The organism is Succiniclasticum ruminis DSM 9236 (assembly GCF_900112895.1).
Taxonomy (GTDB): domain Bacteria; phylum Bacillota; class Negativicutes; order Acidaminococcales; family Acidaminococcaceae; genus Succiniclasticum; species Succiniclasticum ruminis.
The window spans coordinates 278,905-394,247 of the sequence record NZ_FONL01000001.1; the positions used below are offsets into that span (position 1 = coordinate 278,905).

Annotated in this window: 99 protein-coding genes, 7 tRNA genes and 2 riboswitches (2 of these 108 only partly in view); of the genes, 24 read left to right on the plus strand and 82 right to left on the minus strand. The window is 49.5% G+C overall.

Features of this window, described 5'->3' with window-relative positions; translation table 11 throughout:
• The 4 genes from BM159_RS01275 to BM159_RS01290 all read right to left on the minus strand — a co-directional run.
• Window positions 1-863 carry the 5' portion of a cation:dicarboxylate symporter family transporter gene (locus BM159_RS01275; protein WP_093912447.1) on the minus strand. The gene continues 307 nt to the left of window position 1, outside the view, so only the first 863 of its 1,170 coding nucleotides appear in the window; its start codon is at window positions 861-863; its stop codon lies off the left edge, out of view.
• Between the two features lie 93 nt (window positions 864-956).
• Window positions 957-1,040, minus strand: a tRNA-Leu gene (locus tag BM159_RS01280).
• 21 nt (window positions 1,041-1,061) lie between these two features.
• On the minus strand, window positions 1,062-1,592 hold the full coding sequence (locus BM159_RS01285; protein ID WP_093912448.1) for a hypothetical protein: 531 nt from the start codon (window positions 1,590-1,592) through the stop codon (window positions 1,062-1,064).
• Between the two features lie 257 nt (window positions 1,593-1,849).
• Window positions 1,850-2,734 carry an Rpn family recombination-promoting nuclease/putative transposase gene (locus BM159_RS01290; protein WP_093912449.1) on the minus strand — a complete coding sequence of 295 codons (885 nt, stop codon included), beginning with the start codon at window positions 2,732-2,734 and terminating at the stop codon, window positions 1,850-1,852.
• Between the two features lie 251 nt (window positions 2,735-2,985).
• Here BM159_RS01290 and BM159_RS01295 point away from each other — a divergent pair, with 251 nt between their 5' ends.
• The 7 genes from BM159_RS01295 to BM159_RS01325 all read left to right on the plus strand — a co-directional run bounded on the left by BM159_RS01295 (window position 2,986) and on the right by BM159_RS01325 (window position 6,548).
• Window positions 2,986-3,402, plus strand: a complete 417-nt coding sequence (locus BM159_RS01295) for a helix-turn-helix domain-containing protein (RefSeq protein ID WP_093912450.1) — start codon at window positions 2,986-2,988, stop codon at window positions 3,400-3,402.
• A gap of 74 nt (window positions 3,403-3,476) precedes the next feature.
• Window positions 3,477-4,142: an L-serine ammonia-lyase, iron-sulfur-dependent subunit beta gene (sdaAB, locus tag BM159_RS01300; RefSeq protein ID WP_093912451.1), complete on the plus strand. Its 666-nt coding sequence runs from the start codon at window positions 3,477-3,479 to the stop codon at window positions 4,140-4,142.
• A gap of 16 nt (window positions 4,143-4,158) precedes the next feature.
• On the plus strand, window positions 4,159-5,061 hold the full coding sequence (sdaAA, locus tag BM159_RS01305; protein WP_093912452.1) for an L-serine ammonia-lyase, iron-sulfur-dependent, subunit alpha: 903 nt from the start codon (window positions 4,159-4,161) through the stop codon (window positions 5,059-5,061).
• 54 nt (window positions 5,062-5,115) lie between these two features.
• A tRNA-His gene (locus BM159_RS01310) sits at window positions 5,116-5,191 on the plus strand.
• Window positions 5,192-5,203: 12 nt separating this feature from the next.
• Window positions 5,204-5,279 (plus strand) — tRNA-Gln (locus tag BM159_RS01315).
• 9 nt (window positions 5,280-5,288) lie between these two features.
• Window positions 5,289-5,364 (plus strand) — tRNA-Lys (locus BM159_RS01320).
• A gap of 233 nt (window positions 5,365-5,597) precedes the next feature.
• Window positions 5,598-6,548 (plus strand): magnesium transporter CorA family protein, encoded by a 951-nt coding sequence (locus BM159_RS01325; protein ID WP_093912453.1) that lies wholly within the window; start codon window positions 5,598-5,600, stop codon window positions 6,546-6,548.
• 137 nt (window positions 6,549-6,685) lie between these two features.
• On the opposite strand, the gene BM159_RS01330 is transcribed toward BM159_RS01325, so the two are convergent.
• From BM159_RS01330 to BM159_RS01345, 4 genes are all read right to left on the minus strand, one after another.
• Window positions 6,686-7,129: a universal stress protein gene (locus BM159_RS01330; protein ID WP_093912588.1), complete on the minus strand. Its 444-nt coding sequence runs from the start codon at window positions 7,127-7,129 to the stop codon at window positions 6,686-6,688.
• A 57-nt stretch (window positions 7,130-7,186) separates the two neighbouring features.
• Window positions 7,187-7,621, minus strand: coding sequence for an ECF transporter S component family protein (locus BM159_RS01335; protein ID WP_093912454.1), 435 nt, complete (start codon window positions 7,619-7,621; stop codon window positions 7,187-7,189).
• A 79-nt stretch (window positions 7,622-7,700) separates the two neighbouring features.
• Window positions 7,701-8,183, minus strand: a complete 483-nt coding sequence (locus tag BM159_RS01340) for a YcjF family protein (RefSeq protein WP_245763605.1) — start codon at window positions 8,181-8,183, stop codon at window positions 7,701-7,703.
• A 130-nt stretch (window positions 8,184-8,313) separates the two neighbouring features.
• Window positions 8,314-8,718 (minus strand): DUF190 domain-containing protein, encoded by a 405-nt coding sequence (locus tag BM159_RS01345; RefSeq protein WP_093912456.1) that lies wholly within the window; start codon window positions 8,716-8,718, stop codon window positions 8,314-8,316.
• Between the two features lie 192 nt (window positions 8,719-8,910).
• Here BM159_RS01345 and BM159_RS01350 point away from each other — a divergent pair, with 192 nt between their 5' ends.
• The 3 genes from BM159_RS01350 (at window position 8,911) to BM159_RS01360 (ending at window position 11,317) form a co-directional block, all read left to right on the plus strand.
• A complete protein-coding gene (locus BM159_RS01350; protein ID WP_093912457.1) occupies window positions 8,911-9,606 on the plus strand; it encodes an HAD family hydrolase in 696 nt (231 codons plus the stop codon).
• A gap of 101 nt (window positions 9,607-9,707) precedes the next feature.
• Entirely contained in the window at window positions 9,708-10,481 is a 774-nt protein-coding gene (locus BM159_RS01355; RefSeq protein WP_093912458.1) for a pentapeptide repeat-containing protein, read from the plus strand.
• Between the two features lie 11 nt (window positions 10,482-10,492).
• Window positions 10,493-11,317, plus strand: a complete 825-nt coding sequence (locus BM159_RS01360; RefSeq protein ID WP_093912459.1) for a hypothetical protein — start codon at window positions 10,493-10,495, stop codon at window positions 11,315-11,317.
• A 175-nt stretch (window positions 11,318-11,492) separates the two neighbouring features.
• Here the strand turns inward: BM159_RS01360 and lgt are convergent, their stop codons facing one another.
• Complete coding sequence (gene lgt / locus BM159_RS01365; protein ID WP_093912460.1) at window positions 11,493-12,386, minus strand: prolipoprotein diacylglyceryl transferase; 894 nt, start codon at window positions 12,384-12,386, stop codon at window positions 11,493-11,495.
• A gap of 79 nt (window positions 12,387-12,465) precedes the next feature.
• On the minus strand, window positions 12,466-13,074 hold the full coding sequence (locus BM159_RS01370) for a hypothetical protein (RefSeq protein ID WP_093912461.1): 609 nt from the start codon (window positions 13,072-13,074) through the stop codon (window positions 12,466-12,468).
• Window positions 13,075-13,450: 376 nt separating this feature from the next.
• Here BM159_RS01370 and BM159_RS01380 point away from each other — a divergent pair, with 376 nt between their 5' ends.
• From BM159_RS01380 to BM159_RS01395, 4 genes are all read left to right on the plus strand, one after another.
• Window positions 13,451-14,833, plus strand: a complete 1,383-nt coding sequence (locus tag BM159_RS01380; RefSeq protein WP_093912463.1) for a transporter — start codon at window positions 13,451-13,453, stop codon at window positions 14,831-14,833.
• A 15-nt stretch (window positions 14,834-14,848) separates the two neighbouring features.
• Window positions 14,849-16,987 (plus strand): hydantoinase/oxoprolinase family protein, encoded by a 2,139-nt coding sequence (locus BM159_RS01385; RefSeq protein ID WP_093912464.1) that lies wholly within the window; start codon window positions 14,849-14,851, stop codon window positions 16,985-16,987.
• 76 nt (window positions 16,988-17,063) lie between these two features.
• Window positions 17,064-17,137, plus strand: a tRNA-Gln gene (locus BM159_RS01390).
• Between the two features lie 77 nt (window positions 17,138-17,214).
• Window positions 17,215-17,289: transfer RNA gene (locus tag BM159_RS01395), tRNA-Glu, on the plus strand.
• A 134-nt stretch (window positions 17,290-17,423) separates the two neighbouring features.
• On the opposite strand, the gene larE is transcribed toward BM159_RS01395, so the two are convergent.
• The 6 genes from larE to iadA form a co-directional block, all read right to left on the minus strand.
• Window positions 17,424-18,251, minus strand: a complete 828-nt coding sequence (gene larE, locus BM159_RS01400) for an ATP-dependent sacrificial sulfur transferase LarE (RefSeq protein ID WP_093912465.1) — start codon at window positions 18,249-18,251, stop codon at window positions 17,424-17,426.
• A 95-nt stretch (window positions 18,252-18,346) separates the two neighbouring features.
• Window positions 18,347-19,102 (minus strand): amino acid ABC transporter ATP-binding protein, encoded by a 756-nt coding sequence (locus tag BM159_RS01405; protein ID WP_093912466.1) that lies wholly within the window; start codon window positions 19,100-19,102, stop codon window positions 18,347-18,349.
• A 7-nt stretch (window positions 19,103-19,109) separates the two neighbouring features.
• Window positions 19,110-19,760: an amino acid ABC transporter permease gene (locus tag BM159_RS01410; protein WP_093912467.1), complete on the minus strand. Its 651-nt coding sequence runs from the start codon at window positions 19,758-19,760 to the stop codon at window positions 19,110-19,112.
• A gap of 217 nt (window positions 19,761-19,977) precedes the next feature.
• Window positions 19,978-20,760, minus strand: a complete 783-nt coding sequence (locus BM159_RS01415) for a transporter substrate-binding domain-containing protein (protein ID WP_093912468.1) — start codon at window positions 20,758-20,760, stop codon at window positions 19,978-19,980.
• 121 nt (window positions 20,761-20,881) lie between these two features.
• The gene (locus BM159_RS01420; RefSeq protein WP_093912469.1) at window positions 20,882-22,888 is read right to left on the minus strand and encodes an ABC-F family ATP-binding cassette domain-containing protein; all 2,007 of its coding nucleotides are present in this window, start codon (window positions 22,886-22,888) and stop codon (window positions 20,882-20,884) included.
• Window positions 22,889-22,982: 94 nt separating this feature from the next.
• The gene (gene iadA, locus BM159_RS01425) at window positions 22,983-24,140 is read right to left on the minus strand and encodes a beta-aspartyl-peptidase (RefSeq protein WP_093912470.1); all 1,158 of its coding nucleotides are present in this window, start codon (window positions 24,138-24,140) and stop codon (window positions 22,983-22,985) included.
• A 364-nt stretch (window positions 24,141-24,504) separates the two neighbouring features.
• On the opposite strand from iadA, the gene BM159_RS01430 reads away from it, so the two are divergent.
• The 3 genes from BM159_RS01430 to BM159_RS01440 all read left to right on the plus strand — a co-directional run bounded on the left by BM159_RS01430 (window position 24,505) and on the right by BM159_RS01440 (window position 26,935).
• Window positions 24,505-25,176 (plus strand): nucleoside recognition domain-containing protein, encoded by a 672-nt coding sequence (locus tag BM159_RS01430; RefSeq protein WP_093912471.1) that lies wholly within the window; start codon window positions 24,505-24,507, stop codon window positions 25,174-25,176.
• Window positions 25,173-25,649 (plus strand): YjiG family protein, encoded by a 477-nt coding sequence (locus BM159_RS01435; RefSeq protein ID WP_093912472.1) that lies wholly within the window; start codon window positions 25,173-25,175, stop codon window positions 25,647-25,649. The genes BM159_RS01430 and BM159_RS01435 overlap by 4 nt, the downstream gene beginning before the upstream one ends.
• A gap of 146 nt (window positions 25,650-25,795) precedes the next feature.
• On the plus strand, window positions 25,796-26,935 hold the full coding sequence (locus BM159_RS01440) for a M20 family metallopeptidase (protein WP_177205840.1): 1,140 nt from the start codon (window positions 25,796-25,798) through the stop codon (window positions 26,933-26,935).
• Between the two features lie 86 nt (window positions 26,936-27,021).
• On the opposite strand, the gene BM159_RS01445 is transcribed toward BM159_RS01440, so the two are convergent.
• The 7 genes from BM159_RS01445 to deoC all read right to left on the minus strand — a co-directional run bounded on the left by BM159_RS01445 (window position 27,022) and on the right by deoC (window position 33,557).
• Window positions 27,022-28,131, minus strand: coding sequence for an amidohydrolase (locus tag BM159_RS01445; protein WP_093912474.1), 1,110 nt, complete (start codon window positions 28,129-28,131; stop codon window positions 27,022-27,024).
• Window positions 28,132-28,209: 78 nt separating this feature from the next.
• Window positions 28,210-29,022 carry a formate/nitrite transporter family protein gene (locus BM159_RS01450; RefSeq protein WP_093912475.1) on the minus strand — a complete coding sequence of 271 codons (813 nt, stop codon included), beginning with the start codon at window positions 29,020-29,022 and terminating at the stop codon, window positions 28,210-28,212.
• A gap of 18 nt (window positions 29,023-29,040) precedes the next feature.
• Window positions 29,041-30,159 (minus strand): nucleoside hydrolase, encoded by a 1,119-nt coding sequence (locus tag BM159_RS01455; protein ID WP_093912476.1) that lies wholly within the window; start codon window positions 30,157-30,159, stop codon window positions 29,041-29,043.
• A 185-nt stretch (window positions 30,160-30,344) separates the two neighbouring features.
• Window positions 30,345-30,824 (minus strand): 23S rRNA (pseudouridine(1915)-N(3))-methyltransferase RlmH, encoded by a 480-nt coding sequence (gene rlmH / locus BM159_RS01460; RefSeq protein WP_093912477.1) that lies wholly within the window; start codon window positions 30,822-30,824, stop codon window positions 30,345-30,347.
• A 135-nt stretch (window positions 30,825-30,959) separates the two neighbouring features.
• A complete protein-coding gene (locus BM159_RS01465; RefSeq protein ID WP_093912478.1) occupies window positions 30,960-32,105 on the minus strand; it encodes a S1C family serine protease in 1,146 nt (381 codons plus the stop codon).
• Window positions 32,083-32,907 (minus strand): MBL fold metallo-hydrolase, encoded by an 825-nt coding sequence (locus BM159_RS01470; protein ID WP_177205841.1) that lies wholly within the window; start codon window positions 32,905-32,907, stop codon window positions 32,083-32,085. The genes BM159_RS01465 and BM159_RS01470 overlap by 23 nt, the downstream gene beginning before the upstream one ends.
• Entirely contained in the window at window positions 32,904-33,557 is a 654-nt protein-coding gene (deoC, locus tag BM159_RS01475; protein ID WP_093912480.1) for a deoxyribose-phosphate aldolase, read from the minus strand. The genes BM159_RS01470 and deoC overlap by 4 nt, the downstream gene beginning before the upstream one ends.
• 200 nt (window positions 33,558-33,757) lie before the next feature.
• On the opposite strand from deoC, the gene BM159_RS01480 reads away from it, so the two are divergent.
• The gene (locus tag BM159_RS01480; RefSeq protein ID WP_093912481.1) at window positions 33,758-35,926 is read left to right on the plus strand and encodes a Tex family protein; all 2,169 of its coding nucleotides are present in this window, start codon (window positions 33,758-33,760) and stop codon (window positions 35,924-35,926) included.
• Window positions 35,927-36,205: 279 nt separating this feature from the next.
• Here the strand turns inward: BM159_RS01480 and BM159_RS01485 are convergent, their stop codons facing one another.
• From BM159_RS01485 to BM159_RS01605, 24 genes are all read right to left on the minus strand, one after another.
• Window positions 36,206-37,102: an LCP family protein gene (locus BM159_RS01485; protein ID WP_218149468.1), complete on the minus strand. Its 897-nt coding sequence runs from the start codon at window positions 37,100-37,102 to the stop codon at window positions 36,206-36,208.
• The gene (locus BM159_RS01490; RefSeq protein ID WP_093912482.1) at window positions 37,095-37,778 is read right to left on the minus strand and encodes an NUDIX hydrolase; all 684 of its coding nucleotides are present in this window, start codon (window positions 37,776-37,778) and stop codon (window positions 37,095-37,097) included. Before BM159_RS01490 ends, BM159_RS01485 begins: the two co-directional genes overlap by 8 nt.
• A gap of 13 nt (window positions 37,779-37,791) precedes the next feature.
• Complete coding sequence (locus BM159_RS01495; RefSeq protein WP_093912483.1) at window positions 37,792-38,049, minus strand: pro-sigmaK processing inhibitor BofA family protein; 258 nt, start codon at window positions 38,047-38,049, stop codon at window positions 37,792-37,794.
• A gap of 110 nt (window positions 38,050-38,159) precedes the next feature.
• On the minus strand, window positions 38,160-38,765 hold the full coding sequence (gene recR, locus BM159_RS01500; protein ID WP_093912484.1) for a recombination mediator RecR: 606 nt from the start codon (window positions 38,763-38,765) through the stop codon (window positions 38,160-38,162).
• A gap of 1 nt (window position 38,766) precedes the next feature.
• Entirely contained in the window at window positions 38,767-39,108 is a 342-nt protein-coding gene (locus BM159_RS01505; RefSeq protein ID WP_342745738.1) for a YbaB/EbfC family nucleoid-associated protein, read from the minus strand.
• Between the two features lie 67 nt (window positions 39,109-39,175).
• The gene (gene dnaX, locus BM159_RS01510) at window positions 39,176-41,095 is read right to left on the minus strand and encodes a DNA polymerase III subunit gamma/tau (protein WP_093912485.1); all 1,920 of its coding nucleotides are present in this window, start codon (window positions 41,093-41,095) and stop codon (window positions 39,176-39,178) included.
• A 230-nt stretch (window positions 41,096-41,325) separates the two neighbouring features.
• A complete protein-coding gene (locus tag BM159_RS01515) occupies window positions 41,326-41,589 on the minus strand; it encodes a hypothetical protein (protein WP_143089372.1) in 264 nt (87 codons plus the stop codon).
• A 546-nt stretch (window positions 41,590-42,135) separates the two neighbouring features.
• Window positions 42,136-42,225 (minus strand) — tRNA-Ser (locus tag BM159_RS01525).
• 97 nt (window positions 42,226-42,322) lie between these two features.
• Window positions 42,323-43,162 (minus strand): universal stress protein, encoded by an 840-nt coding sequence (locus BM159_RS01530; RefSeq protein WP_093912487.1) that lies wholly within the window; start codon window positions 43,160-43,162, stop codon window positions 42,323-42,325.
• A gap of 17 nt (window positions 43,163-43,179) precedes the next feature.
• Complete coding sequence (locus tag BM159_RS01535; protein WP_093912488.1) at window positions 43,180-44,583, minus strand: FAD-binding oxidoreductase; 1,404 nt, start codon at window positions 44,581-44,583, stop codon at window positions 43,180-43,182.
• A gap of 89 nt (window positions 44,584-44,672) precedes the next feature.
• Window positions 44,673-46,064 carry an FAD-binding oxidoreductase gene (locus tag BM159_RS01540; protein ID WP_093912489.1) on the minus strand — a complete coding sequence of 464 codons (1,392 nt, stop codon included), beginning with the start codon at window positions 46,062-46,064 and terminating at the stop codon, window positions 44,673-44,675.
• Between the two features lie 119 nt (window positions 46,065-46,183).
• Window positions 46,184-47,779: a M20/M25/M40 family metallo-hydrolase gene (locus tag BM159_RS01545; protein ID WP_093912490.1), complete on the minus strand. Its 1,596-nt coding sequence runs from the start codon at window positions 47,777-47,779 to the stop codon at window positions 46,184-46,186.
• Window positions 47,780-47,793: 14 nt separating this feature from the next.
• A complete protein-coding gene (locus BM159_RS01550; RefSeq protein ID WP_093912491.1) occupies window positions 47,794-48,570 on the minus strand; it encodes a hypothetical protein in 777 nt (258 codons plus the stop codon).
• Window positions 48,571-48,711: 141 nt separating this feature from the next.
• Window positions 48,712-49,164 carry a hypothetical protein gene (locus tag BM159_RS01555; protein WP_093912492.1) on the minus strand — a complete coding sequence of 151 codons (453 nt, stop codon included), beginning with the start codon at window positions 49,162-49,164 and terminating at the stop codon, window positions 48,712-48,714.
• 33 nt (window positions 49,165-49,197) lie between these two features.
• Window positions 49,198-49,956: a sulfite exporter TauE/SafE family protein gene (locus BM159_RS01560; protein ID WP_218149469.1), complete on the minus strand. Its 759-nt coding sequence runs from the start codon at window positions 49,954-49,956 to the stop codon at window positions 49,198-49,200.
• A gap of 254 nt (window positions 49,957-50,210) precedes the next feature.
• On the minus strand, window positions 50,211-51,656 hold the full coding sequence (gene gatB, locus BM159_RS01565; RefSeq protein WP_093912494.1) for an Asp-tRNA(Asn)/Glu-tRNA(Gln) amidotransferase subunit GatB: 1,446 nt from the start codon (window positions 51,654-51,656) through the stop codon (window positions 50,211-50,213).
• Complete coding sequence (gene gatA, locus BM159_RS01570; RefSeq protein WP_093912495.1) at window positions 51,656-53,122, minus strand: Asp-tRNA(Asn)/Glu-tRNA(Gln) amidotransferase subunit GatA; 1,467 nt, start codon at window positions 53,120-53,122, stop codon at window positions 51,656-51,658. The genes gatB and gatA overlap by 1 nt, the downstream gene beginning before the upstream one ends.
• Window positions 53,123-53,136: 14 nt before the next feature.
• Window positions 53,137-53,424, minus strand: coding sequence for an Asp-tRNA(Asn)/Glu-tRNA(Gln) amidotransferase subunit GatC (gatC, locus tag BM159_RS01575; protein WP_093912496.1), 288 nt, complete (start codon window positions 53,422-53,424; stop codon window positions 53,137-53,139).
• Window positions 53,425-53,615: 191 nt separating this feature from the next.
• Window positions 53,616-54,116, minus strand: coding sequence for a hypothetical protein (locus BM159_RS01580; protein ID WP_093912497.1), 501 nt, complete (start codon window positions 54,114-54,116; stop codon window positions 53,616-53,618).
• A gap of 2 nt (window positions 54,117-54,118) precedes the next feature.
• Entirely contained in the window at window positions 54,119-56,272 is a 2,154-nt protein-coding gene (ligA, locus tag BM159_RS01585) for an NAD-dependent DNA ligase LigA (protein WP_093912498.1), read from the minus strand.
• A gap of 21 nt (window positions 56,273-56,293) precedes the next feature.
• Entirely contained in the window at window positions 56,294-58,705 is a 2,412-nt protein-coding gene (pcrA, locus tag BM159_RS01590) for a DNA helicase PcrA (protein ID WP_177205842.1), read from the minus strand.
• A gap of 43 nt (window positions 58,706-58,748) precedes the next feature.
• The gene (locus BM159_RS01595; RefSeq protein WP_093912500.1) at window positions 58,749-59,237 is read right to left on the minus strand and encodes a QueT transporter family protein; all 489 of its coding nucleotides are present in this window, start codon (window positions 59,235-59,237) and stop codon (window positions 58,749-58,751) included.
• 170 nt (window positions 59,238-59,407) lie between these two features.
• Complete coding sequence (locus BM159_RS01600) at window positions 59,408-60,832, minus strand: alanine/glycine:cation symporter family protein (RefSeq protein WP_093912501.1); 1,425 nt, start codon at window positions 60,830-60,832, stop codon at window positions 59,408-59,410.
• Window positions 60,833-61,087: 255 nt separating this feature from the next.
• Window positions 61,088-61,178, minus strand: a riboswitch (glycine riboswitch).
• Between the two features lie 210 nt (window positions 61,179-61,388).
• On the minus strand, window positions 61,389-62,249 hold the full coding sequence (locus BM159_RS01605; RefSeq protein WP_093912502.1) for a methionyl aminopeptidase: 861 nt from the start codon (window positions 62,247-62,249) through the stop codon (window positions 61,389-61,391).
• A gap of 179 nt (window positions 62,250-62,428) precedes the next feature.
• Between BM159_RS01605 and BM159_RS01610 the strand changes: the two genes are divergently transcribed.
• Complete coding sequence (locus BM159_RS01610) at window positions 62,429-63,079, plus strand: DedA family protein (protein ID WP_093912503.1); 651 nt, start codon at window positions 62,429-62,431, stop codon at window positions 63,077-63,079.
• A 133-nt stretch (window positions 63,080-63,212) separates the two neighbouring features.
• On the opposite strand, the gene BM159_RS01615 is transcribed toward BM159_RS01610, so the two are convergent.
• Genes BM159_RS01615 through BM159_RS01635 form a run of 5 tightly spaced genes read right to left on the minus strand, consistent with a single transcriptional unit; the run spans window position 63,213 to window position 67,376 of the window.
• Window positions 63,213-64,412: an alanyl-tRNA editing protein gene (locus BM159_RS01615; protein WP_093912504.1), complete on the minus strand. Its 1,200-nt coding sequence runs from the start codon at window positions 64,410-64,412 to the stop codon at window positions 63,213-63,215.
• 21 nt (window positions 64,413-64,433) lie between these two features.
• Entirely contained in the window at window positions 64,434-65,108 is a 675-nt protein-coding gene (locus tag BM159_RS01620; RefSeq protein ID WP_093912505.1) for an energy-coupling factor transporter transmembrane component T, read from the minus strand.
• Entirely contained in the window at window positions 65,105-65,911 is an 807-nt protein-coding gene (locus BM159_RS01625) for an energy-coupling factor ABC transporter ATP-binding protein (RefSeq protein ID WP_093912506.1), read from the minus strand. Before BM159_RS01625 ends, BM159_RS01620 begins: the two co-directional genes overlap by 4 nt.
• Window positions 65,908-66,771 carry an energy-coupling factor ABC transporter ATP-binding protein gene (locus tag BM159_RS01630; protein ID WP_093912507.1) on the minus strand — a complete coding sequence of 288 codons (864 nt, stop codon included), beginning with the start codon at window positions 66,769-66,771 and terminating at the stop codon, window positions 65,908-65,910. Before BM159_RS01630 ends, BM159_RS01625 begins: the two co-directional genes overlap by 4 nt.
• A complete protein-coding gene (locus tag BM159_RS01635; protein ID WP_093912508.1) occupies window positions 66,768-67,376 on the minus strand; it encodes a tryptophan transporter in 609 nt (202 codons plus the stop codon). The genes BM159_RS01630 and BM159_RS01635 overlap by 4 nt, the downstream gene beginning before the upstream one ends.
• A gap of 245 nt (window positions 67,377-67,621) precedes the next feature.
• On the opposite strand from BM159_RS01635, the gene BM159_RS01640 reads away from it, so the two are divergent.
• The gene (locus BM159_RS01640) at window positions 67,622-68,554 is read left to right on the plus strand and encodes a M48 family metalloprotease (protein WP_093912509.1); all 933 of its coding nucleotides are present in this window, start codon (window positions 67,622-67,624) and stop codon (window positions 68,552-68,554) included.
• Window positions 68,555-68,623: 69 nt separating this feature from the next.
• Here the strand turns inward: BM159_RS01640 and BM159_RS01645 are convergent, their stop codons facing one another.
• From BM159_RS01645 to BM159_RS01675, 7 genes are all read right to left on the minus strand, one after another.
• Window positions 68,624-69,508, minus strand: coding sequence for an NAD(P)/FAD-dependent oxidoreductase (locus BM159_RS01645; protein WP_093912510.1), 885 nt, complete (start codon window positions 69,506-69,508; stop codon window positions 68,624-68,626).
• A gap of 6 nt (window positions 69,509-69,514) precedes the next feature.
• Complete coding sequence (gene trxA, locus BM159_RS01650) at window positions 69,515-69,823, minus strand: thioredoxin (protein ID WP_093912511.1); 309 nt, start codon at window positions 69,821-69,823, stop codon at window positions 69,515-69,517.
• A gap of 38 nt (window positions 69,824-69,861) precedes the next feature.
• Window positions 69,862-70,185 carry a thioredoxin family protein gene (locus tag BM159_RS01655; RefSeq protein WP_093912512.1) on the minus strand — a complete coding sequence of 108 codons (324 nt, stop codon included), beginning with the start codon at window positions 70,183-70,185 and terminating at the stop codon, window positions 69,862-69,864.
• A 34-nt stretch (window positions 70,186-70,219) separates the two neighbouring features.
• The gene (locus tag BM159_RS01660; protein WP_093912513.1) at window positions 70,220-71,383 is read right to left on the minus strand and encodes an MFS transporter; all 1,164 of its coding nucleotides are present in this window, start codon (window positions 71,381-71,383) and stop codon (window positions 70,220-70,222) included.
• Window positions 71,384-71,389: 6 nt separating this feature from the next.
• A complete protein-coding gene (locus BM159_RS01665; RefSeq protein WP_245763607.1) occupies window positions 71,390-72,169 on the minus strand; it encodes a L,D-transpeptidase in 780 nt (259 codons plus the stop codon).
• A 71-nt stretch (window positions 72,170-72,240) separates the two neighbouring features.
• Window positions 72,241-72,912 (minus strand): L,D-transpeptidase, encoded by a 672-nt coding sequence (locus BM159_RS01670; protein WP_177205843.1) that lies wholly within the window; start codon window positions 72,910-72,912, stop codon window positions 72,241-72,243.
• 504 nt (window positions 72,913-73,416) lie between these two features.
• Window positions 73,417-73,755: a hypothetical protein gene (locus tag BM159_RS01675; RefSeq protein WP_093912515.1), complete on the minus strand. Its 339-nt coding sequence runs from the start codon at window positions 73,753-73,755 to the stop codon at window positions 73,417-73,419.
• Between the two features lie 158 nt (window positions 73,756-73,913).
• Here BM159_RS01675 and nagZ point away from each other — a divergent pair, with 158 nt between their 5' ends.
• A complete protein-coding gene (gene nagZ, locus BM159_RS01680) occupies window positions 73,914-75,110 on the plus strand; it encodes a beta-N-acetylhexosaminidase (protein ID WP_177205844.1) in 1,197 nt (398 codons plus the stop codon).
• An 11-nt stretch (window positions 75,111-75,121) separates the two neighbouring features.
• On the opposite strand, the gene BM159_RS01685 is transcribed toward nagZ, so the two are convergent.
• The 10 genes from BM159_RS01685 to BM159_RS01730 all read right to left on the minus strand — a co-directional run bounded on the left by BM159_RS01685 (window position 75,122) and on the right by BM159_RS01730 (window position 90,935).
• Window positions 75,122-76,831, minus strand: a complete 1,710-nt coding sequence (locus tag BM159_RS01685; protein WP_093912592.1) for an ABC transporter ATP-binding protein — start codon at window positions 76,829-76,831, stop codon at window positions 75,122-75,124.
• A 5-nt stretch (window positions 76,832-76,836) separates the two neighbouring features.
• Window positions 76,837-78,246 (minus strand): outer membrane protein assembly factor BamB family protein, encoded by a 1,410-nt coding sequence (locus tag BM159_RS01690; RefSeq protein WP_093912517.1) that lies wholly within the window; start codon window positions 78,244-78,246, stop codon window positions 76,837-76,839.
• Window positions 78,247-78,263: 17 nt separating this feature from the next.
• Window positions 78,264-79,139, minus strand: a complete 876-nt coding sequence (locus BM159_RS01695) for an energy-coupling factor transporter transmembrane component T family protein (RefSeq protein ID WP_093912518.1) — start codon at window positions 79,137-79,139, stop codon at window positions 78,264-78,266.
• Entirely contained in the window at window positions 79,108-80,763 is a 1,656-nt protein-coding gene (locus BM159_RS01700) for an ABC transporter ATP-binding protein (protein ID WP_093912519.1), read from the minus strand. The genes BM159_RS01695 and BM159_RS01700 overlap by 32 nt, the downstream gene beginning before the upstream one ends.
• A gap of 9 nt (window positions 80,764-80,772) precedes the next feature.
• A complete protein-coding gene (locus BM159_RS01705; protein WP_093912520.1) occupies window positions 80,773-82,428 on the minus strand; it encodes a hypothetical protein in 1,656 nt (551 codons plus the stop codon).
• Window positions 82,425-83,285 carry an ABC transporter ATP-binding protein gene (locus BM159_RS01710; protein WP_245763608.1) on the minus strand — a complete coding sequence of 287 codons (861 nt, stop codon included), beginning with the start codon at window positions 83,283-83,285 and terminating at the stop codon, window positions 82,425-82,427. The genes BM159_RS01705 and BM159_RS01710 overlap by 4 nt, the downstream gene beginning before the upstream one ends.
• A gap of 102 nt (window positions 83,286-83,387) precedes the next feature.
• Window positions 83,388-83,906 (minus strand): hypothetical protein, encoded by a 519-nt coding sequence (locus tag BM159_RS01715; protein WP_093912521.1) that lies wholly within the window; start codon window positions 83,904-83,906, stop codon window positions 83,388-83,390.
• A gap of 13 nt (window positions 83,907-83,919) precedes the next feature.
• Window positions 83,920-87,711 carry a cobaltochelatase subunit CobN gene (cobN, locus tag BM159_RS01720; protein ID WP_093912522.1) on the minus strand — a complete coding sequence of 1,264 codons (3,792 nt, stop codon included), beginning with the start codon at window positions 87,709-87,711 and terminating at the stop codon, window positions 83,920-83,922.
• Between the two features lie 220 nt (window positions 87,712-87,931).
• Window positions 87,932-89,962 carry a TonB-dependent receptor plug domain-containing protein gene (locus BM159_RS01725; protein WP_093912523.1) on the minus strand — a complete coding sequence of 677 codons (2,031 nt, stop codon included), beginning with the start codon at window positions 89,960-89,962 and terminating at the stop codon, window positions 87,932-87,934.
• Between the two features lie 196 nt (window positions 89,963-90,158).
• Window positions 90,159-90,935, minus strand: coding sequence for a DUF4198 domain-containing protein (locus tag BM159_RS01730; RefSeq protein ID WP_177205845.1), 777 nt, complete (start codon window positions 90,933-90,935; stop codon window positions 90,159-90,161).
• Window positions 90,936-91,612: 677 nt separating this feature from the next.
• Between BM159_RS01730 and BM159_RS01735 the strand changes: the two genes are divergently transcribed.
• Window positions 91,613-92,977, plus strand: a complete 1,365-nt coding sequence (locus BM159_RS01735) for a hypothetical protein (protein ID WP_093912525.1) — start codon at window positions 91,613-91,615, stop codon at window positions 92,975-92,977.
• 108 nt (window positions 92,978-93,085) lie between these two features.
• Here BM159_RS01735 and BM159_RS01740 read toward each other — a convergent pair whose 3' ends face one another.
• Both BM159_RS01740 and BM159_RS01745 read right to left on the minus strand, forming a co-directional pair.
• Window positions 93,086-95,131 carry a TonB-dependent receptor plug domain-containing protein gene (locus tag BM159_RS01740; protein WP_218149470.1) on the minus strand — a complete coding sequence of 682 codons (2,046 nt, stop codon included), beginning with the start codon at window positions 95,129-95,131 and terminating at the stop codon, window positions 93,086-93,088.
• A 112-nt stretch (window positions 95,132-95,243) separates the two neighbouring features.
• Window positions 95,244-95,837, minus strand: a complete 594-nt coding sequence (locus tag BM159_RS01745; protein ID WP_093912526.1) for a hypothetical protein — start codon at window positions 95,835-95,837, stop codon at window positions 95,244-95,246.
• A 427-nt stretch (window positions 95,838-96,264) separates the two neighbouring features.
• Here BM159_RS01745 and BM159_RS01750 point away from each other — a divergent pair, with 427 nt between their 5' ends.
• On the plus strand, window positions 96,265-97,593 hold the full coding sequence (locus tag BM159_RS01750) for an efflux RND transporter periplasmic adaptor subunit (RefSeq protein WP_093912527.1): 1,329 nt from the start codon (window positions 96,265-96,267) through the stop codon (window positions 97,591-97,593).
• On the plus strand, window positions 97,590-100,646 hold the full coding sequence (locus tag BM159_RS01755) for an efflux RND transporter permease subunit (protein WP_093912528.1): 3,057 nt from the start codon (window positions 97,590-97,592) through the stop codon (window positions 100,644-100,646). Before BM159_RS01750 ends, BM159_RS01755 begins: the two co-directional genes overlap by 4 nt.
• 114 nt (window positions 100,647-100,760) lie before the next feature.
• On the opposite strand, the gene BM159_RS01760 is transcribed toward BM159_RS01755, so the two are convergent.
• The 11 genes from BM159_RS01760 to BM159_RS01810 all read right to left on the minus strand — a co-directional run.
• Window positions 100,761-101,642 (minus strand): radical SAM protein, encoded by an 882-nt coding sequence (locus BM159_RS01760; RefSeq protein WP_177205846.1) that lies wholly within the window; start codon window positions 101,640-101,642, stop codon window positions 100,761-100,763.
• Between the two features lie 61 nt (window positions 101,643-101,703).
• On the minus strand, window positions 101,704-102,963 hold the full coding sequence (locus BM159_RS01765; RefSeq protein WP_093912530.1) for a nitrogenase component 1: 1,260 nt from the start codon (window positions 102,961-102,963) through the stop codon (window positions 101,704-101,706).
• A complete protein-coding gene (locus tag BM159_RS01770; protein WP_093912531.1) occupies window positions 102,960-104,456 on the minus strand; it encodes a nitrogenase component 1 in 1,497 nt (498 codons plus the stop codon). Before BM159_RS01770 ends, BM159_RS01765 begins: the two co-directional genes overlap by 4 nt.
• 207 nt (window positions 104,457-104,663) lie before the next feature.
• A complete protein-coding gene (locus tag BM159_RS01775) occupies window positions 104,664-106,913 on the minus strand; it encodes a TonB-dependent receptor (RefSeq protein WP_093912532.1) in 2,250 nt (749 codons plus the stop codon).
• Window positions 106,914-107,201: 288 nt separating this feature from the next.
• Complete coding sequence (locus BM159_RS01780; RefSeq protein ID WP_177205847.1) at window positions 107,202-107,966, minus strand: ABC transporter ATP-binding protein; 765 nt, start codon at window positions 107,964-107,966, stop codon at window positions 107,202-107,204.
• Window positions 107,947-108,903: an ABC transporter ATP-binding protein gene (locus tag BM159_RS01785; RefSeq protein WP_093912534.1), complete on the minus strand. Its 957-nt coding sequence runs from the start codon at window positions 108,901-108,903 to the stop codon at window positions 107,947-107,949. Before BM159_RS01785 ends, BM159_RS01780 begins: the two co-directional genes overlap by 20 nt.
• A 10-nt stretch (window positions 108,904-108,913) precedes the next feature.
• Window positions 108,914-109,753, minus strand: a complete 840-nt coding sequence (locus BM159_RS01790) for an ABC transporter permease (protein WP_093912535.1) — start codon at window positions 109,751-109,753, stop codon at window positions 108,914-108,916.
• Complete coding sequence (locus BM159_RS01795) at window positions 109,750-110,700, minus strand: ABC transporter permease (RefSeq protein WP_093912536.1); 951 nt, start codon at window positions 110,698-110,700, stop codon at window positions 109,750-109,752. The genes BM159_RS01790 and BM159_RS01795 overlap by 4 nt, the downstream gene beginning before the upstream one ends.
• On the minus strand, window positions 110,697-112,277 hold the full coding sequence (locus BM159_RS01800) for an ABC transporter substrate-binding protein (RefSeq protein WP_177205848.1): 1,581 nt from the start codon (window positions 112,275-112,277) through the stop codon (window positions 110,697-110,699). The genes BM159_RS01795 and BM159_RS01800 overlap by 4 nt, the downstream gene beginning before the upstream one ends.
• Window positions 112,278-112,413: 136 nt before the next feature.
• Window positions 112,414-114,603, minus strand: a complete 2,190-nt coding sequence (locus BM159_RS01805; RefSeq protein WP_093912538.1) for a TonB-dependent receptor — start codon at window positions 114,601-114,603, stop codon at window positions 112,414-112,416.
• A gap of 172 nt (window positions 114,604-114,775) precedes the next feature.
• Window positions 114,776-114,938, minus strand: a riboswitch (cobalamin riboswitch).
• Window positions 114,939-114,967: 29 nt separating this feature from the next.
• Window positions 114,968-115,343, minus strand: the final stretch of a protein-coding gene (locus tag BM159_RS01810; protein ID WP_093912539.1) for a class I SAM-dependent methyltransferase. Its footprint extends 452 nt past the window's final position; 376 of the gene's 828 nt are visible here — the last part of the coding sequence; the start codon falls outside the window, past its right edge — the gene reads right to left on this strand; the stop codon is at window positions 114,968-114,970.

Genomic DNA, 115,343 nt, shown 5'->3' on the forward strand with positions numbered 1-115,343 from the left:
GTTTTGCCCAGCAGTTTTCCGCAGCGCCAGGCCGTCCGGCCCGCTTCTCCTGCAATCCCCATGCGCTGCAGACTGTGCAGGGCCTCCCCTTCCCCGGAACCGGAAGAGCAGGCGGTAAAGGCCTGCAGCAGAACCGGTTTGAAGTTGCGCAGGAAATGCGCCGGGCAGTCCTTGCCGCAATGACGCAGCTGATATCCGTAAACCAAAGTTCCATAAGCCGCACAGCAGAAAGCCGTCACCAGGACCAGTTTCACACCGGGCCACAGAACGGCCAGCCCCCGGATCCCGATCATGGGACAAAGAAGGAAAAACAGGCCCAAAGGCAGCAAACGCAGCAACAGGGTTCCCGCATAGCCGAACACATCCGCCAGGGAACGGAACAGCCGGCGGGCTTCTTCGCCCTCCGGTCCGATTTTCGCCGCAGCGGCACCGGTCAGCACCGACAGCAGCATCGCCCATGGCACGAGGGGCCGGAACCAGCGCAGGCCGAAATCGGAAAAACCGGCAAAAGCGGCCGGAATCTGTGCAGACCCGGCAATGCCTCCCGCCGCCAGGCCAAGGACCGCGGCGCCAGTCACCGCAATGCTGTGGAAAAACCATAACCGTGCAGGCGACGAACCGTCGGACCGCAGCTGCAGCCGCTGCATCACGCCGGAAACAAGATTCAGAAAAACGATGGGAAGCGCCAGCAGGAACAACAGTTTCAGGTAGGCCATGCCCACCGAATACAGCATCGTGTACACGCCGCGCCCGGCGCCCGCGAGGTTAAGGATTAGACCCGCCAGGACGCTTATGATAAACGAAGCGATCATCAGGACCGTACTATTCAATTTTAGGTTGACCGGTATTCCGTGAATCTGCATGGTCCGCCCTTCCTGTTAACACAGCGCGATATAAAAAACAACAGCGCCGTCCTGTAAAAAAGCCGGTTCCTTGCGGTTCCGGCTGTATTTTTTTGGTGCGGGCGACAGGACTTGAACCTGCATGGATAAACCGCCAGATCCTAAGTCTGGTGCGTCTGCCAATTCCGCCACGCCCGCAAAACATTTTCTAATGTGTTGTCAGCTTTTTACTCTCATGGCTATGCTTATTACTTTACGTTCGCTTGCGTCTTTCCCACCACTCAAGGCAAACTGCAAACTCCATCCATCCGCTTCATAACCAACTATACAAGGGTCCTGATAGTTTTTATCATCCATAGATATACGGTTATTGTTTATATCCAGACATTCATCAGGCTCCCCATACGCTTTTTTCAGTTCCGAGCCGGTAGAACCGGTTTTGATGCCGGCTTTTGTTGCTATCGTTATGTCACCGTTAAGGGCAACGCTTAATACCGGCTTGTCACCGGACGGCGCCGCATCTACCAGGAACCATGTCCCATTCCCTTCTTTAACGAAGTAATATCTGGAATACTCGTTTGACTGCTCCTGATGCACCGGCTGTCCGTATTTCGCAATTACTTCAGCAAGGGGTTGCCCTAAACGGATATTTCCAATCAGAAAATCCTCTTTCGATACTGCAAAGCAAGTACCTGTCGCCATAATGGCCAGCATGGTTATAACAGTCATTACTGCTTTTTTGATAGTCACAGGAACGACCCCCTTTAAAATCCGGATGGTTTCTCATATTAGCGATACCTAATTATACTATCCTTTTTGTTCTTCTTCAACAGTTTTCGCATTCACATATATTTGTTATTTGTTCTCCTTCCTCATATTGCGAACCCCTTACACTTCACACTGGTGTGAAAAAAAACAAAACGCCCGCGTTAAGCAGGCGTAACGGAAGAACCGCGCAGTCTAAATTTTATGCTCTAATACATTTTATTCGAATTATACGAAAAGAATCACCCCAACGCCGCCACTTCTTCCACAGGAAGATTCGTTATCCTGGCAATCTTTTCTACAGACATTCCATCTTTTAATAAAGATTTGGCAATTTCAAGAGCTTTCTTCTTTTCACCTTTCATCTCTCCACTTTTTTCACCTTGTTGAAAAAATCGCTTCTCCATTATTTTCTGATCCATTTCCCATGTCATAACCCGCGCCCTCCAAATTTCGTCATCCTTCACCCGCGCCGTTTCCCTGTCCACGGTCCGGGTGAACTCACTTTCCGGTTTATTTCCGTTAACATACGATAGAAACGCTGACAACTCTTTATCGTCTGCCTTGTCCGCAGCCCTGGCATTCAGAAAAATATTCTCCGTCAAATCCTGCATCTCCAAAGCGTTGTTCTCTTTACAGCGGTATGTGAAATGATAAACCGGCAGGCCTTTCCCAAACGGATCAAAAGTACAGATAAAAATCACATACGACTTGCGCAGCTCATTGTATGTCATTCCCCGGTGCAGCATATCCATGCTGGCAAGGCTCTGGTAATACCGGGTGCGCAACGGCAGTTCGCGTATTACCTCTTCCTCGTCCGTCCCCCGGTAGACAGTACTGTTAGGTCCTGTCGTCTGCATCTCAATATCCAATACCGTATCTTTTTCATCCTTCACATAAACATCAAGTCGAATCCGCTTGCTGTCAATTCGTACGCTAATGCTCTTATCTGTTTCAAGATAAAGAATTTCCCTGATGTGTATGTGCAGGACCTGTTCAATGAGACGCTTGCAAAGCTCTTTGTTCTTCATTACTTCCAAAAACACAAGGTTATTGGAAAAAGTCATGGAATCCCAGTCAATCGGTTTAAAATTACTCAATTCTTCACCTGTCTTTCCGACCGGCACGATTCCTTCCGCAGTTGTATTATAGCATAGTTTTCATGCGTTTTCTATGAAGAATAACGCCTTTTGCAATTATCTACACTATTTGCATTACTTCTTTGATTTGTTTCTAATCGCTTTTTATTACAGCCGAATAATGATTTAGAGTCAATTACTTTTGAAAAACTCATTGTTTTATTGATTTTAAATAACAAACATGGTATGATAACCGTAAGAAAGCTCGAAGTATTTCCTTAAGGAGGGAGGTCCTGCCAATGTTGGAGCTGCATGAAAATATCAGGGCGAGACGCGTCGCGTTAAACATGACGCAGCAGGAGCTGGCCAAAAAACTGGGCTATAAATCCACGTCAACCATCGCCAAAATAGAATCCGGCGAAAATGATATCCCCCAGGCAAAGATCGCCGCTTTTGCCGCCGCGCTGGATACCACGCCGGCTGAACTGATGGGATTACAGATCATAACCATAGGACCTGATGAACCCGACGATACGGTAACGGTCACTATCGCAAAGGGTAAGCCGGAACTGGAAGAAGCCATCAGACGACTGGACGGACTCAGTGAAAAACGGCTGAAGAACACCCTTGCTATTGTCAATGCCATCATCGACAGCTACGAATCCGGCAAAGACTTGCATATGATCATTAATATCGAGTCGCGCCCGGTTGAGTAAGCCGCGTCTCCCGACCGGCATCCGGTTCATATATTCTGTCGTTTTGCATCACGTGATGGAGGGAGAAAGAAAGCATGAACATTTTTGATATCATAGGCCCCGTCATGATTGGACCCAGCAGTTCACATACGGCGGGCGCCTGCCGGCTGGGGCTTCTGGCAGCGGGGATCCTGGGGGAACGGCCCCGAAAGGCGGAAATCTTACTGCACGGTTCCTTTGCCCATACCTATAAAGGTCACGGAACAGACCGGGCCCTGATTGCCGGTCTGATGGGATGGCAGCCCGATGACGCGCGCATTCCCGACGCGTTGCGCCTGGCGGAGGAAACCGGTATGGAGTTTTCGTTTACGCCAGGTGACCTTGGCTCGATGGCGCATCCGAATTCCGTCCAGTTCCGGCTGACCGGGGCAAAGGGCAATACCTGCGAAATCATCGGGGCGTCCATCGGCGGCGGGCAGATTATGGTGACCAACGTGGACGGCTACCCCGTAGAATTAAGGGGCGTGCTGCCCGCGCTGTTTGTCCCCCATCGGGACGAGCCGGGCGTCATTGCGCTGGTAAGCACGATTCTGGCACAGAAAATGATCAACATTGCCTCCATGCGGGTGTTCCGCGAAGGCAAAGGGGAAACGGCTACCATGGTCATCGAGTGCGACCAGCCGGTTCCGGCGGCCGTAATCCGTCACCTGGAAGAACTGGGGCCGGTAAAGCTGGTACGGTTTGTGGATAAAGTATCGTGACGCGGAGGAATGATCCATGAAGAAAGATAAATTGTCGTGGGCCCTGCTGGTCAGCGAGGCGGAAGCGAAACAGCTTCCATTGATAGACTATTTACTGGAGAGAAGCGCGGCCCAGGTTGAAACAGACAAGGCCGCTGTCCTGAAAAAAACGGAAAGCATGCTGCAGGTCATGGAAGAGGCTGTTGCCTACGGCATGACAGGCGTGAAATCCAACAGCGGGCTGACCGGCGGTTCCGCCAAAAAGCTGAAGGAATACATTACGGCAGCTGCGGGCAAAAAGAAACAGGATCTGTTAGGTCCTGTTGCCGGAACGGCCGTTATGTATGCCCTGGCCGCGGCGGAGGCCAATGCGGCCATGGGACGCATCGTGGCGGCGCCTACCGCGGGAGCCAGCGGGATCTTGCCGGGGGTGCTGCTGTCGCTGAAGGAAAACTGCGGCGTGCCCAGAAAGAAACTGGTGGAGGCTCTTCTGGTGGCCGGCGTGATCGGCGAAGTGATCGCCAACCGGGCATCCATCGCCGGCGCTACCGGAGGCTGCCAGGCTGAATGCGGCAGCGGCGCGGCCATGGCCGCGGGCGCGGTGGTCTATGTTTTCGGGGGAAACGGTAACCAGATCGGCGACGCGGTTTCCATCGTTTTTAAAAATATGCTGGGACTGGTATGCGATCCGGTGGCGGGTCTGGTGGAGGTCCCCTGCATCAAACGCAACGCAGGCAGTGTAATGCAGTGCCTGCTGGCCGCGGAACTGGCGCTGGCCGGCGTGGGCAGTTTCATTCCGGCGGATGAGGCAATCGACGCCATGGACAAGGTAGGACGTTCCCTGCCCGGCGGGCTCCGGGAAACGGCGGAAGGCGGACTGGCCGTGACCCCGACGGCAAAAGTCTGGACAGAGAATTATTTTAAAAAGATTCATGGTTGACAGGTAAATTTGCCTGTGTTATAATAATTTCCGTCATTAAGCGACGCTTATATGGTGGGTATGGTGAAGCGGTTAACACGGCGGATTGTGGCTCCGTTACGCGCAGGTTCAAATCCTGTTACCCACCCCAATTTTTTCATTTTGGGGTGTAGCCAAGTCGGTAAGGCACAGGACTTTGACTCCTGTATGCGTAGGTTCGAGCCCTGCCACCCCAGCCAGATTTTAACGGTCCATTAGCTCAGTTGGTAGAGCACCTGACTTTTAATCAGGGTGTCCCGCGTTCGAGTCGCGGATGGATCACCAGAAAAACAACTCCTGTTCTCCGGGAACAGGAGTTTTTTATTTGCGCCGGCAACAGGGGGTAGTATTTTTCTTCGTAATCGTATATAATAAATTAGTTATAAGGGAAAGTGTTTTTATGATTTGCTATTAATAACACTGCGCATTCCGGAGTAAAATTTCCCCAACGGAAGAAAACCGGATGTTCATTTAGTAATGGCGAATCATGAAATCACGCAGGAAAGGAGGAACCGGCCATGTACAAAATTTTGAAAAGCTCCAACACCGGCGTTGATGAATTCGACATCGAAGACATGGAAAAAGGCTGCTGGATCGATATCGTCGCCCCTTCTACGGAAGAAATCGATGAAATCGCCGAAGCAACCCATATTTCCAGAGACTTTCTGACAGCCGCTCTGGACCGGGAAGAAAAAGCCCGTACGGAAATTGACGAAGAGCAGCTTCTGGTCGTCATCGACATTCCTTTTTTCCGCAGCAACAAAGATTATGACACCATGCCGTTAGGCATCATTGTCACAAAAGACGTCATCGTTACCGTCTGTCTGGAAAGCAACGCGGTCACGTCCGGCTTTAACGCCAGAACGTTCAAAATGTTCAGCACCTATAAGAAGACCCGGTTCCTGTTCCAGATCCTGTATAAATCGGCTACGTTGTATCTGAAATATATCCGCAACATCATCCGCAGGACAGATGATTTGGAAGCGCATCTGCGTCAGGCCATGGAAAATTCCAAGCTGTTCAGCATGCTGGACCTGCAGAAATCCCTGACCTATTTCACCACGTCCCTGCGCAGCAATTACATGGTGACGGAAAAACTGCTGCGGCTGCGCACCACCGCCCAGACACAGCAGCTGATCAAGATGTACGAAGAAGACGAGGACCTGCTGGACGATGTTATCGTAGAATACAAGCAGGCCATTGAAATGGTCGAGATGTACAGCCACATCGTGCAGAGCATGATGGAAGTGTTCGCTTCCATCATCAGCAACAACCTGAACCTGGTGATGCGGTTCCTGGCTTCGGTCACCATCATCCTGGCCATCCCCACGTTTATCTCCGGCCTGTGGGGCATGAACGTGCCGGTACCTTTCGCAGAGTTTACCCACGGTTTCTACATCGTGTTCGGACTCGCCTGCGTGGTCAGCCTGCTGGCCGGCTACTGGCTGTGGAAAAAGCATATGTTCTGAATCGGAGCGATAAAACAAAAAGGCAGTTCCCAAATCGGGAACTGCCTTTTTTATGTTGTTTTGCCGATAACTGTTTTATCAGTAACTTTTTTCCGGTAACTGTCCGCTGCAGTGGCTGTATCGCCATTACCCAACGGTTATTTTACAATCAGTACCGGAATGTTGGAATACTGGGAGATTTTAGTACTTACGCTGCCCAGGAAGAATTCAGCCAGACCGGAAAGCCCGCGGCTGCCCAGCACGATGGCATCCGCCTTCTCCGCTTTGGAAATGGTCAGGATCCGTTCGGAAGGATGCCCCAGTTCAATCCTGTAGTCGGCAGCGCCGGTAAAACCGGTCTCTGTCACTTTTTCCCTGGCCCGGGCCAGTATCTCTTTCCCTACTTCTTCCAGATCCGCGTTACTCTGGCTGATAATATTGTGGTCCAGGGGAACCGCCAGCAACGCAGCATTATTATAGGGCTGGATAACCGTCAGCACCAGCAGCTCGCCCTCAAACTTTTCTGCCAGGGCGCAGGCCTGCTCCAACGCGCGCCAGGCGCTTTCCGAACCGTCAACGGGAACAACGATTTTCTTAAACATGTTCATCCCTTCTTTCATTATTTCTGTGTATCAGGCAGAGCCGCCTGAAAGGATCTTCTACTCCTGCTCTTCTTCTGCGGCGCTGTTAATTTTCTGTTTCGGTTTGCCGTGTTTCCGCAGTTCACGTTCCGCCGCCCGTTTTTCCCGCGCCTCACGGATACGTCTGGACTTGGAACTTTCCCTCCGCTGGAAATCCGTTTCCGGTTTTGCCTGGGGCTCGATGTAGGTGCCGTGATTCCCGAACCGGTAATACAACGCATAACCGATGATCAGCGCAATGGGGATAAAACCGACCAGATACCGCCATTTCCCCGCCGTAAGCATCAGGAAATTATAGCCCAGGGCGAAAATGGGAATCAGGATATAACTCAATATCCTCGCATTCCGGGAACCCCGGCCAAAGAAACGCATGATTGCCACCCAGACGATAACGCCTACGGCAAAGCTGACAAATGACATGAACAGTAAAAACAGGAATATCTCGAAATTCAAATCAGAAAACCTCCAAACGCTGTATTTCTACAATTAGTTATTTTTTCTGCAGTTACTTGTTTCTTCCGCAACTGCTTATTTACACATCAAACTTCTTCGTTTCGTCGCCCAGCGGCTTGTCCTTGTCCGGATCATTCTTAAAGAGATCGATGTTGTCCTTCGCGTATTTTACCGCGTCGTCATACACTTTCTTGAATGCGCTCAAGTCTTTCGGCTTGCCGGCCTTGATCCATTCCATAACGACCCGGCCCAGACCATAGGTCATGCCGACGGCCAGGGGGATCTGCAGGGGGGCAAAGGGAATCAGCGTCGCCAGCTTGCCGCCGGCAAATACCGTGCCCATGGAACCCAGCAGGCTCACCGCTGCTTTTTCCGTAATCTTTTCTTCATAAACCGAGCCGATCTTCATGATCATATAAATATCATTGGCGATCGTGGAAAGTGTACCGAGCCCCGGAACCACCACAATTACGCCGGCGCGGGCCGCCGCCCATTTGCACAGGGAAAGAGCTTCTTCCTCCCTGTCCTTATCGTCGATTACCGTGATTTTTTCATCTGCCATAATTAAACCTCCAAAACATAACTTCATCTGAAAAAAATCATCACAGCCTGTACCCAGCTAATTATATACTATGCGTTCCCCGTTTGCAAGAAATCGCAGGGGCCTCCAAAACATTTCACAGTTTTCCCGCTCAGCAGTCCGGTTCGTCCATTAAAGGCAGCGGCGGCCTGTCAAGTTTTGCGCCGTTTTCCTCGACATACTTTGTATGCAGCGCCGTCAATGGCACAATGACTGCCATAAAATGCTTTTCGCCATTTTTCTCCAGAAACGGATACAGCGTTGCCAGTTTTTCCTTTGTATCTACAATTTCAATAATCAGCGGCAGATTATAACTCCCGCTGAAAAAGACAGGCACCGCCCGGCCGTCGTTGCCCCGGATCTGCCTTCCGTAGCCCGCGTCGGCCCGGATCATGGTACCGCCGCCCAGACCGAGACGCCGCGCCTCTTTAAATACAGCCTTGTAAAAGGGCTCATCCCCGCACAGTACATCTTCCGCAGTAAAAATCTTCAATTCATAAAGCTTGACAAATTTCATATGCGTCACCTCTTTCCGGTCCGCCTTTGATCAATATCTTTCTTTAAGCCATAAAATAGCAAGATCAACTGCACCGTTATTTCATTTAAATTATATCATTTTGCCCGCCCGTATGTAAGTATTTTATTTGCATAATGCAACCCGATAGAGTAAAATTATATCGTAATCAGTATTCTAACCGGAGGGACATTCATGCTATACCTGGCCTGGGATATCGACGGAACCCTGCTGCTGACCAACCGCGCAGGCTATGACGCGCTGCAGGAAGCCACCTGCGATTATTTTTACAGAAAAGAGCCCTATGTTTTTAAACATACGCTGGCCGGCTGTACGGATTCATCCATCATCAAAGAGATCGTAACGGATATCAAGGGCCACTGCACCAGTGGCTGGGCCGCCTCGCTGAGCCTGAAATACGAAATGTATCTGAAGCAGCACCTGAAACTGCATAAAGGCCGGCTGATGCCCAACGTGGAAAAGACGCTGCAGTATCTGAAGGAAAACGCGCCGGACGTTACCAGCCTGCTGTTAACGGGCAACACCACCAACGCAGCACGGGACAAGGTAACGGAATACGGCATCGCGCAGTATTTTGACTTCCGGCACGGCGCATACGGCGATCTGGCGGAAGACCGCAACGAACTGTCCCGGATTTTATACAACCGCTTGCTGGTGGACGGACTGGTAAAAGACACTTCCCAGATCATCGTCATCGGCGATACCCCCAGCGACGCCCGGTGCGCCGCCGCCATCGGGGCCCGCTGCATCATCGTCCTGACCGGCAGCGAGTTTAAGCCGGAAGATTTTGCCGACTGCACTCCCTGGAAAATCTGGAAAACGCTTCCCGACGATCCGGCGGAGTTTGTTAAGGAAATCAGCGAAGCGTAATGAACGTTTCGCCGGGAGAACATATTTTGGCAGGCATTGACGCAGGCGCGAATAACAATCGTTGCCCGTACAATCAAAGCATGTTTTTATGAAAGGCATATATGAAACAGTCTAAATTATTTTTCTCTGGCATAATCGTTTCACTCCTTGCAGGCTTTGCAGTCCAGCCTGCGGCGGAAGCGTTCAGCAGCGCTGACCTGGCCGCCGTAACCGGCGGGCAAAACTGTTCCCATGCGGACCTGAGCCACGCCAACCTGAGCGGCGCCGATCTGACGGGTCTGGACCTGACCGGGGCCAACCTGGAGAACGCAAACCTGACCGGAGCCAGGCTGGAGCGGACCATCCTGGACAAAGCCAGCCTGCAGGGCTGCAAACTGAAGCGGGCCGTCTTTTCCGAAGCCCGGTTGTCCGGCGCCAGTTTTAAAGACGCCGAAGCGCCATATGCGTATTTCGGTCATGCGGATATGACAAACGCGGACCTGTCCGGCGGTGATTTTTACCGCGCGGATTTCCGCGGCGCCAAACTGACGGGCGTTACGGCCTACACCGGGAATTTCCAGGAATCAACGTTCGACAAAGCCGACCTGCACCGGAGTGATTTTACATTTGCCAACCTGTCCTACTGCTGGATGTATGAAGCCGATCTGTCGGACAGCCTCTTTGCCGGGGCCAACCTGTATGAGGTCCACGCCCACGGCATTAAGGCGCAACGCGCGAATTTCACCAGCGCCAAACTGGGGAAAGCCACGCTGACCAACGGGGATTTTACGGAAGCCGTGTTCGAAAATGCCATGCTGGACAACGCGGAAATGAAAGGCGCCGTACTGAAAGATACCGTGTGGGGAACAGCCTTTAAAGAAAAGACTGTCTTTTAAAAGGAGGTAACATGAAAAGATTATTTTTATTCGTTCTGACAACCGTCCTTGCGTTAACGTTCACCCTCACCGCAGCGGCCAATCCTTACGGCGGCCTGCCCAGGTCCCACACCTTCCCTCCGGGGATGAGCCCCGCCGAAACGGTGGAATATTTCCACCATAAAATTACCGACGGCGAGCCGGGGCTGGCCTGGGACATACTGACAGAAGATTATAAAAACGCATTCAGAAGCTACGATAGTTTTGCGCAGGGTTACCGGACAACCATCTCCAGCCGCCCCAGCCGTTTCCGCATGCTGCAGCGGGACCCTGATACCCTGGAGATGTTTTACCTGCTGAAAGCGGAAGACTGGGAAAACGACCGGCAGATTGTGGTGCAGACCTTTGAATGTTCCGCCATTATGAAACGGATAAACGGTTCCTGGAGGATAGACAGTGGCACCGGCAAACAGCTTAGCCGCCAGGTACTGGGTTCCCGGGAAACCGCCCGGGCGGTCCTGACGGATTACCATGAATGCATCACCAACAAAGAAATGAGACGGGCCTGGAGTTTTTTAGGCGACGGCTATAAAAACGCCTTCGGCGATTTCGGCGCCTTCTGTAAGGGATTCACCACCACGGTGAGCAGCGTGATCACGGATGCGGTGAACGTGGCCGACGGACCTGACATGACCTCCGTCGAGTATACGCTGACTGCAAAAGATTCCACTCCGGAAACCAACATCGAGCAGGTTTTCAAAGGCATTGCCAACCTGGAAGTCGTTCCGGGCCGGGGCTGGGTCATCAAATCGGCCGAGAACAAGCTGCAAAGCCGTTACTTCCCGCCCAAGTGGTGATGGAGAGAAGTTGCCAGTTCGTTCACCGGAAGCAGTTTGCAAAAAGATTTTCAATATCTATGTATAACATACATAAACTAAAGACGGACGTTGATTCCAACGTCCGTCTTTTATTTTGCGCAATTTGAAGTTATGATGCGATTAACATTATGCAGTTGCTTAGTTACGCAGCCGCTTACCTTTTCTTTGCATTCCTGCCCTGTTTACGTTTTTCTTCTTCCATTGCCGTTCCTGCCGTTTTCCCGGCCTCCCCACCGGTCCGGTCCACGGCACTGCCCGGCAGCATCACACGTTCCGGATCCTGCTTCGCCAGATAGCCAAAGTACAGGAAAAAGCCGATGCATACCAGCATGAAACCGGAGCTGGTCGCCTGGGCGCTGGTAAGACCGAAGAGCCAGGGCTCCGCGTAATCGCCCCGCAAAAATTCCAGGCAGAAACGTTCCAGCGAATACAGGAAACCGTACAGACACAGGGCCTGCCCTTTGGCATGGGGAAACGCGCGGAACACCAAAAGCAGCGCGAAGATCACTACGTCCAGCTGCCCTTCCCACACTTCCGCGGGCCATAAAGGCTGCGTCCCATAGGTTGCCCGGGCCAGCGTCCCCTCGGGATAAACGAGACCGAAGTCGCCGCCGGTGGGCGCGCCGAACGCGTCACCGTTCAGCAGGTTGGCCATGCGCCCCACAGCCTGCCCTAAAATCATGGCCGGACAGACGATATCCGCCAGCGCCAGCCAGTCGATCTTATGCAGCTTGCAGTAAATGATACCGGTAACCAAACCGCCCAGCATACCGCCCTGCACCGCCATACCGCCCTGCCACACAAACGGGATCTCCAGCAGGTGGTCCTGGTAATAGCTCCAGTCAAAGAAAAACACATCCCACAGGCGGCCGCCGATCAGTCCGGCAAAACCGCCGTAAATGCCGATATCCAGCACGTGCTCATGCCAGCGTCCGTCCTGCCGCGCCAGAAAATACGCCGTGCCGGTAGCCAGGAAAATCGCCAGGGTGAGCATCAGCCCGTACATGCGTATGGGGAAGTCACCTATATGAAATAAATACTGGTGCATAGTATGATCTCCATTCAGATTCTATTCTGCTATCTATCATACCACAAACCGCACGAACAAATCCATGTGCTTCTTGTACTTACCGCTTCATTTCTTTTATTTTTAATTTCTCTTTATATTTCTTTCGCACATCCTGTCTGGCTTTCAGGTACAGTTTGGCATTCTCGTCATCGTGATAATGTTCAACCAGCCACTCAAGACGTTTAACTGTACTTTCAAAATCGAAAGCTTTCAAAACAGAAGGGAGCCGGGGCATTTTATCAAAGTCAACATCAGGCCCGATATTATATCCTTTAATGATCTCCGAATCCCACTCATCTTCCGGAAACATCGCTTTGAATAACGCTTCCATCAGTTCATTGTTCATCATAAACATGGCATCCAGACAATCCTGTTCGTAACCAATCCTGAAATATGCATGAAGCCCTTTCTCTATTTCTTTTCCGGTAAGTTTTCCTCCTTTTTTATCCCCAAGCGCGTAGATTTTATTGACAGCGGGTTCTATGGAATTGCGGCATTCGTCCCGGATGAATAAAGCATTCTTCTCCATTACGTCATACATATAAAATATAGGCTCTAAAAATTCTTTATCATCGGAACACTTTTGAAAATTTTTCCTCCCCTGGTTAATCTCTTTCAGCAACGTTTCAATGATTTCATACTTTTCTTTAAAATTCCATTCCTGCATTGTTTTTACTACCTTCCTTATATAATTTTTAATTATTTTGTGCTGCGCTTCGCACGGCACAAGTGTTAGTTTACGGGTATGTTACAAAAAAGAAAAGCATTTTTCAGTAAAAATTGTGAACAATATTTCACATTTGAGGGGATTTTTGTCTGTTTTCCGCAAAAACGGTGTTTTTTTATAAAAATTGTGAAATATTTGTGAAAATCTATGTGCTGAATCCGGATAATACAAAACACAACTTCTGTTTCATCCATCATCTTGTTTTGCCGGACAAAATACGCTACAATGATTTTGCAGGCGTTCCCTGCAAGGCAGGTCCGTACTGCAACAACAACTTTGTACACTATTTGTTGTTCATTTATGAAAGACTGACATTATGACATTTACAGGAATTATATTATTGGCAGGCTTCCTGATTTTCACCGTGGTGATGGTAATGCGGCTGCTGCCCACACTGCTGGCGCTGCCTTTGCTGGCTGCATGGATCGCATTTGTGGCCGGGATGCCCTTTGTCTCCTGGCTAAACGATGTGCTGCTGGGCGGGGCGCTCCGCCTCGCTTCCCCCATCGCCCTTGTCATCTTCGGCGCCATGTTTGCACGGGTAATTCAAAAAGTCGGAATCTCTGACGCCATTATCAAAAAAGCGGCGGAACTGTCCGGGGACCAGCCCGTTTCCATCGCCTTCCTGCTGACAGCGGCCACGGTTTTTGTTTTTTCCGGTATGAGCGGCCTGGGCCCTGTCATCATGATCGGCTCCATCACCCTTCCCCTTATGACCGGTGTGGGCATTCCGCCTGTCGACGCCGCAGCGCTTTTCCTGCTGGCCATCTGCACAGGGGGTATGGCCAACATTGCGGGGTACGGCACGTATATCGGCATCTTCGGCAGCGAAGCGGCCCTGCAGTATTATCTGCCCGGTGTTGCCATCGCCGCTCTGGTTACCTGCTTCTATATTATTAAAAATATTTCTTCCGGGAATGGCGGAAAAAATACGCTTCCCGCTGCAATTAAAGAAATTTTGTCAGGTATCCTTACTTTGCCAATAACTTTGGTGCAGGCACTGGCAGGCATCTTCACCAGCCATCCCGGCGGTTTGATCCGGAAAAAGAAAGAACTGCCGGCAGCTGCACTGATCGCCCCCATTCTTCCTCTGGCAGTCATCGTGATTCTCCGGCTGACCCACGGTTTCGGTCTCCCCCTGATGGATCAGATCGACCCGGTGGCAGCGGCATTGTTCGGTTTCATCACGGCATCACTGTATGCCACGCTGACCGTTTGTCCCGGAAAGACCGTCAATACACTGACCGGTGCTTTCGTGGAAGGAATCCGGGATGTGGCCGGGGTGCTGTTCCTGTTTATCGGCATCGGCATGCTGATTGCGGCTTCCATACATCCCGCATCCATTGCTATCCTGCAGCCCCTTATCGGGTCCATTCTGCCTTCGGGCCAGAACGGGCTGCTTCTGTTCTTTGCCGTGTTCGCTCCGGCAGCCCTCTACCGGGGCCCTCTTAACATGTACGGCATGGGAGCGGGCATTGCGGCGATCCTCACCGGACTGAGTTTCGTTCCGCCCATCGCGTTGTGCGGCATGTTCATTGCCGTCGGTTACCTGCAGGGGCTGGCCGATCCGACGAATTCCCACAATACCTGGATCGGCGGTTATACCGGCGTGGATACGGATATCATCCTGAAACGGATCCTTCCCTATGCCTGGGTTATGTGCCTTCTGATGCTGGCTTATGTCTGGTTGACGCAGTAAAGGAGGCAGCAACACATGAGAAAGATACGGATTGGCATCGACGTGGGGGGAACCTTCACAGATGCCGTGGCTATTGATAACGAAACCGGCGAAATCATCGCCCGGGAAAAGCTGCCCACTACCCACGCTTCCGGGGAAGGCGTGGCGGAAGGGATCATCACCGTTTTGCAGAACCTCCTGAACCGCAACCGCATCGCGCCGGAAGAAGTGGTTTTTATCGCCCACGGGACGACGCAGGCCACCAACGCATTACTGGAAGGCGATGTGGCTGTGGCCGGCATCCTTGCCATGGGCAGCGGGCTGGAAGCGGCACGGGTAAAGCAGATCAGTAACACGGGTCCTATTCCCCTGGCCAGGGGAAAAGATCTGAAAACGCTTCACGTGTTTGTAAAAACCGCGGACGCGGCGGCAGCCCGGCAGGAAATTTCATCAGCGATTGAAAAGCTGAAAGAAGCCGGCGCCGAAGTCATCGTGGCAACGGAACCTTACAGCGTGGATGATCCGGACAACGAACAGTTCGTGATGGAACTGGCGCGTGAAAAAGGCCTTTACGCAACGGGAGGCCATGAGGTTTCCAAACTCTACGGGCTCCGGGTGCGTACCCGCACTGCCGTCATCAACGGCAGCCTGATTCCCAAAATGATGGAAACCGCCGACATGACCGAGGCCTGTGTAAAACGCTCCGGCATTCCCGCCCCCCTGATGATTATGCGCTGCGATGGCGGCGTAATGAACGTGGACGAAGTGCGGCGTCGCCCGATTCTGACCATGCTGTCGGGGCTGGCCGCCGGCGTTGCAGGCGTATTGATGTACGAGCGGCTTTCGGACGGCATTTTTCTGGAATCCGGAGGAACCTCGACGGATATCTCTGTAGTCAAGGACGGCCGCGTCATGGTGCGGTACGGCGAAGTAGGCGGCCATAAAACCTATCTTTCCTCTCTGGATGTGCGCACCCTGGGTGTGGCAGGCGGCAGCATGATCCGGGTTGAAAACGGAAAAATTACGGATGTGGGACCCCGCAGCGCGCATATCGCCGGCCTGCCCTATGAAGTTTTTTCCGGAAAGCTGGAAAGGCCGGAGCTGAAACTGATTGCTCCCTGCGCTGAGGACGATGAAGTGTATGCAGTCGCGGAAGGCGCAGACGGAAAACGCGTTTCCCTGACACTGGCCGGCGCCGCCAATCTGACGGGCAGCGTCCCGGCAGGGGACTACGCGGATGGTGACCGGGAAAGCGCCCGGATCGCCTGGCAGGCGCTGGGAAATGCGATTGGCTGCACAGCGGAGGAAGCGGCTAAAACAGCCATGGACCTGGCAGCCAGAAAAATCGGCAAACTGGTCAGCAGCCTTATAAAAGAATATGAACTTTCCCCATCGATCCTCTGCCTGGCAGGGGGAGGCGGAAGCGCCGGCGTGATTGTTCCGTATCTGGGAAACTCTCTGAATCTGCGCTGGAAAATCGTGAAGAACGCGCCCATCATTTCAACCATCGGGGTAGCGATGGCCATGGTGCGGGAAGTTGTGGAACGTACCGTGGTCAATCCCACCGAAGAAGATATCCGTTCCATCCGTCACACTGCCATGGAACAGGTATTACGGGCCGGCGCCCGGGAAGCCACGGTTGAGATTTCCATTGAAATTGATAAAAAGACCAGCACCCTCCGGGCTGTTGCCATGGGCGCTACGGAACTCCGTAAAAGCGAACGTATTGCCAACGCGCCGGACGCGGAGGAATTGCGTTCCATTGCCGCCCGCTCTATGGAACTTTCGGAAGAAAGTGTAACCGGGGCGGCAACTGCGGGCAAGTGGCATGTTTTTGACGGGCCGTACACAGAAAAACTGTTCGGCCTTTTTCCCGTACAGAAACACAAGGTCCGCGTACTGGACCGTAATGGTATCATTTGCCTCCGGCGGGAAGGCCTGGGAGCGGTTGTCACTTCCAGGGACAACCTGCGCGAGGATCTTCGGTTACTGCTGGAAGACACAACAGAGTTCGGCACGACAGGCGGGCAGCTGCCGGGTTTATTCGCGTATTACGGGGAAAAGCAGCTAGATCTTTCCGGCCTTGCCAGCCCTGAACAGGTTTTTGCCGTGCTGGAAATCGAACTGGCTGATGTACCGGACAACGAAACGATTGTAATACTGGCTGTGCGGTAACGATAATTATTTTTTATATCCGCAAAAAAACTATTGACATTTTCTTACTATTGCGCTATTATAAACAAGTACTCACTCCGGGATGGTGTAATGGTAGCACAGGAGATTCTGGATCTTCTTGTCTGGGTTCGAGCCCTAGTCCCGGAGCCATTTTTTTATCTGAAAAATTTTGCTGACGTGCTTTTCACTTCCGGCAGATTTGTAGTATAATAGTTACGTAATCTCACGGCGCCATGGTCAAGAGGTCAAGACGTCGCCCTCTCAAGGCGAAATCATGGGTTCAATTCCCATTGGCGCTGCCATATAAAAAGCAACTCCGTTACCCGGTAAGGGTAACGGAGTTTTTTGTTTTTATTTTTTTGGATTTTCGTTTTTGATTTTCGTTTTATTTTTGTTTTTTGCCAACGTTTTGCTTTTCGTTTTTATTGTTGTTGCTTCAGCAACTCTGCTGGTTATTCCCCAAGGTCACATCCATGCTGCCGCTGCGGAAACCCGCCAGGTCCAGCGTCACATAATTGTAGCCCAGCTCCTTTAGCCGCGCGATGATTTTGTTGCGGGTGTTTACCTGCGCCAGCAGGGTAATCTGGGACGGTTCCACCTCAATGCGGGCCAGCGTACCGTAAGTACGCACCCGGATATGGGTAAAGCCAAGTTTTGTCAGAAACTCTTCCGCCTGTTCGATTCGCGCCAGTTTTTCCGGCGTAATGGACTCGCCGTACTGGATGCGGGTCGCGAGACAGGAATAAGACGGTTTGGATGCCGTAAACAAGCCCATTTCCCGGCTCAGTTTGCGAATCTCCGCTTTGCTCAGGCCGGCTTCCTGCAGAGGACTCCGGATCCCCAGTTCCGACAGCGCTTTTGCACCCGGGCGGTAGGCTTTTACATCGTCCGCATTGCTGCCGTCCACCACATTGGTAAAGCCCTCTTCTGCCACATACGTCTGAATCGCGCTGAAGATTGCCTTTTTACAATAATAGCAGCGTTCCGGCCCGTTGGCCACGAATTCGGGAATGCTCATCTGGTCAAAGTCCAGATAGCGGTGTTTCACACCCATGCGCTGGGCAAAGCGCCGGGCATCGTCCTTCTCATGTTCCGCATAGCTTATGGAAGAAGCGGTCACGGCTATCAGCTTGACGTGATACATCCGCGCAGCCACTGCCAGAAGGAGAGAAGAATCCACGCCTCCGCTGAAAGCAACAGCCACATTTCCCATTTGCTCTAAAATCTGTTCCAGTTTTTTTCGTTTATTTTCCAGTTCATTCATTAGAAAACCTCGCGAATTCCTACAGAATATTTCTTAATTCTTATCCTATCAGTTTTTCCGATTCGGGAACTCTTTAATGCCAAACTTCATGCAACTCATTTTAAAATGCTCTTCAGGAAGCTCTTCAGCCGCTCGTTCTTCGGATTCCCGAAAATTTCCTCCGGTACTCCCTGTTCCTGGATGTACCCGTCTGCCATGAATAAAACTTTCGTCGCCACTTCCCGTGCAAACCCCATCTCGTGGGTCACCACCACCATGGTCATGTGATCTTCCGCCAGGTTGCGCATGGTCTTCAGCACTTCGCCGGTCAGTTCCGGATCCAGCGAAGAGGTCGGTTCATCGAACAGCATGATATCCGGCTTCATGCAGAGGGCGCGGGCAATGGCCACCCGCTGTTGCTGCCCGCCGGAAAGGCGCAGCGGATACTGATCCCGTTTTTCCAGAAGCCCGACTTTCTCCAGCAGCGCTTCCGCTTCCTTCTGCACTTCCGCAGGATTCCGCTTCTGCACATGTACCGGCGCTTCCATCAGGTTTTCCAGCACCGTCATGTGTGGGAACAGATTGAACTGCTGGAACACCATGCCCATCCGGCAGGCAATCCTGGACGAATTGTCAGCGTAGCGCACGTTGCCATTTTCGTCCGTACTCACCAGAGTCTCGCCATCAATAATAATGGTTCCCCCATTGATAGTCTCCAGCTTGTTCAGGCAGCGGAGAAAGGTGCTCTTGCCGCCGCCGGACGGTCCGATGATAGCGACAACTTCTCCTTCATCCACCGTCATGTCAATGCTTTTCAGCACTTCCAGGTCATCAAATTTTTTGCAAATGCTCTTTGCTTCTATCTTACGCATAATGTATTCAGTCCCATCTTGCAAAATGTTTTTCCAGTTTGTTAAATCCGTAAGTAAGAATCATGCTCATCACCAGATAAAACACCGCGGCAACTACGAAAGGCATGATGTTGAAGTCCCGCTGTACCAGGTTCCGGGTGGTGCGCAGCAGGTCGTTCATGGCCAGCACGTAGATTAATGAGGTATCCTTTACCAGGGTAATGGTCTCGTTGCTTACCGGCGGCAGGATGATTTTGAATACCTGGGGAAGGATGATCCGCTTCATGGTCTGCACATAGTTCATGCCCAGGGTTTTCGCCGCTTCATACTGTCCTTTGGGGATCGCCTGGATACCGGCCCGGAAAATTTCGCAGAAGTACGCGCCGTAATTCAGTACAAAGGCCAGCACCGCAGCGGGAAAATCGTCCAGGCGGATGCCGATGACCGGTATAAAAGGCAGGCCGAAATACACGAACAGCAGCTGCAACATCAAAGGCGTGCCCCGCAGCACATACACGTATGCCGCAACAACGTCGCGCAACAGTTTAAAAGACGATACCCTGCAGAAGGCAAGAAGGATGCCCAGCGGGATCGCCAGCACGATGGTAATAAAGAAAAGCCGTAAGGTATCTACGGTCCCCATCAGCATCTGGGGGATAATCGAAATAATATAGTCCATAAAACACTCCGTTAATCAGGAAAGCACCGATTAAATCACTTTATGCGGCTGAACCGGATACATCAGTGTTTCTTTTAATACAAACAAAGGCCGGTGGCATAAACCATCGGCCTTGTTGTTATCCCTGGGTAATATAACCGGCTGTCCATCTTTCCATGCATATTCCATGCACAGCTGTAACACATACCGCACAGGCCGGCCTGCCGCTGCCGACGGATTATTTTTTATCCTCGTAGCGGGTGATGTCCGTACCGAACCACTGCATAGAAATCTTCTTGCAGGTTCCGTCTTTCTTCATTTCGTCCAGGATCTTGTCGATGCGTGCCGCAAATTCCTTATCGTCCTTGCGGAAGCCAACGCCTACAACTTCTTTGCCCAGGTCTTCCTTCAGCACTTTGTACTTGCCGGGAGCCTTCTTCATGTAGTAACGGACCAGGATTTCGTCAACCACCAACGCGTCCAGACGGCCGGAGTCGATGTCCAGGAATGCTGCCGCGAAGTCAGGATATTTTTTGTATTCTTTCAGGCCTTTGCGCATATCGGCATACTTGCCGTCCAGCAGATAGCTGCCGGTGGAATCGTCCTGCACGCCTACGGCTTTGCCCTTCAGGTCAGCGAGGGTTTCGATTTTGGAAGCAACCGGAACGGCTACAACCTGGCAGTTGTTAATGTAGGGTTTGGAGAACTGGATCACTTTTTCACGTTCCGGGTTGATAGTGAAGCAGTTCCAGATGGCGTCGATACGTTTGCCGTTCAGCTCGGCTTCCTTGGCGCTCCAGTCAATGGGTTTGAAGGTAACTTCCATGCCCGCGCGTTTGCAGGCTTCTCTTGCCAGATCGATGTCGAAGCCGACGATTTCATTCTTTTCGTTGCGGAACCCCATGGGAGCAAAATTGTCATCCAGACCGATGACCATCTTTTTCGGGCCGCTGCTGCCGCAGCCCACTACCAGAAGCATCATTAAAACTGAAAACAGTACAAGACAGATTTTTTTCACGATGGAAAACCCCTTCCTTTTATTGTTGGTACGTTAATTATACTTTATCTTGCTAAATTTGTAAAGAGATAAAACAAAACCCGCCATTGCACGAAAATAAAATCCATTAACGAATCTTTCCACGTTACCCGGCATCCCGCTCACTTAATTCCAGCCAGCGTTCCGTCAGCGCTTCCAGTTCCTTTTCCACCCGGTTCAAGTCGTCTGATAATTGCGCTATTTTTTCATAATCATTGCCGGCCAGGGAAATTTCCCGGGCAATCATTTTGCTTTCCGCTTCTTTTCCCGCTATGGCTTCCTCCAGCTTTTCCAGTTCAACCTTTTCACTGAACGTGAGGCCGGAGGATTTGTTTCCACTGATTCCTTTTCCCGGTTCGTCTGCTTCAGACCGTTCTCCTTTTACATCGTCACCGGAACCGGCAGGCCGGTTCTTCTCCGCAGTTTTCTTTTTGTTCAGCGAAGTTTTCTGCAGCGTTTCGCCAAATCCTTTCATTTCTTCCTGCTCCAGCGCCTCCAGCTGCCTGCTTCTTTCATAATCGCTGTAGCCGCCGGGGTACTGCCGCAGCACACCGCCTGCCTCAACGGCAAAGATCCGTCTGGCAAAACGGTCCAGGAAGTACCGGTCATGGGACACAGCAATCACAGCCCCCGCAAAGGTATCCAGATACTCTTCCAGTACCGACAGCGTGGGGATATCCAGGTCATTGGTAGGTTCGTCCAGCAGCAGCACGTTCGGCGCTTCCATCAGAATGCGCAGCAGGTACAGCCTCCGCTGTTCCCCTCCGCTGAGTTTGCTGATAGGCACCCACTGCAGTTCCGGCGGGAACAGGAACCGTTCCAGCATCATGGCCGCGCTGATATAGGTCCCGTCTGCCGCCAGCACATAATTGCCTGCGTCCCGTATGTATTCCAGCACACGCTCCCTGGTGTCGGGGAATTCACTGTGCTGGGAAAAATAGCCAATCTTTACCGTCTGCCCGATGGTTACCGTACCGCTGTCCGGCTGCAGGCGTCCTGCAATGATATCCATCAGGGTGGTCTTCCCCACACCGTTGGGACCGATGATTCCCACCCGGTCATCCCGCAGCAGGATATAACTGAAGTCGTGGATGTATTCAATCCCGTCATAAAAACAGGATACGTGTTCCAGTTCCACGACCGTCTTGCCAAGGCGGGTCGCCGCGGAAGTGATCTCCAGTTCCTGCCGGTTCACCTTTTCTTTGGCAGCCGCTTCGATTTCCGCAAACCGTTCCACCCGGTCCTTCTTTTTCGTACGGCGGGCTTCCGCGCCCCGGCTGATCCAGGCAAGCTCCCGCCGGTAAATATTCTGCAGCTTACGGGCCGCCGCGCTTTCCAGTTCCCTCCGCTCCGCTCTTTTTTGCAGGAAGCCGCTGTAGTTGGCGGTGTACAGATAGGCAGTGCCGTTATCCAGTTCCAGCGTGCGGTTGATGACGCGGTCGAAGAAATACCGGTCGTGGGTCACCATCAGCAGCGCGCCTTTACGTTTCTGTAACTGTCCCTCCAGCCAGGCAACGGTTTCATTGTCCATGTGGTTCGTGGGCTCATCCAGAATCAGCAGATCGGAGGGACGCACCAGCACGCCGGCCAGGGCTACCCGCTTGCGCTGCCCGCCGGACAGGGTCTTCATCTTCTGATTGAAATCCGTAATCCCCAAACGGTTTAATACAGCCTTTGCCTCGCTTTCCAGCTGCCAGGCAAAATTCTGGTCCATCTGCTGTTGCAGTTCCAGCAGTGTCCGCTGCACCGCCGCATCATCCGGATGCAGCGCCGTTTCATCTAACACGGTTTCATAGCTCCGCAGCAGTTTCATCATGGGAGAATCGCCCCGGAAAATCTGCTCGATCACCGTGGCATCCGGTTCAAAAGGAGGGTCCTGCGGCAGATACTCAATCACGCAGGTACCATTCGGGATAATCTTTCCCGGCTCGCCCGTTTCCGGGTCCCTGCCCCCGTCCATTTCCGCAATATGCCGCAACAATGTGGATTTACCGGTGCCGTTGATGCCGATGAGGCCGATTTTATCTCCGGTTTCAATATTGAAATTTACATTTTTAAAAAGTGTCCGTTCCCCGTAACTGTGGGCAAGGTTTTCAATAGAAAGAAGCAACATAAGTCCGCCTTTTATAAAAGAAGCCTGCTGTATTGCAAGCAGGCTGATACTATATTACGCCGGAAACTGTATAACACCTGTCAGAAAATACTTATTATTCAAACCGGCCTTTCATTAATATTTTTCCGTTGAGCATCGCCGTCCTGCCTTTGGCAAACAGGCTGTTGATATCCAGATTCTCATCCAACACCAGCAGATCCGCATCCGCGCCCGGGGCAATGCAGCCCTTTATGCCTTCTTTGGCGATCATCTTTGCAGGCGTTGAGGTAAGCATTTTGATAACTTCTTCCAGCGGCATACCCATTTCCACCAGCAGTTTGACCGTCCTGTGCAGGTATTTGGGCGATGCATAGGTGTAACCGATGCACTCGCCGCAGCTGTCAAATTTGGGCTGGCTGCCAAACGCATCGGAAGACATGGTCACATGATCCGTGGTGACCCCGTCCATGTGCAACAGGTCATAAAGCAGTTTCGCACTGTTTACGACTTCTTTTTCATCTGATCCTGCCGTGCAGTCCATGTAACCGCCCATGCGAACCAGACGCGCGCCGTCTTCAATCAGTTCGGGACAGCGCAGCATGTGGGTAGGAAGAAAATGTTTCGGCGGAAGATCGCTGTTTTCCAGCGCGTCGAACAACGGATTCAGCCGGCCTTTTCCGCTGCCCATGTGCATGGTCACCAGACCTGCGGTGCCGCTGATCATGCCGGCCCGCCGAGCCTCTACGCCTAACGCGATCAGATCGTCCCCGTCAGGATTGGAACTGCGGTGATCGGAAACGGCTACTTTCACGCCGATCATGGGAGTGAGCATAACGATATCTTTTTCTACACTGCCCAGCAGGGTTTTGGGCGGATACATATAACTGCTGGTCAGCGTGTACACGGTCATTCCTTCTTCGGTCAGCGCCCGCGCTTTGGCTACCAGCGCTTCAATGCTGCGGGTAATACCGTCTGTACCCAGCAGACCTATACAGGTGGTGATGCCGTTTTGGAAGAAAATGCTCAGACAGGAAGCGGGCACGCTGGAAGAAAAACCCTGTTCCCCGCCACCGCCGCAGATATGCACATGCATATCGATATAACCGGGCAACAGTTTTTTCCCGGCCAGGTCAAACACTTCCACATCCGGCAGCCCCTCATAACCGGCAATATTGTCTTCGATACGGCAAATCTTATCGCCAACCACCAGCACATCTTTTTTCCCCAGGAACGCAGGAGCATATACTTGCGCATTCTTTAACAGTTTGATCATTATTTTTTCCTCCTTGTAACTGAACAAATAAATCAATTTGCCTGTACCTTGCTTTATTGATTTAATTATATCATACATTCGTTAATAGCCGAAAGGACATAACACAGCTTTTCCTTTTCGTTTTGTGTTACTGTTAAAATTTTACAAAACTATTATAACAAGATAATTTCTGTAACAACAGTTACATATTTTTTTTGCCGATTTAATCTGACACAAAGGGTGCTGTTAATTCATTAATAACAATGATATAATATTATAACCGGCAACCGTTGTTGACAACAGTTATTGTCCGACAGGCAGGAGCGGATCTTTTCTTCAGTTGTTTCTGCATACCGGTAAAAAAAGAGTAAGGAGGAATCTCATTATGGACGAGAAAAAACCCGTTCCGAAACAGGAGGAAGAAGTCAAGTGGTACAGTTATGTTGCGCTGCTGTTCGCCATCATTTTCTTCTCCGGAATTCTGGCTACCAGCAAAGAATGGTACAGTGTGTGTGACTTCACCGTCTTGAACGGTACGTTCGGCAAAATTGCCGCTGCCAACGGCAAGATGCTGACCTTCCGCGGTGCCGGCGGCAACGGTGCCCAGGACGGCTTTGCCTTTGCGCTGTCCCTGTTACCGGCTGTCATTTTTGCTCTGGCCGTAGTCAATGTTGTTGAAGGCTTAGGCGGCTTGAAAGCAGCACAGAAACTATTATCCCCGCTGCTGCGCCCCCTGCTTGGCATCCCCGGTGCCTGCGGTCTGGGCATGATCGCCAGCTATCAGAGTACCGATGCCGGCGCAGGCATGATCAAAGCCATGTACAACGAAGGAATCATCAACGAAGATGAAAAAACCATCTTTGCCATGTACCAGTTCTCCGGCGACGGCACTATCACCAATTTCTTCTCATCCGGTGCCGCGCTGTTCAGCGTGCTGGTCACCCCCATCATCCTTCCCTTTGGCCTGATTATGATTTTTAAATTCTTCGGTGCCAACCTGATGCGCATGTATATCAAATACGAACACAAAAAGAACGGTGCGAAGGAGGCGGCATGATGGCTGAACAGGAAAAGAAGAAAAACATTATTGACTTGTTTATCGAAGGCTGCCGCAAAGGCTGGGATACCGGCATCCGCAACATGATGCCTAACGTTATCATGGCTTTTGTAATTATCAAAGCATTGAACGTAACAGGTCTGTTAAAAATTTTAGGTTCCGTATTTGCGCCGATTATGGCCCTGTGGGGGCTGCCGGGCGAAGCGATAACCGTCCTCGTATCCTCTTTCATGTCCATGGGCGGCGGTATCGGCGCCGCAGCTGGTCTGCTGGGTTCCAATGTGTTAAGCCCGAAAGACATCACCGTCCTTATGCCGGCTATTTACCTGATGGGCTCCCTGATCCAGTATCTGGGTCGCTGCCTGGGTACCGCGGAAGTTAATTCCAAATACTACGGCATTATGGTAGGCATTGCGGTCTTAAACGCACTGCTGGCCATGTGGGTGATGAAGCTGTTGGTTGTTATGTACTGATTTTAATAAGCTGTTTTATAAGTTGAGCATTTTGTATTTTATGCTCAACTTATTTTCCTCTTAGTAACAAACACATGGTATATGATGAATGCGTTTTCATAACGTTTTAAGGAACGATGGCTGACAGCAAAAGAATGGAGGCGAACATGACAACCTACAACATCGAACAATACATGAAAGATCTGGAGTATCTGGTCAATATTGACTGTAACGCGCAGAATTTTGCCGGAATTGATAAAGTCGCAGATTACCTGGCAAAAGATTTTATCGGCCCCATGTGGCGGGTAAAACGGGTTGACTGCGGTCCGGACTGCGCCAAACCACTGGTCATCACCAACACGGATGACACCAATTACGACGTAACCCTCTGCTGCCATATGGATACCGTCTTCCCTGACGGCACCGTAGCTGTACGTCCTTTCTCTGTGAAAGGCGACCGCGCCTACGGGCCCGGTGTCAGCGACATGAAATGCTGCTGCCTCCAGGCCACCCATGTCTTAAAAGCCATGGAAGCCGCCGGAAGCCTGAGGAATCTAAAGGTCTGCCTGGCCTTTAACTCGGAAGAAGAAATCGGCAGCACACACGTCCTGTCCTGGTTCCAGGAACTGGGTTCCCACAGCAAATACTGCCTGGTACTGGAAGCGGCCCGGGCCAACGGCGCGCGGGTTCTGGAACGTAAAGGCGTGTGCCATTATCAGGTAAAGCTGAAAGGCCGTGCAGCTCATGCGGGCAACGCGCCACAGGACGGCCGCAGCGCTATCAACGAAATGGCTTACTGGATCCTGCAGCTGGCTGCCCTTACCAACTTTGAAACCGGCATGACGGTAAACACCGGTGTAGTAAAAGGCGGCAGCGGTTACAACAGCGTAGCCGCGGATGCGTTCATGGATATTGACCTGCGGGTGGTGGACAAGGCTCAGATTTCCATTATGGAAGATGCCTTTGCCAAACTGCAGGAGCATGCCAAAGCGGCAGAAATCGAAACAGAGATTATCGTTGTTTCGAGCATGCCTCCCATGGCCAGTACGCCGGAAACAGCGGGTCTGGTAGAAATTATCGACAACGCCAGCCGCGAATTCGGTCTTTCCACCGAATGGGTCAAAGCCGGTGGCGGCAGCGACGGGAACCATATGGCCGGCGCAGGTGCAACCACAGTTGACGGCATCGGTCCTACCGGCGCAGGCGGACACAGCGAGGCGGAATATCTGGAACTGAAGTCCGTGGAACCTTCCCTGCACTGCCTGGAAAAGATTTTGCTGGATTTACAAGCTAAACTATATAAATAACATTACTGTTTCAGGACAAAGCAAAAGGCAACTCTCCATTGAGAGCTGCCTTTTTTTATGGGTTCATCCCAACATTTTTTTGTTTTTTATCCTAAAATCTTTTTAATCACTCTGCAGTGGATGCTTACTCCGTTTTCCAGATATTTGGGATCGAAATGCATATCCTGATGATGCAGGCCCGGTTCCGCGCCCACACCCAGGCCGACGAAACCGACCTTCAGGTGCGGAAGATTTACCGGGAAGCAGAAGAAGTCTTCCCCTCCGGACGTATTAAAGGCCGGAATAATATTCTCTTCTCCCACAACTTCCGCGACGCTTTCCCGTACAACTTTCGCAAACCCTGGTTCAAACCCTTCCGCAGCCGGGAAATCCGTGTAGAATTCAAACTCTTCCGCTTTGGCTCCCACAGCCGCGGCTCCGTTTTCAATAGCCCGTATGACCTTTTCGCGCATCTCTTTCATGGTAGGGTTATCCTGTGCGCGCATATCAAACGTTATATCCGCGAACTCAGGGACTGAATTAAACACACCGGAATCCGCATGGAAACGGGTACATTTTACGCTAAAGGGAATCCGCGGGTCCATATGGATGGCGTTTACCGCCGCAATGGCACAGGTTGACGCGTCAATGGGATTGATGCCCAAATGGGGCCTGGCGCCGTGTGACTGTTTGCCTTTGATACGCGCCCGGAACTGGCAGCCGGCCGAATAACGCATCTCGCAGATAGCGCCCCCCGCCGGGCATTCCTGTGTGGGACGCACATGCATTCCCAACAGGTAATCCACATCGCCCAAAACACCGCTTTCCAAAATTTTAAGGGCGCCGGCGCCCAGTTCTTCCGCTGGCTGGAACACTGCTTTAAAACGGCCTTTTTTTATTATTCCCGAAGCCAGTGCTTCTTCCGCCGCTGCCAGCAGCATGGAACTGTGGGCATCATGACCGCAGGTATGACGGAATTCTTTCTTTCCGTTGATGATATGGGTCAGAGCGTCCATATCCGCCCGGATACCGAATACCGGGCCCGGCACACCGCTGTCATATTCAGCCACAAGACCCGTGGTCCCGGCAAGGTTCCGGGTTACCTTAAACCCCGCCGCAGCCAGTTTTTCTGCCAGATAAGCCGAAGTTTTTACCTCTTCGAAACCCGGTTCCGGAATCGAATGGAGATACTGATAATGAGTTAAGACGTTAGACATACATTCATCTCCCCTCTGATAGTATCGTTTTATTTACTGTACTGCAAACAGGTCATTTCATCACAGATTCCGCTCCAATTATTTTTTCCCGTAGCAGTACCAGAAAATGAAACTGACAGCAAGCCCACCTAAAATATTGCCAATGGTAACAGGCAGCAGATTTCCCATGAAGAAACTTCCCCAGGTTACGTTTGCGAGGTTGACTCCCGCTTTCACCGCCAGCGCCTGATAAGCCGGGTTCGACGCGGCAAAAATGCCTGCCGGCACATAATACATATTGGCAATGCTGTGTTCAAAGCCGCAGATGACGAAGAAGGCCACCGGCATATAGGCGCCAATGAAACGCCCTATCGTATCTTTAGAACCCAGGCTTATCAGTACGCCAACCGTCACCAGCACGTTACAGAAAAAGCCCAGGCCCACCGCGGTCATAAACGGCAGGGAACTTTTGGCAGCAGCGACTTTCATGGTTGAAACGGCAAAGCCGCCGCCGGACAAATTCAGGCAGCCTAAAAACGCCATTCCCGCTGCTACCAGAAGGGCGCCGCAGAAATTACCGATATATACCCAGAACCAGTTCCGCAGCATGGAAGCGAAACCTGTTTTTCCTTCAAACACGGAAATGTTGATCAACACATTCCCAGTAAATAATTCTGCGCCTGTCAGAATGACCATGGCCAAACCAAAGGGGAACAACAGGCCGCTGACCATCTTTGCCAGTCCTGCATTCGGGATGGCATGGGACGCGGTACTTGCAGTCGCACCGCCCATGGCAATCAGGAAGCCGGCCAGGATTCCCAGCAAAAGCATTTTGCCGACCGGCAATGACGCTTTTTTCACGCCGGCCTCGGCATAATTCTCCGTAAATTCAGCAGGGGTAAACAGGTTCATTTAACTTCATCCTCTTTTTTACAGTTTGTCAAAGGTATCCGTTACAATTTTCCAGACTTTCTTGCGGTTGATCTTCTGTACGATGTGGGCCTTTTGGGATCCTTCCGGTCCCGGTCCCGCAAAGGCCAGTGTCTCGCCGTAAGACAGGGAATAGGTATCATTTACGTCGACCGGCATAAACACTTCTTCGGTAACGATGGACGGATCCAACACATAAGACGCGGCCAGAACGTCCCAGATATAGTTCTCGAATTTGTGATCATTCCGGAACAGCGGGGTCTGGTAATGGTTTTCCCACATATGTTTAAAGACCGGATTTTTCACCCGTTTTTCCAGATCCAGGAAGTTCTTGTAATTAATTCTTTCATTTTCGCATACATCCAGAGGGAAGAAAGTCTGTTTCGGCCAGGCTCCGCGATATTCTTTCTTCGCGGATTCCGGATCCAGCCAGACATTAAATTCCGCAGTGGGCATTACATTGCCTGCATGCAGGAAAGCCCCAGCCATATACACTATTTCCTTCGCCAGCGGGGCGATAGACGGATCTTTTTCCAGGGCTTTGGCAATATTCCCGCCGGTGCCGATACCTACAATCGTTACTTTATGAGGATTCTCCTTAATGGTACGGATGATAAAGTCGCTGGGGTCTTCCGCCTTCGGTTCAACGGTAGGTTCGCTATTGTACCGTTCCCGGTATGTTTCCTGCCAGGAAGCAGGACGGGGATAACCTGCCGCACCAAGATGGCTGTCATGACCGCGGCCCCACAGTTTCTTTTCCGCTTTTATGTTTTCGATACGGCCGGGACGGGCCGGAGTATTGTTGCCTGCGAACACCGGTATGTCAGTCCTGCCAATGCCTTCCAGATGACGGATCGTGCTGGCCACACCGTCTTCTACCCAGCTGTTACCAATGACAACCGTTACGCCTTTTAAATCAACTTTGGGAGACTTGGCCAAAATCAGCAAGGCCACACCGTCGTCAAACAGGTCCACCATATCTGCATCCAGAATAACAGGGATTTTTTCTGGCGCCTGCGCCACTGGTGCTTTTGCCGCGGAAGCAGTCACGGTCATAGCTGTAACACCCAACAGAGCCGCAACGCAAGTCGTCTGCAATAAACGTTTCCAGATTTTCATAAGAAGCCTCCCTTCGGATTTCAGGAATATGTTTTCAGACTTTTATAAAAAAGTACATCCTTTTAAAAATATTATACACTAAAAATGAATATGGCGCATTACCATTTTATAAAGAAAGCGAAGGTACATGTAACGTGATGCTGGCAGGAAAAGACATCACGTTATCATACAAATTTCCATTTCGTTTACCAGTGATACTTCTCCCCTTTACTGATCTTAAACGCCCGGTAGATTTGTTCCACCAGCAGCACGCGAATCATCTGGTGGGTAAAAGTCAGTCTGGAAAAAGACCAGCGGAAGTCTGCCTTTTTCCGCAACGCATCCGTATAGCCGAACGCGCCGCCGATGACAAAAGTAATATGGCTGACGCCCTGCAACGCCAGCGCATCCATTTTTTCCGCCAGTTCCGGACTGGTGATCTGTTTTCCCTGCAAGTCCAGCAGCACCACATAGGAATGTTCCGGAATCACAGCCAGCAGCCGCCGGGTTTCTTTTTCCAATACCTGCTCCCGTTCTGCTTCCGAAGGTTCCTGCGGCATTTTTTCTTCGTTGATGCTGACAATTTCCAGTTTACAGAACGGCTGCAGCCGTTTCACATATTCGTCCATGGCGGCCGTCAGATATTTTTCCTTCAGTTTGCCTACACAGGCAATAGTAATTCTCATATTATCTGCCTTTTATAACGCATGTTACTGTTAAAAAAGCCGCCCGTTACGAGCGGCTTTTTGCTTTTTTAACAAAATATGTTTTCCCGGTAAAAGTTGTAAGGATTACCCGGAATTACATATTTTCCCGTCAGTCTAGTTTCTCGGATACTCCTGCAGAACAACAGCCAGCGTCATCTGGTTTTCGTTCCGCAGTACCGTAATGTTCACCTGGTCACCTACCTGATGTTTTGCGATTTCATCCCGCAGTGCAGCAACGGTCTGCACCTTCACGCCGTTGAACTCGGTGATGATATCGCCGGTACGGGCGCCTGCCCTGGCCAGCGGACCGCCTTTGGACAGCTTCATGATAAACAGGCCGCCATGCAGGTCCATATCGAAACCGTACTGTTTGGCGATTTGCGCGTCAATCAGGGATGCGCCTACATAGGGATGGGCTACCCGGCCTTTGGAGGCCAGTTCCTTGATAATGGGTTTTACGTTATTGATGGGAATGGCAAAGCCGATGCCTTCCACATTGGATACTGCAATCTTAGCGCTATTGATGCCAATGATCTCGCCGTCTGCGTTCACCAGCGCGCCGCCGGAGTTACCCGGGTTAATCGCCGCGTCGGTCTGGAACAGGGTGAATTTCTTTTCACCGATTTCCACGGAACGGTTCAGCGCGGAGATAATACCCACCGTTACGCTGCCCCGGAATTCCATGCCCAGCGGGTTGCCGATGGCAATGGCCGGCTCGCCTACCTGTACCGTGGAAGAATCACCGAATTCCGCTACGGGCAGATTATCCAGATCAATTTTAACCACAGCCAGATCGGTGGCCGCGTCGGTGCCCAGCACCTTACCCTGTGCGCTGCGCCCATCGGCCAGGCTGACGATAATTTCGGAGGCGCCGTCCACCACATGGTTATTAGTCACGATCAGGCCGGATTTATCATAAATCACACCGGAGCCGTAACCCCGTTCCGCCAGCTGTACACGGTTAAAGAAATCGCGCACATAGGCTTTGTTGGTAATACCCACCACGGTGGGCCCAACCTTTCTGGCAGCCTGCACGATGGGCGTATTCCGGGCGCCGGACATCTTTTTGTCGATTTCTTCCGCTTTCTTTTCCTGCTGTTGCTGAGGCGTAGCCGGTTCTGTCGCCTGCGCCGCCGGTTTCTTCGTTTCCGGAGCGACCGCGTTGCCTTTAGCACCGCCGCAACCGCCCAGCAGCATGCTCATTGCCAGCAGCAGGCTTACGGTTACACTGCCTGCCTTATTCAAAAATGTTCTGCTCATGATAATCCTCCCATTCTTTATTTTTCACCACTTCGTCCTGTGAAGTGACATAGAACTGAATGTTTGCTTTCGGGTGTTGTTGCATAACGATGCTGCGTACCGTGTTCAGTGCCAGATCCGGCGTATTGTTTTCCTGACTGAGATGGGCAAGGAAAACCTGCCCGGGCAGCGTCTGCAATGTTGCCAGCAGATGACCTGCTGTTTCGTTGGCCAAATGTCCCCGTGTCCCCAGTATACGTTTCTGAAGCGGCGGCGGATAGCGTCCGTTTTTCAGAAGGATGGGATCATGATTGGATTCAATCACCAGTACTTCCGCGCCTTCCAGCTCACGCTTAACTACATCGCTGACATATCCCGTATCGGTTACATACCCGAATACATGGCCTTTGCTACGGAACAGATATCCGGCGGGTTCCAGCGCATCGTGGGATACGGAAAAACTGCGTACCTGCAGCCCGCCTAACGTGATTTCCGTCTGGGGCGCAAGAACCTGGCGGTTACACAGTTTCAGGTCCAGCCGGGGAAGCGTCTGTCTGATTCCCTGCCAGGTTCCCCTGCTTGCATAAATGGGTACCGGATATTTTTTCGCAAAGGTCTCCAGTCCCTTTACATGGTCGATGTGTTCATGGGTGATGAATACCGCGTCCAGATTTTCCGGATGGAGTCCCAGCTTCTGCATGCCCTGCGCAATACGGCGGCAGGATATGCCTGCGTCCACCAGCACTATGCCGCATTCACAACGCATTACCGTCGCGTTTCCTTTGCTGCCGCTGGCCAGCACCGCCACCTGGAAACCACTCATGCCCGGGCCTCTTCTTCCACAAGCCCGACCCCGGCGCTGCATCCTAACCGTTCCGCCCCGGCTTTCAGCATGGCTTTGGCCGTCGCGTAATCCCGGATTCCTCCCGCAGCTTTTACCCGCAGGCCCAGCTGTTTTGCTTCCGCAGATAACAGAGCCACGTCCTCTACTGTTGCGCCGCCTTTGCTAAAGCCCGTGCTGGTCTTCACAAACGCCGCTCCGGCCTGAGCAATCATCCTGCAGGCACGGATTTTTTCTTCTTCATTTAACAGGCACGCTTCAATAATAACTTTGACAGGCGCTTCGCCTGCCGCGGTTACGACCTGACGGATGTCTTCCACAACATAGGCATTGTCCCGGCCTTTCAGCGCGCCCACGTTGATGACCATATCAATCTCATCGGCGCCGTTCCGTACTGCCCGGCGGGTTGCCTCCGCTTTCACCTCCGGCTCATCGCAGCCTAAAGGGAAACCTACAACAGAAACAATCTTCACTTCCGTTCCGGCCAGCAGATGTTTCGCCAGCGGAACAAAACAGGGGTTGACGCAGACGCCCAGAAAATTATGAGTACGGGCTTCCTGACATAATCTGATAATATCTGCCGTCGTTGCTTCCGGTTTCAGCAGGGTATGTTCTATATATTGTTCAATCATGGGTATACCGGTTCCTCCTGAAAAAATCGCTTGTTCTTTAAAAATAATTTTATCGTATCTTTTTCCCTTTGACAAGTGCTATAATAGACAGGAAGCGTCTGCTTCCAACAGTTTTTTCCGGAACACGGACGGTATACCTGTCTGCTCCGGAAGGCACCGTCCGTGCCGCCTTAATTGTTATCAGAAAGGCCTTGCATTACATGGAAAAAATCGTATCATTATTAGCCAAAGAATTGAATATCCGGCCGGCCCAGGCAGAAGCCGCGCTGCAATTGCTGGACGACGGCAACACGGTTCCTTTTATCGCCCGGTACCGGAAAGAAGCTACCGGTTCACTGGATGAAGAACAGATCCGCAACCTGGAGGCCCGGGCTCAGTATATTCGTAATCTGGACACGCGCCGGGAAGAGATTTTAAACTCCATCCGGGAGCAGGAAAAGCTGACGCCAGAACTGGAACAGCAGATTATGGCAGCGGAAAAGATGCAGGTTCTGGAAGATCTGTATCTCCCCTACCGGCCCAAAAAACGCACCCGCGCCCAGATTGCCCGTGAAAAAGGACTGGAACCCCTTGCCAGTTATATTGTGCTGCAGGCCGATACGCCGAAAAGCCTGTCTGAGCTGGCAACTCCTTTTATCAATGCGGAAAAAGGCGTGGAAACGGAAAGCGACGCCTGGAAAGGCGCCCAGGATATCGTAGCGGAAACTATTTCCGACAGGGCCGATGTACGCGCTCTAATCCGCCGTGTGCTGTGGCAGAACGCCCAGCTGGCTTCCGTGCTGTCCACCGATGAAACCACGGGCAAAGATTTCCTCATGTACAAAGAATACAGCGAGCCGGTCCGCCTGTTGCCGCCTCACCGCACGTTAGCACTGAACCGGGGCGAAAAGCTGAAATACCTGAAACTCTCATTAAATTACCCGGAAGAAAACATGTTGGCGGAGCTGCACCGCTTCCTGAAAATCAAAAGCGGGAACCGGTTTTCCGAAATGTATGCCGAAGCCTGCGCCGATGCTTACAAGCGGCTGATTTTCCCTTCCATTGAAAGGGAAATCCGCAATGAACTGACAGAGAAAGCGGAAAAGCAGGCTATCAATGTATTCTCTGTCAACCTGCGGCAGCTGTTGTTGCAGCAACCCATCGCAGGACACACGGTCATCGGACTGGATCCCGGTTACCGTACCGGCTGCAAGACCGCGGTCATCGATCCCCAGGGCAAGGTCCTGGCCACCGATACCCTGTACATCATCGGCAGCCAGCGCCAGCAGGACGACGCGGAAGCGCGTTTTGTGAAACTGGTCAAAGAGTTTGGTGTTACCCTCGTCACCATTGGCAACGGGACAGCTTCTTTTGAAACAGAAGAATTCACGGCCAAAATGATAGAAAAGCATAAACTGAATCTGTCGTATCTGATTGTCAGCGAGGCAGGCGCCTCCGTATACTCCGCCTCCCCGCTGGCTAAAGAAGAATTGCCTGACCTGAACGTGTCCCTGCGGGGTGCCGTATCCATTGCCCGCCGCATCCAGGACCCGCTGGCCGAACTGGTTAAAATCGAGCCGAAAGCCATCGGCGTAGGCCAGTACCAGCACGATGTAAACCAGAAAGAACTGGGCAACGCCCTGGGCGACGTAGTGGAAAGCTGCGTAAACCACGTAGGCGTGGAACTGAACACCGCATCCCCGGCTCTGTTAAGTTATGTAGCCGGCGTCAGCAGTACTGTGGCCAAAAACATTATTGCTTACCGCAATGAAAACGGACGCTTCCGCAACCGCAAAGAGTTATTAAAGGTACCCCGTTTAGGCCCTGCCGCCTTTACCCAGTGCGCCGGCTTCCTGCGCATCGCCAACGGCAGCAATCCGCTGGACAACACCCCGGTCCATCCCGAAAGCTATGAACTGACAGAGAAAATTCTGGCAGAACTGGGCTGCAAAAAAGAAAACAGCGGCAGCCCTGCCGTACAGTTAGCCGCCGCCAAAGCGGACCCGAAACGGATTGCGGAACACCTGCAGGCAGGACTTCCCACCGTAACCGATATCCTCCAGGCCCTGGCCAAACCGGGCCGGGATCCCCGGGAAGATTCCCCTGCGCCCCTGAGCCGAAAGAACGTGACCAAACTCAGCGACCTGCAGATCGGTTCCATTGTCAAGGGAACCATCCGCAACGTAGTGGACTTTGGCTGCTTCGTAGACATCGGGCTGAAGATAAACGGGTTGATCCACCGTTCGGAACTTTCCAACCGCCGTTTCAAACACCCGCTGGATGTCGTCTCCACCGGGGATATTGTAGACGTGATGATTATCAGCATCGACGAAGCCCGGGGGCGTATCGGGCTTTCTTTAAAGAAAGTTCCCGAAAATAAGAACAAATAAAAATACGTTAAAGAAAAATAACGGCGGGCAAGTTCTTGCCCGCCGTTATTTTTTTAACGTTCAATTTTTGCGCGAAAAAAAAGCCCTTGCGAGAAGGGCCAAATGAGGGGCTGTTTGATTGTACATATACTATAGCACAAAAGGAAGGATACTTCAAGCCATAACCCTCAAGGTTTGCACTACTGGTGTAGAATTCAGAAAAAGTACTCTCCAATGAAAACTTTGGGACGTTTTTTATTACAAACGTTCACGGGATGTGGACACATATGATTCTGTTTTTTATTTAGCTGAATTTTTATATTCCTGCTCCAGCTTTTTGGTATTCTCATTAAATTTTTCTGATATTTTAACGCCCTGCATATCCGCCATCTTCTGACGCATCTTAGGAATATCCGGAATCCAGTAACTGATACCGTCAATATATTCCGGTTCACCCGGAACCATGGACATCTTCAGCCCATCCTTTTCCACCATGTCACGCATTACATTGCCCAGTTCCACCATTTCTTTCAGGGAAAGATCTGTCTTGACCATAGACATGATCTGTTTGGAAACGCCGGGTATTTTGGCAATGATATTCTTCGACGCTATATGGCGGTACAAAGCCATCAAAAATTTCTGCTGCCTGCGGATGCGTCCGATATCGCCTTCTTCATCGCGGTAACGGACGTACTGCATGGCAGTTTTTCCATCCATATGCTGCATTCCGGGTCTCAAATCGATTTCAAATCCGTCATAGGGATCGTAATAATACATGCGTTTTTCCACGTTGATATCCACGCCGCCCACAGCATCTACCAGACCTTTAAATCCCCGAAAATCCACAAGGACATAGTTATCGAGCTTGATCCCCAGAAAGTCCTGTACGGTCTCCCGGGTAAGTTTCTGGCCGCCATAGGCAAAGGCGGCATTGATTTTATCCCAGCCGTGCCCTTTAATTTTTACCCGCGTATCCCGGGGGACAGAGAGCAGGGCTGCATTTTTTTTGCTTTTATCCAGCATGACGACAAACAGGGTATCGCTGCGCCCCACGTCGTCCTTACGGATATCGCAGCCCATCACTACAATATTCTTTTTGCCGGAAAGCAGATCCAGCCGTTCGAGACTGTCGAACAGGGAGAAATCGCTCAGGAATCCCACAATCAATAATATTATAAGAAAAAAAATTTTACGCAAAGTCTGCTAACCCCTTTCCGAATCTGTCAAGGAAGCTGTGTAAAATAGCCGCGGTCATACCCCATATCACCTTATCCCCATACTGGTAAAAGTAAATTTCATACTCCTGATGGAAATCCTTGTGGGGATCCAGATGGGGTACCAGTTCAAAGGGAAAATCATCCTTACGGGTGACCTGAATGTGGGCCGTACCGATACGGGGCTTATTTTCCAGGAACCAGGAAAGCGGAACCGCGAACAGTTCCGCAACTTCATCTTTGTTAAAATTCCATGTTTTATGCACGGCGTCACCGGATAAGACACCGTCCGCCGGATTCCAGATACCCACAAAAGGATACACCATAAAACCGTTATGGGCCGCAAAAAAATCCAGCGTACCGCAAAGCCGGATATCCCCATAAGGGATACCCAGTTCCTCGGAAGCTTCCCTTACCGCCGCCGCCGCGAAATTCCGGTCACTGTTTTCCCTGCGGCCGCCCGGGAAACAAATATCGCCTGGCTGCCACCCCAGTCTGGAGGACCGGACCTCAAACAGAAGCTCCGGGCCTTTCCGGCCGGGAAGCAACAACAGGAGAACCGACGCCGTCCGCATCACTACCCCCGTCTTATCCAGACGAGGCCGGCGGGCACTGGTCTCCTGTTGGATCCATGCAGCGATTGCATGCAAATTTTTCATTGTCAATACCTGTTTATTTTACAAACAAATCCCACACAATAACTGCCGCCGCTCCGGGGATGCCAAAGAAACCGGCAATCAGAGCCTTGATAATGGTAATGTTGATCGTCACGCCAAACAGCGTACCGCCCAGCAGGTTCGCTAACCACAGCATAATGGCCCCAATGATTCCGTTCCATACCAGTTTGAAGGGAAGCGCCAACAGTTTGACAATGATATACAATATGATTACGCCAACCGCCAATGAGCCAAGTGAAGCTAAAATTTCCATGCTTTCCTCCTGTTTTTAATTCATAAATCTAATTCAAATAATACCAAAAATCTCAGGGAAACACTGATTGCACTATAATTCCTCTTCTCTGCCCCTTCACAAAATCACATTCATCCCGTGATGCGGGTCCGGTTTTCCAGGGCCTTGGCAAGCGTCACTTCATCTGCATATTCCAGGTCTCCGCCCATGGGCAGACCCCGGGCGATACGGCTCACAACCACAGGCTGATGCTTTAGCAACTGCGCCAGATAAGCCGCTGTTGCTTCTCCTTCCACATTGCTGTTCGTGGCAAGGATTACTTCTTTCACGTCCCCGCTGCCAAGCCGGGACAGCAATTCCTTAATCCGGAGTTCTTCCGGCCCAATGCCATCCAGTGGAGACAGGCATCCATGCAGCACATGGTAAACACCTGTATAGCCACGGCTCCGTTCCATAGCCATGGCGTCCTGGGGCTGTTCTACCACGCAGATCATACTATGATCACGCTTCTCATCCCTGCAAATTTCGCATTCGTCACTATCCGTCAGGTTAAAGCACTCCCTGCAGAAACGGATGTTCCGTTTCGCCTGCAGCAACGTTTCCGCCAGACGGCGCACATCCTCTTCCGGCATATCGATGATGTGGTACGCCAGACGGAGAGCAGATTTATTGCCAAGCCCGGGAAGACGCCGGAACTGATCATACACACTGTTCAGGGGTTTTATCAAGCCAGCCATATTACATTCCCGGAATCTTGAGACCGCCGGTCACTTTGTTCATTTCTGCCTCTGTCACCGTGTCCACCTGATGCAAGGCTTCGTTAACAGCAGCCAGAATCAGGTCCTGCAGCATTTCCACATCTTCCGGATCCACGACCTGGGGATCGATTACCACACCGGTAAGTTCTTTCTTGCCGGTTACGGTAACCTTTACGGCGCCGCCGCCGGATGTACTTTCAAAAGTGCGGGCCTGCAGTTCTGCCTGCACTTTCTGCATTTCTGCCTGCATCTTCTGTACTTTCTGCAGCATGCCCTGCATATTACCCATACCGCCCATGCCGGGGAATTTCATACCTTTCATGTTTCCGTCCTCCTGTAATAGTAACTATAATTTGTATTTATGTTTTTTTTATGTTGAACCTGAAGGCCTATACCTTGTGCAGCGTTGCGTTGAACATTTCCATGGCTTTTTTTGTACTTGCGGATACATTTGGCCCTGCTTCAGCTGTTGCCGTTTCCGGCTGTTTCGGAGCAGGCTTCACAGAACCCGCTGCCGGTAAAGTTTTTGCTTTGGAAGCAGATCCCGGCGTTTTTCCTGCCGGCGGTACGCTTCCGGTTTTCCCACCCATATCCGTCACGCATTGCAACCGGATGGGCACCCGTGCTACCCGCAGCAGGATTTCCTCCACCACTTCCCGGTAATCCGGTTTCTGCAGGCGCTCACACAAAAACTTCATCTTGAAACCAACGATCAGGGTTTGATTCTCATAGGCCAGCACGGAACCGTGGGAAGCACAGGACGCAATAGAATTTTTCCGTTCCGCTTTCAGTATTTCCATAGCCCGGGTCCAGTACTCATCCCCTGTTGCCCAATCACCGCCATAGGAGGTGTAGCTTCCACTGGGAGATTCTGTACCGTTTCCTGACGTTACAGTATGTTGCAGAGAAACCCCAGGGGGTTCAGGCGGATTGCTGTGCTTCGGAGTAGCAGCCGCAACGGTTTTCTTTTTTACTGCTGTATTTTCCTTTTTCTCCTTATCTGCAGTTATCACAGACAGTTGTTGCACATCTTCTTTTGCACCGACCGCCGGTTCCGGTTTTTGCGGCACATCATGTACAACCGGTTCACCCGGTTTTGGTATTCCGGTTACAACCGGCGCTGCAACGGCAACCGGTTCCTGTACAGCCGCCGTGATCCCGCCAGCTTTTAGCGCAGTCAGTTCCTGCTCCAGCCGGTTAATGCGGGCAGCCAGTGCCTTCAGGGTCCGGTTATCTTCCCGGCACAGATCATACAGGCACATTTCAGCGGTGACCCGACCCCGGGCGGTAAAGCGCAGTTCATTCATAGCCTGATGGATAATTTCCTGGGCCGCCAGAATCCGTTCCCCGGTATAATAAGAAGCCAGCTTTCCCAGTTCTTCTGCCGTATCCGTCACGTATATGGGCTGATACTCCGGTGTTGCCCTGTACAGGAGCAACGCCCGCATGTAACCGGACAATTCAATCAGTATCTGGCTGATATCCTTGCCCTGCATCAGCAGCTTATCAAAAATCGTAAGAGCAGAAGCAACTTCCCGCTGCCCCACCGCACGGACCAGTTCCCGGAGGATCTCCCTGCCGATGATACCCCGCACGGAACGGACTGTTTCTGCAGTAACGGTTCCCGCCATCACGCCGCATTGCTCCAACAGGCTCAGCGCGTCCCGCATGCCGCCTTCGGAGGCCGCCGAAATCAGTTCCAGCGCTTCTCTGTCTACCTTAATATCACTGCCCTCTGCAACCTTTTGCAGATGCGCCACAATTTCCTCCTGGGTAATGGGATGGAAATCAAAACGCTGACAACGGGAATGAATGGTTGGCAAAATTTTCTGCGGTTCCGTTGTGGCAAGGATAAACACCACATGCTCCGGAGGTTCTTCCAGGGTTTTCAGCAACGCGTTGCAGGCCTCTGTAGTCAGCATGTGGGCTTCATCGATGATATACACTTTGTACCGGCAGTTCACCGGAGCAAAGTCTGCATTCTTGTTCAGATTTTTAATATCGTCCACGCCCCGGTTTGAAGCGGCATCCAGTTCCTGCACATCCATCGCGCTGCCGTCCGTAATCTGGCGGCAGTTCAGGCATTCACCACAGGGATGGTCCGTAGGGCCGTTCAAACAGTTCAGCGCCTTGGCAAAGATGCGGGCCGTGGTGGTCTTGCCGGTGCCCCGGGGTCCGGTAAACAAATAGGCATGCGCAATACGGCCGCTGGACAACGCGTTCATCAGCGCCTGCTTGACCGGTACCTGCCCCACCAGCGTATCAAAACTGGACGGACGCCAGCGCAGATATAGAGTTTGGTAAGCCATGTCGCACATCCTTTCCTGTCCCCGGGAGTCTAATAAATTTTACTCTATTATTATAGTAAAAATCAGCTAAAATAACAATGAATTAAATATAAAATCTCCGAGAAAAATAAAGTTGCAAAGAAGAAGATCCAAGCCTTTTTTCTTTACAACTTCGAATTTGCAATCTTTTTAGGATTTCTTTAATTTGCGGCGTTACTACGCATTACAAATACATTCGACCACCAGGCAGTTTATCTGCCCGCTGCCAGCGCCACGTTTTTAAAGTATGCCGGCAGGTCAACTGACCGCCACTGCCAATCGTGCCAAATTTCCTGAGCGGTTGCGCCGTAGCACAGACGAGTCACGGATTTTTTCACAAAATCGCTGTAAGAGTCCTGTCTTTCTTCCGGTACTTCCGCCATTTTTTCTTCCAGAAACTGCAGCCTCCTGGCTACAGTCAGCTTTCTTTTCTTAATTTCATTCATTCTTGCAGTTGCATCAAACAATTTTTTCATAAATTCTTTTCCTTCCTTTTTTTGTTTTCCGCATTCTGCTGTCATGGCACCATGCCAGTACACAAAGACACGCTGATTCATCCGCCTGACGAACAAACCCATGTAACCAGCGTCTCCCTGGCAAAAAAAGAATAGCCCTGGCTTCATGCAGTTGCCAAGACTACTTTTTAACACGGGACCTCAGCAGAACAACGAATTGAATTATAGCACATTTTTAAATAAACGCAAGACTCAAATGTGAAAAATTTTCAAATTATCGGTTTTAACAACCCGATGTCAGATGTTGCAGATTTAAGGGTAACTTTGTTTAAACAGATAAGAAAAGAGCAATCCTCAACGGATTGCTCTCAACCGGTTTTCCTGTAAGACCGCAGGGCAGGCACCCCCGCGGCGCATGCAGGTATCCGCTTAGTGCTGCTTCCTTCCGGACCTGACACGGTTCACAGGCCTCCATCGCGCAGGACCTGCCGCTACAGCCTTACAGAAAAACCATTATTGTTCTTCAATTCAGAAGAAAAAAGCCGCAATGCGGCACTCATTTTTAAATGGCGGAGAGAGAGGGATTCGAACCCTCGGTACGGTTTCCCGTACACACGCTTTCCAGGCGTGCACCTTCAACCGCTCGGTCATCTCTCCGGTTGTAGGAAATAAAGCTTTTTAATTGTAAATACGTGGCTGAAGGTCAGCCACGTAAGATATTATACGGATATTAGCTTTTTTTGTCAAGCGTTTTTTAGTCTTCGCTTTCTTCGTCCGGCATTACCCAGAGAGTACGGCTGCAATTCAGTAAAATATTCTGGGCCGTGCTCCCCATCAGTAATCCTTTGATAGGCCCTGCCCCGGTTTTCCCGGTGATGACAAGGCTGCAGTTTTCCTCTTCCGCCAGCTTGCAGATTTCCCGGGACGCAGCGCCTCCGTCCGCAATCACGTAGCGTGACTGAATACCGAAGTCCTGCATCTCGTTGCAAAGTTCCTTCAGCATATCTTCCGCCATCTCTTTGTTTTCCAGCAGTTCGTCGTCGCCCCGGACCCCTTCAATAACGTGCACAAAGATGACCTCCCCTACGTTTTCCCGCAGGTTGCGGATAAAGTTCAGGGCAATCAGGGACTTCCGGGAGAAATCCGTTGGTAACAGGATACGTTGCAGATAATCGCTGCACTTGTAATCCCCTTTTACCACAAGGGTTGGGATATCTATGGCCCGTACCGCGTTAAAGGTATTGCTTCCCCTGAACGTACTGGCCCAGATGCCTTTACCGTGTGAAGCCATGAACAACAGGTTGATATCATATTGGTCGACGGCTTTCTGGATACCGTTCAGCACATCCGGATTGCTTTCCCACAGGATTTCCACTTTATCGTATCCGGCTTTTTGGATGTCCTGTGCCAGCCCGTTTAAACGGCTGTACGTCTTTTTGTAATAAGCAGAAGACTTGGCAAAATTCTCTGCCTTTTTAACAACGTGAAGCAGGTACACTTCCGTTTCCGGATCAAGGCAGACACTGTAAAACACATCCAATATACGGGGGGTAAGTTCCGACAGATCCAAGGCCAGCATTACTCTGGAAAACATTTGCAGATACTCCTTTATCAATATACATTCATCACTTTGCCCGGATTCAGGATATCAAGTGGATCCAAGGCTTTTTTTATGGCTTTCATCATAGCCAGTTCCACCGGGTCAGTGTATTTTTCCATCGCATAAACCTTCTTCGCGCCGATGCCGTGCTCGCCGGAAATGCGGCCGCCCAGACTGTACACATAAGAATACGCGGTTTCATGGAAAGCATGCTGCTGTTCCTCCCAGGCCTCATCGCTCATATCGCCTTTCATATGCTGGAAGTGCAGGTTGCCGTCGCCGGCATGGGCCAGACAGAACATAGTGAAATCGTATTTCTTCGCTTCTTCCGTCAGGCGTTTGATGCAATTGGCAATCTGATCCACCGGCACAACGAGATCATCCGACTGGGCAATCTTGCTCAGGGAACGAGTGGACTCCAGGCAGTTTCGGCGTACGGTCCAGACGCGGTCATCTGCTTCCAGCACGTCAATGGCGCCGGATTCTTCACAGATTTCCGCCAGTTTTTCCATTTTGGCATCCACTTCGTCTTCATTGAAGGTTTCCATGCTGACGATAAGGTAACACACGCCCTCATCACAATGAGGCAGTTTAATCTCACTGTATTCACAGGAGCTCTTCAGGAAGTTGCTGTCCATGAATTCCACACTGGTAGGTTCCAAACCGGCCTTTACCAGATTCGGCACCAGGGTGACGGCCTTATCCAGATCGTCATATACTGCAGCCACATCCACTTTATAGGGAGGCAGCGGCAACAGTTTCAGGGTTGCTTTGCAGATAATGCCCAACGTGCCTTCTGAACCCATGACCAGCTGTTCCAGGCAGTACCCGGTGCTGCACTTTTTCAGACGGGAGCCCAGCGTCGTAATTTCGCCGGTAGGCGTTACCACTTCTACGGAAAACACCTGATTCCTCGTAGTGCCATAACGTACTGCTTTGTTACCACCTGCGTTGGTAGCGATATTGCCGCCGATGAGGCAGCTTTCCGCGCTGCAGGGATCACCTGCGTACAGCAGCCCTTTTGCTTTAGCGGCCATCTGGATATCGATGGTACGCGAGCCGGCTTCGGCTACAGCATACATGGCGTCTTCGTTGATTTCAATAATCTTGTTCATTTTTTCCATGTTCAGCACGATACCGCCCAAAACGGGAATCGCTCCGTCGGAAACGCTGGTGCCGGCGCTGCGGGGAGTTACCGGTACAACAAACCTGTTGGCCAGTTTCATGACTGCCGCAACTTCTTCCGTGCTGTTGGCCCACACTACCACTTCCGGCAGGTGCATCAGGCGGGGGTCTGTCTCTTCGTCCGTTTTAAAACGGTCCAGAGTTTCCGCATCGGTCTTTACATTGGCTGCGCCAACGACCTTTTTCAACTCTTCCAGCAATTCCGGGGTAACAGGATTATACTTTGCCATACAAACTCTCCTTTGCCGGCGTTCCATTTCTCTGATTGCATCACAGGCAGGACGCCCAAAAAAATAATTGTTTTTAAATAAAATTAAATTTATACATTAAAAATCTTTCCGGGATTCAGGATATTTTTCGGATCTACAGCCCTTTTAATCATACGCATGTATTCCAGTTCGGCCGGTTCCGTGTATTCTTCCATATAATGCAGTTTCTTGGCACCAATGCCATGTTCACCGGATAATCTTCCGCCCAGACTGTAAACGTAGGGATAGGCTTCCCTGTGGAATTTCTCCACATTCTCGTTCCATTCTTCTTCCGTCAGATTTTTACGGCACATGCAGACGTGCAGGTTTCCGTCCCCGGCATGACCCAGCACCATGACTTCAAAGGGATAATGGTCCCCCATGGCTTTCACATGCTCTATAGTTTCCGCCACCTTATGTACCGGGACCACAAAATCATCTGTAATGGTCACATCGGACAGAATCCGCAAAGATTCCTGACAGCTGCGACGGAGAGTCCACAGCCGCTCGTCCGCTTCCAGTACTTCCAGAGCTCCGGCTTCCTCACAGAGTTCGCTCAGTTTCTCCAGTCCGGTGTCCAGCTGGTTTTCGTCAAATGTCTCTACCGTGACATAGACAAAGTTGGCAATATCCCGGTGAGGCACATTCGTCTCACAGAAGGTTGTGGTGCTGCGCACGAAACTGTTATCCATAAATTCGATGCTGGTGGGGTTCAGTCCCGCTTTAATGACCGCAGGCACCAGCCGGGCAGCTTTTTCCACACTGTCGAACATAGCCAGGACATCGAAACGGTACGGAGCCAGCGGCTGCAGTTTCAGGGTAACCTGAGTGATAATGCCCAAAGTTCCTTCCGATCCCATGATCAGTTGCTCCAGCGCATAGCCCGTAGTCTTTTTTTTCAGGCAGGCCCCGACATTCATGATTTCTCCGGCAGGGGTAACAACTTTCATGCCGTACACCTGATCCCTAGTTACGCCGTAGCGGATTGCCTTGATGCCGCCTGCATTGGTGGCCAGGTTGCCGCCAATCTGGCAGGTTTCCGCGCTGCTGGGGTCACCGGCATACACCAGATTATGCTCTTTAGCCGCAGCCTGACATTCTTTCACCAGGGCGCCGGCTTCTGCTACCATATACAGACCTTCTGTATTCACTTCCAAAATACGGTTCATCCGGCCCATCAGAAGAATAATTCCGCCGCAGACCGCAATAGCCCCGTCCGAAAGGCTTGTCCCGGCACTACGTACAGTAATGGGAATGTTTGCTTCATTGGCAAGCTTCACGATGGCCGCCACTTCTTCCGTTGAACCGGGAGCCACTACCGCTTCCGGTGTATGGAACTTGGCCGGATCCGTCTCTTCATCTGTTTTGTACTGATCCAGCGTGTCCGGATCCACATACACATGCTCTTTTCCTGCAATAGCCTGCAGGTCTGCAATAAATTTCTCGTCAACTTTGTTATACATACGTTTCCCCCTCAGATTCTTTCTTCAGAAGCACTGATTACCTGTATCCGGATGATGCAGAACATTAAGAAATGCTTTCTGAATAACGGAAAATATATCTTATACATTATAACATTTTTTCATTCCAATAACCATACGTAATGCAACAGTTTGCGTAAAGCCTCCGGGTATTCCTGCGTCAGGCTGTGCCGGTTGACCCGTTCCCCAATCTGATGCAAATCTTTACCCCAGGGACCAAACAAAAAGAACGGAATCTGCAGTCTCGCCAGCGCCTCCATATCAAACCGGTAATCCGTTCCCCACAACGGTGTATTAGCCTTATACGCAGGGCTTTGCGCATGATTGGAAAGCCCGCAGTAACTGCAGTCAGATACACCCGGAAAATAGTTTCTTATCACAACATCCTGCAAGGCTGACAAGGCTTTCTTATAAACTTCAAATCTTGCACTGTCTCTCATATCTTCACTGCGTACTGCCGGATAATACGGTGGGGCAAAGCCAAATAAGACCACAGGATGATCAAAGTTCAGAAAATCCAGGGTCTGCTGCATCAGCCACAGGGTAACTTCGGGAAATGTTTTGTGTTCCTTCTGCAACAGCACCTTTTTTTTCTGTTCCGTTTCCTGCCAGAATTCGTTAAAGCCGCTGTGCTGCTTTGCCTGTTGCCATAAAGTCACCCATGTCATCACTGTAACAGAATGGCCCGTGTCTGCCACGGCCCCTTTTATTTTTCCAAGGAAATATGCCATCACCTGGGCTGGGGTCTTCCGGAACGTAAGTACGTTGCAATACCCTGCCGCACGCTGCGGCAGCGAAAAATCATACCCTTCTTTCAAATCCCGGGTATACATCCACACCGGTGGCAGTGAAACTTCATTACCGCAGGTTTCCGCAAAGGTTTCATCGCCTTCTGTCGCCGCCACGATGCGGGACAGGATACCTACCGGATTGACACCTTCCCGGTAACTTCCCACCTGTACCAGTTTGCCCTGTACCAGAACAACAGGCAGCAACTTGCCGATACTGCCGGAATAAACAATTTGTGTCTTTCCCTCAGCCTGTCTCTGGCTGGGTTCCGAGCAAACTGCCAAACGATAGTCCAAATGGTACCGGTCCTTCAGTTGTTCCAGCAATGGCAGGGAACCCCGCATCCCAACAGAAAACGATTCTTCGTCGGGTACGGAAATAAACAGCAGCGCGCCCTGTCCTTCATTCGTTTCCCCTGCATTGTGCAACGCGGCTTCAGCCTGTTCTGTAAGCAACGCCATCTGCACTGCAGTTCCTCCCAGCATATCGCAGCATCCTCTGCCAAACAGCCACTCTCCGGAAAGCAGGTCCGTATAGGCTTCTGCAGAAAGTGTTTCTGCGTTCAAATGGGAGGCGATTTCCTCCAGATTAAAAGCCCAGGGAGCTGCCTCACCATAAACGTCTGCCGAAACTACGTCGTGGTGCCCCATGAAAACTACTGCTGGTAAGTTTTCCTTCTTCAATATTTCGCAAACTCCGGACGGTATCACCAATGCCCAGACAGCGCTGCGGTTCAATGCGTCCCCCGGAACCGGGAACGAACCGCATAATTCCGGATATTTCTTAAAATATGACTGCTCCCGGAAATAATCCAGCATCCATTGTTCCGCAGCAATCTCTTTTCCTGTATTGGTAACAGCCGCGCAAGCCATCAGGCCCTGTAAAATTTCAATAATTTTATCTTTCATAATCCCGAATCATCTCAGTCCCGTAACTTCACAACCGGTTGTTTCTCCCAGGGAAGATACTGGTACGTCGTGCAGAAAATCCAGGCTTTGTACTGTTCTTCCGCATCTTTTGTTCCCTTCGCCTTGTTCACGTCCCGGATGCCTGCCGCCGACAGCGGGAAATAGTTGTAGGCGTCCTCAAACAGGGCACAGGCTTCTGCCGTTTTTCCTTCTTTATGCTTCTGCTCCGCCAGAAAGCGCAGGCTGTAGAAAATATACGGATTTACCGTATCGTACAGCGGGTCGGGAATGATGGGCTGCGGAGCATGGGACTTCAGTTTTTCATTTTCCACCATCTCTTCCGCGTCAGTGACAGCTTGTTCCAATTTTCCGCTTTCCGCCAGAACGTTCAGCCGCCGGTACCAGATATCACCACGTGCTTCCGTATGAAAACGGTAAGGAAATTTCCGGCAGATTTTAAACGCCCTGTCCAGATACTGCAGAGATGCATCGCCGTTTTTTGTCAGCTTCCAGATGATTTCAGAAATATCACGCAGGCTCAGTACAAAATGCTCCGCTTCGCACATGCCCTGATCCGGATGATCGTCCAAATCAGGCTCTACATCGTTGATGAAGGTGCTTAACACCGTCAGAGCGCCTTCCACATCCTTAATGAAGTACAGCACCCGGCCTACAATGGCACGGCACAGCCAGTTATTCTTGTCACTGACAAATCCGGGGGGAACAGGCCATTCCCCGGTGGTACATTTTGTTACATACACTTTCCATTCCTGATCGTCAATCTCTCTCATAATGATTCCCCTTTGCTATATCTGCAATATTCTCATTGTTCAAATCGGTCTTATCCTGCCCATAATTATAACACGGAAACGAGTTAATAAAAATTTACACTCTTGTTTTTGGTTTAACCTTCCACATGGGATTTTATAAAATTATAATCTTCCCGCAGCCAGATACATAATCGCGCAATATGCTATGACGAAGAGACATTCTCCAACAGAGCCGGTCTTGAACAGGCGGGGAAACACAGTTGTCCGTTTTGTCGGATACAGAAACGGTACCGGGCCGCATATCGCGTCTTCCAGAATATGGAGTAACGCCCCGGCAAAAAACCAGAAAAAGAACAACCGCATCATCTGCACGATGCCCGCCTGCCACACCTGCATCCCCGTTACAGAAAGCACATCCGGCGTCCAGAAAAAGGCCAGGGCTGCAACATACAGCACAAACCAGTGAGAGTAGGAACGGTGAGAGGACTGCCAGAATAATCCTTCCGACCTGTCAGGAAACAGGCTGCCGAGCGTTGCGCTTCCGGCAATGAATACGTTATGTGTCGCCACAAACAACGTTGCGAATGTGACAATGCTATGTGATACACCGGTCAATGAGCATATCCCCCTGTTAAAAAAACATCAAACTTATGATAATAATTGAAACGCCTTGCAGATATTATATAAACAGGTTGCATACAAAAGGATGATGATAATTTTACGTATCAGCTGTTGCGGCATAAAGGCAAATGCCCAATGCCCCAAGGCGACACCGCAGGCAAGACCGGGCAACAGGAATAAAAACTCTCCAACTGCTTCACCAATGGGCACCCCTGTGACCCATAAAGCAACCAGCGAACCCAGGTTGCTGAAAAAGAAATATCCTATACAGGTAGCCCGGAATACATTCTGAGGCATCGATGTGTAGGCAAAATACAGCACAAGGGGTGGTCCTGCCATACCGGTCGTCATCGCCATGATACCCGCCAGCATACCTGTGAGAATTGTATTTTTCCTTGTTTCCTCAAAGCGTCTGCGTCTGAATTCCATGGTAACAAGGGTCAAAAGGACGGCAACACTGATTGCTGCCCTTAACCCGCCGCCCGGCAGCTGACGGAAAACCGTCACTCCCAGCGGGATGCCGGCCAGAGCACCGCAGAACAGCTCCGCTATCCGCTGCCAGTTTACCTGTTTCCAAAGCAGCAGGAGCTGCGCACAGTTTCCACAGCCCGCCAGGCAGAACATGATGATGATCGTGAGTTTCGGTTCGTAAAAAAACATCAGGAGCGGCGCAGCTACCATGACCAGACCGAAACCTGTAATCGATTGGAGAAAGGCCGCAAGGAATACACAAAAAAGCGGGCCTGCATGGGACTGCAGGCCGGAAACATACATCCCAAGATCCAACTCACGTTCTCCCCTCTTGCATTACAGCACAGATAAAACCAATTGCTGTTTATATTACACCATATCTTTCTTTAACTGTAATTATATCAATACATCGATTCTTCAGTCTGGTTTTATATATGTTTCTACAAATAAATATAAAAAACCTTTTCCAAATCAGTTAAAAAAAGCAGCGCGGTTTGCATCCGTTTTGCAAACCGCGCCTGTGTCCGTAACCACGTACGGAAATGCTGTTTTATACTATCAGTTGATTTTTATTGCAGTTTTTCCATCAGCATCTTGTTGACCATGCCCGGATTTGCTTTTCCCTGGGTAGCTTTCATGATTTGTCCTACCAGGAAACCGAGAGCCTTTTTCTTGCCGGCCTTGAAGTCCGCAATAGATTGGGGATTGGCAGCTATCACTTCATCTACCAGTTTGCCCAGTTCACCTGCATCGCTGACCTGTTCCAGACCCAGCTTCTTCACCAGTACCTGAGGTGCTTCATTTTCTTTCAGCATCTCCACAAAGACCTGCTTGGCCAGTTTGCTGGACAGCACACCTTTGTCAATCAGGTTAACCAGCTCACCAAGATGGTCCGGTGTTATCCTGAATTCCGGATCGTCGATTTCAATGCCTTCCGCGTTCAGGAAGCCGGCCACATCTCCGATCAGCCAGTTGGACAGGGCTTTCAGGTTCTTCGTGGCTTTGGTGCCTGCGTCAAAATAATCCGCCACTTTTTTGCTGGCTACGATGATATCCGCGTTATCTTCCGGAACATCTTCCGCCAGCAGTCGTTCCTTACGGGCAGAGGGCAGTTCCGGCAGGGTCGCTTTGATCTCGTCGATCCAGGCCTGATCCAGATTGACCGGAACCAGATCCGGTTCCGGGAAGTACCGGTAGTCGTGTGCTTCTTCCTTGGAACGCATAGACAGGGTCACGCCGTTGGCGTCATCCCAGGTACGGGTTTCCTGCACTACATGGCCGCCATCTTCCACTATTTCGATTTGGCGTTCCACTTCATACTCAATGGCCCGCTCCAGCGCACGGAAAGAGTTCAGGTTTTTGATCTCGGCGCGGGTACCGAATTCCGTAGCGCCTTCCGGCATAACGGAAATGTTGGCATCGCAGCGGAGACTGCCCTCCTGCATCTTGCAGTCGCAGACATCCGTGTATTCCAGAATGGCTTTCAGCTGTTCCATATACGCACGGGCTTCCGCCGCGCTGCGCATATCCGGCTCGGATACAATCTCAATCAGGGGCACACCGGCACGATTGTAGTCAACCGCAGAATAATCGGACGTGCTGATGGTCAGACCGCTGTGCACCAGCTTGCCGGCATCTTCTTCCATATGGATGCGGGTGATGCCGATGCGTTTTTTCTCACCGTTGACCCGGATATCGATATGCCCGCCCAGACAGATAGGTTCATCCCACTGGGAAATCTGATAATTTTTCGCCAGGTCGGGATAGAAGTAATTCTTGCGGTCCATCTTATTGAATTTCTGAATGTCACAGTTCAGAGCCAGGCCGGCACGGATTGCGAATTCAACGACCCGCTTGTTCAATACAGGCAGGGCGCCGGGCATACCCAGGCAGACCGGGCAGACGTGGGTATTGGGTTCCGCGCCGAATTCTGTGGAGCAGGAGCAGAACGCTTTGGTTTTTGTTTTTAACTCGGCATGAACTTCCAGACCGATAACAGTAATATAATTTTTCATTATTTGTTACCTCCCAAAGGCGCTACCGCTTTATGAAATTCCGTCGCCTGCTCAAAGGTGTAAGCAGCCCGCAGCAGGGTTTCTTCGTCCAGCGCCTTGCCGATCAGCTGCAGGCCTACCGGCATGCCGTCCGCAAAGCCGCAGGGAATGGAGATACCGGGCAGACCGGCCATGTTCACCGGAATCGTGGTTACGTCCAGCATGTAGATTGCCAGGGGATCCATCTTGCCGTCCAGCGGATACGCCACTACCGGAGACGTCGGGGTCAGAAGCACATCCACTTTCCGGAATACTTCGTCAAAGTCTTTGCGGATCAGGGTACGGACCTGCATAGCCTTTTTATAATACGCATCATAATAACCGGAACTCAGCACATACGTGCCCAGCATGATGCGGCGTTTTACTTCGCTGCCAAAGCCTTCCGTACGGCTCAGCTTTGTCATTTCCGGCGCGCTCTTGGCCTCTTTGTTACGATAGCCGTAGCGCACGCCGTCATAACGGGCCAGGTTGGCGGAAGCTTCCGCCGGAGCGATGATGTAATACGTAATTACGGCATATTCCGTATGGGGCAGGGAAACTTCCACGATTTCCGCACCCAGCTCTTTGTATTTTTCCACGGCCAGCATAATCTGCTCTTTGACTTTGGTATTAATGCCTTCTCCAAAGTATTCTTTCGGCAGGCCGACGCGCAGGCCTTTCACATCCTGCCGCAGTGCCTTGGTAAAGTCAGGCACATCCACCGGCAGAGAGGTAGAGTCATGGGCATCGACGCCGCAAATGGTGTTCAATACGATAGCCGCGTCGGTTACGTCACGGGTGATAGGCCCGATCTGATCCAGTGAAGAAGCAAATGCGACACAGCCGTAACGGGACACGCGCCCGTAAGTCGGTTTAATACCAACCACGCCGTTGAAGGATGCCGGCTGGCGGATGGATCCGCCGGTATCGGAACCCAGGGACCAGATGGCTTCACCGGCTGCAATCGCCGCCGCGCTGCCGCCGGAGGAACCGCCGGGCACGCAGTCCAGATTCCAGGCGTTATGCGTCTTTTTCATGTAAGAAGTTTCCGTGGTGGACCCCATGGCGAATTCGTCCATGTTGGTCTTGCCCAGGAAAATGGTTTCGTCCTTACGAAGATTTGCGATTACATGGGCGTCGTACACCGGAATGAAATTGTCCAGGATGTGGGACGAACAGGTAGTGCGCAGACCTTTGGTGCTGATATTATCTTTGATAGCGCCCGGAATACCGGCCAGCGGTTTGATGGTTTCGCCGGCTGCGATCATAGCGTCCACTTTGGCCGCCTGGGCCAGGGCGTTCTCTTTATCCAGCGTCACATAAGCGCCGATTTTTTCTTCCACCTCATCGATGCGGTCATAAACCGCTTTGGTCAGCTCAACGGAGCTGAGCTGTTTATTCTGCAGTTGTTCATGCAGTTCATGAACGGTGCTTTCGTATAACTTCACAGTCCTTGCCTCCCTTACTCGATTACACGCGGAACTTTGAATCCGTCATTATGTACCGCCGGCGCGTTTTTCAGCGCATCTTCATGAGCCACGCCTTCCTGCGGCACATCTTCCCGCAGCACATTGTACAGCGGCAGAATGCTGAAAGTGGGTTCGATACCGGTGGTATCCACCTTCTGCAGGATATCCGCATAATTGAGGATCTGGTTGAACTGCTCTGTGAACTTAGGCATTTCCGCCTCGGAAATCTCCAGGCGGGAAAGCGCCGCGATGTATTTCACATCTTTTTCCGTTACTTTCATTTTTTCACCATCCTGTTATTCATTAAGCTTTAAGGAAACGACCCTCCGGCAAACTACCAGCTGAATGCAATTATCCTGTGAATTGCATACCGAAGGCGAAGCAGTGTTTCCTTTTGCCTGAAAAAACGTACATAATATTATATCACAATTTATGTATATGGAAAAGACACTTACAAATATTATAACTTAACTTATTTCTTCAAGTCTTCAAATTTAGCCCCGGGATGTTCCGCTTCTGTCATCTTTCGGAGCTCTTCTTTCAGCACCGGATATTCTTTGCCTGTATCCTTATGGATCTCTGTTCCATCCGGGAAACGCAGGGTTCCGGTAATCTTACTCAGCCTGAGGCTCAGCTGCATCATCCTGTTTAAATGAAGCGTATCACTTTCCAATTGTCCGTTAAAACGCATCTCTGCCCCTGTCTGCCAGACAAACCGTTTTTCAGACTGACTTTTGTCCCCTTCTTCCCGTTTCTGCTGATAATTCTCCGCTGTGGCATGAACCTGATACCGGTCGGAATCCTCCGGTTCGATTTTGACCCGAAGGACTGACTTACCCATCCCCGGAATTTTAACGATACCAATCCAGTCCCCTGCAAAGGGGTCCCCTGTTATCGCTTTCAGAAACCCACAGCCGGCAACTACCAGTAAAACAATCAGACAGACAACTGTCCATTTACAAACCTTCTTCACAGCTATTTTTCCTCCCAGCCTGCGAACAGGTTTCCTTCTTCTGATGCCGGAGCGGCGTTTGCCCCTTCTGCAAATTCGTCAGAATATCCCGTACCGTTTCCCACCAGCCGCAGGAACTCCGCTTCATCAATCACCGTAACGCCTAACGTACGGGCTTTTTCCAGTTTGCTCCCTGCTTCGGCACCTGCAATAACATAATCTGTTTTTTTACTCACACTGCCGCTGACCTTAGCCCCGACATCCTGGGCCATAGTCTGGGCCGTAGCCCGGTCCAGCGTGCGCATGGTGCCGGTAAACACCAGCGTCTTTCCGTAAAAAGGATGGCTTTCATTAACAGCCTGGGTCTGCATCTCCATATTTAGCCCTGCTTTTTTCAGACGGTCAATCAATTCCCGGTTCAACGGATCGGCAAACCAGGTCACCACGCTTTCTGCAATGACGGAGCCAATATCCTTGACAGCGGCCAGTTCTTCTGAAGAGACCGCCATCAGCGTATCCATATTTTTATACTGCAGGGCCAGCAATCGTCCCCCTTTTGCGCCGATGTGACGGATCCCCAGCGCAAAAAGAAGTTTGTCCAGTCCCTGCCCTTTACTCTTTTCAATCGCTTTCAGCAAATTATCCGCTGATTTTTTCCCCATCCGTTCCAATGTCAGGAGCTGCTCTTCTTTCAGTTCGTACAAATCTGCCGGCGTTTTTACCAGTCCTGCATCCAAAAGCTGGTTGATCACCGCAGGGCCGCAGCCTTCAATATCCATGGCGTCCCGGGACGCAAAATGGATCAGACCTTCACGGCCAAGCGCCGGACAATGGGGGTTAGTACAGCGGTAAGCCGCTTCCCCTTCTTTGCGGGCAACCGCCCAACCACATTCCGGACATTCCTTGGGCATGACAAAAGGCACTGCTGATTCCGGCCGGAGTTCTTTTACAACGGAAAGCACCTCGGGGATGATTTCCGCCGCTTTGTTGATGATGACCGTATCGCCGATCCGGATATCCTTTTCCTGAATAAAATCTTCATTGTGAAGGGTAGCACGGCTTACGGTACTGCCGGATAACTTTACAGGGGTCAGCACTGCCGCCGGGGTCAGCACGCCCGTGCGCCCAACCTGGATCACAATATCTTCCAACTTCGTCCGGGCCTGTTCCGGCGGATACTTATAGGCTATGGCCCAGCGGGGATCCTTTCCCGTGGCGCCCAGCAGTTTCTGCTGCCATACTGCGTTGACCTTCGCTACCGCGCCGTCCGTATCATAAGCCAGTTCACGGCGGCGTTTGTCGTGTTCTTCAATGAACTGTAATATTTCTTCTTTTGTATGTGCCACACACCAGTGTTCCGGTGTGGTAAAACCGTATTTCTCAAGATTTCGCAGGCACTCTTCCTGGGTTTCCGGTTCCTCCGGCCCTTTCAGGTAATAGGCAAAAAAGCTGAGGGAACGCCTGGCTGTAACGGCGGGATCCAACTGCCGCAGGCTGCCCGCCGCCGCATTCCGCGGATTGGCGAATTCCGCTTCCCCTGCTTCCACCCGTTCTTCGTTCAGACGCAGGAATGCTTCCCGGGACATATACACTTCGCCCCGTACATCCAGCAATTCCGGCACTTCTTCCCCTGCAGGGATACGCAGGCGCTGGGGAATGCTTTTTATGGTACGAACATTTGTCGTTACGTTTTCGCCCACTTCCCCGTCGCCCCGGGTAGCAGCCCGTACCAGCCAGCCGTTTTCATAGATCAGACTGCAGGCCAGCCCGTCGATCTTCGGTTCCAGCACATAACTGACTTCGGTTCCGGCAGGCAGGGCGTTCCGTACCCGCTGGTCGAAATCCCCCATCTCCTCCGCGTTATACACATTGCCCAGACTCAGCATGGGCACCATATGTTTCACCTGGGTAAAGCCCGGCGCTACGTACCCGCCGGGACGCAGCGTGGGGGAATCCGGCGGCACTTCGTCCGGGTACAGCGCTTCGATGGAACGGAGCCGGTTGGTCAGCGCATCATATTCCGCGTCGCTGATCTCCGGCGCGTCCAGCACGTAGTACTGGTATTCATGATGCCGAATCTGCATACGCAGCCCATCCGCTTCCCGTAGCAGCGCTTCTTTGGTTTCGCCGTCTTTCAATACAGCAGCCTGGTACTGTACCGTTTCTTTTTCTTCCATAAAACTACCTCTCCACGTCAGTTAAAGTTTTTTCAGCATGGCGTATTTTGTCAGCAGGCTGCGGATTCCCCCGCCGGCAAAGGCGACCTTTACTTCCTGCCCGTCCGGTGAGTTTTTCACACTGACAACGGTCCCCTCGCCCCATTTTTTATGGCTGACGCGGTCGCCGATCGCAAAGTCCGTTACATCATCCGCCGGTTTTTCCGGCACAAAATTTGTATGGACCTTACTGAACAGCCCGCTGGTCTTTTTGCTTTCTTCCTTAAACCGTTCGCTGAGGGATGCGCTCACCCGACTGTCGGGAACCGTTCGTTTGCCCCGGCCTCCGCCGATGATAGTGCCGCCTTCGTCGTCATATCCGCCGCGGTAATAAGTGCCCTGCCCATATCCGCTGCGTCTGTTCTGGCGATAACCACCGGAATCAACATTCGAACAGCCGCCCTGTCCGTAACCCCAGCTCTTATATCCTTCCGTATCGCGGTATCCTGTACTTATCAGCGAAGGACGGTGATACTCATGTACCAGCTTTTCCGGAATCTCTTCCAAAAAGCGGGAGGGCGCGGAATAATTCGTCTGTCCGTAAATAGTCCGGGTCTTCGCGCCGGTCAGGTACAGGATCTCCTTGGCACGGGTGATGCCCACATAACAAAGCCGCCGTTCTTCCTCCATCTGTTCATCGTCCATCAGACTGCGGGAATGGGGGAAGAGCCCTTCCTCCATCCCGGCCAGGAAAACTACCGGGAACTCCAGTCCTTTGGCGGAATGGAGCGTCATCAAGGTAAATTTATCGTTATCCAACTGGGCGTCGTCAATATCGGAAACCAGCGCTACGTGTTCCAGAAAACGGGCCAGGGTTTTCTCATCCCCTTCATCCTTCAGAAAATCCTGCGCCACGCTGATCAGTTCCTGCAGGTTCTCCGCCCGGCTATCCGACTGGGGTGTCCGTTCCGCCTGCAATTCTTCCAGATAACCTGTTTTGTGTATCACATCATCAATCAACTGTTCCACCGGAACCGTGTCCACCTCTGCGATTAAGTCAAAGATGAGGCTGCTCATTTCTTCCAGTTTTGCAATGAAACGGGGGCTCAATCCCGGTACCGCAGCCGCGTTGGTAATTACCTCAAACAACGATATCCCCTGCGTGTTGGCGTAATCCTGCAGTTTATTGATCGTCGCCTGTCCGATGCCCCGTTTGGGCACATTAATAACACGCAGCAAGCTCAGCGTATCATAAGGATTGTACAGCAGCTTCAGGTAGGCCATTACGTCCCGGACTTCTTTCCGGTCGTAAAACTTCACGCCCCCCACCATACTGTAGCTGATACCGCTTTTGATAAGCATTTCTTCAAACACACGGGACTGGGTGTTGGTACGGTACAGCACCGCCATGTCACCGTAGGAAAAACGGCCACTGCGGATCAGCATCTGGGCCTGCTCCACCACGAACCGGGCTTCGTCACGCTCGTCCATGGCATTGTAATAGGTGATCGCCGCGCCTGTCGGGTTTTTCGTCCATAACTTTTTCGGTTTGCGGCCCGTATTGTTTTCGATTACCGCATTGGCCGCATCCAGAATTACCGTAGTGGAACGGTAATTCTGTTCCAGCTTCAGAAGTTTTGCTTTGGGATAGTCCTTTTCAAAATCGAGGATGTTGCGGATGTCCGCGCCCCGCCAGCCGTAAATGCTCTGGTCCGCGTCGCCCACCACGCACAGATTCCCCTCATCTCCCGCCAGAAAGCGCGTCAGCAGGTACTGGGTCCGGTTGGTATCCTGGTACTCGTCGATCATGATATAGCTGAAACGCTGCTGATATTTTTCCCGCACTTCCGGAAACTCTGCCAGTATCTTTACCGTCAGCATCAGCAGGTCGTCAAAGTCCATGGCATTGTTGGTCAGCAGCCGTTGCTCGTATAATTCGTAAACCTCCGCTGCCTTCTGCTCAAAAAAATCTCCCGCCAGTTTTGCAAAAGCCGACGCATTCTGCATCTGGTTCTTGGCGTTGGAAATCGCATTCTGCAGGGCGGCAGGCGGAAACCGTTTTTCATCCAGGTTCATATCCTTCAGAATGGATTTTAATAAATTCTTCTGGTCTGCCGCATCGTAAATGGCGAAATTACTCTTATGGGTTCCCAGCACTTCAATCTCCCGTCGCAGGAAACGGGCGCAGAAAGCGTGGAATGTGTATAGCCACACGTCCTTCGCCGCAGGTCCCACCATGGCGTCCACCCGGTCACGCATCTCTTTGGCCGCTTTGTTAGTAAAAGTAATCGCCAAAATTCTATAGGGTGAAACACCAAGCTCCAGCAGGTGTGCAATCCGGCAGGTCAGCACCTTGGTCTTTCCACTGCCGGCCCCCGCCAGAATCAGCATGGGCCCGTTTATATGTTCCACCGCAGCCTGCTGCTGCGGATTCAGATTTGCAAGAGTATCCATCAGTCCTCCAAAAAATCTATGAAAAACAAAAGCCTGTGATTATTTATTCTTTAAAAATGCTCTTTCGATGCGGGTACAAAGCTTTATAAAGCAGTAACCCCAAAATGCCGCAGGATACCGTTTCCCCAATGCCGATGGTCCCCATCATCAGTGGGATTGGCAACGGCACGCCATAGGCATAACGAAGCACGAAGGGAACAATAAGCATATTTGCGACAATCGGAGGGATGACAGCCAGAACAGGATTTTTGCCCCGTAACATCCGGGTCCCCACTGCCCCGATCAGTGTGGCTAATGATCCGAATATTATGTCAGCAAGCACCGCGCCTCCTAAAATATTAGCAAGCAGGCACCCGACAGCAAGCCCCGGAACCGCTACCGGAGTGAACATGGGCAATATCGTCAGGGATTCTGATATCCTGACCTGGATTTCCTTAAAGGAAAACGGCGCAAAAGCAACTGTCAGCACCACGTATGCCGCTGCGATCATCGCCCCTTGCGCAACTAAAAAAGAAGACGCCTTATGATTCATGGACAATCATGCTCCTTTAGCGTACTGTTTACCTGAATATACTCCGAACTTGCCGGGTGCTAAAACATTATACCATAAACATAACGCATACAGAATATAAAAAAGAGACAGAAGCCAAAGCCTCTGTCTCCTCATTGCACTTAATGAAAATTTGTCTGAATCGGAACTGGTCAGTCTTCCGCAGCAGCCTTAGCTGCTTCTTCCGCTTCCAGGATCGGCTGGAACCGTTCCACTTCAGCCTTCAGCACATCAGCCAGCAGGATCATGCTGATTAAGTTTGGTATCGCCATCAGGGCGTTGAAAATATCGGACAGGTTCCACACCAGTTCCAGGGTCTGGGTGGCGCCAACATAGGCGGTCAGGGAGAACAGCACCCGGTAGATGATATTTAACTTATGACTGCCTACCAGGTATTCGAATGCTTTTTCACCATGATATTCCCAGCCTAAAATCGTGGAGTACGCGAACAGCAGGATGCCGATGGAAACGATGTACGCGCCTGCCGGGCCTACGAACCGTTCAAACGCGGCGATGGTCAGGGCGATGCCTTTCAGCGGGGTACCGTCGGCAGCCGTGGCGCCCAGTACGCCGGAGGAAGCGATGACCAGACCGGTGATAGAGCAGACAACGATGGTATCAAAGAACGTACCGGTCATATTGATATAACCCTGACGGACCGGGTCATCCGTGTGAGCCGCCGCAGCGGTGATAGCCGCAGAACCCATACCGGCTTCGTTGGAGAAGCAGCCGCGGGCCACGCCGAAGCGGACCGCATTCATAACGCTGACGGTGATCGTACCCAGTACGCCGCCTCCTACTGCATCCGGACTGAATGCCATCATAAAAATCTGATACAGGCCGTGCGGAATTGCGGAGAGGTTCCCCAGGATGCCTGCCAGGCCGGCAACAACATACAGAACCGCCATGGAAGGAACCAGTACAGAGGATACTTTGGCAATCGTCTGAATGCCGCCCAGAATAATAATCAGGGACAGAATCGTCAGACCGACACCGGTTACTGCGATAGGAATTTCAAAAGTCTGCTCCAGGGCGGAAGAAATAGAGTTCGCCTGAGTCAGGTTGCCGATACCGAAGGACGCCAGCACAGTGAACAGCGCAAACAGGAAGCCTAATGCAGCCCCCAGGGATTTGTTCTTCAGCGCGTTCTTCATGGTGAACATAGGACCGCCGGCCATTTCACCTTTGGCGTTCACCTCACGATATTTAACCGCCAGCATACATTCCGCAAACTTACTGGTGAGACCGAAGCAGGCGGAGATCCACATCCAGACCAGGGCGCCGGGACCGCCGGAAAACATAGCCGTGGCCACGCCTACGATATTACCGGTACCGATGGTAGCTGCTAAAGCGGTCATCAGTGTCGAGAACGGGGAAACGTCGCCATGGCCGCGTTTCGTGGTACGGGCATCTTTGCCCAGCACGCTGCGCAACGCGTATGGCAGGTTCCGCCAGGTGCGGAAGTTCAGCTTAAAGGTCAGGTATATGCCGGTACCTACCAGCAGGGTCAGCATCGCAGGGCCCCACACAAAACTGTCAATATCATTGACAATGGCATTAATTTGTTCCATATTCATAATTCGTTCCTTCTTCCTTTTTATAATTACCGGAACCGCTTCCGGTCTTTGCCTGATCTCGTGCCGTGCTTACCGCGCGGTTACTGCTGTATTACCCTGTATCAACCCGGATCCTGAATTCCCCCATTTGGACCTCCCAATACTGAAAACGCAAATTAAAACCGGCCTCCGGAAATTCATTCCCTGCAGGCCGGTCAATATCATTGTATGTAACACTTTATATAACGTATTACTTCGCAAGCGGAATTACCGCCTGCTCCCGACCCTGTCCTTTTGCCTGAGAGATTGGGGCTGTGCCCTTGCACCTTCGGCTCTCAATTGAATGAGTATCTCCAGAGTTGTGTCCGCATGCGGTTTCGTGTTCACCGGAACGCCTGAGAGTGCTACTCCTTCGGCATGCCTGACCTTTTGGCCCTGCATTCTTCCGCATGTTTCATCCACCCGATATTCAGTTTTACAATCTCAATTATATATTTGAGCCTATTTTAAACAATCAGGCTGAAAAAATCAATAGATTTTTTTATGTATACTTGTATACATAGCCTTCTGATTATTTTTACCAGGATAAAACTTCCACGCCGGAATCCGTCACCAGCACCGTATACTCCCATTGGGCAGAGAGGCTTCCGTCTTCCGTGTAAACTGTCCATTCGTCTTTTTCGTCAATAAAAATATTTTTCCTGCCGGTATTGATCATGGGCTCAATGGTGAAAATCATGCCGGGCACCAGCAGCATACCCGTTCCTTTTTTTCCTACATGGGCCACAAAGGGATCTTCGTGGAATTCAACACCGACCCCGTGGCCGCCGAACTCTTCCACCACACTGTAGCCGTGTTTGTGTGCCAGTTGGGAAACCGCCGCGCCTACATCCCCCAGATGCCCCCAGGGCTTAACCGCTGCTACGCCCCGCTTCAGGCACTCTTTGGTAATCGCCACCAGGTCTTTGGCTTTTTTGTCCACGCGCCCGATCTCAAACATGCGGGAAGCATCGCCGTAATAATTATTCAAAATCGTAGACACATCGATATTTACGATATCACCGGAACGAAGCACCACTTTCTCCGAGGGAATGCCGTGACACACCACATCGTTTATGGACGTGCACACGCTTTTGGGAAAACCGCAGAAATTCAGCGGTGCCGGAATGCCCCCATGGGAAACTGTAAAATCATATACAATCCGGTCGATTTCTTCCGTCGTCATTCCTTTTCTGATGTGCTTCGACACCTCGTCCAGCACAGCGGTATTTAATTTGCACGCTTCCCGGATTCCGGCAATCTGTTCCGGTGTTTTGATCATCTGGCGGGTTGGCACCTCTTCCCCAGCCAATTGATGCATACGGATCTCATCTTCTATTTCTTTGTGGCAATCTTCATAAGGCTTACCGCTTCCACACCAGCACAATATTTCGCTCATTGCAACCTCCAATACTGTTTGTACTTGTTTTCTTCTTTCGTTTCAATAGAACATGCAAAGTCTATAACTAAACAGTGCGAACCAATATAATAATAAATAATTATATCATTCTTTGGCAAAATATGATAGAATACAATGAAATTAAATTCAAGCTATTATTCATGGAGGTTTTTCTTTTTATGGACATCAGCCAGATTCCCTATTATTTCAGCGAATACATTATGCACTTCGACAAATACATTCCCATGGTCATGGCTTCTTACGGTTCCCTGATTTATTTTATTCTGTTTATGATTATTTTCTGCGAAACAGGCTTGGTCGTTACACCATTTTTACCGGGCGACTCCCTGCTCTTTGCCTGTGGCGCCCTGTCCGCTACCGCCAACAGCCTGCACTTCGGAACCTTGTTTGCAATCTGTCTGGCAGCGGCGATTTTAGGCGATACCAGTAATTACTGGATAGGGGAAAAGTTTGGTAAGAAACTGCTGGAAAGTCACAACCGCCTGATCAAGCCGGAACATGTGGAAAAGGCACAGAAGTTTTATGAAAAACATGGCCACAAGGCCATCTTCCTGTGCCGCTTCGTTCCCATCGTCCGCACCTTCGCTCCCTTTGTGGCCGGTATCGGCACCATGCATTACAGCACATTCCTCCGTTACAACGTAATCGGCGGCCTGGTCTGGGTAGGCCTGTTCACCGGCGCAGGGTATTTCTTCGGCAACATTCCTTTCGTGAAGGAAAACTTCTCCCACGTTGCATTAGGCATCATCATTGTATCCGTACTGCCTATCGTTTACGAATTTGCCAAAGCAAAAATGGGAAAAGAATAAAAAGATAATACAAAAGTCCGGAACCATTGCCTGCCAAAAACAGGAAATTGGTCCGGACTTTTAATTTTTGGAACACTTACTAAATGAATTTGCACGAAGGTTGGGAGCACTGACGAATAACCGGCAGTTCTTTTTATTCTGCTTTCAACTCAGCAATCAGTTTCTCCGCTTTCTCTTTCCAGTCATCCGCATAAGGCGCGCCGCCCTGTGCGGATTCTTTTTTGCCGCCGCCTCTGCCTCCGAAAATCTCATTGGCTCTGGCAATGATGGCCTTGCAGTCACCTGCCGCGCCGTCTCCCAGGCCAAACATGTAATTGACGCGCTCCCCGTTGTGATATATCACTGCCACCACCGTGTCGGGAACATCCGTCAGTTTCCCAAACAATGTTTTTGCGTCTTTCGGCTCGTATCCGTCCTTGACCGCGGCTGCGATTTTGCAACCTGCGGAATTGACCGGGGCTTCCTCCAGAATTGTTTTGATTTCCGATTCCTGTATCTGCTTTACGGCAGCCCTCAGCTTTTCCTTCAGCTCAGCAATTTCATCTTCCAGCCGTTCAATTCCTTCACAGACTTTTTCTTCTTTCGTGCTCAGCATGTTCGCGGCTTCCTGGACGTACCGCATCTTGTTCCGGGCATCTTCCAAAGCCCAGCGCCCGCAGAGAAACTCTACCCGGGTTCCTCCCTTGTGTTTTTCAATCTTTGTTATCTTGACAAGCCCCACCACACCGGTTGATGCGGGATGGGTACCGCAGCAGGTGCAGACGTCTCCGCCCTGTACTGACACCACCCGCAGGATACCGGTCAGTTTCTCATTCTTCTTCCGCATGGGAAGATGCTCCAGCTCTGTATGGGGTAAATAAGAAACCGTTACGGGACGGTTCTCCCAGATATGCCGGTTGGCCAGGTTTTCCGCCTGAAAGGCATCTTCCAGAGTTACTTCTTTATCCAGATCAATCGTCACCACGCGCTCGTTCATGTGGAACCCCACGTTATTGGCGCCAAACAGTTTGAAAAACGCATAGGAAAGGATGTGCTCCCCGCAATGCTGCTGCATATGGTCCAGCCGGTCCGTCCAATTCACCTGCACCGTAACCTTGCTGCCCACAGGAAATTCCGCCGCACACTCATGGATAATTTTTTCCTTCGTTTCCCGCACATGCTTCACCTCAGCTCCGTTGATTGTGCCCGTATCACTGAGCTGTCCGCCCCCTTCCGGGAACAGTACCGTCCGATCCAACACTACCGCATACCCCTGAGGCGCCTGCTCGCATTCCAGCACCGTCGCTTCACAGGTTTTTAGGTTGGAATCTCTTTCAAACAGTTTTTCTGTCATGATACCACTTCTCTCCACTTCTTATACCGGCAAGAACTTCTTCCAGAATGGATAAGTACTTAATACTACAACTATCAGCAATACCACAAAATCAGTCAGTGTGAGCTCTTCTTTGGGCATATTTTTATAAGTGTTGGCGCCAAAGCCCCGCAGTTCCATGGAAAGAGCCAGGGTTTCCGATTTGGCCACGGCACGCATGACCAACGGACGGATTACCACCACATAGGACAGCAGGCGTTTCAGCGCGTTGCCCCGGTTGGAATAGCCCCGGCAGGACTGGGCGTCAAGGGTAATGGAACTGTCCTCCAGAAAGTTTGGGACAAAGCGCAGGGCCGCCGTCAGCATAAACGCATATTCCACCGGCAGATGGAAACGGTCCACTAACGCTTTGGCAATGCTCTGGATGCGCGTCGTCGCCAGCATGCATAAAAAGGCAAGGGTCATGACCAGCATGCGCAGACCGCCGAACAGGGAAACGTTAAGCGGCGAGCCAAATAAAAGCTGCAGGAGAACCATCATGCCGGTAAACACAGCTAACCCGCCAATAGCCGCCAGCATGGTCTTGCTGCGTTTGAAATACAACAGAAGCACTAACTGTAACACAAGAATCGTCGCTACGGCTTCCAGCGGCAGAATAAATACCCAGGCTGTAACCGCCAGCGTTACGATAATCCAGGTAAAGGCGTTCAGTTTCATAAAGCAGCGCCTCCTTTCCGGACTTCCTCGCAGAATTCTTCACAGGATGCAGCAGAAACCCCGAGGCGGGAAGCCAGTTCGGAAACTACAGGACGGCGCAGACCCCAGCGTTCTACCGGCTGGTCTCCCTCAAACAGTTCTTCCGGCGTACCGCTGAACACCAGGCGGCCGTCTGTCAGGACAATAGCCCTTCTGGCATATTTACGAACTACGTTCATGTCATGGGTGATAAGGATAATGGTCGTTCCCTTTTCTTCGTTTAACGCTTTCAGGTATTCCATCATGGCCGCCTGTTCCGCCGCGTCCTGACCATTAGTGATCTCGTCCAGGATCAGCATACGGGGGTTCAGCGCCAAAGCAGCCGCCACCCCCAGCCGCCGCTTCTGTCCGAAAGAAAGGATACGGGGATATTTTGCTTCCAGTCCTTTCAGTCCCATGGCCTGCAATGCGGCTTTCACATTTGTTTTGATGTTTTCTTCCGGCAGTTTCTTGACCCGGGGACCATAGGCAACTTCTTCATACACCGTATCCGCCAGAATCTGCAAATCCGGGTTCTGGAACACATATCCGACTTTATCCGCCAGGTCGGCCGGTTCATAATTGATAATATCTTCCCCATCTACAAGAATCTGTCCGCTGCGGGGATGATCCAACGCCATAAACAGGCGGGACAGGGTGGTTTTGCCACTTCCATTGTGGCCCAACAGCGCTACGAATTCCCCGTCTTCGATTTTGCAGTTGATATCGAACAGCACCGGAATGCCGCGGCGATAGGCAAAGTTGATTTCTTTTGCTTCAATCATGCCCTCACCCCTCTTCCAAAACCTTTAGACTGCAATTCTTTCACTGCTTCATCAGCAGATCTCCATAAGCTGAACTTCTGCGCCGTTCCCTTTTCCAGGTTACATTTGATTTGCCACAGATCCGGCAGCAGCGGCCGCAGTTCTTTGTCTTCATAAATATGGGAAACTACGTCCTCACAATGTCCCTGGGCCATAATCTCCCCATTTTTTACGGCAATCAGATCCGTCATATAGGGCAGTACAAATTCAAGCCGGTGCTCTACCACGATAAACGTAGTCCCATGCTCTTTGTGGATTTTGTCCAATAACTTATACAGGCTCTCGCCTCCATCCGGATCCATGGCGCTGACCGGTTCGTCCAGCACGATAATTTCCGGATGTACTGCCAGCAGCGAAGCCAGCGCCAGGCGCTGCCGCTGTCCGCCGGACAGTTCGTCCAGCTGATAGCTTTCCCGTCCCGGCAGGCCTACATCTTCCAGCGCCAGGCGGGTCCGTTCTTCCGCTTCCTCCGGTGGGAAACCGTGATTCAGCAGGCTGAATGCCACTTCTTCCCCTGCCGTCAGGGAAACCAGCTGGCTTTCATAATCTTCCAGCATCAGCCCCACCTTCATGGCCAGGTCGGAAACCTTTTTCCCTTTTGTCGATTCGCCCAATACTTTAATCTCACCTGCATAATCGCCGCCGGAATAAAACGGAACGATACCCGTCAAGGCTTTGCACAGCGTAGTCTTCCCTGCGCCGCTTGGACCAATGATTACAGTAAAAGAGCCTTTTTCAATTTCTATATTCACATTTTTCAGCACCAGATCAGAGCGGAGATAGTTAAAATAAAAATCGGAAACAGAAATCACGGAATTCATTTATCTTCGCCCCCTTCCTGCGCGTAAAACAGTTTCTTTACAGGACGGAACAGACCGAACGTAATCAGGCCGTTAAGCACGCCGACTACCGCCACTACCGGCAGCATGGCAAAAATCCATACCTTCAGCGGCAGGCCCAGCACTAATTTTAAAATAAAAGTGAACACGCCGCCGGATACAAAGGTGGAAGCAAAGCCGGTAATAAAGGGGGTAAGACGCCAATCTCCCATACGGCAGGCCACAAAGGCTTTCACCAGCAGGCAGCAGGTAGTCGCCCCGCTCAGTTCACTTGCAATGTTCCCCAGCGGGAATGCTGACTTGGACGATGGAATCAATGTCAGGCCGGCAACAAAGCCAATGCCGATGGCCCGTTTCAAAGGCGGCCGGGTCAGGTTGATGACAATGGAATACATGGCGATGGTCCAGTTGGGAGTGACGCCCCCCACATTAGGGCTTACCGTATGCAGAATGATACCGATGGCAAACAGCATGGCCGTGATCGCCACCCAGCGGTACCCCTCCTGGTTTGCTTCCACGTGGGTAAGAACTGGCACCGTATTGCATTCTTTTTCAGATGCAGTAATATTATTCGTATTTTCTTCCATAAAAAGCGCTCCATTCTCTTTCAATAGTCCAACACTGCAACGTTGTTCCGTCTTGTATGTACTGAAATTAATCATTACCGTTCTATGTTATCATTACCGGAATCTTTTCCGGTATCAGAAAAGATGGTTACATTATATATCAGAACCGTAATTATCACAACTGCTATCGGGTCCATCTTTAATTTATTTTTGAAAACTGATTATTCTGTAGTATAATTTAAAATAAGCAAATATTTTAGTCAGATATGTTAGAAAAAGGAGCCTGTATGTTATATAACCTGCTTCGGGACATCTTTGTCCTCAGCCTGACGTTTATAGTGAATTTCCTGATTGTTTCCACCTTTTGGGGACTTATAGAACTGTTCAGCCCTATCCGCTGGCAGTGGCTGCAGGAAGGAATGAACTATTTTAATATTCCCTTTACGGAAACAAATATAATTATCGTTTTATCTGCCCTGACCCTGCTGATTCCCTGCCTGCTGTACCGTACCCGGCTTATGCAGCGTTATCTCTGCTGGTCCATGAACTGCCAGGCCCCCACCGGCGTCGCCGGGGAACAGCTGAAGCAGGCCATGTCCATCGTCTGCCGGAAGGCCGGACTGGATATGGATGATTATAATTTATACATCTGTAACGCAAAAATGTTGAATGCGTTTGCAGTGGGCAGTAATAATATCGCGGTCACTCTCCCGCTGTTAACGAATATGAGGGTAAATGAAATCGCCGGTATCCTGGCTCATGAAATGGGGCACATCCAGAACCGGGACACCAACACTGCCCTGTTGACCAGCACCATGAGTTCTTTCGGAAATCTGGTCGTGCGAATCTACAGCTTCATCACGCTGGCTCTTCAGATTATCAGTTTCATCCCCGTCATCGGCTGGATCACCGCCATTATTTCCTGGTTCTTCCTCATACAGATCTGGCTGTTCCAGTTCCTGATGCAGCTGCCCCTGCATCTTATCACCATGTTCAGTTCCCGGCAGGATGAGTATGAAGCAGACCTGTATGCCTGTAGAATCGGGTTGGGCGCAGAACTGTACAACGGACTTCTCCTCATCAGCCAGGGAGAATCCCGGATGAGTTTCGCCACCCGCATCTTATCCAGCCATCCCGCCACCGAGCAGCGGTTGGAACGGATCAAGAACTATGTGAACGCAAACTATAATATGGCGTAAAAAATCTAACTGCCTGTGACATGAAAATAACCATGTCACAGGCAGTTTTTTATTCTGCTGTATCTTTAATTATTTCCGGCTCCTCACATATTTTGCCGCCGCAAGCCCTGCCACAGCGCCTTCATAGGCCGCCTTTACCACCTGCAGCAGGCCGCCGGTGCAGTCGCCGGCCGCATAGAGTCCGGGCACATTGGTAGCCATCTCTCCGTCAACAACAATACGGTTGTTATCTGTAGCTGCTCCGATTTTACGGGCCAAATCAACGCTGCCTGCAGTACCCAGCGCAACAAACAGGCCTTGCGCCGGAGTAACGGTTCCGTCTTCCGTTCGCAATCCGCTTACGCGTTCCATCCCAGCCGTGTTTTCCGCTTCCACGGCAATGATTTTTTCCTTGTGTACCTCTATGGTGTCCGGTATTTTCACTGCCGGCTCTTTTCCGTTGGTAAACAGCATCACCTTGCTGGCATGGGGCAGCAAAATTTCCGCTTCGTGCAGGGCATAGTCCCCTTCACCCAGAACCGCCACGGTCTTTTGACGGTAGAAGAACGCATCGCAGATAGCGCAGTAACTTACACCTTTGCCTTCTAATTCCTTCAGTCCCGGAATCTTCGGCGCCAGCCGTGTGCTTCCCGCTGTCAGCACTACTGCTTTCGCCTCGCAGGCACGGCCCGGCGTCTGTACGATAAGCCCGGTAAAATCGTCGTTCATGGCAAGGCCCACCACTTCATCTTCGATAAAGCTTACACCAAGCCGCTTCGCCCCGGCAATCCCGTTTGCTTCCAGTTCCGCGCCCGTTAATGGCTCGGCCAGACCATAATAATTTTCAATTTTCTCCGCCTTTGCCAACGCCCCGCTGCCCCGGGTGATTACCGTTACATCTGCGCCGGCGCGTTTTGCGTACAAAGCAGCGGAAACACCTGCAGGACCGCTGCCGATAATAATAATATCCATCATGTTTCCTCACGCAAACAGTTTCAGTACACTTTCCTTTGGCTGGTAGCCAATAGCGGTTCCCGTCAGCTGACCGTCTTTAAAGGCCGCCAGCGTCGGAATGCTCATAACGTTGAAAAGCTGCGCCAGTTCCGGATTCTCGTCAATATCCACTTTGCATACTTTTAACTCCGGATGTTCTTCCGCAATCGCTTCCACTACAGGAGCCATCATACGGCAGGGACCGCACCAGGTCGCCCAAAAGTCAACAAGCGCCGGTTTATCCGCTTTTAATACTTCGTTTTTAAAATTCTCATTGTTAACTACGGTTACTGCCATTTTCATTCCCTCTTTTCTTTACACTGATAACTTACCATCTATTCTACCATGCTCAGCAAAACATGCTCCAGCCGCAGGCCACTGGCCCGTTTAACCCTTTTCCCGTTTTTAAAAGCAATCGTCGTGGGAATCATCATAATGCCGAACTGCTGCGCAAAAGCAGCATGCTCTTCTACATCCAGCTTGCACACCTTAATTTCAGGATGCCTGTCCGCAATGGAGTCCAGCGCCGGCTGCTGCATGCGGCAAGGCTGATCCCAATTCGCATAAAAGGTTACCAGAACCGGTTTTTCACACTCCAGCACTTCCGCCCGAAAATTATCCGGTGTTACAACCACAATGTTTTCTTTCACCTGTTCCATAAGGAAATCCTCTTTCTATATATAGCCTGCTTTCCTATTCCTTTTCCGGTTCCGGCAGGAAAAAAGACGCCACTAAGCCAATCAGACCGGCAATCCAGAATATCTGTAAAGCCGGTACAAGCCCCCACCTGTCTGCCATTCCGCCAACCAGTGGAGCAAAAATACCGCCCAGCGTAGTAGTCAGCCCCAGAGTTACGCCGGAAGCAAACCCGGCATTTTTTGCAAGATAAGTTTGTCCTAAAACAACAATAGGACTATACGGCATAAAGATTGCCACTGCCGCCGGAATCAGCAGCACCGTAGCCAGCCGGATATCTGTTGTATGAGTCAGAAGCAGATATGCAGGTACCATACAGCAAAATGCCGTACGGATTATTTTTACGTAGCCAAACCTGTCGGCCAGCAAACCTCCGCCAAATGTAATGCACGCCCCCAAGGTAAACAGGATCGACAGAGCCGTAGTCCCCTGAGTAGCAGAAGCATGCAATACAGTCATCCAGTAAATCGGGATAAACGTGTTACTTAGGGTGAACCCGATGGACCGGGCAAAAATTGGCATGGAAAGGATACCAAAAGCTTTCCAGTTATTCTCTCTGGCTTTCAGCGTACCTTTTTCTGTTTCCTGACCGCCTGCAAGGGCAACCTGACGCAGTACGTAAGGCATCTTTGTCCAAAGGGCCAAAGCCAGCACCGTATTCACTATGCCAAAAAACAGCAGGGTGTGTATGCCCAGCCGGTAAGCGCATATCCCCGCTGCTATCGGACCTATGGCAAAGCCGGCGTTACCACCCACTGAAAACGTACCCAGCGCCTGGCCTTTGGCTTTCGCAGCCATACGGTTTACCATCAGGGCTGCCTCAGGATGGAATACCGCACTGCCGACACCGCAAAGCATGGCTGCCGCGAAAATTGCAGAGAAAGATGTGCAGAAGCCCATAAGCGCGACTGCCATACCGCAAAACAACGTTCCCAGGGGTATGAACCATGGACGGGAAATACGGTCAGAATAATAACCGAACAGGGGTTGTAATACTGAAGCCACCAGCACATTGGCAAAAACCAGCGTCCCCGCCGCCTGATAGGATAAATCGTAATTCCGGATAAAGTAAGGCAGCAGAGCAGGAATCGCTCCCTGACACCAGTCTACGGAAAGATGTCCCAACGAGAAAAGGTATACAGAGGGATCTATCTTTTTCACATTACATCACTCTTCAATCACAACTTTCGTGCCCACCCGCACATACTGCTTCAGTTCCTCAACATTCCGGTTCTGCAAACGGATACAGCCTTCTGAATCACGAACCCGCATCACATTGGGTTTGTGGGTACCATGGATGCCGATACCGCCCCAGGCACCTTTACTCATTGCATCTGTGTCCAGACTGATAAACCAGGGACCGTAAGCCCCTTTTATCTCACCCTTGCCATCACCGAAGTCGTGCGTCCAACTGCGGGCATCGCAGATTTCATCCACAAGGAACGTTCCTGTCGGGGTCTTCATGTCGCCCCGTTTCTGTTTCTGACCCGGATTTTTCCCAAGGGTGCAGTCGTACGCTTTGATTACATTGTTTTTATCATCCAGCAGGTACAGTGTGAAGGCACTCTTCTTAATAAATATGTGGTATTTTTTCTGGTCTGCATTCTGTTTGATCAGCGCCTGTTCCTGTTTTGCCTTCTCTTCAGCTTCCTTTTTTGCCTTCTCCGTAGCTTCTTTTGCTTTCTTCTCTGCTTCTTCCCTGGCTTTTTGTTCGGCCTCTGCTTTGGCTTTCTTTTCTGCGGCAATCTGTTCCGGCGTCTTCTTCGTTTCTGTTATCTTGGACTTTTCTTTTGGTTTATCTTCTCCGTCACAACCTGTTATGGCCATAGCACAAAGTATCATCAAAACAGCCATCAGTACTGCCGTAAATTTTGTCAGTTTCCGATTCGTTTTCATGGCAAACTCACTTTCCAGGGCACTGTCAATTTCCACAGATTCCCTAAACACAATACATTTTTTATAAAAAGAAAGAGCTATTCCGCAAGCGCTTCTTTGAGGAATAACTCTTTGACTGCATATCACTCTTTAATCGTAACAACTGTGCCGACCTTCACAAATTTTTTAATCTCTTCGATATCGCTGTTCCGTACCCGTATACTGCCTGCCGAAGAGGCTCTTCCCAGACCTTCCGGTTTATTTGTACCGGAAATACCGATACCGTTCCATTCACCTTTACTCAGCTCCCGGGTATCCAGGGTGATGAACCAGGGCCCGTAGGCGCCTTTTCCATCTTCATCGGAAACCCAGTCGGAAGAAGGATTGATGGATTCAACTTTGAAGGTGCCAACCGGCGTCCTTGCGTCACCGGTTTTTGTTTTCTGGCCCGGGTTACGTCCTACTGCACAGTTATATTCCTTAATCGGAGTCCCGTTGTCCAACAGGGATATACGGTATGCGCTTTTCGTTATAACCAGGCTGTAAGTATGGCTCGTTACAGGCTGCGAAGCAACCTTGGCATTTTCAACTTCCTGTTTCTGCGCCTCCGCTTTCTTCGCAATCTCTTCTTGGCCTTTTTGCTCAACCTTTTCCGTTTCCGTCAGTTTGGGCTGTGCGTTATCCGCAAAGAAGGGTGCTGCGCTCAAGTGGTTATAGGTACCGCTGACAAGCACGATCAAAAGACCTGCCGTTACTACTTTGCCAGGCGTACTCCGGCGCATCCAGCGCAACAGTATTGCAAGATAGGCTAACATATATACAAAAATATTAGGCTTTGATTTTTTCATCAAATCACACCTTTGCAGTCAAAATTAACAGTTCTCAATAGTCGGTTTACCAAAAAAGTCCACAGATGAAAACCGGTTTGGTCAGATTCATATCATATAATCATATATTACACAAGGAAAATTTTACGCAGGGCAAACTACTATTGTTAGTTTATTATAACATAAAATTACAATATGTAGTACAGTAAAAACCTATATTTAACAAAAAAGACACAATAACATTACCAGCCAAAGAACGCAATGATGGCAAGCAGAACGATTACAAACGCAAGCAGTTTCAAATTATCTTCTTTTGTGCAGGAGATAAAAGTCTTAAACTTTTCACCCATAATGCCCATCCTTCCCGGCACCGCCGAAGTCTGTAACTCCATCGTACAGAAATAACTACAGAAAGTTATTACAGGGTCTGTTTTCAATATTGTTTATTTTACTTCATAAATTATAGTAAAAATCCGAGTAAAAGTCAATTTCCTAACTGAGCAGAAGCATCATTAATGGAAGCGTACCCGCCGCAGTAACCAGATATAAAACAAGGTTCAACAGAAAATGCAGAAACATGTGCTCCTGTGTCTTCATCCTGCGGAAAACACAGAACAGGGAAACACAGAGATACAGGATAAAACAGACAAGACCAATCAGACACAGCGGCAGAATAAATTCCATAATACTCATATGCCCTTTGCGGACAATGCCGTCTACGGTGGAAGGGCTGCTGAGATAAGTTACAAACGCCAGAGCCCCTCCAACGGAAAAGATCAGCGTCAATAGTCCGCTTAACCACGACAGGAGATAATAAGTCCTGAGTTTCATAGCTCATACCTCCACAATTGACAGTGAATCTGAAAAATATTCCCCGTTCTGCGTCACAGCTTTTTTATATCATACCATTTTCGGTAAGTACCGCGCAACGCTATAATTTATGATATAATATGAACTACTACAATAGATTCGGAGAATGGATGCATACTATGAAAAAGCAGCTTACTCTTTGCGCAACCTTATTATGTATATTGTTCCTGTTTTTCGGCTGCAGCGCCGCGGAAAAAGGAACGAATTCGGCAGGAAGAGCATCTGAGCCTGTCGCGGACACCTGGGCCACGGAAAAAGGGATACGGCAGCTGGCGGATTCTGTCACGGACAAAATGACTTTGGAAGAAAAAATAGGCCAGATGATGTTTGTGGGCATCCACGGGACGACGCTCACCGAAAACACAAAGAACAGCCTTACTTCCATGCATGTGGGCGGTATCATCCTGTTTGACCGGAACATGGAAACCCGTGAACAGGTCAAAGCCTTAAACTCCTCCCTAAAAGACCTGGCGCTGAATTCTTACAGCCTTCCCCTGTTCCTTTCAGTAGATCAGGAAGGGGGACTGGTAACCCGGATGAAGCAGCAAGCCTACACGACGCCTCCCGCAACGGAAATCAGCAAGGGCAAACCGGAAGACGCGTACACGCATGCGAACAAAACCGGAAACGATATCCGGGAACTGGGTTTCAACCTTGACTTTGCCCCGGTGCTGGACATCGGCAGCCGTATGCACGGGCGTACCTATGGTACTACACCGCAGCAGGTTACATCTTTCGGGGAACAGGCCTGCCGCGGACTACGGGACAGCGGTGTCCTGTTTACCATAAAACATTTTCCGGGCATGGGCCGCAGCGAAACCGACCCACACACCGATAAATCAGTAGTGAACGTACCTCAGCAGACTATTTTACAGGAAGACATGCTGCCTTTCCGGCACATCATCGACCAATATCCCCACCACCAGTTCATGGTGATGGCCGGCCATATCCGCTATCCTGCCTTTGATGCAAAACCTGCCAGCCTTTCACCTGTCATCCTGAAACAAATGCTGCGGAGCCAGCTGGGCTATCAGGGCATCGTCATCACTGACGACCTGGACATGGGCGCTGTCAGCGAAGGATATACGCCGGAAAAAATCGGCATCGTCGCCATTCAGGCCGGAACGGACATACTGCTGAGCTGTCATGATCCGGAAGTACAGCAACGTATTTACCGCAGCACGCTGCAGGCCGTGAAAGACGGAAAGCTTTCCCTGACAGCTATTGATGCCTCCGTCCGCCGTATCGTATATTGCAAACTGAAGAATTTTACGGATGTAAACCAACGGGAAAAACTGTATAAGAAAATACTATAGAAAAAGTTTCTTTATTTTTCGCTTAGTTCATAAAGCTTTTTATATATCCCGTTTTTGCGCATCAGCTGCTCATGGGTTCCGGTCTCTGCCACGATACCGTCCTGAAGCACAAAGATCCTGTCAGCATTAACTATTGTAGAAAGCCTGTGGGCAATGGTAATGGTCGTCCGGTTTGCGGACAGTTTTTCCAGTGATTCCTGCACGACTTTTTCCGTTGCAGTATCTAAGGAAGAAGTTGCTTCATCCAGCACAAGGACAGGCGGGTTTTTGAGAAAAGCTCTGGCAATGGCAATACGTTGTTTCTGTCCGCCGGATAGCTTCACTCCCCGTTCCCCGATACAAGTCTCATACTTTTCCGGAAGTTTTTCAATAAATTCTTCCGCAGCAGCCAGACAGGCTGCTTTTTTTATGTCTGCAGGACTGACGGAAGTGTTGCCGTAGGAAATATTATAATTCACAGAATCAGAAAACAGAAAGACATCCTGCTGGACCAGACCGATCGTACGGCGCAGGGACTGCTGCGTGTATTCCCGTATATCCCTGCCATCCAGCAAAATCCTCCCCTGCTGCGGTTCATAAAAGCGCAGCAACAGGCTGGCAACGGTAGTTTTGCCGGCTCCGGTTTCCCCTACAAACGCAATTTTTTCCCCGGGCTTTACCGTCAGGGTCAGATTCCTGAGAACCACTCCGTTTCCGTAGCTGAAGCAGACATTATCAAAAACAATCTCGCCTTTCACGTCCTTGCATTCAACAGCGTCCGGGGTGTCCTGAATCTCCGGTTCAATCTGCATGATTTCATAAAACCGGGAAAAGCCGGCCATGCCACGCTGATACATTTCCGCAAACACAGTCAGGCGCAGCAGCGGTTTCATAAAGAGGTTTACATATAACAAGAAGGCTACAAAATCACTGAGTTTTAACCTGTCTGTGGCAATCATCCAGCCGCCAACGCCCATCATCACCACATTGATCAGATTGCTGAAGAAAGCTACGCTGCCGGAAAAGTAGGCCACCAGACGTGTCGACTTGCGCCGGCCGGCAATATATGTATCACACTTCTCCGCAAATCGGCCGGCCTCCTGTTCCTCCAGGGCGAAAGCCTTGATCAGCCGGATCCCGTTCAAATCTTCCGTAACCTGTGCGGACACATCACCGTATAACACACGGTTGGCCCGGAACCGCTGTTTCATTTTACGGTTAATATAGACAGTATGCACAGTTTTCGCAACAAGCAGCAATACGATAAATGATGCCAGCACCGGATTCATCCAGATCAGAATGGCAATGGTTCCCAACATGGTTATGGAACAGATGAGGACGTCATTAGGACCTTTGAAGGTCAGTTCCCCGATTTCCGTCAGATCTGTGGTGATGCGTGACAGCAGCTGGCCGGTTTTATTGTCGTCAAAATACCGGAAAGACATCTTTTCCAAATGGCGGAAAAGATCCTGCCGCATATCATTTTCCATGTGAACGGAAACCAGGGTGCCTTTATACTGCACAATATACGATAAGACAAAGCTGACACAGTACAGCACGAAGAGAATGACAATCATACGGAATATATTCTCTATATTTTTCCCCGGCAGTTCCACATCCATAATATGACGTACCAGCATCGGGAAAACCAGGTCCAGCGCTGCGGAAAAAAGTGAAAGAAACAGCAGTGCCCAAACGGTCCGCCTGTAAGGCTTATAATATGTAAATAATGCTTTTAACATAACGGTCAGCTCCCTGTCCGCAAATCCCATATATGCAGCCGGTACGATCCGATCAGTTTCCCTTCCGGCGTCATGGCCGGCGCTTCCACTCCTGCCATTTTCTTCCCATCATGGCTGATGGCTGCAGCCTGGCAAGGACCCTCCGTATGAAAGAACCTCTCTTTCTTTCCGTTTTCCAGATTCAGAAGCAAGGCTCCGTGCGCACTGTAATCATGAGTCCTCACATTACGTCCCACCGAACAGGCCGCAAGTTTTTCCGAAGCAAAGTCAATGTTTTCAATCGTGCCCAGAGCGCGGTACTGATATCTGTAAGTCCCGTCCAGTTTAAACACAAAGAGACTGTTGTTGCTGGGATGTTCCACCGGGGTAGGCAATTGCCAGTTTTCCCTGTTAAACGTATTGATGGTGGAAAAAATGACACCCTCCGGCCTTATATACCCGTCCCGCCCGGAAGCATTGATCCAGGATCCGTCAACTTTCGCAGGTTTTGAGAGAAAACGCCACCAGACAATTTTCCCGTTTTTGTCAAACAGGAAACCGCGGCCGTCGCTTCCGGTCCCTGCCAGATACTCCCCATCCGCGGAGAAAGTAGGACTGCCCCGCAGCACTGTATTGTTAAAAGGTTTCACCGGATCAACAAAGGTCTCGTTTAAAACAGAACCGTCATGTTTATCAATGATATACAGGGTCTTTTTATATTTCATATCGGGATGAAAATCGTAGGCGCTGGTAGCTATGACAACCCGTTCCGTTCCATCGCTGACATCACACCAGTTGATCCAGCTGTCGATAGTCTCATCCTTTGGGAACTTCCATAAAAACTTTCCCTGCGGATCAAGAGCTATCATCCGTCCGTTATAACCGCGCCTGCCATCTTTATTCATAACGAACCGGTACATGTTCACGAAAGCATTCCCTGCCTTATCCACTGCAATGTGGACCGGAGCCGGCAGGGACCGGTTCTGCGAATCCACGCCAATATAATCGGCCGCTTTGTGTTTCCATTCGATATCGCCTGTGTGCACATTAACTGCATATAAATTACCGTCCGCGCTGTGTTCCCCTACATAGGCCAGTTTTCCGTCTCCCGTCACAGCCAGGGATACCAGTTTCCCTATACCCAAAGAACGTTTCCATAACTGTTTTCCTGTCATATCGAACAAAAACAGTTCTCCCTTGTCCGTTCCCACCAGCCATGCATCCTCCGCACCCACGTACAGTATCTGCGCTCTGGTAAAACCCATACGGTCATAGTTCTCCGCCGGTATATCGCCCAGAAACACACTTACTCCGTCCTTCCCCCGGACGCTTTGAAAAACAGTCCAGGGAGTCCGGCTGCCGGTAAGCCAGAATAAGGCACAGCAGGACAAAGCAAAAAGAAACAGTATCAGCAAACTCTTGATTTTCTTACCCATAAGCCACCTGACGCTACTTACAAATACATCTTGGATATGTCATAAATTTTCCTGAGCACCCCAAAATACAGCCCCTGTTCAGACAACACATAACAAAGCTTGCTGCCCACCACTGCCAGGGTGAACAGGAAAAACACAATACAGCCGGCCTGTTCCGCTGTTTTCCAGGACTGGCGGACCTGAGATACTTTAGCGGAGAAAAAGCCCCGGCTGACCACAGACAGCGCCAGCGTCTGTGCCCTGCGGAGACAGCGTGCCAACAAAGGCTTTGCAATATAAGGAATATGCTGTACTATTGCGGTACGTCCCCTCTGGGTTTCACTGCGAAGCTGCAGGGCCGTAATAATTTCTCCCGTCTCCGCTGCCAGCACCGGCAGGAACCGGATCGCCGTCACCAGCATAAACGCAACCTGGGGTGGCAGACGCCAGGCCAGCAACGCATTCAGCAGTTGCCGGGGATCGCTGGTCCAGCAAACCAGAAGCCCCAATGAAAGCATGGATGCCGTACGCAGCCCCTGCACCGCTCCGTATAAAATTCCTTCACGGTAAATAAACAAGCCGCCCGTTATCTCCCCCAACAGGGAGGAATCCGGGGGAATGAGCACAAACAAAGCCGTACGGGGGGACTGGGAAAAGAAAAGGGCCTGGCTCACCATGCTGCCCCAAAGGCCAAGCATCAGCAAAACAGCCATGACTTTCCATTTATAGAAAGAGGTTCCCGCCGTCAGATGCAGCAGCAACGTTACCATAAATAATACAAACAGGGTGCGGGGATTGTCTACCGTAATCATCAAAACCGCAAATAAAAACAGTATGATCAGCTTGGTCCGCCCGTTAATTTCACGTGCCCAAAACCTCGCGTCAGTTCCTTCCCACAACTGCCGCATGGACATAATGGCTTACCTCCTTTTCCGAGATGCAGGGAGGAATCCCCAACCGCTCCGCAATATCCAATACTGCCGGGACCGTCAGCCCGCTTTGCAGCAGAAGATTCCGATCGCATAAGATTTCATCCGCCGGTCCGTCCGCCACAATCTTCCCCTGCTCCAAAAGCATCACCCGGTCCGCGATCTGGGACGCAAGCTCTATATCATGGGTACAGATAAAGACGCTTCCCCCATTGTTTTTAAAATCCAACAGCAGTTTTTTGATTTCAGCAAGACTGCTTTCATCCTGCCCGGTAGTAGGCTCATCCAGCAGCAATAAACGCGGTTCTTTGGCCAGCATGGCTCCTAACACGACCCGCAGCCGCTGCCCCTTGCTTAAAGCCAGTGGAAAATCCTGCGCGTAAGAAGTCAGATTCAGCTGTTCCAGCATGACAGCTATTTTTTCCGGCGTCATTCCCCGGTTTTTCCAGGCCAGTTCTTCCGTAACCGTATCCGCCAGCAGCATGAGATCCGCTTCCTGGAGGAGATATCCCACCTTGCCCAGGGCTTTACGGACAGGAATGCCATCCAGCAGCAGCGTTCCCCCGGAAGGTTCTGTAAGTCCTCCCAGCAAATTTAATAAGGTAGATTTTCCGGCGCCGTTGAATCCCATCATGGCGGTAATCTGCCCTTCCCGCAAAATGAAATCCAGGCCCCGCAGGGTGTCTTCTTCCACGCCCGGATACCGGAACCGTATGCTTTCTGCCCTGACCAGCGGATTCGCACCAGTCTGTTCTGCCTTTTTCTGCTGTTCGCAGAACCTTTCTATTTCGCACTCTTTGCAAATCATTTCCGCTGTTTCATTTTTGTCGGAAGTCAGATGGGATAAATGAAGTAAACGTCCCAGCTTGACACTTTGGGGTTCACGGAGGCCCAGGTCCGGTTTATCCGTCAAAAACGGCCACGCCTCATCCATGGCCCCATCATATAATATTTCCCCGTCTTTCATGACCGCAAGACGGTTAAAATACCGGGCCAGCTCATTGACCCTGTGTTCTATCATCAAAATGGAAATGTTTTCATCCCTGTTCAGATCAAGCAACAGTTCCATAAACGACTGCACGCCCTGAGGATTCATCTGACTTACCGGTTCGTCTAAAATCAGCAGGCGCGGTTTCGTGATTAAAATGGAAGCCAGTGCCAGACGCTGACGCTGCCCGCCGGAAAGCTGGTGGATACTGAATTTTTCATAGCCTTTTAACCCCACACGGCGCAAAGTTTCCGACACTTCTTTCCGAATCGTTTCCGGTTCCTCACCCTGGTTCTCCAGAGCAAAGCCGGCCTCGTCTTCAACCGTCATGGCAAACAACTGGTCATCCGGACTCTGATATACCGTACCTGCCAGCAGGCCGATTTTTTCCGGCGGCCAAAAAGTAATATCCTGACCGTCTAATAAAATTCTTCCCTTCAGTATTCCCTGACCGTCTTCCGACACCAGACCGCTGATGATTTTTATCAGCGTCGACTTGCCGCAGCCGCTGCGGCCGGCCAGCAGGACCATCTCCCCCTGTTCCATCTTAAGGTCGATATGCTTCAGCGTCCAGGTGTCACGACTCTGGTAACGATAGGATACATCGTCTATATGTAACATGCCATCCTCCTATTCGCTGACGACCTGGCGCAGTTTGGTCCCGGTCTTAAAGCCGATCCAGCTGCCGATGCTGCTGTACAGCAATCCGTTTACCAGCATATACATGGCAAGGAACCAGTCCGCGTAATACAAACGGTAAAAGAACATCATCTGTTCAAAATTAACAAACGTGATCAGGGCATCGCCCAGCCCTAATACGAGGGCAACAAAAAACATATACTTCGTGTCCAGGTTTTCCTTTTTATAGAAGCCGCTTACCCACAGCAGGAATTCCGTCACCACGATGTATACTGAGGTGCTCAGCACGCCAATCGGTGAAAAATGCCCAAACATAATGCCGGAAAGCATAAATTTAAGTACATATAACAACGTAAGCACGCCGGGTTTACGGTACAGAACCAAAAGAGAAACGATCAGCAGGTACTGCATAATGCCGCTCAGGAGCCCGGTGACCAGACCGGAAAAAGGGCCCAGCAGGGCATGGACCAGATCACCCAAAATGGTTGAAGGCAACGCGATGCCGCCAAAAGAGATTGCAGCAAACAAAGCTACCGTTATAGCGCCTTTGGCGCCGATGGAAAACACACACTGTTTCAGGCGCAGCAAAAGCAGGAGCGTAATTAAAAAGCATACAAAAGCAAACCCCACCGCAAACAGTCCCAGGCTGTGTTTCCGTGCTATCGTCAGGGGGACCTCCTGTATCTTCTGCTGGTCACCGCCACTGACAGTGACCCGCAATGTATAATCCCCTTCCAGAATTGTAAAATAATCCACATACAAAGGCAGGATAAACGTCTGCGATTTTTTCCCATCAAGGGAAATCAGTGCTGTTGTTTCCGCGCCCTCCCCGGTTTTGCCGGCCCAGCCTTCACCTGTATCATGATTGGTTGTCCCGGCTGTAATCAGTCCTTCTACAACCTGCCCGCTGACCCGGTCCAGCAGCTGTGCCTTAAACTTCAGGACGCGGATATCCCGCTGGGGATTGCGCATATCCAGCAGCAGAAAGGTTGCCGGATGATTGAAAACCGCCGACCAGTTAGTAGCTCCGTCGCCTTTCATCCGGTTGCGAAAACTTTCAAACGTAGTATCCCGCACATAGACAACACCGTTTTCCGCCCTGTCGTCACGACGGCCATAAACATCTACGGGAAGCGTAACCGACTGGATATACCAGTTAAACTTCGCCTTGTCCGGTTTCCTGCCCTCCGGCTGCGGCTGCCCGATTGTTTCCCCTGCTGCGTCATAAGTGAAATTAATGCTTTTTCTTTCTTCCCATCCGTTCCCGGACACAGTAATCTCAATCTCTTTCGTTCCGGACACCGCGCCTTCATCCGCCTGCAGATACAACAAATCAAAATTCTGGCCGTACCAGGCCTCTGTCTGCCAGTACGCGGACGCGCCGCCTTTATAAATCTGCCAGCCTTCCTTCGGTAATGCAGAGAACCCCCCAGGCAGCTTTACAGAAACCTCTGCCTGCTGCATGCGGGGTATATCATAGCTTGTTAAGTTAACATAAAGCGGCAGCGTGCTGCGGCCGGTTACAGTACGAATCTGCTGTTTCTCCAGACTGTACGGGTATACCGCATCTAACTGCCTGCCTGCAAATCCGGCAGTTGCCTGTAACAGCAACAATAAGAAAACCAGCAGAGTAATGAGCCGTTTCATCCAAAATTCCGTCCTGTCTGTTGTTGCACACAAATCTTTTTCAGTAAATCTTTTTCCTTTTCTTTTGCCTGTGGATTTTCCCGTGTCGTTATCTCCAGCCGGCCGCTTTTCGGATTCTGTTCTACTGTAATGTCCGCTTCATAGGCGCGGCTCAGCAATTCTTCTGTAAAAACCTCATCGGGACGGCCGTCAGCCAAGAGTTTTCCTTCACCCAACAGGAAGATACGGCTGCAATAAGCGGCAGCCAGATCCAGCTCATGGATTACCATCAAAATAGTCTTGCCCATGTTGGCCAGTTCCCTGGCAAACCGGAATATTTCCTCCCGGTATACCATGTCCAGACCGGTCGTCGGTTCATCCAAAAACAGCACCGGCGTCTGCTGGGCCAGTACCTTGGCCAGCAGGATGCGCTGCTTCTGGCCGCCGGAAACTTCCGTTACCGGACGCTCTGCCAGATCCAGTGTGCCTGTATAAGACATACAGTCCCGGGCAAGCTCTTTATCTTCTTCTTTCTCGCTCTCCCACCATTTCATATAGGGATAACGTCCCGTCAGCACGATATCCAGTCCCGTGTAACCGAATCCTGTTTCCACATTCTGTTGCAGATAGGCCACGCGCCTGGCCAGTTCCTTTTCCCCATAGGAAGCAAGAGGCTGGTCGAAATACAAAATTTTACCTTCCTTAGCGGGAAGCAGCCCCCGGATCGTTTTCAATAGTGTACTCTTGCCCGCGCCGTTACGGCCAATGATACCAACCAGTTCACCTGTGTGAATATCGGCGTTGATTCCGCTGATGATGATTTTATTTTCATAACCAATCGTCAGGTTCTGAATCCGGATTACTGTTTCCTGCATCATCTTTAATCCCTGTCTTTCTCTAGATAATAAAAGAATTCTTATTGAGAAGTCGTTCTATTAAATTATTATATACTATATAGCGACAGAAAAAAAGGGATTATTTTATTTTGCTTTTTTGGCTACGGAAGGGTTTGGCATCTCTTTGATCCAGCGTTTCAGATCTTCCGGCGCGATACCAAGATTTTCCTGTGCCCAGACGGCCCATTTGACAGAACGTTTTCTTTTCTCCAGAATCTCCTCCACCGTCATGGAAGAATGCTGTGAAATAATATAAGCCATACGGATATAGTGGATAGGATAGCCTTCCATAAACTTACGGTACACCAGGTCCGCTTTGATGCCCCACCATTTTTCCGCGCATTCAGCCTTACGCAGCAGATCCCTGTCATGGAGCAGTTGCGGCGTAATGTTTAACAATAATTCAACCTTCATCCAGGGATTCTCCCGGCGCAGTTCCAACACTTCCTCCAGCGGTTTTTGCGCTACATAGGCATACATGGAGCCTTTATCCAGATCGTAATAGGAAAAACCTTTTCCTTTTAATGCCCTGGCTTTTTCTTCCGATAATCCGTACTTCTCCCACAGCAAACGGTACTGCTCTTCTTCCGGTAAACCTAACATCTTATCGTCCTCCTTATTCCGCCCGTTCTTCCAGTTCTCCTTCCAGTTCCATATACAGTTTGCGCAACGCGTCCTTTGTTTCCGGTAATGCGTTCCACATGCCCCGCTGTTCCGCTTCCAGCAGTTTTTCCGCCATCCTGTGCAGCGCCCAGGGGTTCACTTCGTTCATCCATTGCCGTATTTCCGGATCCAAAGCAAGTTTTTTGGCAAACCCTTCATACATCCAGTCTTCCAATACCCCGCTGGTGCAGTCCCAGCCATAGGCATGGGCCACCAGGTTAGCCAGATCAGACGCGCCCTTATATCCATGCTTCTTCATGCCCTGGATATATTTGGGATTCATGCTCTCACCCCGGAACACACGGCGGATTTCCTCGCCCAGACTGCGGGTCTCCGCTTTGGCCCGGTCCGCGCTGTCGCCGATGTAACATTTTGGCATCTTTCCCCGGATGCTGTGCACCGCAGCATTCATACCGCCGCAATAGGCATTAAAGTCATCCGAGTTCAGCAGATGTACCTCGTGATTGTCTGTGTTCTTAATGGTAATATCAATTGTGGCAAGACGCTTCCGGAACAGTTGGAGCGAAAAACTGCCCTGCATGTTTTTTCCGTACACATGGGCGCCCCAGCGGACATATACGTCTGCCAGGTCATGGACCGTCTCCCAGTTTTTTCCTTCAATCATATGAGCAACACCTGCCCCATAACTCCCCGGCGGGCAGCCGAAAATACGCCAGGACGCCTGTTCGTAAGCAGTTTCTTTATCCGTGCCTTCCTTTTCCAGATCCGCCGCGTCCTGCTCCACATGCTTTTTAATGAAATTCTCTTCGTATGATTCATCCAGCCCTTTTACCAGGTTCACCGCTTCTTCCATCATTTCTACCACGGAAGGCATGGTATCCCTGAACAGGCCGCTGATCCGCGCCGTCACATCAATGCGGGGACGTTTCAACTCCTTTAACGGAATGACTTCTAAATCTTTGACACGCAGGCTCCCCCGCTGCCACACGGGCCGCACCCCCATCAGGTAAAAGAACTCCGCAATATCCTGCCCGTTGCTGCGCATATTGGAATCCGACCAGATGACCATCCCGATGCTTTCCGGATAATGGCCTTCCTCTTTGATAAAACGGTTCACCGCCTGATCGGCCAGCAGTTTTCCGATCTCCCAGGCTACCGGCGTTGGAATGTTATAAGGATCGACGCCGTAAAAATTACGCCCGGTGGGCAGGATGTCTGCCCGGCCGGAAGTAGGCGCGCCTCCCGGTCCCGGTTCAATGAACTCTCCGTCCAGCGCCCGCAGCGTATTCGTGATCTCCTGTTTCGTCTTTGCCAGATTGGGCGCCAGTTCCTCCGTGATAAACGTAACAACCGTTTTCAGCTTTTCAGTATTCTCTGCATCTAAATGCAAATTTTGAACCAGTTCTGAAACCAGCAGGGAATTCCCCGCTTCTGCAGTCAGTCCCTGCTCCGTCAGGTATGTAACGATTTCCGTACAGATTTCCCACACCCGGTCAAGCAGCCGGGCACAGGTCTGACCGTCCGCCAGTATTTCGCCGCTTTTTTCTTCCAATTTATAATAATCCTGTCCAAAAGCTGAACAGATTATTTTTGGCAGTGAAGGAATCTCTCCGTTTTCCACGCGGGTCAGCACCAGCAGGAACTCTTTCAGATCATCACCCGCCGGTGGGCAGCCCAAAACATGAAGCCCTGTCCGGATCTGCATATGCTTTAGTTTTTCCACGTAGGTGTGCACTTTCAATATGTAATCATCTGCAGGCAAATCTTCCCGGGGAAGTTCTTCTTCCAGATGCATGACCGCAATCTTTTCCAGCACTTTTTCCTGCACAACCGTTTCACTGCCGGGCTGCTGTACTTTTAACTGGGCATATTCGTCCAGCAGTTTTTCCAGTTCTGCCAGGTCTTCGTAAACTTCCGCCTGTCCCGTGGGCGGGTTCAGGTGACCGATAAGGCAGGCGGAGCCCCGCCGTTTTGCCTGGATCCCTTCCCCGACGATCGTAACGTAATATGGATAAATGTCGGGCAGGTCCCCTAACGCCACATCCGGATAGCACTTGCCGGAAAGTCCCGCGTTTTTACCCGGCAGCCATTCCAAAGAGCCGTGGGTCCCCACATGGATGACCGCATCCGCTTTCCAGGTATCCCGCAGCCATTTGTAATACGCCAGATAATGGTGCGGCGGCGGGCAGGCAGGGTCATGGATAATCTTCCCCGGGTCTTCGCCAAACCCTCTGGGCGGCTGCATACCGATATAAATATTGCCGTTGGAAATGCCGGGAATCAACAGGGTCTCGTTATAATAAAACACCGTGCCCGGGGCTTCACCCCAGGAAACCGTCATCTCTTTTTGTACAACGGGATCCTGTTTGATAAACCACTTCTTATACTCTTCATCAGAGACACTTCCCGCTGCTTTTTCTATCTGGTTTTCCGTCAGGAAACACCTGTCATTGGTAAAACCAGCCGTAATTCTTTCCATCAGCTCTTTGCCGTTTTCCGGCAAAGAATCCATCTTGTATCCCGCTTCCTGCATGGCACGCAACAGCAACACAACGCTGGCGGGGGAATCCAGTCCCTGGGCGCTGCCAATGCTGTCGTTAGTGGGAGGATAATTATGGAAGATGACAGCGACCCGCTTATCCTCATTATTTAAATAAGAAAGAACCGCCCATTTTTTCACCTTGCGGGCAAAGGCTTCGATGCGTTCCCGCAACGGCGCGTACCAGGCAATACCGTCCCTGTCATAATCTTTATACGAAACAGTACCTCCATGGATGACGCCGTCAACCTCCGGTTGGATCACATTGCAGGACAGTTCCACCGGGATCATGCCCGTATAGGATTCCCACCATGATTCGTAATCCCGCAGCAGGTTGTAAGCCTGCAGTACCGGAACATTTAAATCTTTCAAAAAGTTTTTATCATTCTGGCTGCTAAGGGTCAGGCTGATCTTAAAGGTGTTGACGACTGCGGAGACAATACATTTCCCGTCTTTATAAAAGTACTTTTTAACAGCGCGTGAAAGCCCCGGCGCATTTTCCGCTATGTTGTCGCACCACAGACAATAGACCGGAAGTGTACGGAGTCCCTGTGCTTCCAGCGCCCTTATCAGTTCCTTTAAATAGGCAACCTCCTGCCAGATCCAGTTCTCCCTGGCAAACAAGATGCCCACGAGGGGACGGAAATCCAAACTTGCGGGCTCTTCCCTGACACTTGTAATTAAATCATGGACGGCAGAAGTTCTTTTCGCAGTTTTGTCCTCTGAAGATGCCCGTTTATCAATTTCATTTTGGAAACTTTTACCTGCTGCCGAAGAAAAATCCGCTGTTCCCATCCAGGGGAATGCAGCGGGCGGCAGATAGGAAACCTTCTCACCGGCATACTCCGTGCACAGATACAGCCAAAGGTTCCGATAATTATCCGTCCCGCTATTGAAAATGTACTGGCTGACCTGGATCAGCGCCGCAGCATCCACTTCGTGCGCAGCTTCTACCTCCGGCTGGGTGGAAGAACCCATGATAAACCGTTTTTGTTTTTCTTGCAAAAAATGTTTACACGCATTACTGAATTCTGTAGGATACACCGCACCCTGCCAGAGGAAAAAGACAATGGAAGAACGCAACAGCGTCTTCTCTGTTAATTCCGTGTAACCGGTTTCGCTGTTAAAAAACAAACTCACACACTCAGAACAAATCTTTTTTTCTTCATTTAAATAGTGCGCCGCCTGGTTCAAGCGCTGGCACTGGCGTTCTACATTGGTAAAAATAACTATGGTCTTTTTCATACAGCAGCCTCATACAAAAAAGCAGTTACGGTTTTAATATAATCGTTCTTACAAATGTTGTATTGAATTATAAGATATATACCTGTTGTATGGTCAAACGGAAACAGAAAAAAGCGGCGTTAGTGTACGCCGCTTAAAAAACATTCAAAGAACTACAAAATACTAAAACTGTGCACATAAAGAATAGTGGTGACAAAATCAAGAACGCTATTGGAAATTATCAGAATTTATAAGTATAACTCAGTAGGAAGTTGGTCCCCGTTGTGAAGTATGCACCATTACTGCTCATTGTATTAGAAATATTATCCCGTCTGTCAAGCACGTTGTCAATAATCAGATTAATCTCATGATTCTTGGTCGGCGCATAACCAGCTGTTAGTGAAGTCAGGAAATAAGGTTTTGTTCTGTAGGAATCACTTGTAGATGGGCTCATCCAACGTCCTCCTACATAACTTCCGGTGAATGAAGTTCTGAATTTGCCAATATGGTAATGGATTCCACCCGTAATCTGATATCTGCCAAACTTTTTCTGCCAGCCGATTTTTTTGTTATCAGGAGATTCTTTTTTATATTGGGGATTATGAATCGTAAAAGCTAAATTCCAATCCAAATGCTTCGACGCTTTTGCTTCAACACCCATTTCAAAGCCGGTATTTTTAAAATCTTCATTTGTATATTTATAATCAATTACGGTACCATCAACACCTTTTACGGTATCAGCACTAATATTATCTTTTACTTTCATATGAAATAAAGTAGCTTTCCATGTATATTTACCATTTACTGCCTTATATCCTAATTCATAATGCGTTCCTTTTGCTGGTTTTAAATCAGGGTTTGGAGACCCCCCTAAAAGGCCTACCGGATACATTTCACCAAAACTTGGCATAATAAAAGATTGCGCTGCTTTGGCAAATAAGCTTTTGTTTTCATCGAACTTATGCAAATATTGGAAAGAACCACTGAAATTATGATAATTCTGACCATTGAACGCACCGCCAGTCCAAGTTCCGCGACCGCCTAAAATAATACTGTCTTTCTTGCTAAATTTTTGATCCAATTGTACAAAAGCTGAATATATGTTACGGCTTTTTTCGCCTTCTCCTGCTTCACCCTTGGCCAATACATCATCATATTTTTGATGTCTATAGTCTGTACCTACCGTTAATAGGGATTTCTCACCAAATTTAAAGTCTTTTTGCAGATCAATTCCAAATTCTTTAGCTTTCTTTTGTGTTCTTCCTACAGGGCCTAAAACAACAGACGATGTCTTATAATTATCATATCCCCCATAACTGATATTATTTTGATTATACCAAATGTGACCTTTAAAATAATCGTCAGTATAATTCAATTGAATCAAATCTTCTTTAGTGTAGGTATTTCTCAAATTACGCATATCCTGTTTGTCTGCCCAGTCGCTTCGATAATCAACATAGCTTTCAAAATGGTTATAACCTATAGTTAGTTTATCTGTAATATTGTAGCCAACGTCTAAACTCCTTTTATCATTTTTTATGAGGTTATAATCATAGGTTCCTGAATGATTGCCTGATTTTTTGTTTACTTTGTGTTCTACAACCGGTCTCGCCGAAATGCTCAGATCTTCAATCCGTCCCCAACGTTTAAAATCATAATTTACATGAAACTTATCATTTCCTACACCGACAGAAGCCTTACGCTGACCATAATTACCGGCGCCAACCGTCACATAATTACTCCCTTTTTTCTTGGTTATAATATTGACTACCCCGCCCATGGCTTCGGAACCATACTGAATAGACCCGCCGCCTTTGATGATTTCAATTCGTTCAATAGACTCTGTAGGAATAGCATCAAAAACAAATTTGTTGTTTAAGTTAATCGGATTACCATTAACCATAATCAAGGTTCCCTTACCAAAACCGCGGATATTAATATCCGATGTCATGGTGGTCATGGGAGCGCCTCCGGGGAAATAGTTGTTGACATCAATTCCATTTACAGCCCGTAAAGCATCAAAGGCATTAGTAGCACCAGAGTTGACAATTTGTTGGTGAGTTAAAACTTCAGTACTTGCAGGAACATCTACATCTCTTTTTTCCGTACGGGTTGCGGTAATTACCATGGGGTTCAATTCAAAAGAACTCAACGCTTCATCCACTTCATCTTTTTCCGCCGCATATGCGCTTGCCCCACCGAATAGCGCCGGAACAATCGTACCGCAAATCAGTGCGGTCATCAGCATGCCTTTAGACATTTTTGTTTTCATAAGAAAACTCCTTTCAAAAAAATAATAGAAATACAATTTATTGAAAGCGCTTCCCGCAGCCAGTCTTTCATGGTCCCGCAGTACTGCACCTGCAACCAAAATATACGAATCGTGGGTGAAACCTTATAAAAGATACCCCGATAATTTACTGACAGATAAACCTCAGGAGCTAAATCAGTTTATCTGCTTTTGTTAATCACGGAACGCTGAATGTGAGAGAGGCAAAGTAGTTTTCCTGATTCACTTTCTCTTTCATCGCATCAGAAGCAGGTAATTCCAGTTTGGTTTTCACTACCCACACTCCCCAGTGGTCGATACGCAGCTTTGCGATTCCCTTTTCGTCTGTCGATACCGTACAGGATGCCGCGTCGTCGTTTGAATAGCCTTCATACATGGCATATACTTTCTTATGCTGCACCGGTTTGCCGTTAAACAACACTTTAAGAAGCATTTCGCCGCCCCGGTTGTTGGTAATCGCATAAGGATTGGTAAGGGGGATAATCTCAAGTTTGTGGCCGAAGGCATGGGACAGGTTATCCGCGTTTCCGGTTCCGGATAAAACCAAAGATTTGGCGAACTGCTGCGAATAAGTACTGCTCACAACATCCTTACGTCCTTCTTTAGTCCCTTTAACCAAAACCACCTTTCCGTTTTCTCTATAAGATGTGTTATACGCATCCCTCCGGGTAACAGCAATCACATACAGCCCTTCTTCTTTAAGGGAAAGTTGTTTAGCCGCAAAACCGGTTGTTTCCAAAGTAACATTTTCAGTTTTCGAGGAAGGCGACAATACAGTAATACTGGTGAAATCTTCCGCTTTCACAAAGCTGTCTACCGGGAAGTGATGCCCCCAGCCCATATAGATTTTTGTTTTTGCGCCGGAGTGAACAGAAAAATCCGGTGTGTAGTCTGTGCAATTGATCCACAGTGTATGTGCGCTTGCCGTTGCAGATAACGCTACACTAAAAAGCATAGACAACAGACAACTCTTTTGGGGAACAAAAAACTTCATTAAAATAACCTCACAATACGGTCAATAACGGAGATATCAAAAGAATTTTTTAATAATAATTAGTATTATTAAAAATAATCTATTTCATAATAACATGTTTTTTCCATAATGTAAACCAAAAATTTACTATAAATATGAAATAGCTAAAAATGAATATCGTACCTTATAACAATATAGTCCTAAATAATTATATTGTCATAAATTTAGCAATTACGTTATTTCCTCTAATCCATTTACAAAGCACACTTCGATAAATATCGTCTTTTCAACATACCGTTTCTCATTCCCTGTCCAAAATCCGGGTGTAAAAACACCCGGATTTTTTTCGCGAAGCCGCATGGTTACTGAAGTTATGCCCTACGTACTCATTAATATATAATAGACAGGCGGTTTGCATCAGTAAGCATAACCGCCAGACTGACAATTCAAACTGCCTGAGAGTGGGGTCATGGGGTTTTGCGTGAAAATCCGGGTCCTTGTTTTTGCCCCTTTTATGCTGTATAATACGGTTCTGTCGGGAGAATACCTTTCTCACGTGGTTCTCCCGCTATTTCTGTGCAGGAAAAGAGGTTCTGACTATTAATACCAAACATTATGACAAAAACCAAAAACTCACCTTTCGCATTGTCGATTCCCCTATGGGCATCGGGAAAAGTTCCTCCTTACTGGACTATCTCCGGTTTGGAGCGTTCTATTTTAAAGATGAGTCTTATATTGAATCTTTGCGGCGTACCGGTTTATTTAACGATCTGCAGAAAGCCAGGTTTATCATCTTTGTATCAACCATCAGGGAACGGGACGAACGTTTCCTGCAGGAACTGAACGCGAAATGTCCGGGAGAGCCTCCTTACAACAAAAATATTTTGGATTTGATCCGCAGCGGCGAAAATATTGTCACAACGCAGTCTTTGTTTGGATTCTTCAATGATGAGACCATCGAGGCTTTCCGCAAAAGCGATTGTGTCTACCACGCTTTTTTTGATGAGATTCCTTCCCTATTCCGGGGAGTAATTGGCGGCGCGCAAAGACCGGATACTTTCGACGGCATCACCCGCTTTGGCACGGCCGATGTGCTGCTGATGCAGCAGGAACATATGATTGTGCAGAAAAACGGCATAGTGGAATTCAATCCGGATTGCGATTATAACCGCAAAAGCAAGGAGTATAAGGTTTTTGATGCGGTGAAAAATCTGAGCCGCAGCTGTACTTTGTACCCTTCCGGCGACAGAGATGGCCGGTTCACTTCCATTGTGGCCTTCGCAAAGCGGGAACTGTTTGCCTGCTTTAAGTTTTGCTGGTTCTTCTCTTACCTGACCCGTGGCAGTATGCTCCACAAATATTGTCTGCTGAATGACATTAACATGGAGTACTGTCACATTAAAAGCAGGCTTATGATGAGGAATCCTGATGGAGAATATACAGAGATATATCCGGAGGGAATGGAACGCCTTGTAATTCTGGACGACAAACTCTTTAATATGGAAAGCAGTTTATCCAAAGAATGGTATAAGCGGCTGCGTACCGATAAGACCGGCCGCGGTCTGAAAACGCTGAAGACACGTTTCCAGAACGCCTACGCGTTTATGCGGGCCCATGGTGTGCGCGGCAACACGTTTATGTTTACTACGTTTAACGCATACAAAGATATGCTGCAGAGTGACGGCAAACACTATCCCACCCTGAAACGGTTTCTCCCCTGCAACACAAAAGCCACCAACGATTACAGTAACTGTACCGGCGTAGCTTATCTGTGCAATCGCTTTTTTGATGTGAACTGCACTAACTTTCTGTCGCAGCGGGCCAAAGAGCAAAACATCCCGGAGCTGGAGTTTGATAATGACAATTATGCGTTGTCCGAACTGCTGCAGTTTATCTGGCGCTCCAATGTGCGTGTAAAGGATTCGGACAAGCCCGTGTACGTGTGGGTGCCGGATAAACGAATGCGAAGGCTGCTTCAGGATTTCCGGCAAAGGGCGCTGGAATCTAAAGGAAAGAGTTTGTAAAAGATATAAAACGCAAAGAAAAAGCGGCGCAGGTATGCGCCGCTTAAAAAGCAACTCTACGTTTAATTACGTTCTTATAATTTGCTGTGGTTATAACCAATCTTTTATTTAAAAAGTATGGGTATAAGTCAGTCTCCAATTGAACGGTAATTCCAGGTTGCCATAAGGATTAGAATAATTCTTACGATCAAAAATGTTATTCAACGTTAAAGACAACGTATCATTTTTGGTAAATTTATAGTTAGTATGCCATGTTAAACGAGATTTTACAGGTATTTGAATTGGCTCAGGATACCACGGATTATTGGAAACCTGGTAACTTTCTCTATCCCCTAAATATTTATAAGAAAGAGTGCTCGTTAACTTTTCATTTCTGTATGTTAGATTAACTGCAGCATCAATACGTCCTGTACCATGCTGTTTAAAACGGGTCCACTCGCCAGGAACAATAATGTCTTGCTGTTTAGCCGTTGCACTATTTTCTTTTACTTGAGGATTACTATAACCTAAAGCAGCGGAAAAATCCCAATGCTTATTAATCTTTTTCGTATATTCTACTTCAACACCCGTATTCCTAAATTTACCCGCATTGTATGGATGTATAGCGTCTGGATCCTTTGAATCCCATCCTCTTGGTGTCCAGCCTATTTTATTGTCAAAATCCATATGATATACAGACAATTTCAAACTGCTATCATTCCCTATTAATTTCTTGATTCCAGTCTCGTAGGTCCATCCTTTTTCTGGCTCCAGTGATCCAACAGCGTCTTTACCAAAATAGGCATCAACTGCAGGCATTTGGAAAGAACGACCAACATTAATGAACCAAGAAGTAGAATCATTAAATTTATAAAGTGTTTGAATTTGCGGGTTTAATACATTCTGATTCTCTTGCGGATCATCGATGTGTTCACCTCTTAAACCCAAAGTGGTACTAAATTTGTCACTAAAATTATGAGTATATGACAAATATATTGCGTTGTTTGAACGGTGACCAATCTTAGAATTATCAGTCAGGCTTTTATATTTTTCTCTTTTAAACGTATAACCAGTAATTAAGTTGTTCTTTCCAAAATCAAATTTTTTCTGAACATCAAAAATCAAACCGTACATATCCGCATTAGAGCTTACTTCTTTTTGGCCTACATAGTCCCAACCGTCATACTTTAAGTAGTTGTAGCCTAACGTTGCTTTAATTCCGTTTCTTTTTCCTTCATAATGTAACCCAGTAGTAATTTGTTTATCTTTATATTTATAATGATAATCTTTTTCACTGCTTGCTTTAGGATGGTATTTATGACCACCGCGAGTGACCTCACTATCAGTGAACATAAAATTTGCACTTAACTCATCAGTGATATTAGCCGCAATAGCTGCTCTGTTTCGTGTACCTTTACCAACCCACCAGTCGGTGTCAGATCCAGTTGGATAATCGTTGCTATGCTTAAATTTATTTGCATATTCACGTTGGAAGCCTACGATAAACTTTGAATCCGAATATGTTAACCCATAATCTTTGTAATAATTACCAACTGTTCCTCTAATTTTAAATTGTGATTTCCCTTCAGGGCGTTTAGTAATTACATTAACGACACCGCCAAGCGCTTCAGCCCCATATAACGTACCAGCCGCTCCTTTAACAATTTCAATCTGCTTGACCATATCAATAGGGACTGAATTCACAACATTATAATTTTTCAAATTCATGGGAATGCCATCAACCAATACCAACGTACCACGATCAAACCCTCGAATTATTGTTCGGCCAGAACTAAAGCCGAAATTTTGACCTGCATCACCGTAACCGGTACTAGTTACACCTACTTGACTCTCAATTGCATCAAATACGTTTTTATAGCCAGCTTCCCGAATCTTCTGTTCCGTTACGACGGTAACAGTCGCAGGCGTATCCAGATCCTTGGTTTCCGTTCTCTGAGAAGTTACCACCATGGGGTCCAGAGTGAAAGCACTTAACGCATCCTTTTCTGCTTCTTTTTCCGCCGCATAGGCACTGGTTCCGCCAAACAATACCGGAACGATCGTGCCGCAAATCAGAGCAGCCATTAACATACCTTTTCGACTTTGTTTCATTTTTTTACACTCCCTTAATAAATATATATTTATTGTATGCGTTTCCTGCAGCCAGTCTTTCATGGTCCTGCAGTACTTTGCAGTGCAAACCGAAAAATGGTTTTCGTAAACCCCTTACAACTTTGCAAACATTTTGTTTCTATTTTTTCAGCAACAGACTGAACCCATAATCTTATTACTTACTTAACAGCGACGCTTTCTGTGCCCCCGCTTCCGGCGCATTCATTTCCGTTACAAACTGCTGACAGATTTCATACATGGCTTCCGCAAAAGATTTTTCCGGAACCGGCACGAAGCCGGTTTTATTTTTTTTGGTCTCAATAATGCGGTTCTTATTGGTGAACACACGCATCTCCGTCACCGTATAGGTTTTCTCCGCCATGTTGTACTGCATATCCAGCAGACAGTACTGCAGTTTTTCCTTGCCTTTCAGCTTGGACGCATACTGCTCCTGCAGTTTTTTCAGTATTTTTTTATCGGTAAACAGTGTTTTTACGGTCGCACCCACCAGATTGGTATCCACAGCACCGTTTTTATCGGAAACATACCCCAGGGTACTCATGTCGTAAGCATATAAACCTAAATCATTTTCCAGAATCAGCGACCAGCGGGCGGCTTCCTTTTCTTCTTCGCTCATGGGCGGTTTAGTGCTGATGCTCCAGTCCATGGGATTTTCCGGCACTTCTTCCACCTGCCTGCGGGCAGCCAGAACGGAAGTCTGCAGTGTCAGTAAAAGGGATACCAGTAATAACAATGCAATCTTCTTCAAAGCTTTCCTCCAAATTTTAAAATGAAATATAATTCAGCAAAGAATTTAAATGATAATATTTCTTATTAAATTCCATTACATATTAAACTACAAAATTGTCAGCTTGTCAAATATATTTCACATTTCCACAAACCGTCTCTATATTTTTCAAAAACTCAATTATAGCAATTAAAATCATAAGATTTAAAATAAATACTTTTTATATCATCTTTCGGCAAAAATGATTGCGAAAGAGACTGACCGTTCTTCCATATTCGTGCAAAGGATGATATAATTTAGAAAATCTTAATAAGAATTTTTATTTTTAACAAATAATCTTAATTGTTTTTCATTCTGAGTTTTAAGTTTAAGTGCTAGTGAAATGCGATAATGAATTGTATTTCATTCTTTCCTGTATACATTACAAGGGTGCATTACGGAGAGTACCATGGACGATTTATCTAACTTTTTTAAGAACCTTCTGCAAAATGCAAAAGGCTTTTTGCTGCAAATCAAAAACCGGATTCCCAATCTGCGCTGGCAATTACAGAATAACAAGCCGGCAGTTTTTCTTTGCATTGCGGTGCTGGGCATCCTTCTTTTTTCGTCCCTTAAAGGTCTGATCAAAAGCCCGGCTTCCGCAGACCGCAAGCAAATAAAAGTGGAAGTCCACACCAAAGTGCTGGCTGCGGGCCCCATGTACAAAACCGTCACCCTGTTCGGCCAGACCAACGCCGCCGCCAAAATCGTTGTGGTGAACAAGTACGCGGGCATGATCACAGACGTGCAAAAAGACTTGGGGGACAAAGTTTCCGCCGGAGATGTGCTGGCCCAGCAGGATTTAAAGGATATTAACATTCAGGTCAACCGGGCGGAAGCGGATTACAAATCTTATGATGCCTACACAGAACGGTATGACGCGACCTTTAATTCCAATTACCAGAAATATATAAGCGAATACAATCTGAAAAAAACAAATTTTGATCGTTACACGGAATTGTTTAAGAAAGGCGCCGTGTCCAAGCTGGCGCTGGATGAAGCAGAGCAGCAGATGCTCAGCGCCAAAGCCAACCTGGATTCTCTGACCAGCCAGAAACTGTTTGAAGGAAAACCGGCTTATGTGGCCGAACGGGCCCAACGGGCGGAACAACGGCGCAATTCCATGCTACTGCTGGAAAACCAGCGGGCGGATATGACCATCCGGGCGCCGCGGGACGGGGTCATCACCTTCCGCAACGCGGAAGCGGGCAGCTATGTGCAGGCGGGTTCCCACCTTTTTACCATCGTGGATAACAGCAGCCTGCATCTGGACTGCCAGGTTTCTGAGTACGATGCAGCCCTGCTAAAGACCGGGGAATCTGTTTCGGTTCTGGTGGAATCGCTGGGGAAAAAATATCCGGGAAAAATCACCTTTGTAAGCCCGGACAAAAGCAAAGAAACCAAAAACTACCTGGTTCGCGTCGCATTGGACAAAGCAGACGGCCAGCTGAAGTCCGGCATGTTCGCGAAGGGTTCCCTGCGCTTTCTGCAAAAAGATAAAGCGCTGTTCATTAATCGCAGCGCCGTATTAGAGCTAAACGGCAAGCAGTACGCTTTTGTATTAGGCGAGGATAAAAAGGCGCACCGCAAAATTATCCAGCCCGGCATACGCAATACGGAAGAACTGGAAATCGTAAGCGGCTTGAAAGCAGGAGACAAGGTCATCACCGACAACGTGTCCCGCCTGCGGGAAGGCCTGGAAGTTACCGATCTGGGCAAAAAGGATGAAGAAAAATGAATATAACCAAATTTTCCATCCAGCGCCCCATCGGCATTTCCATGATCTTTATGCTGATCACGGTGCTGGGTCTGTTCAGTTATTCCCACATCGGCGTGGAACTGCTACCGGATGTAGATTCTCCCTACATCAGCTGCGTGGTGCAATATCCCGGGGCCAGTACGGAATCGGTAGAACAGCAGCTGACCAAACCCATTGAAGACGCCATCTCCACGCTGGAAGGGGTCAAAGAGATTCGTTCCGTCAGCATGACGGGACGCTCGGAAGTGTTTATCGAACTTTCTCCGGAACTGGATCCCAACCTGATGTCCGTGGAAGCCACCAAACGTCTGAACAAGATCCGAAGCTCCCTGCCGGCGGATATTGACGAGCCTGTAGTGCTGAAGCGTTCGGCGGAAGAATACCCTGTTATAGAAATTGCGGTCACCGGCAAGCAGGATGCGGCAGACCTGCATGCAATGGCAGAAAACACCTTTAAGGAAAAGCTGCAGCAGGCAGAGGGTGTAGCCGACGTTTCCGTCACCGGCGGCGCAGAAAAGGAAATCGCGGTGCTGGTGAACCAGGAAAAGCTGAATTACTACAGCCTGACCCTGAAAGATATCACCGACGCCATCCGCAGTGAAAACACCATGGTTTCCGCCGGTTCCGTGTATTCGGAGAACCGGCAGGTTTCCGTGCGCCTGGATTCCCAGTATAAAACCGTTTCGGATATTGAACAGATCAGCCTGACCAAAAACGGCAGGACATTTTTGCTGCGGGACGTGGCAGACGTACAGGTAAAGAATAAACGAAGCTCCCGTTACGCCCGCATGGACGGCAGCGACGCGGTCTCCATGGAAGTGTACAAGACCAGCGGCAGCAATATCGTGGATACCGCGGATAACGTATTAAAGAAACTGGAGGAACTGCGCAAAAGTTATCCTGATTACACTTTCACCCTGGTCTATAACCAAGCGACCTTTGTCAAAAATTCCCTGAACAACACGCTGCGCACCTTACTGGAAGGCCTGGTCACCACCGGTCTGGTCCTGTATCTCTTCCTGCGTGGCTGGCGTTCTGCCTCCGCGGTCATGATCGCTATCCCCACTTCCCTGATTGCCACCTTCTTTTTGATGTATGCCGCAGGATTCACTTTCAATATGATGTCCCTTATGGGCATGGCCACCTGTATCGGCATTTTAGTGGACGACTCCATTGTCGTCCTGGAAAACATCCACCGTTTCCTGCAAAACGGATACAATGCCAGAGACGCCGCGGAGCAGGGACGTATGCAGATCGGCATGGCAGCGATCGCCATGACCCTGTGTGACGTGGTCGTGTTTTTGCCCATCGCTTTCATGCAGAGCGCTACGGGTCAGCTGTTCCGCCAGTTCGGTCTCACCATTGTATTCGCCACCCTCATGTCGCTGGTAGTTTCCTTTACGCTGACTCCCATGATGGCCTCGAAACTGTATGCCGGCGGCCTGGAAGAACCGCAGGGAAAAGTCTGGGACTTTTTTGACAATCTGGAGCGGAATACCATCCGTCGTTATGAAGTATTGCTGCGGAACTGCCTGCAGCATCCCAAAAAACTGCTGACAGGCATCATCGCCCTGTTTTTATGCAGCCTGCTACTGATCCCGTTAGGCATCGTGGGCGCCGAGTACATGCCCAAAACAGATGAAAGCGCGCTGCAGGTCAATGTGGAACTGCCTATCGGTTCCAACGCCCAGCAGACTAACGAAGTGCTGCTGCTCTTTGACGATTACCTGCGCACTATCCCGGAAATCAAACACCATATGTCCTATGTGACTACCCTGGAGCGCAACGGCAAAATCTCCATCACGTTATACAGCAAAAACGAACGTTCCCGCAGCGTCTGGACCATTGCGGAAGACATCCGCGCCTTTGCCCGGAATAATCTGGGCAGCGCCAGGGCCCGGGTCAATGTCATCCAATCTTCTGTAGCCGGCGTTTCCGGCGGCCGCAATCTGGTGCGTTCACCTTTGCAGATAGAATTAAAAGGCTCCAGCATGGAAGTTCTGGCGGAAGAATCCGCCAAAGTGGAAAAAATTTTAAGAGAAACAAACGGCGTCAAGGACGTAAAAAATTCTTATGTAGAAGGAAATCCGGAACTGAAAGTAGTGGTTGACCGGGACAAGCTGGAATATTACGGCGTCAGTTTAAGCCAGGTGCTTCGGTCCTTTGCCTCTGCCATCACCGGGCAGCGGGCGGGCGTACTGGCCAACGATGAAAACAACCATGGCAAGGATACGGATATCAATGTCCGCTTTGCGGGAGGCGAAGGCTACCAGATGGATGAACTGAAGTCCATCCCCATCCCCGCTAAGACAGGCAGCGTATATCTTGGAGACATTGCGGAAATCAAAGAAACGGTAGGCCCCACCACCATCCGGCGCCTGAACAAGGAACGCTTCATCAACGTGCAGGCTAACCTGACAGACCGGCCCCTGAACGAAGTGAAACAGGAAGTTGAACAAAAAATAAAAGCGGCCAGCCTGCGCTGCCGCTATGAATTCTCCGGCCAGACGGCCACCATGAATACTTCCTTTAAGGAAATGATCATGGCCCTCACCATGTCTCTTCTATTAATATATCTGTTGCTGGCGGTTCTGTATGAATCTGTCTTTACTCCCTTTATCCGGATGTTCTCTTTGCCTCTGGGTATCATCGGTTCCATCTTCTTCCTGCTGTTCACCAACAACACCATCAACCTGTATTCGCTGATCGGTATTCTGGTGATGGACGGCCTTGTCGCCAAAAACGGCACGTTGCTGTTAGACTACACTCTTACCCGGATTCACGAAGGCATTTCTCCTCTGGAAGCTGTAGTAGAAGCCGGCAAAGTCCGGCTGAAACCTATCTTCATGACCGCTATAACTATGGTAGTCGGCATGCTGCCCACCGCCCTGAGCCTTTCAGAAGGTTCTGAGACCCGGGTCAGCATGGCCTGGGTCATCATCGGCGGCATGATTACATCAACGGTGTTTACGTTGTTTGTGATACCGGTTCTGTTCCTCTGGCTGAAGAAACGGTTCCCGAAGAGGATATAAGGAAGCAAAATTTTAGAGCAGCGCTGATTAACTTCAGCACTGCTCTTTTTGATTTGTTCGTAGAAATATCTGATACAGGAAAAATCACCCCGTATCAGATTTCACTGCAGAAATTCACTTCCCTTTCAGTCTTCCAACTGCATCGGCACGACAGTGATTACAGTGCTTCATCTGCCGGATCTTTTTACCGCAGGTTTGCCGCAGTTTTTCAATCTGTTCACAAGACGGCGGTTTTTCTTTTTCCAATTCACTGCCATGCACCGGCAGCAACGGGATGATGTTCATAACATCACATTGCAACTCGTCCGCCAGGTTTGCTACCTTTTCAATCTGGTCCAGGTTGATTCCGTCAATCGCTACACAGTTAATTTTGATAAACAGGCCCAGTTTTTTAGCGGCCCGTATCCCCCCGACCTGCTGGCGAAAAAGCAGTTTGGCAGCTTCCACCCCTCTGAATTGCGTTCCTTTATAATTGACAAACGCATATAATTTTGCTCCGCATTCCGCTTCAACACAATTCACCGTCACCGTCACAAAACGCACGCCGCTCTCCAGCAGTTCCTCCGCATATTCCAGCAACAGTAATCCGTTTGTGGAAAGACACAAATACACTTCCGGATCCACGGCACGTATCTTCCGTAATGTTTCCTTTACAACCGGCCAGTTGGCCAGGGCATCTCCCGGCCCGGCAACACCGGCAACCGTAATTTCGGGGAATTGCTTCTTCTGGCTTAAGTACCAGTCAAGCGCCTCCACCGGTGTCATCACCAGCGCCGTCACCCCGGGCCGGCATTCGTTGGCACAGCAGTACTTGCGCAGACAGTACCGGCACTGAATGTTACAGGCAGGAGCCACCGGCAGATGGATCCGCGCGTACTGGTTCAGGCTTTCGGAAAAACAGGGATGCCTCGCAAAGTCATTTTCTCCTGCGCTGACACTGCTTTTAAAAATGTTTCCCTGTACAGTTGTGTTTGTTCTTCTGCTTTCCTGCGTCAAATGCAAAACCTCAACTTTTATACTGAACTTAATGAGACTCCTGTTAAATCCGTCTCTGCTTTTAATCCCGCAACGCCCGGAAGATTCCTTCCGCTTTATAGCGCACCCGCATTACCGCGTTCACGATCTGCTGGACGAGATACGCTGTGCCTTCCGCTCCCAACAGTGTCTGCCGTGTCAGGCAGACTTCGTCAACGACGGGATAAACGTAACGCACCAGTGGGAGTGAAAACCGCTCCGCCAGCTCTGCCTCAAAAGAAGAACCCAGCAACAGTACCGCATTGGAATGCTGTAATTCCGTTTCCAACTGATCCTGGTCGCCGGCATCTGCATCAAACCCGGCTGTAACATCCATCCCCAGTTCATCCTGCAGAAACCGCTTCATCCCGGGACGATGTGCCCGGTCGCCGGTAACCACTGCCGGAAGAAGGTACAGCGTCGTAAGGTACATGCCGCTGTATCGGACCACCCGGTCTGCTTCCTTTTCCATTTTGCGGATTTCTTCTGAAAAGTCCACCGACAGGCATTCTTCGAGTTTCTGTAAAAACATCCGCATACCCTGGATTCCATACGGATACTCACAGCGCAAATACGGGATGCCGAACTGCTCCCACATTATTTTCGCCAGTTTTTCCCCACGCCCGAAAACAATATTCATATCTGCCTGTCCCATACGGCTTATCTCTTTCGTGGTACATTGATGCGAAGCACAAAGGATTTCCAGCTTACCCGCAAACAACCGGCGCAGATACTGTAAATCATTGATGCTGTAAGGATCGCTGGCCATAATACCCAATATATTTACTGTAGGTAATTTCTTTGAAACAAAGTTCTGGTCCGCTGCACTGCCTGTTTCCCTTTTGATTTCGTTTTCTGCAGTTTCATGCCCTGCCATCAAAGGCAGCAAAGCCAGAAGCGCCCGTTCGATGCCGTCATTTTCGTTTCCCGCATAACCCGGCGCCGGAATATACAGTACCGTATGCTCCGGATGTTCCTCCTGCCAACGGTCCACCGCACTTTCCGTATCGTCCCCAATCATATTGGGGATGCAGCCACTGATCACAAAGATGACCTTTGCATCCGGATACAGCTGCGTTATATTATCCAGCCCCTGCGGAATCAGTTCCGTTCCGCCCTGTATCACATTTTCTTCATATACCACAGTGCTTGCCTGCCGGAAATCATCCGGCTGCTGCAGCATACCGGCAGCCAGAGAACCCCAGTGACAACCCACGACCGAATGCTGCAAAACCGCCCCGTCCCGGATGCCGGACAAAGCACGCGCCGCACCGATCAGGGCGCATCCGCTCATCGGTTTCATCGTTTCCGCAACCTCCACATCCTGGTATACATTTCCCTGGAAGCCCAGGTATTGCTGTCATCCGTTCGCAGCGGGTAAAAGACCGGATCATACTCCATCCGGTTCAACAACAAATGCCCGGGCGGTTCCTGCTGCCGCACCCTTGCGGCAAACTCCGCTGCCACTTCGGCAAAACTGTCATAGTCAAAAACGACCCTGTCCAGAAAGCCGGGCATTACCGGCTTGCCAAACTGCGCATAGCGGGGGTGGCTGCCGCAAATCAGAAACTCGCTGTCATCAATGATCTTTTGCATCTGTTCTGCCGATGGGTCCACCGTCAGGTCCGCATGGCAGTGATACAGCTCCATGGCCTCCCGGATCCTGCCGTAAAGCCGTTCCATCATTACAGAATCCACGGCAAAATCCCGCTGAAAATTTGGATTGGGGATCAGCAGGATATGGCGGAGCGGCACCCCGTCATCTGCTTCATAACATTTGATCAGCTCCGGCAATGCGGAAAGGCTGTTGGTGATCAGACAGAACCGGTGCCCGGAGAGTACCTGCTTCGATTCTTCCAGAAGTGGGCGGATCCTTGCCTCTTCTTCATCCAGCACCGCCTGCACACGGGGCAGGATGCCCAGCATCCGTCCTATGGTTTCATATAACTCCCGCATACCGTCCAGCCCGTGCCACTGGTACAGGTCGGCCACATGCAGATAAGGCGTGCCAAACGTTTCTTCCATAGCCATGGCCCATTTTTTCCGGCGCACCAGATTCAGCGCTGCCCGGGGCATCTGCCGGATCTGTTCCAGCCCGGCGGCAGGTAAGAACGCATTAACCCGGATTCCCATACTGGCCAGCAGGCCACTCATCCGTTTCAGCTTTTCCGTTCCGCCGTACCCCCAGATAAAACTTTCAATATTGATGGACAGCGGGTCTTTTGCCTGCGGTTCCATTACCTGGTCCACCAGCGCGTTCATGACTTCCACATAGCCGCACCCGCGGTAGTCGGCGCCGGAAAACTTCTGCTTACAGTTCTGCCGGGCCCGCTCCGCAATATTCTTCCGGGAATTGGTTTTATCCATATGGGAAAAAGCCTGGGATTTCACAATCACAAGCTTCGCTTTCACTTCTGCCTGCATATCCTGCGCAATACCATACAGGTCGTCATTGATGACATCCGAAACAACCGTCGGCAAAATGAAAATCATTTCCGGCTTCTTTGTCCTGTCGATTTCCGGCAACAGGCGGCGCAGCTTCCGTTCCCCTCCGAAAATGACATCCCGGTCCGTCAGACCGGCGCACTCCAGATTCGCAACCGGGCCGCTGCGGACACGTACGGTATTCCGGTAATGGAACCCGCAGCCCCGGGGTCCGTACATCACGGTAACCGCATGAGGGATTTCCTGTATGGCAGCCAGGCTGCCGGACTGTTTCCCGTTAACCCCCAGCCTGTGCAGCAGGGTAAAGGGCTTCATATCCAGAAACAGCATGTCGCTGTAGTATTCGTTCATCGGTTACTCCCGTCAAGATTGGTTATGTTGCTGCTAATAATAACGATTATTAACCTTTATTAATATTTTACCAAACTCAGCACTTTGTTAAAACATTTTGCGGTATATTTTTAGTATAAAGTAATTCAGAAAAATGAGCCGGAAATCTGGAAACCAATAATTCCAGATTTCCGGCTTTTGTTATATTATGTATTCTGCAAAATGTGGTTACAGTTTAAATTCCGCTGACAGGAAGAACGTTCTCGGGGTCGACAGGTAAACCTGATCGCCGCGTGCAACTACCCAGTAATCCTTGTTAAACAGGTTATAGCACATTGCGGACAATTTAACCGGGATCTTATTGATCTTGGTATTGTAGGTCACTCCTAAATCAACAACCGTATAGGCCGGTGCGTTCAGATGCCTGCTGGATGCCGTTACTGTACTGCTATTGTAATTTACAGTATAGAACGGTGTGCTTCCGGTATATGTGGCGCGGGCAATTGCGCTGAATTTCTCGTCTGCCTTGTATTCGATGGCAGCCGAGGCGCTCCACTTGCCCTGACCGGATTCTCTCTGTCCGTTCTTATAAGCTGCCGCCGCGCCCATGTTCTTATACTTGGCGTCCATGTATGCCAGGCCTATCATTGCATTCCACTTTTTCGCCAGCTTTCCGTTATAACTTAATTCCACGCCTTTATGGCTGATTTTACCATCCTGCACCAGATAGTTTTTACCATCCCGGTTCACGCTGATGTTGCTTGCCTGTTCGATATCAAAATAAGCTAAGGTAAACAATCCGTTTTTAGTTCCATACTTAACGCCAATTTCATTCTGTTTTGTCTTGGCCGGCGGCATGATTTCGCCCGCATTTGCATAACTTGCGCCCGCTTCTGCGCCAACATCAAAGTTTTCAGCATGATGCCCATATATCAGCCAATTTTCATCCGGCTTGTAACTTAAAGAATATGTCGGACAGGTTGCGTCTGATTTTACAGAATGATAGGTTTCAGTAGCAGTACTCCAGGACCGTGCATTAGCTTCATGTTTGTGAACGCCGATCATGGCATTCCATTTTTTATATTCAATATTATCTAATAAAGAAATACCCCAAATGGAAGTTTTGTTGTTAGGTCTTGTCGTATATCCAATCATCCTTGCATTGGCATCCTGGTTGATCGGCCCTGTATAAATATTGGCCTCTCCGAGATACCGTGTTCCCGGAACGGTAGTTGAACCGTTGCGGTTACGCCATGCTTTATCCAGAGAAAGAATTACTTCATGCTTCACGTCTCCCGTTTTAAACTTATTCCGTGAACCAATCTGCGCATAATAAGAGCGCTGCGGCGTAGCGCTGTTTGTCTGGATATAATCATAATTCCCCAAATCATCTGTAATCCAGTAAGAACTCATATTGGGAGAAACATTCTGGTTCAGCTTCTGGCGGCTGTAACCAAAGTTAGCAAACAGTGTCCAGTCTTTATTCACATACTGCTCATGATTCAATGTGGCAAACCAGCCATAACCTGCTTTCCAGGTTCCTTCGGCAGCATAGTTCCTGCCTCCTTTAGGAGCGTCAGGTACATAAGTAACGCCGGGAATGGTACGGGTTACTTTATTCCCGTCTGCATCCGTAACGGTAGCTGTCCCAGGGTTTGCGAGTTTAAACCAGCGGATGCCGTTGTAAATATCCAGATCCCTGTAATTTGCAAACAGGTTGGTGCTGCTATGTTTGCCTTTATGATCAATGTTGAGGGCAATGCCTTTCGCCTTCATATCGGCGTCATCTACAGCGGTCTCGCCGTTCAGCAGTTCGGTATTCAGACGGACGCCCCAGGATTTGTTTTTCCCAAAACGCTGACTGACGTCCAGATACTCACCAAAAGACCCTTTTCCGGAAAAAGTCTGTTTATATTTTATAAAATCTTCCATGCCCGCCCGCTTGGTACGTGCATTCACAATGCCGCCTGCCGTATTAGACTCATACTGCACACCGCTTGCCCCAAGCATGGAGTTCGGTCCGGATACAACATCAATCCCTTCCATAGCATACATCGGCAGGTTAAACTGGGTCATAACGCCATGAACACCATTAACATACATAGATGTACCGTTGGAACGAAATCCTCTTACGGAGAAATCTCCGTGTAAAACACTTCCTGAAGCACGTACAGAAGGAACCCCTACCAACGCTTTGTCTAACGGTTCATTGGGGCCCAAAAACAAATCCAGTGTTTTTTGGGAAACATTAGTAACACTGAACGGGGTATCCATCACATCTTTGTTGCCCAGAATGCCAACGGACCCGTTCGCGTTCACCATCTCTCCGGGCAAAGCTCTTTCACCTTCAACGATAATTTTTTCTAATTCAAAAGAATGTGTTGAAGGCTCTGCTGCAGCAGCCACAGCAGAATAGCCCATACCGAAAATTGCCAGCATTACGGAAACAGATAATGCTTTTCTTTTTCCTTTTAACATTTTAAGTTACCCCTTTCAGAATTACTTACAAATCGCCTTGTTTTAGATGATACACCTTATATTTGCTATAAGGTCAAGCCAAATTTTATATTTTTATTAATAATAATTACTATCTTTTTATATCTTGTAATATTTATTGATTACAAAAAATCCGGTTTCCCGGAAAAATTTTGAAGTTCGGGGAACCGGATAAACAGAAAGTATATAGTAACTATAACCTAGTAGTAATATATATCGATAATAGCGAATGCTGTTTCACTCTTTACAACTCTAAATACAACCGGTAAATCAAAAATCGTTAAAAGCTCTTATTAAATCACGGGTATACTGTTCCGATGGATGTTGAAACAGTTCCTCAACCGGTTGCAGTTCAAGCAGTTTTCCCTGTTCCATGACACCGATACGGTCACAAACCGCTTTTAATAAGGCAAGATCGTGGGAAACAAATAAAACCGTTATGGGGTATTCCTTTCTTATATTCCTCATAATTTCAATAATCTGCGCCTGCACCGAAACATCAAGCATGGACGTAGGTTCATCCAAAAGCAGCAACCTGGGGCGCAATAAAAGAAGCCTGCCCAGACAGATCCGTTGCAGTTCCCCGCCAGACAACTGGTGAGGATACCGGTCCAGCAGGTCCTTTTTCAATTGCAACATATCCAGAATACCCGGTATCTCTTTTAATGTAGCCTCCGGAAGCTGATGGATCAGAATCGGTTCTGCCAGGGATTCCCGTATGGTCTTTCTTGGATTTAATGCGGAAGCAGGATTTTGAAACAGCATCTGCATTACTTTTCTACTTTGCCGTAAGTCTGTTGGGGACAGTTGCAATAAATCTGTCCCATCCATAATGATAGTTCCGCTGTCGACAGGGGTCAGCCTCATAATACACCGGATCAGGGTTGATTTTCCCGAACCGCTTGCACCGGTCAGGCCCAGGACTTCCCCCTCCTGCACATCAAACGTGATATCCTGTAATATTATCTTTGTTTTTTTCTTAATCAGGCCTGTTTTATAACTCTTGCAGACATGCTTAACGGAAAGTATCGCCATTTTCCTGAACATACCTCCAACAACGGACAAAATGGGAGTCCTTTTCTACCATCTTCTGCTTTTCACTGCATCTGTCACAAAAAGACGGGCAGCGCGGCGCAAAAGAACAGCCGCTTGCCGACGCAGGCAGATCCGTTATGTCTCCCGGGATCGGCTTCATATCCTTATCCGGCTGGGCGGCAACCAATCCCCTGCTATACGGGTGCCCGGGCGAGGCAAAAAACTCACCTGTTCCGGCATACTCCACTATCTCCCCTGCATACATAACCGCAATATAATTGCTTAACCGTTCCGCCAGCCGCAGGTCATGGGTAATAAGCACCATGCCCATTCTCCGTTCCCGGGCAAGCTGGCACAAATTCAGGTAAACCTGCCTTCGCCCCATAGCATCCAGCCCCTTGGTCGGTTCATCTGCAATCAACCACTCCGGTTCCTCCACGGTCATAGCGCTGATCAACACACGCTGCGCCATACCGCCGGACAAGGCGCCAGGGTAACTCTGGCCTACAGTCTCTGCATTTTGCAGCCCAAAACGCCGCAACTGTTTTATCCCTATTTCCTGCAATCGTTCAGAAGGAAATGCTTTTCTGAAATCAAGTATTTCTGTTACAAAATCTCCGGTTTTTTGCAAAGGATCCATTGCTGAGACAGGATTTTGTGCCATCCAGCTGATACTTTTCCCTCTGATTTCACTCATCTCCGGCTCATCCAGCAAAAGAAGGTCGGTATCCCCATACAGAATACGGCCTGAAATGACCGCCTGCGGATCCAGCAGCCGCGCCAGTGCGGCGCCCAGGACAGACTTTCCGCTCCCAGACTCCCCTATAATTGCGGTAACAGTGCCCTGGACCAGACCCAGACTGATATTTTTCAAAACAGCCAGATTTTTCCCGTTGGTAACAAATGATACAGAGAGATCCCTGATTCTTATGTCCACTATGGCCCTCCTACATTTCTTTGTTTTCCGGCCCTTTTTTTATGCTCAACAGCTCACAAAGAGCGTCTCCCGTTAAATTAATTCCCAAAGAAAACAATGTTATCCCTATCCCCGGCGCCAGTATCATAACAGGATAGCTTCGGAAATAGGTCCTTGCATCGCTGATCATAACACCCCAATCCGCTGCGGGAGGCGAAACTCCAAGCCCTAAATACGAGAGTGCGGAAGCAGACAGCAGGGATGTGCCGATGCGCAAAGTAAGAAGAACCGCAATGACCGGAAGAATGTTAGGGAATACATATTCTTTCAGTATATACCGGTTCCCCGCGCCCAGGCTTTTAATTCCTTCCACATACGTTTCCCCTTTGATGCGGATCACCTCACTGCGCACAATACGGGAAAATCCTGCCCACGAAGTAAGGGTCACTGCAATAATAAGGCGAAAATCGTTTTCCGGAAGAACAGCCGCTATGGCGATCATCATACTCATACCGGGAAGCCCCTGGATCATGCTTACCAGACATTGGATGACCCTGTCAGTAATTCCTCCGAAATATCCCCCTGCAATTCCCAGCGAAACCCCGACCAGCATGGTACATAAGGCGACCGCAACCGCAAAGGCAACAGACGTCCTCGCTCCATATATTACCCGGCTCAGCAGATCCCTGCCCAAAGCATCTGTTCCTAACCAGTGCTTTGCAGAACAGTGCTGCAGTATTTCATCAATAGAAACCTGATACGGATCATACGGCGCTATCCAGGGAGCAAGTACCGCACACAGAATAATAGATAAAACCACAATAATTGCAAGTTTGTAAATATAATGCAGCTGACCCAGCTTTGTTCTCATGATTCCTCCTCCTGCCGTACAGAAGGATTCAGGGCATAATAACTCAAATCCACAAGATAGTTAAATACGACAAAAATCGTCCCGCTGACAATGACATATCCCTGAATAACCGGATAATCCCGGCTCCAGATAGCGCTTAATACATAGCTTCCCAGGCCGGGTATGGAAAACAGATCCTCAATAATGACCGATCCGCCCAAAACCGAACCGAAAAAGGTTCCCATCATGGTTATGACCGGCATAACCGAATTAGGGAATACATGCTTCCACATAATATGATTTAAAGGAAGGCCTTTTGCCTGTCCGGTAAGGACAAACGGCTTCTGCATCGTTTCTGTAACTGTCGTCTTCTGCAAACGTAAAACAGAAGCCATCGTTCCGGAAGCCAGGACAAAAGAAGGCATAATCATCTGCACTTCGCTTCCATACCCACTGGAAGGCAGCAACCGCAATTCTTCTGTAAAAACCAGCATAAGGATGATGGCAAGCCAGAATCCGGGAACCGAGATCAGCAACAAGGAAAATATCCGCAGCACAAGTTCCGGGCCCCGGTTTGTGTTCTTAGCCGACCAGATTCCCAACGGAATACCAAACACAACAACCCATCCCATGGCACAGACTGCCAGGCTAGCAGTCACAGGCAGACGCCTCATCAACTCGCCAAGCACAGGTTTTCCTGTTACGTAAGAATTGCCCAAGTCACCCGAGACCGCGTGAAGCAGCCATTTCCCATACTGCGTCCAATATGGCTGATCCAGCCCCATAGCATGCCGCATGGCAGTAAGTTCCGCAGTAGTAGGTTCAGTGATTCCGTCCATCGTGAGAACCACAATAGCAGGATCTCCCGGCGCTATAATGCCCAAAATAAAAGACAAAATGGTAATTCCTATTAGAAAAGGTATCAGCAGAAACAGTTTGCGCAGTGAAAAAAGAATTGCACTTTTCATTGTCCGGCCTCATCTTTCCTGATCCAATGTACTTTGTCTAATGTGATTCCATAGGTAATTGCCTTATAACCGCCCAGTCTTTTATCATAGACAGCAAGATTTGTATCTTCCAAAAGAGGAACGACTGCCGGATGTATAAGCAGTTGCCGGATAATGGTGTCATATAACCGGGCCCTTTCCGGTATGGGATACGTGTAATCCAGCTGTGCGAAGCAATTCTCGATTACCGGATTGTAGTATCCGAAACTGCTGGATTTGTTCATGCCTCCTTCAGCAGAAAAGAACTCGTGCAACAGCCAGGTCGGATCCAGGTTAGGTAGTCCCCTTGTTCCGATAGACATGTCAAACTCTCCCCGCTGCATGGTCTTGCGGGAAGCCTGATTGTCTACCATCACGATTTCCACATCCAAGCCCAACGGTCTCAGTTCCGCCTGTATAAATTCGGAAATAATTTTATAAGGATAACGCGAAACTCCATACTGGTGCAACAGGAATTTTACTTTTTGCCGCCGTCCCTGCAATACATCTGATGCCAGCTTTTTGGCCTTTTCCATATCAGTATACGGCGGGTAAACTTTAGTGAAAGGATTGGTACTGTTTAAGAAGCTCATTGTCGGCGTGCCAAAGCCGCAAAAATAATGCTTTACTATTTTTTCACGGTCAATGGCAAGATTCAGCGCAATGCGCATCCTTTCATCACTGAAAGGAAACCGGCGCCCGTTAAGTGTAAGATAATGGGATATAGTTGATTTTGCCGCATTGCATGCAAACCGTTCGTCCTTAACAAGCTCCCTCGCCAGTATCGGAGTCAGTCCCCCCAGATCAATAACACCGTGTACCTCACCGGACTTCATGGCAGAATATCTGGTTTCCGGTGAAGGAATCACTTTAATCCGCACGCTTTTTGCTTTTGCCTTTACTCCGTAATAATTTTCATAGCGTTTCAGCACAGTATATTCATTATCTTTTCTGTCTGCTATGTAAAATGGCCCTGTCCCCATCGCTGTCGAAATAAAATCACCGGTATCCGCATTAAAGCAATGCGGGCTGAACATAGCGCTGCCCCATCCGGCCATCCGGTAGATCAGCATAGGCACCGGCCTTTTAAATGTCAGTTTTAATACGTACTCATCCACAGCTTCTGCTTTCAGCAAGCCCGGATAGACCCGCTCAATTGCAAAGCCGTAAAAAGATGAGGGACGATATCCCATATGGGAATATCTTTTAAAATTCTCCACAACTGCCTTTGCGTTAAAGGGAACCCCGTCCTGAAATGTTACTCCTTTACGTAAATGGAACAGCCATTCCGTCCTGCTTTCATTGGAATCCCAGGAAAGGGCGAGCTTAGGTTCAATGTCTCCATCGTCAGATATTGCAATCAGCGGTTCCCATGTTTTAAGAATTACAGTAGAAAAATACGGGTCTTTGTAACCGGGAGACAAATCCCTGCCTGCGGCCAGAATGATTTCCGCGTCTTCCGAAACACTCTGTTTTTTACATCCCGGCAAAGATATGATTACGGCAGTCAAAGAAACTGCCAGTAAAATTAATGTAATAAAAAAACTCTTCTTCTGCATGGCATTCATACCGCTTTACAGATTATAAATACTCTAAAAACAAAAAATTAATCCGTCCACGCGTTCTTAACAATAAAAATGCGATTACACCCCCCGGAATACTCTCTGGGGGGTGTATAGTATTACTTATATTTTATCACAGATCAAAAGTTGCGGAAAGCAGTAAGGTTCTGGGCATGGAAAGGCCAAATGTCGTAGAACTGCCTCTGCCCATCCAGTAATCCTTGTTCAGAACATTGAAGCAGGTAGCAGATATTGTCACCGGAACTTTGCCCATCTTAGCTTTATAGTTTACGCCCAAATCTAAGGTCGCATAGGAAGGAATCCTTGTTTTGCCGGTGGGGGAAGATGCGTTGTCAATATAAGAAGTACCACAGGCAACCAGACGGCCCATGATGCCCCATTTATCGTCAGGTTCATAAATCAGACCTAACACTCCGCTCCATTTGGCCACGCCGTTGACAAATTTCCCGTCGTTAGCGCCGCCGGCAGTTTTACGCCGTTCATTATCTAAATACATTAAACCGCCGGTAAAGGTCCATTTGTCATGCGGTTTTCCGTTAAAGGTTAATTCAGCGCCGCGGAACCGTTCCCGTCCGTCAATAGCTCTGCGATACATACCGCCGCCCAGATCAGTATCAATAACGCTTTGCTGATCAATATCAAAAAGACTGAATGTCGTCAGTGTCTTCCCGCTCTTTACTTTCACACCGATTTCATTTTGTTTGCTGGTGGAAGGATCAAGGGTTTCTCCGTCATTTACATATTTTGTTCCCGAAACAACGGAACCCCTTGAAAATGCTTCTGTATGGCCTGCATAAATTGCAATGTTTTCCGTGGGCTGATAGGTTATGCCGTAGGTCGGAAGAACATTATTGTTTTTAATCTTTTGTCCGTTTACTTTGTTTTCAAAGTTTTCATGTTTTCGGGAAGCCGCTATCGAAACATTCCATTTCTTACCGATTTTCATGGAATCGCCAATGGTGATACCTGTATTGACCTCGTCCCACTGCAATGTAGGAGTACGCAGCTCCGGAATCTCAAAGCCGGCCAGGTAAGCAACGCCGTTATATAAATCGCCGCCTATTGTTCCTTTGGCACTGTTATGGGTATTATTCCAGTATTTTGCATAGGAACGGTCAACGGACAGCGACACGTTGTGTTCAACAATGCCCGTCTTAAATTTTCCCCTTACTCCTGTCTGTATGTAGGTATTGTTGCCTTCTTCAGCCTGGGCGTTGGATACATTGGAACTATCAAATTTTCCGAATTCGTTAAATTTTAAAGCTGACGATGAATTATATTTGTAGCCCGTACGATAATGATGACCCGCATTCACAAACCAGTCCAGATTTTTTCCAATCTTCTGATCATGATTAATCGTAAACATCCAGCCACGCATATATTTTACTGTTCCGTCAAAATCATAATTGTTCTTGGAATTCGGGGCTTCCGGCATTGAATCGCTTTTGCCGTTAAAAGTAAACCAGCGCTGTCCGTGATACACCCTCTTATCCCAGTGTCCCAGGAAAATGTTGGTATTGCTCTTTTCACTGCGATGATCAAGATTTACAAAAATATTTCTTTCCTTATCTTTTGCCTTTCTGGATGAAAGTTCACCATCCAAATATTCGCCATTGATACGGACACCCCATTCTTTGTTTTTGCCAAAACGGCGGCCAACATCAATATATTCACCAAAGTTACCTCTTCCGGTAAACGTTTGGGTATACCGGGTTATAGGAGTATCCTTGGCCCGCTTCGTAACAACATTGATTGTACCGGGCGCAGGCGTTGCGCCGCTGTTGGTACCGTTGTTAGACATACTTACACCGTTAACACCGGCGTTAGGACCTGAAGTAATGTCAATACGTTCAATAAAATGAGAACGCGGTTCGGCAAACTGATAGAACAGACTGGGAATACCGTTCAGCATCATATGGTTGCCGTTCATGTTGATGCCGCGCATGGAGAAATCAGAATACATGGGAGAAGTGGAACTTGTCCGGATAGATGGATTGTTTATCAGAACGCTTTGCAAAGGACCCGCGGGATTCACGAATGTTTCTACGGATTTTTGTGTCATGCTCATTTCCGAATAGGGAATCTCCATCACACTCTTATTACCGAACACCCCCATCTTGGCAGTTTCGTTTACCATACCGCCGGGCAGTTCGACAACGTTTCCCTCCGCTTCAACAATAATTGTCGGCAAATCGAATGAATGTGTTTTTTCGGCATGAGCCACTGCTCCGCCGTAAAACACCGGCATAATGGCTCCGCAAATCAGAGCGGTCATCAACATGCCTTTAGAACGTTTCTTCATAGTGTCTTCCTCCTATTAATATTATTGCACACCTTTCCTGCAGCCAGTCTTACATGGTCCTGCCCTACTCAGCGGAACAACCTTGCTTCTTATCAAACAAAAAAGCCTTTTCGCAAGCTGCAAAAAGGCATAGATTACCTCTGTTTTTCACCATTCTGTCGCTCGCAAAATGTATTTAATCTTTTTTACGGCATGCCTGCTGGCTCAACATACAATCGTTCTGCGGAAATCCCTATTCCATTCCACCTGACAGATGTTATACAGCTGCGGGACAGCACAGGCCTTTAACCTGTTGGCATTTTACACATCACTGCACCGTAAAATAAATATTTATTTTTAAAATATACGGATTGCCTCATCACCACTATTTTATATAAGATATAATCTGAACAATCCGCTTTGAATCATAAACAAATCCGTTACTTTCTTCCATTGCATTTTGCATGAACTTTTCTGAAAGCTGGTCATTAAAATTCAAAAAGGAAAGCTCTCCCAAGTCATTTTTCATTTCTTCTTCCACTGCGGAGAAATCATTATAATATTTCCTACGGGTGTAGCTTAAGTATTCCACATTGGCATTTATTCCCATATCCCAAAGCATCATCGGCATGAGAATATAGTCGTTGTTATACCGGTATGAAAGCCCCAAATCTCTGTATAGTTCGTACATCTGCGGGCGCAATAAGGTCCTTACAATTACAAAACCCTTTCTTCCGTACAAAGCAATTTTAGACAGGACC

Bases quoted from the DNA above. Each gene is read 5' to 3' on its own strand.
- BM159_RS01295 (WP_093912450.1), top strand. From the start codon at position 2,986: ATGTTGGAGCTGCATGAAAATATCAGGGCGAGACGCGTCGCGTTAAAC.
- sdaAB (WP_093912451.1), top strand. From the start codon at position 3,477: ATGAACATTTTTGATATCATAGGCCCCGTCATGATTGGACCCAGCAGT.
- sdaAA (WP_093912452.1), top strand. From the start codon at position 4,159: ATGAAGAAAGATAAATTGTCGTGGGCCCTGCTGGTCAGCGAGGCGGAA.
- BM159_RS01325 (WP_093912453.1), top strand. From the start codon at position 5,598: ATGTACAAAATTTTGAAAAGCTCCAACACCGGCGTTGATGAATTCGAC.
- BM159_RS01330 (WP_093912588.1), bottom strand. From the start codon at position 7,129: ATGTTTAAGAAAATCGTTGTTCCCGTTGACGGTTCGGAAAGCGCCTGG.
- BM159_RS01340 (WP_245763605.1), bottom strand. From the start codon at position 8,183: ATGGCAGATGAAAAAATCACGGTAATCGACGATAAGGACAGGGAGGAA.
- BM159_RS01345 (WP_093912456.1), bottom strand. From the start codon at position 8,718: ATGAAATTTGTCAAGCTTTATGAATTGAAGATTTTTACTGCGGAAGAT.
- BM159_RS01350 (WP_093912457.1), top strand. From the start codon at position 8,911: ATGCTATACCTGGCCTGGGATATCGACGGAACCCTGCTGCTGACCAAC.
- BM159_RS01355 (WP_093912458.1), top strand. From the start codon at position 9,708: ATGAAACAGTCTAAATTATTTTTCTCTGGCATAATCGTTTCACTCCTT.
- BM159_RS01360 (WP_093912459.1), top strand. From the start codon at position 10,493: ATGAAAAGATTATTTTTATTCGTTCTGACAACCGTCCTTGCGTTAACG.
- lgt (WP_093912460.1), bottom strand. From the start codon at position 12,386: ATGCACCAGTATTTATTTCATATAGGTGACTTCCCCATACGCATGTAC.
- BM159_RS01370 (WP_093912461.1), bottom strand. From the start codon at position 13,074: ATGCAGGAATGGAATTTTAAAGAAAAGTATGAAATCATTGAAACGTTG.
- BM159_RS01380 (WP_093912463.1), top strand. From the start codon at position 13,451: ATGACATTTACAGGAATTATATTATTGGCAGGCTTCCTGATTTTCACC.
- BM159_RS01385 (WP_093912464.1), top strand. From the start codon at position 14,849: ATGAGAAAGATACGGATTGGCATCGACGTGGGGGGAACCTTCACAGAT.
- larE (WP_093912465.1), bottom strand. From the start codon at position 18,251: ATGAATGAACTGGAAAATAAACGAAAAAAACTGGAACAGATTTTAGAG.
- BM159_RS01405 (WP_093912466.1), bottom strand. From the start codon at position 19,102: ATGCGTAAGATAGAAGCAAAGAGCATTTGCAAAAAATTTGATGACCTG.
- BM159_RS01410 (WP_093912467.1), bottom strand. From the start codon at position 19,760: ATGGACTATATTATTTCGATTATCCCCCAGATGCTGATGGGGACCGTA.
- BM159_RS01420 (WP_093912469.1), bottom strand. From the start codon at position 22,888: ATGTTGCTTCTTTCTATTGAAAACCTTGCCCACAGTTACGGGGAACGG.
- iadA (WP_093912470.1), bottom strand. From the start codon at position 24,140: ATGATCAAACTGTTAAAGAATGCGCAAGTATATGCTCCTGCGTTCCTG.
- BM159_RS01430 (WP_093912471.1), top strand. From the start codon at position 24,505: ATGGACGAGAAAAAACCCGTTCCGAAACAGGAGGAAGAAGTCAAGTGG.
- BM159_RS01435 (WP_093912472.1), top strand. From the start codon at position 25,173: ATGATGGCTGAACAGGAAAAGAAGAAAAACATTATTGACTTGTTTATC.
- BM159_RS01440 (WP_177205840.1), top strand. From the start codon at position 25,796: ATGACAACCTACAACATCGAACAATACATGAAAGATCTGGAGTATCTG.
- BM159_RS01445 (WP_093912474.1), bottom strand. From the start codon at position 28,131: ATGTCTAACGTCTTAACTCATTATCAGTATCTCCATTCGATTCCGGAA.
- BM159_RS01450 (WP_093912475.1), bottom strand. From the start codon at position 29,022: ATGAACCTGTTTACCCCTGCTGAATTTACGGAGAATTATGCCGAGGCC.
- BM159_RS01455 (WP_093912476.1), bottom strand. From the start codon at position 30,159: ATGAAAATCTGGAAACGTTTATTGCAGACGACTTGCGTTGCGGCTCTG.
- rlmH (WP_093912477.1), bottom strand. From the start codon at position 30,824: ATGAGAATTACTATTGCCTGTGTAGGCAAACTGAAGGAAAAATATCTG.
- BM159_RS01465 (WP_093912478.1), bottom strand. From the start codon at position 32,105: ATGAGCAGAACATTTTTGAATAAGGCAGGCAGTGTAACCGTAAGCCTG.
- BM159_RS01470 (WP_177205841.1), bottom strand. From the start codon at position 32,907: ATGAGTGGTTTCCAGGTGGCGGTGCTGGCCAGCGGCAGCAAAGGAAAC.
- deoC (WP_093912480.1), bottom strand. From the start codon at position 33,557: ATGATTGAACAATATATAGAACATACCCTGCTGAAACCGGAAGCAACG.
- BM159_RS01480 (WP_093912481.1), top strand. From the start codon at position 33,758: ATGGAAAAAATCGTATCATTATTAGCCAAAGAATTGAATATCCGGCCG.
- BM159_RS01490 (WP_093912482.1), bottom strand. From the start codon at position 37,778: ATGAAAAATTTGCATGCAATCGCTGCATGGATCCAACAGGAGACCAGT.
- BM159_RS01495 (WP_093912483.1), bottom strand. From the start codon at position 38,049: ATGGAAATTTTAGCTTCACTTGGCTCATTGGCGGTTGGCGTAATCATA.
- recR (WP_093912484.1), bottom strand. From the start codon at position 38,765: ATGGCTGGCTTGATAAAACCCCTGAACAGTGTGTATGATCAGTTCCGG.
- BM159_RS01505 (WP_342745738.1), bottom strand. From the start codon at position 39,108: ATGAAAGGTATGAAATTCCCCGGCATGGGCGGTATGGGTAATATGCAG.
- dnaX (WP_093912485.1), bottom strand. From the start codon at position 41,095: ATGGCTTACCAAACTCTATATCTGCGCTGGCGTCCGTCCAGTTTTGAT.
- BM159_RS01515 (WP_143089372.1), bottom strand. From the start codon at position 41,589: ATGAAAAAATTGTTTGATGCAACTGCAAGAATGAATGAAATTAAGAAA.
- BM159_RS01530 (WP_093912487.1), bottom strand. From the start codon at position 43,162: ATGTTTTCCAGAGTAATGCTGGCCTTGGATCTGTCGGAACTTACCCCC.
- BM159_RS01535 (WP_093912488.1), bottom strand. From the start codon at position 44,583: ATGGCAAAGTATAATCCTGTTACCCCGGAATTGCTGGAAGAGTTGAAA.
- BM159_RS01540 (WP_093912489.1), bottom strand. From the start codon at position 46,064: ATGTATAACAAAGTTGACGAGAAATTTATTGCAGACCTGCAGGCTATT.
- BM159_RS01545 (WP_093912490.1), bottom strand. From the start codon at position 47,779: ATGAAAGATAAAATTATTGAAATTTTACAGGGCCTGATGGCTTGCGCG.
- BM159_RS01550 (WP_093912491.1), bottom strand. From the start codon at position 48,570: ATGAGAGAGATTGACGATCAGGAATGGAAAGTGTATGTAACAAAATGT.
- gatB (WP_093912494.1), bottom strand. From the start codon at position 51,656: ATGAAAAATTATATTACTGTTATCGGTCTGGAAGTTCATGCCGAGTTA.
- gatC (WP_093912496.1), bottom strand. From the start codon at position 53,424: ATGAAAGTAACGGAAAAAGATGTGAAATACATCGCGGCGCTTTCCCGC.
- ligA (WP_093912498.1), bottom strand. From the start codon at position 56,272: ATGGAAGAAAAAGAAACGGTACAGTACCAGGCTGCTGTATTGAAAGAC.
- pcrA (WP_177205842.1), bottom strand. From the start codon at position 58,705: ATGGATACTCTTGCAAATCTGAATCCGCAGCAGCAGGCTGCGGTGGAA.
- BM159_RS01595 (WP_093912500.1), bottom strand. From the start codon at position 59,237: ATGAATCATAAGGCGTCTTCTTTTTTAGTTGCGCAAGGGGCGATGATC.
- BM159_RS01600 (WP_093912501.1), bottom strand. From the start codon at position 60,832: ATGAATATGGAACAAATTAATGCCATTGTCAATGATATTGACAGTTTT.
- BM159_RS01605 (WP_093912502.1), bottom strand. From the start codon at position 62,249: ATGAGCGAAATATTGTGCTGGTGTGGAAGCGGTAAGCCTTATGAAGAT.
- BM159_RS01610 (WP_093912503.1), top strand. From the start codon at position 62,429: ATGGACATCAGCCAGATTCCCTATTATTTCAGCGAATACATTATGCAC.
- BM159_RS01615 (WP_093912504.1), bottom strand. From the start codon at position 64,412: ATGACAGAAAAACTGTTTGAAAGAGATTCCAACCTAAAAACCTGTGAA.
- BM159_RS01620 (WP_093912505.1), bottom strand. From the start codon at position 65,108: ATGAAACTGAACGCCTTTACCTGGATTATCGTAACGCTGGCGGTTACA.
- BM159_RS01625 (WP_093912506.1), bottom strand. From the start codon at position 65,911: ATGATTGAAGCAAAAGAAATCAACTTTGCCTATCGCCGCGGCATTCCG.
- BM159_RS01630 (WP_093912507.1), bottom strand. From the start codon at position 66,771: ATGAATTCCGTGATTTCTGTTTCCGATTTTTATTTTAACTATCTCCGC.
- BM159_RS01635 (WP_093912508.1), bottom strand. From the start codon at position 67,376: ATGGAAGAAAATACGAATAATATTACTGCATCTGAAAAAGAATGCAAT.
- BM159_RS01640 (WP_093912509.1), top strand. From the start codon at position 67,622: ATGTTAGAAAAAGGAGCCTGTATGTTATATAACCTGCTTCGGGACATC.
- BM159_RS01645 (WP_093912510.1), bottom strand. From the start codon at position 69,508: ATGATGGATATTATTATTATCGGCAGCGGTCCTGCAGGTGTTTCCGCT.
- trxA (WP_093912511.1), bottom strand. From the start codon at position 69,823: ATGGCAGTAACCGTAGTTAACAATGAGAATTTTAAAAACGAAGTATTA.
- BM159_RS01655 (WP_093912512.1), bottom strand. From the start codon at position 70,185: ATGGAACAGGTGAAAGAAAACATTGTGGTTGTAACACCGGATAATTTT.
- BM159_RS01670 (WP_177205843.1), bottom strand. From the start codon at position 72,912: ATGTTAGCCTATCTTGCAATACTGTTGCGCTGGATGCGCCGGAGTACG.
- BM159_RS01675 (WP_093912515.1), bottom strand. From the start codon at position 73,755: ATGAAACTCAGGACTTATTATCTCCTGTCGTGGTTAAGCGGACTATTG.
- nagZ (WP_177205844.1), top strand. From the start codon at position 73,914: ATGAAAAAGCAGCTTACTCTTTGCGCAACCTTATTATGTATATTGTTC.
- BM159_RS01685 (WP_093912592.1), bottom strand. From the start codon at position 76,831: ATGTTAAAAGCATTATTTACATATTATAAGCCTTACAGGCGGACCGTT.
- BM159_RS01690 (WP_093912517.1), bottom strand. From the start codon at position 78,246: ATGGGTAAGAAAATCAAGAGTTTGCTGATACTGTTTCTTTTTGCTTTG.
- BM159_RS01695 (WP_093912518.1), bottom strand. From the start codon at position 79,139: ATGTCCATGCGGCAGTTGTGGGAAGGAACTGACGCGAGGTTTTGGGCA.
- BM159_RS01700 (WP_093912519.1), bottom strand. From the start codon at position 80,763: ATGTTACATATAGACGATGTATCCTATCGTTACCAGAGTCGTGACACC.
- BM159_RS01705 (WP_093912520.1), bottom strand. From the start codon at position 82,428: ATGAAACGGCTCATTACTCTGCTGGTTTTCTTATTGTTGCTGTTACAG.
- BM159_RS01710 (WP_245763608.1), bottom strand. From the start codon at position 83,285: ATGATGCAGGAAACAGTAATCCGGATTCAGAACCTGACGATTGGTTAT.
- BM159_RS01715 (WP_093912521.1), bottom strand. From the start codon at position 83,906: ATGTTAGGTTTACCGGAAGAAGAGCAGTACCGTTTGCTGTGGGAGAAG.
- cobN (WP_093912522.1), bottom strand. From the start codon at position 87,711: ATGAAAAAGACCATAGTTATTTTTACCAATGTAGAACGCCAGTGCCAG.
- BM159_RS01725 (WP_093912523.1), bottom strand. From the start codon at position 89,962: ATGAAAACAAAAATGTCTAAAGGCATGCTGATGACCGCACTGATTTGC.
- BM159_RS01730 (WP_177205845.1), bottom strand. From the start codon at position 90,935: ATGCTTTTTAGTGTAGCGTTATCTGCAACGGCAAGCGCACATACACTG.
- BM159_RS01735 (WP_093912525.1), top strand. From the start codon at position 91,613: ATGGGCATCGGGAAAAGTTCCTCCTTACTGGACTATCTCCGGTTTGGA.
- BM159_RS01740 (WP_218149470.1), bottom strand. From the start codon at position 95,131: ATGAAAGACTGGCTGCAGGAAACGCATACAATAAATATATATTTATTA.
- BM159_RS01750 (WP_093912527.1), top strand. From the start codon at position 96,265: ATGGACGATTTATCTAACTTTTTTAAGAACCTTCTGCAAAATGCAAAA.
- BM159_RS01755 (WP_093912528.1), top strand. From the start codon at position 97,590: ATGAATATAACCAAATTTTCCATCCAGCGCCCCATCGGCATTTCCATG.
- BM159_RS01765 (WP_093912530.1), bottom strand. From the start codon at position 102,963: ATGAAACCGATGAGCGGATGCGCCCTGATCGGTGCGGCGCGTGCTTTG.
- BM159_RS01770 (WP_093912531.1), bottom strand. From the start codon at position 104,456: ATGAACGAATACTACAGCGACATGCTGTTTCTGGATATGAAGCCCTTT.
- BM159_RS01775 (WP_093912532.1), bottom strand. From the start codon at position 106,913: ATGTTAAAAGGAAAAAGAAAAGCATTATCTGTTTCCGTAATGCTGGCA.
- BM159_RS01780 (WP_177205847.1), bottom strand. From the start codon at position 107,966: ATGGCGATACTTTCCGTTAAGCATGTCTGCAAGAGTTATAAAACAGGC.
- BM159_RS01790 (WP_093912535.1), bottom strand. From the start codon at position 109,753: ATGAGAACAAAGCTGGGTCAGCTGCATTATATTTACAAACTTGCAATT.
- BM159_RS01795 (WP_093912536.1), bottom strand. From the start codon at position 110,700: ATGAAAAGTGCAATTCTTTTTTCACTGCGCAAACTGTTTCTGCTGATA.
- BM159_RS01800 (WP_177205848.1), bottom strand. From the start codon at position 112,277: ATGCAGAAGAAGAGTTTTTTTATTACATTAATTTTACTGGCAGTTTCT.
- BM159_RS01805 (WP_093912538.1), bottom strand. From the start codon at position 114,603: ATGAAGAAACGTTCTAAAGGCATGTTGATGACCGCTCTGATTTGCGGA.